Source organism: Salipaludibacillus daqingensis (genome assembly GCF_029891575.1).
GTDB classification, from domain to species: domain Bacteria; phylum Bacillota; class Bacilli; order Bacillales; family Salisediminibacteriaceae; genus Salipaludibacillus; species Salipaludibacillus daqingensis.
Map to the genome: position 1 here is coordinate 115,343 of NZ_JARZHF010000001.1, position 115,343 is coordinate 230,685.

General features: G+C 36.6%; 117 protein-coding genes and 2 pseudogenes (1 of these 119 cut by a window edge). 14 read left to right on the forward strand and 105 right to left on the reverse strand.

The annotated features are described in order from the left end of the window. On the reverse strand, positions 1-727 hold the start of the coding sequence (locus QDN89_RS00585) for a glycoside hydrolase family 65 protein (RefSeq protein WP_280768135.1). The gene continues 1,577 nt to the left of window position 1, outside the view; 727 of the gene's 2,304 nt are visible here — the first part of the coding sequence; it begins with the start codon at positions 725-727; its stop codon lies off the left edge, out of view. Positions 728-791: 64 nt separating this feature from the next. Further along, the gene (gene pgmB / locus QDN89_RS00590; protein WP_280768136.1) at positions 792-1,439 is read right to left on the reverse strand and encodes a beta-phosphoglucomutase; all 648 of its coding nucleotides are present in this window, start codon (positions 1,437-1,439) and stop codon (positions 792-794) included. A gap of 359 nt (positions 1,440-1,798) precedes the next feature. On the opposite strand from pgmB, the gene QDN89_RS00595 reads away from it, so the two are divergent. Then, positions 1,799-1,966 carry an aspartyl-phosphate phosphatase Spo0E family protein gene (locus QDN89_RS00595; protein ID WP_280768137.1) on the forward strand — a complete coding sequence of 56 codons (168 nt, stop codon included), beginning with the start codon at positions 1,799-1,801 and terminating at the stop codon, positions 1,964-1,966. Between the two features lie 6 nt (positions 1,967-1,972). Here the strand turns inward: QDN89_RS00595 and QDN89_RS00600 are convergent, their stop codons facing one another. The 8 genes from QDN89_RS00600 to QDN89_RS00635 form a co-directional block, all read right to left on the reverse strand. Next, on the reverse strand, positions 1,973-3,772 hold the full coding sequence (locus tag QDN89_RS00600) for a S8 family peptidase (protein WP_280768138.1): 1,800 nt from the start codon (positions 3,770-3,772) through the stop codon (positions 1,973-1,975). A 294-nt stretch (positions 3,773-4,066) separates the two neighbouring features. Further along, the gene (locus QDN89_RS00605) at positions 4,067-4,612 is read right to left on the reverse strand and encodes a DUF420 domain-containing protein (protein ID WP_280768139.1); all 546 of its coding nucleotides are present in this window, start codon (positions 4,610-4,612) and stop codon (positions 4,067-4,069) included. A 113-nt stretch (positions 4,613-4,725) separates the two neighbouring features. Continuing rightward, positions 4,726-5,994: an L-lactate MFS transporter gene (locus QDN89_RS00610; protein ID WP_280768140.1), complete on the reverse strand. Its 1,269-nt coding sequence runs from the start codon at positions 5,992-5,994 to the stop codon at positions 4,726-4,728. A gap of 287 nt (positions 5,995-6,281) precedes the next feature. Further along, a complete protein-coding gene (locus QDN89_RS00615; protein ID WP_280768141.1) occupies positions 6,282-6,452 on the reverse strand; it encodes a hypothetical protein in 171 nt (56 codons plus the stop codon). A gap of 58 nt (positions 6,453-6,510) precedes the next feature. Beyond that, positions 6,511-7,734 carry an MFS transporter gene (locus QDN89_RS00620; protein ID WP_280768142.1) on the reverse strand — a complete coding sequence of 408 codons (1,224 nt, stop codon included), beginning with the start codon at positions 7,732-7,734 and terminating at the stop codon, positions 6,511-6,513. A gap of 233 nt (positions 7,735-7,967) precedes the next feature. Further along, the gene (locus QDN89_RS00625; RefSeq protein WP_280768143.1) at positions 7,968-8,408 is read right to left on the reverse strand and encodes a hypothetical protein; all 441 of its coding nucleotides are present in this window, start codon (positions 8,406-8,408) and stop codon (positions 7,968-7,970) included. A gap of 316 nt (positions 8,409-8,724) precedes the next feature. After that, entirely contained in the window at positions 8,725-10,518 is a 1,794-nt protein-coding gene (locus tag QDN89_RS00630; protein WP_280768144.1) for a S9 family peptidase, read from the reverse strand. Positions 10,519-10,532: 14 nt separating this feature from the next. After that, positions 10,533-11,396, reverse strand: coding sequence for a patatin-like phospholipase family protein (locus QDN89_RS00635; protein ID WP_280768145.1), 864 nt, complete (start codon positions 11,394-11,396; stop codon positions 10,533-10,535). A 172-nt stretch (positions 11,397-11,568) separates the two neighbouring features. Here QDN89_RS00635 and QDN89_RS21950 point away from each other — a divergent pair. Then, positions 11,569-11,730: pseudogene (locus tag QDN89_RS21950) on the forward strand (hypothetical protein); the annotation flags it as partial. 3 nt (positions 11,731-11,733) lie between these two features. Next, positions 11,734-13,623: a formate dehydrogenase subunit alpha gene (gene fdhF / locus QDN89_RS21955; RefSeq protein ID WP_342394364.1), complete on the forward strand. Its 1,890-nt coding sequence runs from the start codon at positions 11,734-11,736 to the stop codon at positions 13,621-13,623. Between the two features lie 125 nt (positions 13,624-13,748). Here fdhF and QDN89_RS00650 read toward each other — a convergent pair whose 3' ends face one another. Next, entirely contained in the window at positions 13,749-14,597 is an 849-nt protein-coding gene (locus QDN89_RS00650; protein WP_280768146.1) for a DegV family protein, read from the reverse strand. 188 nt (positions 14,598-14,785) lie between these two features. Here QDN89_RS00650 and QDN89_RS00655 point away from each other — a divergent pair, with 188 nt between their 5' ends. Both QDN89_RS00655 and QDN89_RS00660 read left to right on the forward strand, forming a co-directional pair. Beyond that, on the forward strand, positions 14,786-15,436 hold the full coding sequence (locus QDN89_RS00655; protein WP_280768147.1) for a deoxynucleoside kinase: 651 nt from the start codon (positions 14,786-14,788) through the stop codon (positions 15,434-15,436). Between the two features lie 18 nt (positions 15,437-15,454). Then, positions 15,455-16,126, forward strand: coding sequence for a deoxynucleoside kinase (locus QDN89_RS00660; protein ID WP_280768149.1), 672 nt, complete (start codon positions 15,455-15,457; stop codon positions 16,124-16,126). Positions 16,127-16,181: 55 nt separating this feature from the next. Here the strand turns inward: QDN89_RS00660 and QDN89_RS00665 are convergent, their stop codons facing one another. From QDN89_RS00665 to QDN89_RS00700, 8 genes are all read right to left on the reverse strand, one after another. Continuing rightward, a complete protein-coding gene (locus tag QDN89_RS00665; RefSeq protein ID WP_280768150.1) occupies positions 16,182-16,739 on the reverse strand; it encodes a 4Fe-4S dicluster domain-containing protein in 558 nt (185 codons plus the stop codon). Continuing rightward, positions 16,736-16,996 carry a chaperone NapD gene (locus tag QDN89_RS00670; RefSeq protein WP_280768151.1) on the reverse strand — a complete coding sequence of 87 codons (261 nt, stop codon included), beginning with the start codon at positions 16,994-16,996 and terminating at the stop codon, positions 16,736-16,738. Before QDN89_RS00670 ends, QDN89_RS00665 begins: the two co-directional genes overlap by 4 nt. Before the next feature lie 12 nt (positions 16,997-17,008). Further along, positions 17,009-17,413: a nitrate reductase cytochrome c-type subunit gene (locus QDN89_RS00675; RefSeq protein WP_280768152.1), complete on the reverse strand. Its 405-nt coding sequence runs from the start codon at positions 17,411-17,413 to the stop codon at positions 17,009-17,011. A 12-nt stretch (positions 17,414-17,425) separates the two neighbouring features. Beyond that, positions 17,426-19,987, reverse strand: coding sequence for a nitrate reductase catalytic subunit NapA (gene napA / locus QDN89_RS00680; RefSeq protein WP_280768153.1), 2,562 nt, complete (start codon positions 19,985-19,987; stop codon positions 17,426-17,428). Between the two features lie 167 nt (positions 19,988-20,154). Next, on the reverse strand, positions 20,155-21,072 hold the full coding sequence (locus QDN89_RS00685) for a hypothetical protein (RefSeq protein ID WP_280768154.1): 918 nt from the start codon (positions 21,070-21,072) through the stop codon (positions 20,155-20,157). 403 nt (positions 21,073-21,475) lie between these two features. Continuing rightward, positions 21,476-22,213, reverse strand: a complete 738-nt coding sequence (gene tatC / locus QDN89_RS00690) for a twin-arginine translocase subunit TatC (RefSeq protein WP_280768155.1) — start codon at positions 22,211-22,213, stop codon at positions 21,476-21,478. A gap of 67 nt (positions 22,214-22,280) precedes the next feature. After that, on the reverse strand, positions 22,281-22,475 hold the full coding sequence (locus QDN89_RS00695) for a twin-arginine translocase TatA/TatE family subunit (RefSeq protein WP_280768156.1): 195 nt from the start codon (positions 22,473-22,475) through the stop codon (positions 22,281-22,283). Positions 22,476-22,590: 115 nt separating this feature from the next. Continuing rightward, a complete protein-coding gene (locus QDN89_RS00700; RefSeq protein WP_280768157.1) occupies positions 22,591-22,953 on the reverse strand; it encodes a hypothetical protein in 363 nt (120 codons plus the stop codon). A 199-nt stretch (positions 22,954-23,152) separates the two neighbouring features. Here QDN89_RS00700 and QDN89_RS00705 point away from each other — a divergent pair, with 199 nt between their 5' ends. After that, a complete protein-coding gene (locus QDN89_RS00705; RefSeq protein ID WP_280768158.1) occupies positions 23,153-24,046 on the forward strand; it encodes a diacylglycerol/lipid kinase family protein in 894 nt (297 codons plus the stop codon). Here QDN89_RS00705 and QDN89_RS00710 read toward each other — a convergent pair. Genes QDN89_RS00710 through QDN89_RS00725 form a run of 4 tightly spaced genes read right to left on the reverse strand, consistent with a single transcriptional unit; the run spans position 24,033 to position 28,206 of the window. After that, complete coding sequence (locus QDN89_RS00710) at positions 24,033-24,785, reverse strand: NRDE family protein (protein ID WP_280768159.1); 753 nt, start codon at positions 24,783-24,785, stop codon at positions 24,033-24,035. The genes QDN89_RS00705 and QDN89_RS00710 overlap by 14 nt on opposite strands. 2 nt (positions 24,786-24,787) lie before the next feature. After that, on the reverse strand, positions 24,788-26,131 hold the full coding sequence (locus QDN89_RS00715; RefSeq protein WP_280768160.1) for a purine-cytosine permease family protein: 1,344 nt from the start codon (positions 26,129-26,131) through the stop codon (positions 24,788-24,790). A 9-nt stretch (positions 26,132-26,140) separates the two neighbouring features. Then, positions 26,141-26,659: a hypothetical protein gene (locus QDN89_RS00720; RefSeq protein WP_280768161.1), complete on the reverse strand. Its 519-nt coding sequence runs from the start codon at positions 26,657-26,659 to the stop codon at positions 26,141-26,143. Then, a complete protein-coding gene (locus QDN89_RS00725; RefSeq protein ID WP_280768162.1) occupies positions 26,659-28,206 on the reverse strand; it encodes a GGDEF domain-containing protein in 1,548 nt (515 codons plus the stop codon). Before QDN89_RS00725 ends, QDN89_RS00720 begins: the two co-directional genes overlap by 1 nt. A gap of 428 nt (positions 28,207-28,634) precedes the next feature. Here QDN89_RS00725 and QDN89_RS00730 point away from each other — a divergent pair, with 428 nt between their 5' ends. Both QDN89_RS00730 and QDN89_RS00735 read left to right on the forward strand, forming a co-directional pair. Then, positions 28,635-29,669, forward strand: a complete 1,035-nt coding sequence (locus QDN89_RS00730; protein WP_280768163.1) for a toxic anion resistance protein — start codon at positions 28,635-28,637, stop codon at positions 29,667-29,669. Positions 29,670-29,696: 27 nt separating this feature from the next. Further along, complete coding sequence (locus QDN89_RS00735) at positions 29,697-30,632, forward strand: hypothetical protein (protein ID WP_280768164.1); 936 nt, start codon at positions 29,697-29,699, stop codon at positions 30,630-30,632. A 95-nt stretch (positions 30,633-30,727) separates the two neighbouring features. Here QDN89_RS00735 and QDN89_RS00740 read toward each other — a convergent pair whose 3' ends face one another. Together QDN89_RS00740 and sigI are read right to left on the reverse strand one after the other, a co-directional pair. Continuing rightward, entirely contained in the window at positions 30,728-31,930 is a 1,203-nt protein-coding gene (locus tag QDN89_RS00740) for an anti-sigma factor domain-containing protein (protein ID WP_280768165.1), read from the reverse strand. Next, positions 31,930-32,613 (reverse strand): RNA polymerase sigma-I factor, encoded by a 684-nt coding sequence (gene sigI / locus QDN89_RS00745; protein ID WP_280768794.1) that lies wholly within the window; start codon positions 32,611-32,613, stop codon positions 31,930-31,932. Before sigI ends, QDN89_RS00740 begins: the two co-directional genes overlap by 1 nt. A gap of 621 nt (positions 32,614-33,234) precedes the next feature. Here sigI and QDN89_RS00750 point away from each other — a divergent pair. Then, the gene (locus QDN89_RS00750) at positions 33,235-34,194 is read left to right on the forward strand and encodes a DUF2777 family protein (protein ID WP_280768166.1); all 960 of its coding nucleotides are present in this window, start codon (positions 33,235-33,237) and stop codon (positions 34,192-34,194) included. A gap of 61 nt (positions 34,195-34,255) precedes the next feature. Here QDN89_RS00750 and QDN89_RS00755 read toward each other — a convergent pair whose 3' ends face one another. The 4 genes from QDN89_RS00755 to QDN89_RS00770 all read right to left on the reverse strand — a co-directional run bounded on the left by QDN89_RS00755 (position 34,256) and on the right by QDN89_RS00770 (position 37,927). Then, positions 34,256-35,863 carry a PH domain-containing protein gene (locus tag QDN89_RS00755; protein WP_280768167.1) on the reverse strand — a complete coding sequence of 536 codons (1,608 nt, stop codon included), beginning with the start codon at positions 35,861-35,863 and terminating at the stop codon, positions 34,256-34,258. After that, entirely contained in the window at positions 35,856-36,335 is a 480-nt protein-coding gene (locus QDN89_RS00760; RefSeq protein WP_280768168.1) for a PH domain-containing protein, read from the reverse strand. Before QDN89_RS00760 ends, QDN89_RS00755 begins: the two co-directional genes overlap by 8 nt. Before the next feature lie 29 nt (positions 36,336-36,364). Continuing rightward, entirely contained in the window at positions 36,365-36,574 is a 210-nt protein-coding gene (locus QDN89_RS00765) for a hypothetical protein (RefSeq protein ID WP_280768169.1), read from the reverse strand. A 228-nt stretch (positions 36,575-36,802) separates the two neighbouring features. Beyond that, positions 36,803-37,927: a conserved virulence factor C family protein gene (locus QDN89_RS00770; RefSeq protein WP_280768170.1), complete on the reverse strand. Its 1,125-nt coding sequence runs from the start codon at positions 37,925-37,927 to the stop codon at positions 36,803-36,805. A 143-nt stretch (positions 37,928-38,070) separates the two neighbouring features. Here QDN89_RS00770 and QDN89_RS00775 point away from each other — a divergent pair, with 143 nt between their 5' ends. Continuing rightward, the gene (locus QDN89_RS00775; protein WP_280768171.1) at positions 38,071-38,802 is read left to right on the forward strand and encodes a metallophosphoesterase family protein; all 732 of its coding nucleotides are present in this window, start codon (positions 38,071-38,073) and stop codon (positions 38,800-38,802) included. Between the two features lie 152 nt (positions 38,803-38,954). On the opposite strand, the gene QDN89_RS00780 is transcribed toward QDN89_RS00775, so the two are convergent. The 6 genes from QDN89_RS00780 to QDN89_RS00805 form a co-directional block, all read right to left on the reverse strand. After that, on the reverse strand, positions 38,955-39,371 hold the full coding sequence (locus QDN89_RS00780; protein WP_280768172.1) for a TlpA family protein disulfide reductase: 417 nt from the start codon (positions 39,369-39,371) through the stop codon (positions 38,955-38,957). A gap of 6 nt (positions 39,372-39,377) precedes the next feature. Beyond that, positions 39,378-39,707: a thioredoxin family protein gene (locus QDN89_RS00785; protein ID WP_280768173.1), complete on the reverse strand. Its 330-nt coding sequence runs from the start codon at positions 39,705-39,707 to the stop codon at positions 39,378-39,380. 279 nt (positions 39,708-39,986) lie between these two features. Continuing rightward, on the reverse strand, positions 39,987-41,843 hold the full coding sequence (locus tag QDN89_RS00790) for an SLC13 family permease (protein ID WP_280768174.1): 1,857 nt from the start codon (positions 41,841-41,843) through the stop codon (positions 39,987-39,989). A 169-nt stretch (positions 41,844-42,012) separates the two neighbouring features. Further along, positions 42,013-42,633: a cyclase family protein gene (locus QDN89_RS00795; protein ID WP_280768175.1), complete on the reverse strand. Its 621-nt coding sequence runs from the start codon at positions 42,631-42,633 to the stop codon at positions 42,013-42,015. Between the two features lie 69 nt (positions 42,634-42,702). Beyond that, positions 42,703-42,897, reverse strand: coding sequence for a hypothetical protein (locus tag QDN89_RS00800; RefSeq protein ID WP_280768176.1), 195 nt, complete (start codon positions 42,895-42,897; stop codon positions 42,703-42,705). A gap of 51 nt (positions 42,898-42,948) precedes the next feature. Then, complete coding sequence (locus QDN89_RS00805) at positions 42,949-43,521, reverse strand: cysteine hydrolase family protein (protein ID WP_280768177.1); 573 nt, start codon at positions 43,519-43,521, stop codon at positions 42,949-42,951. Positions 43,522-43,657: 136 nt separating this feature from the next. Here QDN89_RS00805 and cbpA point away from each other — a divergent pair, with 136 nt between their 5' ends. Then, positions 43,658-44,287 (forward strand): cyclic di-AMP binding protein CbpA, encoded by a 630-nt coding sequence (gene cbpA / locus QDN89_RS00810; protein WP_280768178.1) that lies wholly within the window; start codon positions 43,658-43,660, stop codon positions 44,285-44,287. Positions 44,288-44,315: 28 nt separating this feature from the next. On the opposite strand, the gene QDN89_RS00815 is transcribed toward cbpA, so the two are convergent. From QDN89_RS00815 to QDN89_RS00830, 4 genes are all read right to left on the reverse strand, one after another. Then, positions 44,316-44,774, reverse strand: a complete 459-nt coding sequence (locus QDN89_RS00815; protein WP_425335367.1) for a TcaA NTF2-like domain-containing protein — start codon at positions 44,772-44,774, stop codon at positions 44,316-44,318. Positions 44,775-44,912: 138 nt separating this feature from the next. After that, entirely contained in the window at positions 44,913-45,275 is a 363-nt protein-coding gene (locus tag QDN89_RS00820; RefSeq protein WP_280768180.1) for a YppE family protein, read from the reverse strand. 43 nt (positions 45,276-45,318) lie between these two features. Further along, positions 45,319-45,849, reverse strand: a complete 531-nt coding sequence (locus tag QDN89_RS00825) for a MerR family transcriptional regulator (protein ID WP_280768181.1) — start codon at positions 45,847-45,849, stop codon at positions 45,319-45,321. 354 nt (positions 45,850-46,203) lie between these two features. Continuing rightward, entirely contained in the window at positions 46,204-47,196 is a 993-nt protein-coding gene (locus QDN89_RS00830; RefSeq protein WP_280768182.1) for a DUF2515 family protein, read from the reverse strand. A gap of 289 nt (positions 47,197-47,485) precedes the next feature. Between QDN89_RS00830 and recU the strand changes: the two genes are divergently transcribed. Together recU and QDN89_RS00840 are read left to right on the forward strand one after the other, a co-directional pair. Beyond that, complete coding sequence (gene recU / locus QDN89_RS00835) at positions 47,486-48,097, forward strand: Holliday junction resolvase RecU (RefSeq protein WP_280768183.1); 612 nt, start codon at positions 47,486-47,488, stop codon at positions 48,095-48,097. A 35-nt stretch (positions 48,098-48,132) separates the two neighbouring features. Further along, a complete protein-coding gene (locus QDN89_RS00840) occupies positions 48,133-50,778 on the forward strand; it encodes a PBP1A family penicillin-binding protein (RefSeq protein ID WP_280768184.1) in 2,646 nt (881 codons plus the stop codon). Between the two features lie 125 nt (positions 50,779-50,903). Here QDN89_RS00840 and QDN89_RS21980 read toward each other — a convergent pair. The 19 genes and pseudogenes from QDN89_RS21980 to QDN89_RS00930 all read right to left on the reverse strand — a co-directional run. After that, positions 50,904-51,131, reverse strand: a pseudogene (locus tag QDN89_RS21980) (YpoC family protein); the annotation flags it as partial. Between the two features lie 197 nt (positions 51,132-51,328). Next, positions 51,329-51,991, reverse strand: coding sequence for an endonuclease III (nth, locus tag QDN89_RS00845; RefSeq protein ID WP_280768185.1), 663 nt, complete (start codon positions 51,989-51,991; stop codon positions 51,329-51,331). Further along, positions 51,991-52,710 carry a DnaD domain-containing protein gene (locus QDN89_RS00850; RefSeq protein WP_280768186.1) on the reverse strand — a complete coding sequence of 240 codons (720 nt, stop codon included), beginning with the start codon at positions 52,708-52,710 and terminating at the stop codon, positions 51,991-51,993. Before QDN89_RS00850 ends, nth begins: the two co-directional genes overlap by 1 nt. 217 nt (positions 52,711-52,927) lie before the next feature. Next, positions 52,928-54,217 carry an asparagine--tRNA ligase gene (asnS, locus tag QDN89_RS00855; protein WP_280768187.1) on the reverse strand — a complete coding sequence of 430 codons (1,290 nt, stop codon included), beginning with the start codon at positions 54,215-54,217 and terminating at the stop codon, positions 52,928-52,930. A gap of 325 nt (positions 54,218-54,542) precedes the next feature. Further along, positions 54,543-55,724, reverse strand: a complete 1,182-nt coding sequence (locus QDN89_RS00860; protein WP_280768188.1) for a pyridoxal phosphate-dependent aminotransferase — start codon at positions 55,722-55,724, stop codon at positions 54,543-54,545. A gap of 147 nt (positions 55,725-55,871) precedes the next feature. Continuing rightward, the gene (locus QDN89_RS00865) at positions 55,872-56,375 is read right to left on the reverse strand and encodes a cell wall elongation regulator TseB-like domain-containing protein (protein WP_280768189.1); all 504 of its coding nucleotides are present in this window, start codon (positions 56,373-56,375) and stop codon (positions 55,872-55,874) included. Positions 56,376-56,385: 10 nt separating this feature from the next. Next, positions 56,386-56,559: a YpmA family protein gene (locus QDN89_RS00870; RefSeq protein WP_280768190.1), complete on the reverse strand. Its 174-nt coding sequence runs from the start codon at positions 56,557-56,559 to the stop codon at positions 56,386-56,388. An 83-nt stretch (positions 56,560-56,642) separates the two neighbouring features. After that, positions 56,643-57,947, reverse strand: coding sequence for an amidohydrolase (locus tag QDN89_RS00875; RefSeq protein WP_280768191.1), 1,305 nt, complete (start codon positions 57,945-57,947; stop codon positions 56,643-56,645). Positions 57,948-57,954: 7 nt separating this feature from the next. Further along, entirely contained in the window at positions 57,955-60,783 is a 2,829-nt protein-coding gene (dinG, locus tag QDN89_RS00880) for an ATP-dependent DNA helicase DinG (RefSeq protein WP_280768192.1), read from the reverse strand. Positions 60,784-61,088: 305 nt separating this feature from the next. Further along, positions 61,089-61,472 (reverse strand): aspartate 1-decarboxylase, encoded by a 384-nt coding sequence (panD, locus tag QDN89_RS00885; RefSeq protein ID WP_280768193.1) that lies wholly within the window; start codon positions 61,470-61,472, stop codon positions 61,089-61,091. 15 nt (positions 61,473-61,487) lie between these two features. Continuing rightward, positions 61,488-62,339, reverse strand: a complete 852-nt coding sequence (panC, locus tag QDN89_RS00890) for a pantoate--beta-alanine ligase (RefSeq protein ID WP_280768194.1) — start codon at positions 62,337-62,339, stop codon at positions 61,488-61,490. Next, positions 62,332-63,177: a 3-methyl-2-oxobutanoate hydroxymethyltransferase gene (panB, locus tag QDN89_RS00895; RefSeq protein ID WP_280768195.1), complete on the reverse strand. Its 846-nt coding sequence runs from the start codon at positions 63,175-63,177 to the stop codon at positions 62,332-62,334. The genes panC and panB overlap by 8 nt, the downstream gene beginning before the upstream one ends. A gap of 347 nt (positions 63,178-63,524) precedes the next feature. Further along, the gene (locus tag QDN89_RS00900) at positions 63,525-64,487 is read right to left on the reverse strand and encodes a biotin--[acetyl-CoA-carboxylase] ligase (RefSeq protein ID WP_280768196.1); all 963 of its coding nucleotides are present in this window, start codon (positions 64,485-64,487) and stop codon (positions 63,525-63,527) included. Further along, positions 64,477-65,625 carry a CCA tRNA nucleotidyltransferase gene (locus tag QDN89_RS00905; RefSeq protein WP_280768197.1) on the reverse strand — a complete coding sequence of 383 codons (1,149 nt, stop codon included), beginning with the start codon at positions 65,623-65,625 and terminating at the stop codon, positions 64,477-64,479. Before QDN89_RS00905 ends, QDN89_RS00900 begins: the two co-directional genes overlap by 11 nt. 9 nt (positions 65,626-65,634) lie before the next feature. After that, entirely contained in the window at positions 65,635-66,762 is a 1,128-nt protein-coding gene (bshA, locus tag QDN89_RS00910; RefSeq protein ID WP_280768198.1) for an N-acetyl-alpha-D-glucosaminyl L-malate synthase BshA, read from the reverse strand. Beyond that, positions 66,759-67,478 carry a bacillithiol biosynthesis deacetylase BshB1 gene (gene bshB1, locus QDN89_RS00915; RefSeq protein ID WP_280768199.1) on the reverse strand — a complete coding sequence of 240 codons (720 nt, stop codon included), beginning with the start codon at positions 67,476-67,478 and terminating at the stop codon, positions 66,759-66,761. Before bshB1 ends, bshA begins: the two co-directional genes overlap by 4 nt. Beyond that, the gene (gene mgsA / locus QDN89_RS00920; protein ID WP_280768200.1) at positions 67,475-67,897 is read right to left on the reverse strand and encodes a methylglyoxal synthase; all 423 of its coding nucleotides are present in this window, start codon (positions 67,895-67,897) and stop codon (positions 67,475-67,477) included. Before mgsA ends, bshB1 begins: the two co-directional genes overlap by 4 nt. A 30-nt stretch (positions 67,898-67,927) precedes the next feature. After that, entirely contained in the window at positions 67,928-68,722 is a 795-nt protein-coding gene (dapB, locus tag QDN89_RS00925) for a 4-hydroxy-tetrahydrodipicolinate reductase (protein WP_280768201.1), read from the reverse strand. After that, a complete protein-coding gene (locus QDN89_RS00930; RefSeq protein WP_425335357.1) occupies positions 68,719-69,075 on the reverse strand; it encodes a nucleotide pyrophosphohydrolase in 357 nt (118 codons plus the stop codon). The genes dapB and QDN89_RS00930 overlap by 4 nt, the downstream gene beginning before the upstream one ends. A 144-nt stretch (positions 69,076-69,219) precedes the next feature. Here QDN89_RS00930 and QDN89_RS00935 point away from each other — a divergent pair, with 144 nt between their 5' ends. Further along, a complete protein-coding gene (locus QDN89_RS00935) occupies positions 69,220-70,092 on the forward strand; it encodes a YitT family protein (protein ID WP_280768203.1) in 873 nt (290 codons plus the stop codon). Positions 70,093-70,206: 114 nt separating this feature from the next. On the opposite strand, the gene QDN89_RS00940 is transcribed toward QDN89_RS00935, so the two are convergent. The 47 genes from QDN89_RS00940 to QDN89_RS01170 form a co-directional block, all read right to left on the reverse strand. Next, positions 70,207-70,896 (reverse strand): zinc metallopeptidase, encoded by a 690-nt coding sequence (locus QDN89_RS00940; protein ID WP_280768204.1) that lies wholly within the window; start codon positions 70,894-70,896, stop codon positions 70,207-70,209. 87 nt (positions 70,897-70,983) lie between these two features. Then, entirely contained in the window at positions 70,984-71,796 is an 813-nt protein-coding gene (locus QDN89_RS00945; RefSeq protein WP_280768205.1) for a sporulation protein YpjB, read from the reverse strand. An 83-nt stretch (positions 71,797-71,879) separates the two neighbouring features. Beyond that, complete coding sequence (gene lhaT, locus QDN89_RS00950) at positions 71,880-72,479, reverse strand: lipoprotein heptaprenylglyceryl N-acetyltransferase LhaT (protein WP_280768206.1); 600 nt, start codon at positions 72,477-72,479, stop codon at positions 71,880-71,882. Between the two features lie 124 nt (positions 72,480-72,603). After that, positions 72,604-73,392, reverse strand: coding sequence for a menaquinol-cytochrome c reductase cytochrome b/c subunit (locus QDN89_RS00955; protein ID WP_280768208.1), 789 nt, complete (start codon positions 73,390-73,392; stop codon positions 72,604-72,606). Between the two features lie 31 nt (positions 73,393-73,423). Continuing rightward, on the reverse strand, positions 73,424-74,095 hold the full coding sequence (gene qcrB, locus QDN89_RS00960; protein ID WP_280768209.1) for a menaquinol-cytochrome c reductase cytochrome b subunit: 672 nt from the start codon (positions 74,093-74,095) through the stop codon (positions 73,424-73,426). Between the two features lie 17 nt (positions 74,096-74,112). Next, the gene (locus tag QDN89_RS00965) at positions 74,113-74,616 is read right to left on the reverse strand and encodes a QcrA and Rieske domain-containing protein (RefSeq protein WP_280768210.1); all 504 of its coding nucleotides are present in this window, start codon (positions 74,614-74,616) and stop codon (positions 74,113-74,115) included. Between the two features lie 133 nt (positions 74,617-74,749). Further along, positions 74,750-75,229, reverse strand: a complete 480-nt coding sequence (locus QDN89_RS00970; RefSeq protein ID WP_280768211.1) for a YpiF family protein — start codon at positions 75,227-75,229, stop codon at positions 74,750-74,752. A 94-nt stretch (positions 75,230-75,323) separates the two neighbouring features. After that, positions 75,324-75,875: a ReoY family proteolytic degradation factor gene (locus tag QDN89_RS00975; protein ID WP_280768212.1), complete on the reverse strand. Its 552-nt coding sequence runs from the start codon at positions 75,873-75,875 to the stop codon at positions 75,324-75,326. A gap of 310 nt (positions 75,876-76,185) precedes the next feature. Beyond that, complete coding sequence (locus tag QDN89_RS00980) at positions 76,186-77,454, reverse strand: tetratricopeptide repeat protein (RefSeq protein ID WP_280768213.1); 1,269 nt, start codon at positions 77,452-77,454, stop codon at positions 76,186-76,188. 93 nt (positions 77,455-77,547) lie between these two features. Continuing rightward, positions 77,548-78,438: a hypothetical protein gene (locus QDN89_RS00985; RefSeq protein WP_280768214.1), complete on the reverse strand. Its 891-nt coding sequence runs from the start codon at positions 78,436-78,438 to the stop codon at positions 77,548-77,550. A 228-nt stretch (positions 78,439-78,666) separates the two neighbouring features. Next, positions 78,667-79,956 (reverse strand): 3-phosphoshikimate 1-carboxyvinyltransferase, encoded by a 1,290-nt coding sequence (gene aroA / locus QDN89_RS00990; RefSeq protein ID WP_280768215.1) that lies wholly within the window; start codon positions 79,954-79,956, stop codon positions 78,667-78,669. 25 nt (positions 79,957-79,981) lie between these two features. Continuing rightward, complete coding sequence (locus QDN89_RS00995) at positions 79,982-81,085, reverse strand: prephenate dehydrogenase (protein WP_280768216.1); 1,104 nt, start codon at positions 81,083-81,085, stop codon at positions 79,982-79,984. Positions 81,086-81,095: 10 nt separating this feature from the next. Further along, positions 81,096-82,178 carry a histidinol-phosphate transaminase gene (hisC, locus tag QDN89_RS01000; protein ID WP_280768217.1) on the reverse strand — a complete coding sequence of 361 codons (1,083 nt, stop codon included), beginning with the start codon at positions 82,176-82,178 and terminating at the stop codon, positions 81,096-81,098. A 44-nt stretch (positions 82,179-82,222) separates the two neighbouring features. Continuing rightward, positions 82,223-83,020 (reverse strand): tryptophan synthase subunit alpha, encoded by a 798-nt coding sequence (gene trpA, locus QDN89_RS01005; protein ID WP_280768218.1) that lies wholly within the window; start codon positions 83,018-83,020, stop codon positions 82,223-82,225. Further along, complete coding sequence (locus QDN89_RS01010; RefSeq protein WP_342394361.1) at positions 83,017-84,846, reverse strand: bifunctional phosphoribosylanthranilate isomerase/tryptophan synthase subunit beta; 1,830 nt, start codon at positions 84,844-84,846, stop codon at positions 83,017-83,019. The genes trpA and QDN89_RS01010 overlap by 4 nt, the downstream gene beginning before the upstream one ends. Continuing rightward, positions 84,843-85,619 carry an indole-3-glycerol phosphate synthase TrpC gene (gene trpC / locus QDN89_RS01015; RefSeq protein ID WP_280768219.1) on the reverse strand — a complete coding sequence of 259 codons (777 nt, stop codon included), beginning with the start codon at positions 85,617-85,619 and terminating at the stop codon, positions 84,843-84,845. The genes QDN89_RS01010 and trpC overlap by 4 nt, the downstream gene beginning before the upstream one ends. After that, complete coding sequence (gene trpD, locus QDN89_RS01020; protein ID WP_280768220.1) at positions 85,616-86,632, reverse strand: anthranilate phosphoribosyltransferase; 1,017 nt, start codon at positions 86,630-86,632, stop codon at positions 85,616-85,618. The genes trpC and trpD overlap by 4 nt, the downstream gene beginning before the upstream one ends. Then, the gene (gene trpE, locus QDN89_RS01025; protein WP_280768221.1) at positions 86,629-88,137 is read right to left on the reverse strand and encodes an anthranilate synthase component I; all 1,509 of its coding nucleotides are present in this window, start codon (positions 88,135-88,137) and stop codon (positions 86,629-86,631) included. The genes trpD and trpE overlap by 4 nt, the downstream gene beginning before the upstream one ends. A 392-nt stretch (positions 88,138-88,529) precedes the next feature. Next, on the reverse strand, positions 88,530-88,913 hold the full coding sequence (gene aroH / locus QDN89_RS01030; RefSeq protein WP_280768222.1) for a chorismate mutase: 384 nt from the start codon (positions 88,911-88,913) through the stop codon (positions 88,530-88,532). Beyond that, positions 88,910-90,001, reverse strand: a complete 1,092-nt coding sequence (gene aroB / locus QDN89_RS01035) for a 3-dehydroquinate synthase (protein ID WP_280768223.1) — start codon at positions 89,999-90,001, stop codon at positions 88,910-88,912. The genes aroH and aroB overlap by 4 nt, the downstream gene beginning before the upstream one ends. After that, positions 90,002-91,174: a chorismate synthase gene (gene aroC / locus QDN89_RS01040; RefSeq protein ID WP_280768224.1), complete on the reverse strand. Its 1,173-nt coding sequence runs from the start codon at positions 91,172-91,174 to the stop codon at positions 90,002-90,004. Positions 91,175-91,421: 247 nt separating this feature from the next. After that, the gene (locus tag QDN89_RS01045) at positions 91,422-92,192 is read right to left on the reverse strand and encodes a CheR family methyltransferase (protein ID WP_280768796.1); all 771 of its coding nucleotides are present in this window, start codon (positions 92,190-92,192) and stop codon (positions 91,422-91,424) included. A 254-nt stretch (positions 92,193-92,446) separates the two neighbouring features. Beyond that, positions 92,447-92,890 (reverse strand): nucleoside-diphosphate kinase, encoded by a 444-nt coding sequence (ndk, locus tag QDN89_RS01050; RefSeq protein WP_280768225.1) that lies wholly within the window; start codon positions 92,888-92,890, stop codon positions 92,447-92,449. Between the two features lie 191 nt (positions 92,891-93,081). Further along, on the reverse strand, positions 93,082-94,053 hold the full coding sequence (gene hepT, locus QDN89_RS01055; RefSeq protein ID WP_280768226.1) for a heptaprenyl diphosphate synthase component II: 972 nt from the start codon (positions 94,051-94,053) through the stop codon (positions 93,082-93,084). 14 nt (positions 94,054-94,067) lie between these two features. After that, a complete protein-coding gene (locus QDN89_RS01060) occupies positions 94,068-94,925 on the reverse strand; it encodes a menaquinone biosynthesis protein (protein WP_280768227.1) in 858 nt (285 codons plus the stop codon). A gap of 2 nt (positions 94,926-94,927) precedes the next feature. Further along, positions 94,928-95,533, reverse strand: a complete 606-nt coding sequence (locus QDN89_RS01065; RefSeq protein ID WP_280768228.1) for a UbiX family flavin prenyltransferase — start codon at positions 95,531-95,533, stop codon at positions 94,928-94,930. Beyond that, positions 95,530-96,390 (reverse strand): UbiA-like polyprenyltransferase, encoded by an 861-nt coding sequence (locus QDN89_RS01070; RefSeq protein WP_280768229.1) that lies wholly within the window; start codon positions 96,388-96,390, stop codon positions 95,530-95,532. The genes QDN89_RS01065 and QDN89_RS01070 overlap by 4 nt, the downstream gene beginning before the upstream one ends. 191 nt (positions 96,391-96,581) lie before the next feature. After that, the gene (locus tag QDN89_RS01075; RefSeq protein ID WP_280768230.1) at positions 96,582-97,283 is read right to left on the reverse strand and encodes a demethylmenaquinone methyltransferase; all 702 of its coding nucleotides are present in this window, start codon (positions 97,281-97,283) and stop codon (positions 96,582-96,584) included. A 3-nt stretch (positions 97,284-97,286) separates the two neighbouring features. Continuing rightward, positions 97,287-98,102 carry a heptaprenyl diphosphate synthase component 1 gene (locus QDN89_RS01080; protein WP_280768231.1) on the reverse strand — a complete coding sequence of 272 codons (816 nt, stop codon included), beginning with the start codon at positions 98,100-98,102 and terminating at the stop codon, positions 97,287-97,289. Positions 98,103-98,384: 282 nt separating this feature from the next. After that, positions 98,385-98,603 carry a trp RNA-binding attenuation protein MtrB gene (gene mtrB / locus QDN89_RS01085; protein ID WP_280768232.1) on the reverse strand — a complete coding sequence of 73 codons (219 nt, stop codon included), beginning with the start codon at positions 98,601-98,603 and terminating at the stop codon, positions 98,385-98,387. 216 nt (positions 98,604-98,819) lie between these two features. Beyond that, positions 98,820-99,386: a GTP cyclohydrolase I FolE gene (gene folE, locus QDN89_RS01090; protein ID WP_280768233.1), complete on the reverse strand. Its 567-nt coding sequence runs from the start codon at positions 99,384-99,386 to the stop codon at positions 98,820-98,822. Positions 99,387-99,566: 180 nt separating this feature from the next. Next, a complete protein-coding gene (locus QDN89_RS01095) occupies positions 99,567-99,839 on the reverse strand; it encodes an HU family DNA-binding protein (RefSeq protein WP_280768234.1) in 273 nt (90 codons plus the stop codon). A 364-nt stretch (positions 99,840-100,203) separates the two neighbouring features. Then, the gene (gene spoIVA / locus QDN89_RS01100) at positions 100,204-101,682 is read right to left on the reverse strand and encodes a stage IV sporulation protein A (RefSeq protein WP_280768235.1); all 1,479 of its coding nucleotides are present in this window, start codon (positions 101,680-101,682) and stop codon (positions 100,204-100,206) included. A 759-nt stretch (positions 101,683-102,441) separates the two neighbouring features. After that, positions 102,442-103,158: a hypothetical protein gene (locus tag QDN89_RS01105; protein ID WP_280768236.1), complete on the reverse strand. Its 717-nt coding sequence runs from the start codon at positions 103,156-103,158 to the stop codon at positions 102,442-102,444. A gap of 35 nt (positions 103,159-103,193) precedes the next feature. Next, the gene (locus QDN89_RS01110) at positions 103,194-103,397 is read right to left on the reverse strand and encodes a DUF2768 domain-containing protein (RefSeq protein ID WP_280768237.1); all 204 of its coding nucleotides are present in this window, start codon (positions 103,395-103,397) and stop codon (positions 103,194-103,196) included. Between the two features lie 400 nt (positions 103,398-103,797). Continuing rightward, positions 103,798-104,058 (reverse strand): stage VI sporulation protein F, encoded by a 261-nt coding sequence (locus QDN89_RS01115; RefSeq protein WP_280768238.1) that lies wholly within the window; start codon positions 104,056-104,058, stop codon positions 103,798-103,800. Positions 104,059-104,132: 74 nt separating this feature from the next. Further along, positions 104,133-105,182, reverse strand: coding sequence for an NAD(P)H-dependent glycerol-3-phosphate dehydrogenase (locus QDN89_RS01120; protein ID WP_280768239.1), 1,050 nt, complete (start codon positions 105,180-105,182; stop codon positions 104,133-104,135). A gap of 11 nt (positions 105,183-105,193) precedes the next feature. Continuing rightward, positions 105,194-105,811: a glycerol-3-phosphate 1-O-acyltransferase PlsY gene (plsY, locus tag QDN89_RS01125; RefSeq protein ID WP_280768240.1), complete on the reverse strand. Its 618-nt coding sequence runs from the start codon at positions 105,809-105,811 to the stop codon at positions 105,194-105,196. A gap of 27 nt (positions 105,812-105,838) precedes the next feature. Next, positions 105,839-107,155: a ribosome biogenesis GTPase Der gene (der, locus tag QDN89_RS01130; RefSeq protein ID WP_280768241.1), complete on the reverse strand. Its 1,317-nt coding sequence runs from the start codon at positions 107,153-107,155 to the stop codon at positions 105,839-105,841. Positions 107,156-107,435: 280 nt separating this feature from the next. Further along, entirely contained in the window at positions 107,436-108,068 is a 633-nt protein-coding gene (locus QDN89_RS01135; protein ID WP_280768242.1) for a YphA family membrane protein, read from the reverse strand. Positions 108,069-108,291: 223 nt separating this feature from the next. Then, positions 108,292-109,347, reverse strand: coding sequence for a type 2 isopentenyl-diphosphate Delta-isomerase (gene fni, locus QDN89_RS01140; protein WP_280768243.1), 1,056 nt, complete (start codon positions 109,345-109,347; stop codon positions 108,292-108,294). A 39-nt stretch (positions 109,348-109,386) separates the two neighbouring features. Then, a complete protein-coding gene (rpsA, locus tag QDN89_RS01145; protein ID WP_280768244.1) occupies positions 109,387-110,544 on the reverse strand; it encodes a 30S ribosomal protein S1 in 1,158 nt (385 codons plus the stop codon). A gap of 105 nt (positions 110,545-110,649) precedes the next feature. After that, entirely contained in the window at positions 110,650-111,237 is a 588-nt protein-coding gene (locus QDN89_RS01150; RefSeq protein WP_280768245.1) for a lysophospholipid acyltransferase family protein, read from the reverse strand. Next, positions 111,230-111,913, reverse strand: coding sequence for a (d)CMP kinase (gene cmk, locus QDN89_RS01155; RefSeq protein ID WP_280768246.1), 684 nt, complete (start codon positions 111,911-111,913; stop codon positions 111,230-111,232). Before cmk ends, QDN89_RS01150 begins: the two co-directional genes overlap by 8 nt. A 121-nt stretch (positions 111,914-112,034) precedes the next feature. Continuing rightward, positions 112,035-112,691, reverse strand: a complete 657-nt coding sequence (locus QDN89_RS01160; protein WP_280768248.1) for a flagellar brake protein — start codon at positions 112,689-112,691, stop codon at positions 112,035-112,037. A 189-nt stretch (positions 112,692-112,880) separates the two neighbouring features. Beyond that, a complete protein-coding gene (ypeB, locus tag QDN89_RS01165; protein WP_280768249.1) occupies positions 112,881-114,224 on the reverse strand; it encodes a germination protein YpeB in 1,344 nt (447 codons plus the stop codon). 19 nt (positions 114,225-114,243) lie between these two features. Continuing rightward, positions 114,244-115,278, reverse strand: a complete 1,035-nt coding sequence (locus tag QDN89_RS01170; RefSeq protein ID WP_425335358.1) for a cell wall hydrolase — start codon at positions 115,276-115,278, stop codon at positions 114,244-114,246. Between the last annotated feature and the right edge of the window lie 65 nt (positions 115,279-115,343).

Sequence of the window (115,343 nt, forward strand, 5' to 3'; positions counted from 1 at the left end):
TAACCCCTGCATATTTCACTTCTTCTTTTCCAACACCTTCTAAGTCGAGTTTTTTCTCATTTTTATAAAAGTGAGTTTCCATCGTTGAACAATATTGAAAGTTTAATTTTTTTGTTTTTACGATAACAGAGGCACGATCTCTACTTAATGTTGTATGAACAGGGTCCCAAAATTTTTCATCATAGTTAGCATCTTCGTTTTTGATATCTCCATCTAGATAAGAGGTCACTTCTAATGTGCCATCAAAATTTAATGGTGTGATCGCATATTTAATTGCTCCGATCTCTTTATCCACAATACTAATAAAACGTGTCGCTTCTACTCGGATTTGTTTACCATCTCTCAGTTCTGCTTTAAATGAGCGTTGTAAATATCCTTCTCTCATATTAAGTTCTCTAACAAAATCACTAACCACTGCTTGATACAAATCGAGGTCTTCACCATCAATAACAATGTGTAATCCAATCCAATTTGTTGAGTTTAATACTTTCGCAAAGTATTCAGGATACCCGTTTTTCCACCAACCTACTCTCGTTTTATCAGGGTAATATACCCCTGCCATGTAACTCCCTTGAAGAGACGAACCAGAGTAAGTTTCTTCAAAATTTGCTCTTTGACCCATATGACCATTACCAATACTGAAAATACTTTCTGAAATTTCATGATTCTCAGGATTAAATCCTTCTTCAATAATGGACCACTCATGTTCTTTCAAGTACTGTTTCATTGTTATAGCCTCCATTCTTAATAATTCTATAAGTGCAATCGGTTGCATTAATGTTGAAAAAAAATCAAATTTCTAAACGTCCAAGTGTCATTTCTTCCATCGATTTAATGTAATCGTCAGCACCTTTTAAAACTCTGGAATCACCAACTCCAACAACATACATTCCTGCTGCTTTTCCAGCTTCAATCCCTGACTGTGCATCTTCAAAAACAACACAACTTTTAGCATTTACAGATAATTCTTTTGCTCCTAATAAAAATACTTCCGGATCTGGTTTAGCATTTGTAATAGAATTCCCATCTATAATCGCGTCAAATTTCTCAAACAAACCTATTTTTTTCAGTATTGTTGGAGCATTTTTACTAGCGGATCCTAATGCAAATGGAATATTATTGTTCTTTAGTTCATTTAAAAAGTGTTCCACGCCAGGTAAAATTTCAGTTTCATTCATGGTAGAAATTGAATCTACATATCGTTCATTTTTTTTAGCGGCTAGTTCTTTTTTTTCTGTTTCGCTTTTTTCTATTTGACCAATTTCGAGTAGGATATTTAATGAGTCCATCCTACTAACGCCTTTTAGACGCTCATTATCTTCTTCAGTAAAGGAAAACCCTAGTTCATTCGCTAGTTGTTTCCATGCTTGAAAATGATGTTTAGCAGTATCTACAATGACTCCATCTAAATCAAATAAGATGGCTTTTGGTGTTGCCATATATTCATCCTCCTTCACTTATGTTCCAATACTATTTTAGCCTAGCGTGCAAAAAAAGGAAAGCGTTTTTATGAAATAAATCACATTTCATAAAATTGTCGAATTTAACCAGTTATTACTCCTTGAAATCCCAACTTCACTACAAATACGAGACTTTCGTTGCACAAACCTTATTTCTAACTATCATTTCCAAAAAAAAAATGAAATAGTCACCATCCTTTATTCATAAAAATTAATTAATAGGTGTCGAATTTTAGCGTATGATAAGAACTTTTGACATTTTAAAGGGAAAGACTATCTATTCGTCGAATTTTGAATAATAATTAATCGAAATAGTCTTTTTTGAAGGGGCTGATTAAATGACTTATGCAACATGCATTGAATTGAAACGAAAAGAATTAGAAGAAGTAGTATATAAATATGGGTTATCTTCAGACCTTGCCTTAAAGAAATCAGAAGAACTTGACGAGTTAATTATTGAGTATCAAGATTCCCAATATCAAGTCCTCAACATGAATAAAAAGTAAACACACTTAATTCTCGCCCAATGCTTTTTTCGCATTAGCCATTCCAAAACCATAATAAATGTCATATCCTTTTGGTCCGAGATCTTCTGCGGTTAAACGTATGATTTCATATACATCTTCATTAGAAAGTTGAGGATCTTCCGAACGGATTAACGATGCTATTCCTGCCACATGAGGGGAAGACATCGATGTGCCGCTCATCATGACATACTCATCCCCTAAGAATGTACTTGGAATGTGTTCTCCAGGTGCTGTTACATCTGTGTGAGCTCCATAATTAGAATAAAAACTTCTCTCTTGATTTTCATTATTCGATCCTACTGCTAATACTTCTTTATATCCGGCAGGGTACATTGGCGTATCTACATTATCATTTCCTGTTGCTGCAATTAATACAACATCACGATTGTATGCGTATTTCACCGCTTCATGCATTACTTCTGAATTGTGCTCATCCCCTAAACTTAAATTAATAACTTTTGCACCATTATCTGTTGCCCAACGAATTCCTTTAGCTATTGAAAATGAATCACCCATCGCTTCATCATCTAATACTTTTACTGCAAGAATCGGATTGTCCCACGTAACCCCTGCGATTCCAGACTCATTGTTCGTTACAGCACCAAATATTCCAGCCACATGAGTGCCATGTCCATTATCATCATAATATGCTTCATTATCCTCAAAAGCATTGTATCCCTTCATAATTCTATCTTTCAAATCTCTATGTTCTGGATCGACTCCACTATCTATTATTGCTACCGGAACCTTTTGTTTTCCTCTCGTTTGATCCCATGCTTCTTCTAAGTGTAATTGCTTTAAATTCCATTGATAAAGATCATAAAATTCATCATTAGGTAAATTGGCTTGAGAGGAAAATTTTTCTTTTTTTCGAGTAGTCGTTTGCTTTTTAAATGTGAAGTTTGGTTCCATATATTTTATTGCTGGATCACCTTCCCATTCGACGATCATCTCATCAACGTCTCTCGTTAAATCCCGAACAACAACGGTCTGTTCCGTTTCGTCAATTACGAACACACCATGTTTTTTTGCCCATTTCTTTGCGTTTATACCTTCTTCTAAAACAACGATTACTTCCCCTTTTTTCGTTTCTTCTCTTTCTTTCATTTCAGGTTCAGAAGAAACATAAATAGACCAATCTAATTCTTGTACTTGTTTTGTTACAGTTTGATCGTCTATAGATGCTTCTTCTTCCGAAAAAGCCACATCCATATCAGAATCTCCAATGAAAAAGTTCCCATTATTATCAGAAATCGCAGCTAGTTCTTTCATGTAATTTTCAATAAAACTTAAATCAACTTCTGATAAAAATACGTTATCGCTATTTACTAATCCTATTAACATTTTTTTTGAACCATGAGAAGTATAAGGTTCAGAGTATTGCCAAGAGTCCGTTTCTTTTAACGTGTTTTTTTGTAGCTTATCTAATGCATCTTCAGGCATAGAGCCTTTTTCAAAAATCATGTTTTTAGATGGCATCTCATAAGCTGCAAAGCCATCAATATGATCATGATTTACTAACTCTTCTTTAAGTTTTTGAAGGTCATTTTCTTCTTTTGACAAAGATGTATCCCAGTCGCGCAAATCATGTTTAACTTGTTCCATAAATAATTCTATTGTCATTACAAAATCTTCTGCTAGCTGTTCACTAAATGCCATTTGACTTTCATAACTTTCTTGGTCTGGATAAGCCATTTTTTGTAAGTGTTCAGAACGAAACCATAATGCTATTACAACTATAAGTACTATACTACTTAATAATGCTAAACGATAAACGGATCTCATATCTCAACTCCCTTTCTCTATCAACATCCTGTTTATATGGTGTACAAATATATAACAAGATATGAGATATATTACTAAGGAAATTTAAAAGTTAATCGATTATTTACAAAATTAAAAGTCAAATTAAAATGTTCCTTAAATTATTCATAAAGGAACTAAAGATAAGAATGGAATTTAATAGCACTTTCACCCCTTTTTTGAATCAGATGACTCGCGTTTTCACTTATGATTTGATTATCATGTAAAAGAAAACCTTCAAAATCCTCTCAATATAGAGGGTTTTGAAGGTTTTCTCTAAAACGTATAGTATGGAGAAATCATGACGTAAACCAACACGCCTGTAGCACTCACATACAGCCATAATGGCATCGTCCATCGAACCCATTTACGGTGTGTACTTCTCATATCTTTAAAACCAGTAAAAAAACTCATTAAGGCCAATGGAACAATCGCTGCTGCCAAAATAATATGAGTAATCAAAATAAAATAATAAAAACCTACAATAACCCCTGTTCCACCATATGGGGTCGACTCAGCCATGAAATGAAACGTTACATAAGAAATAAGAAAAAAGCTAGTTGTCGTAAATGCTGCGTAAATAAATCGTTGGTGTAACGTAATATTACGCTTTAATATTGCAACCAATGCTAAAAGTAAAAACAAGAACGTAAAAGAATTTAATATCGCATTCATCAGAGGAAGTCGACTAATCCACGTAGGTAGATCACCGACATAACCAGGAATAAAAGATAGTAATACGATTAATAAATTTACGATAATTGTTATTGTTATGACAGTTTTTATATGATTTTCTACTATGACATTCCAAAGTGATTTCATTTTTTCGTTACCCCATTTACTTTCTTAATTCGTGACTTTAATATTATACAATGAATGACACAAACTTAAAAGAAAGAAAGCACTTCGCATTTAAGCGAAGTGCTTTTCGATGGTTATGCTAGCTGGGTTTTTTTAACATGGTTTAGTTGTTTTTCTTCTTTCACTTGCTTAATATTTTTAGTCATGTAAATCGATGTTGCAAATGCAACTACTAATAGAACGGCAAATATATAAAATGTTAAATTATAGCTTTCTGTCGTTGTTCTTACATAGGAAACAACCATTGGACCAACAACACCAGCCATTGACCAAGATGTTAGCAAGAGTCCGTGAATCGCTCCCAACTCTTTCGTACCAAACAAGTCACCAATGAAGGCCGGTAACGCGGCAAAACCTCCACCGTAAATTGATATTACTGCGAAAATCAACAATTGGAATATAATAACATTTGTAATATTTGGTAATATTAAAAACGCTATCAACTGAATGCCGAAGAAAATGGTATACACTTTTGCACGCCCAATATAGTCCGACGCTGACGCCCAAATAATTCTTCCTCCACCATTAAAGAGCCCCATAATCCCTACCATACTCGCTGCAGCGATTGCTGTCATACCAACTTTCTCCTGTGCCATTGGAGAGGCAACTGAAATCAACATGATCCCAACAGAAATATTGATGAACATCATAACCCATAACATCCAAAATCGTTTCGTTTTGATTGCTTCTTTAGCTGTTAATTGAGCAAGATCTTCTTTCACTGGTTGCTTCTGTTTTTGTTCTTTTTCCAACATTGCTTGAGGTTTCCAGTCTTTCGGTGGTCTTTCAATATATAATGCACCTGAAACCATCAAGATTAAGTATGTTGCTCCTAATATGAAAAATGTGGAAGAAATACCAACTAGTTCGATCAATTTAGCAGCTACTGGACTGGCTATCAATGCACCTGCCCCAAAGCCAAATACGGCCATTCCGGTTGCAAGACCCCGACGATCTGGAAACCATTTCACTAAAGTTGACACAGGAGAGATATAACCAAATCCTAACCCCATACCACCAATAGCTCCATAAAATAACAAAAATAAAATCAAAGATTCCATTGCAACTGCTGCACCAGCGCCTATTAAACCCGTTGAGAAAAAGGCCGCTGCTACCAATGCAGATTTTCTTGGTCCTTTCTTCTCTACGAACGGACCGAAAAATGCTGCAGACATTCCTAAGAAAAAAATCGCTATCGTAAAGGCCAATGCTACTTGAGTTTTTTCCCAACCTAACTGAGTTGCCAATGGATTTTGAAAAACGCTATATGCATAAGCCGATCCAATAGATAAATGAATCGCCACCGCAGATAAGGCTATTAACCAACGATTTTTAAGTTTCATAATTATTAACCACCTTCCAATAACATTTATGTCACCTTTGACTTTAAAGGATGATGGAAAGTAATTAAAGGACTTTGTTAAACTTTTCACAAATTAACCGTTTCTTTCTAACAAATTTGTGACAGATCTATTTTTAGACGCAAATGGCTATCATTCTATCTTTCTAAGAGCTTCAACTTTCTTCGTTGGAGATTTACTGCGTTTTGGCTCCTAGGTTGAAAAATCCGAGATGTTTTCTAAAAAGAACGATCTTTTGCAAGAAATGAAAAGCAAAAGATCGTTCTTTTTTACAATTTGGATGGCTTAACTTCGTTTACTTTTTCATTTCTTGAACTTTGTTCTAATTTATCTAACAGCAGGTTAACGTCTTTTTTATTTTCCTTTAGGCCAAAGATGCGACGTTTCTCCTTCCTTAGTATTCGGATTAGTAATTTTTTCTCTTTAGCAGTTAACACCATAGATTCATAACCCCTTTACATAAACTTCAGAAAAATACAGTTTTATATTTTATGCCCATTATGAGAAGTTTGCTAAACGCCTTTTTTCTAATGATTTTCTTTTATTTGCTTTCAACACAACATAAAACATCCAAGCTGCAATAAAAAATAAAAATGATGATACATAAAATACAGAAGTAATCCCCCACATACCAGCTACTACACCACCGGTTACGGGACCTAATACGTTCCCTAAAAACCTAAAACTTTGATTATAACCTAATACTTCCCCTTGCATGGATAAAGGCACAGCTAAACGAATATATGCAGTCACACAAGGAATAATCCCTCCAACAGCGACACCGAACATAAAACGTAATCCTATTAGTTGAAAAATATTTGTTACGAAAGCTTGTGGAATAAAAAATACGCCTGCCATGATTAAGCAGATTAATAGTATTTTTTCGTGACCTATTCGATCCCCTTGAATCCCCCAAAACCTCGTAGCAACTAAATTGCCTAGTCCAGTAACAGAAAAAGCTAACCCTGCTAGAAATGCAATATTTTCAGCAGCTATTAGTTGGCCAACATAAAGTGCCAACTGAGGTTGAATACTGAAATTTGCCGTTTGCACAACTAATGATATTATCATTACCATCACAAGCACACGATCAGCAGAGATGTGTTGAATAACTTCTTTCATTGTTTGCTTCGGCCTTATTTTCTCATCTTCTTTATTAATTTTCACTTCTTTGATACCAAATAGAACAAGTGTCGTTGCGATACTAATGACAGCACCTGTAATAAAAAAAGTATAGGTGAATCCTACAGAATCCGCTAATAAACCACCGATTAACGGTCCAAACAGTCCACCTGAAACGGTTCCCATTTGTAAAGTGCCGAGGACTTTCCCTGCAATTTCTTTTTTGGTTTGTGCGGATATTAGTGCCATGGAAGTAGGTATAAACCCGGTAACAACACCCATAAACATTCTCAGAAAAAATAATCCAGTTACTGATTCTACGTAACTCATTAGAAAAATGGAAATAGCAATTCCATAACCTGTGATTAATAATATCTTTTTACGACCGAATTTATCACCAAATCGCCCCCATAAAGGAGAGACAAAAAAGGCAATAAGAAACGTAATTCCAAATATGAAACCCGACCAACGTTGAACATACGAATCGGAGAAGGAGCCAAACGTTTCAATATAGATGGATAAAAAAGGCAGCACCATTGTCGCACTTGCTGCCACAAAAAAGTTTGCTATCCACATGATCAGCAAATTACGATTGCCCATTAGTTACCACAGTCACTTTCTTCCAATTATTTCGTTTCCCTAAATATAATTATACCGTAAATGAAGAAAATTTGAAAAGAGAGAGCATCCGCCCTCCCTTTTATTGAATTCAGCAATATTCATAAAAAATTGCAAGACACTTCCACGACTTCGCTTTCCTCTCGAGCATTTCATAGATTTTTACAACATCAACAACAAGTTTCAACAGAATCTCATTTTTACATAAAGTATTTTTAACTCAGCCATTTTTTTAGGATCACCGTAAAACCATATAAAATAAGCAAGATACCTACGATTAAAAATACAAGTTGCACAAAAACTTCATCTGTCATCCACCCTAACTGATGAAATACACCTTCAACCTGAAAGTAACCTGTAAAGCCAAAACTCGCCATGATTAACCCAGAAATAAAAAACAAAATAGGGAACGTAAGTGAATCATTTAAAGTCATCCCACCAGATACGTTAACCGTGTGATTTTTAGCTGAACTTTTCGAAATAGTATTTATCTGTTTACGCCTTTCTCTATCTTTTACATCTCTACTTAATAAAACGATAATAAGTACCGCAATCGTTAAAGAGATAACGAGATAAATGATAGACCTTGATATTAAACTAATAAAAGCAAAAAATAGTAGTACAATTAATATCCGATAACTTTTTCCTCGGTTCATTGCAAATCTCCTTATCATTACATTAAGGTCTCTCTATGTATGTTTGAAATATTCTTTCATCATTGTATCAGTTAAATCTATGTTGGAACAGATTATATTGATTGAATGCTACAAAGGTAGTTTTGTATATTCTTTCGCTTCGCTCGGGTGTTTGATGATGTTTCTGTTTGTGCACATAGCAAGTTAAACAAATTCCGCTTACCTTAATGTCACTATCTATCGCGAAAATCAGCTTAACTGATACAACACTTTCTTCCCCTCTCCTCATCAGTACCAAAATCCTCTTTAGACGAAGTCCAAAGAGGATAACCAACTATCATTTGTGTTTTTCTAAGAAATCTAAAATTTCTTCGTACACTTTAATCTCGTTTTTCTTTTTTGAAAAACCATGTCCTTCGTCGTTTAGAACAACATACTTCACGTCAGTCCCTTGTTTTTTCAACGCATCAACGATCTGGTCTGATTCTTCTTTCACTACTCTAGGGTCGTTTGCTCCTTGGACAACTAACATCGGTTTTGTCATCGTACTTAAATAAGTGATTGGTGAATCTTTCGTGAGGCGCTCCTTGTCTCGTTCAGGATCGCCAACCCAACGTTCCATAATTGGCTTCCAATGCTCTGGAACAGAGTTGATAAAAGTGAACAAATTCGAAACTCCAAAAATATCAACAACAGCTTTGAAATATTCAGGATGCCGACCTGCTAATAATAGCGTCATATAGCCACCGTAACTTCCTCCTAAAACGAATAGCTTATCACGGTCACATTTGCCGGAATGAAATAACCATTCAATTCCTTCCACACAATCAAGACGAGGTCCTTCTCCCCAATCTTGTTCGACCAACTTCACAAATGTGGCTCCATAACCAGTACTCCCACGGAAATTTGGTGCAAATATCGAGTAACCACGGTTTAAAATCGCTTGAAACATAGCACGAAATGATTTTCTTTCTGATGCTTGAGGTCCTCCATGAGGCCAAAAAACGACATAACCTTCATCGTTTTCAGGTTTTGCTTGAAACCATAACGCTTCAATCTCTTTTCCATCAAAACTTTTATAGGAAACTACTTCTGGATCAACCATGTCATTTTGAGTGACTCCGAGTACTCTATTTTCCGTTAACTGTTCCCATGTATCCTTTTGTTTTTGACGATAGATATTAAACGGTTGTGTCCCGCTTCTACCTAGAACGTAAACATTTCCGCTCTTTGAAATCGTTAGCTGATCTATTGTATCTGTTGGTAACGGAACTAGCTCTGGATCTGAGGAGAAAGAAGACCATTTATATAGTCGATCTTCGACACCTCTCTCCGTGACAGCAAATAACGTTTCGCTATCTTTGTGCCACTCGATTTCCGAAATGCTTTCGCCTTCGATCTTTAATGTATTCAACACTTTTTCATTCTTATAATCATAAACGACGGCATACGAATACTCTTCTCCTTGATTGGTCACATAAACAAGTTGCTCACCTGAAATAAAGGTTGCTCCTTCAAACGAGTGTACCTCATTTGGTGCAGAGCTTAATGGCGTAAGCTCACCAGTTTTCAAGTTTTTTACATAACCTACTTTAAATGTATTCGCATACATTTTTATAACGACCATGAACTGTTCGTCATCGGATACTGCGGTTACAAAATTCGGTCCACCTTCTCCTTCATGCAAAAGTGTGTGTGTTTGATTTTGTAAGTCATAAACGAATGTATTTAAACATTGGGGATTACCTTCACTCGTCCCATAAAACATTCGTTCGCCGTCTTCCGTTAAATCCACGAAAAAATATTTATCTTTCGCATCTTCTCCAATAAGCTTCTTCGGTTTACCACCTTCATAAGGTAACCCATAAATATGCACATTTTCATCGCCTTCATGATCAAATCCAGTTAATACAAAGCGATTTTTAGGATCTATTTTCAAAAAACTACTCGCTTGCTCAGAATGGGCAAATAAATAAGGATAGGGCTTATCAGGGTTCATCGCCCAAATGTTCATCGTTCCATTTAGATTTGATGTAAACAGTAATTTTGATTCGTCCTCGTTTAATGCAAAATTTGTGATGTTATACGTCTGAAAAAATTGTTCGACTGTTGGTTTCTCGAAAGATATCATTATCATTCCTCCATTTATTTCATTAGAAAACTAACCAATTCTTCATACTTTTCAGAAGCCTGCTTATATCCGTGTTCATAAAGAGCTTCCAGTCGATCTTTTTTACGTTCAAGTCTCGTCACATCTTGCAAATGATCAGGTCTAAAAACAAAGGCTTTTCCTTGTCTTTCAAGCTCAGCAACTTGTTCAAGCGCTTGATTGTAGACAATAGAGCGTTTTTTTACAATTTCGAGTAATCCTGGATAGTCTCGATACTTTCTATTGAAATACCACATCCCTCGTTTTGCCGGTTTTTTCAAATACCCTTCACATTGAGTGAGAACAATAATGTGCTTTTCATTTCCGAAGTCGAGCGAGTGGTTAATAGGAATAGGATCACTAAGTCCACCGTCTAATAACACTCTTTCATCATGTTCGACAACAGGTGCTACTAAAGGTAACGAGGAAGAAGCACGTAATATTTTATTCAATTGATCTCCTAGTTCTTGTTTTTCGTAATAGATGGTTTCACCAGTATGACAATCGGTTGTACCGACGTAAAAGTGTTGATTAGAATTAAAAAAGACGTTGTAATCAAATGGTATTTCACTGTTCGGGATTTGATTAAAAATCAAATCCATATTAAATAACTCTCCAGAACGGATGAGACGCTTCACTGATATGTATTCAGGATGATCAGCATACCCAATTGTAACAGCCTTGTTTCGTCCATATTGTCTCGAAATATAAGACGCTGCGTTACAAGCACCAGCAGAGACACCTACTACATAAGGGAAAGTGATGTTTTTCTCCAAGAAAAATTCTAAAACTCCTCCTGTATAAACTCCCCTCATGCCTCCTCCTTCAAGAACTAAACCTATTTTTTCCAAAACTCTCATCCTCCTTGCCTCATCTATATCTATTGTACCGAATGGCTATTCATTCCTCAAATACTTCTACCAATATTTTTAAAAAATGTTCATCGAATCTACACTTTAAAGAAAGTAAGCGCTAACAAATCTTTGGTAAAATAGAAGATGGGAACGGAATCAATTCAAGGGGGAGAAAACAATGTCTGAAAGGAAACAAGTCGAAACAACATGTGCTTATTGTGGAACAGGATGTGGCTTAATCGTGGAGGTCGAAGATGATCAAATTGTCCGCGTTAGGGGAAATAAGTCCGCTCCGGTTAATCAAGGTCAAACATGTATCAAAGGGGCGTTTGGGTATCATTATATTCATTCAAAAGATCGATTAACATCGCCATTAATCAAAGAAAACGGGCAATTCAGGGAATCTACCTGGGAAGAAGCCCTTCGTTATATTTCTGAAAAACTATCTACTATTAAAATGCAATTCGGTGGAGACGCTTTTTCTATGTTTGCTTGTGCTAGAGCAACAAACGAAGTCAATTATGTCACACAGAAATTTACTAGAGCTGTCATGGGGAGTAACAATATTGACGGCTGTAACCGAACCTGACACGCTCCGTCTGTCGCCGGTCTGGCGACTGTATTTGGTAACGGTTCACCAACAAGCTCAATCATGGACATTGATCGAGCAGATGTGCTTCTTTTAATAGGATCCAATACTACCGATGCACATCCGATAATTGCTAATCGTATGAAAAAAGCAGCTAAAAAGGGCCTTAAGATCATTGTGATTGATCCTCGTAAAATTAGCATGACAAAATCGGCTGTCAAACACTTGCCTTTAAATGTTGGATCAGATATTGCATTGATGAATGGTATGATGAACGTTATTATAGAAAACGATTGGTATAACGAAGAGTTTGTAAAAAATACTTCGTTGAACTTTGATGAGTTAAAAGATCATCTCTCTCATTATCCATTAGATACAGTGGAACAAATAACTGGAATCCCTCAAGAGGATATTGTTGAAGCGGCTAGACTATATGCTTCTGCAGATAGAGGGATGATCGCTTACACACTTGGAATAACTGAACATCATTGTGGTGTAAATAATGTTTTCGATATCGCAAACATGGCTCTTCTCACTGGACATATTGGTCGTGAAGGAACTGGAATCATGCCGCTCCGTGGTCAAAACAATGTTCAAGGCGCCGGAGATATGGGTTGTTTACCTAATCAGCTTCCTGGTGGAGTTCCATTGACGAATGACGAGCAGCGACTATCATTGGAAAAAACTTGGGGAGTACCGATTAACCCTCAAATTGGCCACACACAAACTGGAATGCTAGAAAAAATGGAAGAAGGAAAAATGAAAGGGCTATATATCATTGGTGAAAATCCAATTGTTGCAGATGTCCATAAAAATCATACGACAGAATTATTTAAGAAATTAGACTTTCTTGTTGTGCAAGATTTATTCATGACAGAAACAGCTGAACTTGCTGATGTTGTCCTACCTGCAAAAGGCTGGGCAGAAGTGGACGGAACGTATACGAATACCGATCGAAGAGTACAGAGAGTTAGAAAGGCTGTTCCTGCTCCTGGTCAGGCATTAGATGATTGGAAAATCCTCACTGATTTATCAACAATAATGGGTTATCCAATGAGCTATGAATCGTCTGAAGAAATATGGAATGAAGTTCGTGAAGTTGCGCCTAATTTATTTGGCGGCATGTCTTATGAACGCTTAGGGAATGAAATGAGTTTACAATACCCATGTCCCGATGAAAGTCACCCTGGAACTACTCTCATACACCAAGAATTCCATCACAACGGCCAAGGAAAAACAGCACCATTTACTCCTGTTCATTACACAGAACCCGTTGAAATGCCAGATGACGAGTATACATTTACATTAACGACCGGACGTCGTTATGAACCTTACAATACGCATACACAAACGAAATATTACCCTGACACGTTAAAAAGAAAACAACTTGAGGAAACGGTAGATATGCACCCTTTTGATGCAGATCGTTTGAACATCGAGGATGGCGAATATGTAAAAGTCTCCTCTCGAAGAGGTGAAGTTACCGTTAAAACAAAAGTGACAGAAGAAGTACAGCCTAACCTTGTATTTATGAGTTTTCATTTTCCAGAAGTCCCAACAAATGTGTTAACGATCAATGAGTTTGATCCAATTTCTGGAACAGCCGAATACAAAGCTTGTGCTGTAAAGATAGAAAAAATCTGACTATCACTTTATTATCTTATTTACCAAAGAAGGTTCATGACTTTTTAGTCATGAACCTTCTTTTTATTTTTTTGGTTCACAAAGTTTCCTAACCCCATCACATAGTAATAAGGCTACATTACCATTTATTCGTCAAAGTAATACATTAACGCTAGCGCCCCTGGTCCTGTATGCGTGCTCACAATTGGGGTTGTCTCAATTATAGAAATGTCTTCGAAACCTGACACTTCTTTAAGTGCCTTCTTCACTTGGTTCGCTAAATCATACGCTTCGACTTGAGCAATTCCTATCCCTTTCACTACTTTTCCAGAAGCTTCTTCTTCGAACTTGTTTTTCATATATTTAATCATTTGCAAATGTGTTCTCACTTTTGCAGCCGGTGTATAGACACCATCTTCCAACGATGCTATCGGTTTAATTTTCAATAGCGAACCTAAAAAGGCTCTGCCTCTACCAATACGCCCTCCTTTAACAAGGTATTCTAACGTATCAACCATAATATACAAGGAACTGTTTTTTCTTACTTTATCAAGACGATCGCAAATTTCTTTAACAGATTTTCCTTCTCTTGCCAAGTTGACTGCTTCTCTAACTTGAAAACCAAGAGCAACAGATATGAATCCAGAATCAATCACCGTTACATCACTGTCTGACATGTCTGAAGCAGTCTTCGCAGATGCGTATGTACCACTCATCCCATTTGTCATATGAATAGATAGAACAGGACTTCCATCTTTACCAAGTTCATCATAAACTTCCAAGAAAGAACCTGTTGATGGTTGAGAACTTTGCGGGACTTCCTTCGAATTTACTAGTAACTTAACAAACTCTGATGATGTGATATCAACACCGTCTAAATAAGAGTTTCCATCAACTGTAACGGAAAGTGGAACAATCGTGATTCCCAAGTCTTTTATCTCTTCTTTTGATAAATCTAGTGTAGAATCTGTTACAATTTTTACTTGTTTATCCACGTGAGCACCCCTTTATAATAAAACTTACTGCCTTAATTTTACTATAGTTAATTAGACTTGTTAAGTTTTGTCTTGGAAATTACCGATTTAATTCGTTATGATTCGTCATTATCTCTGTTTTTTGTGTTAAAATGTACGTTGCTATCATTCATTCGACAATTTTTATTTGAAAGGGGGGAGGTGATAAATTGAGCAATCAATTTGACGCTCCGTTTATTGCTATTGAGGGACCAATCGGTGTAGGAAAAACCTCTTTAGCAACGAAGCTATCTGAGCACTTCCAATATTATTTATTGAAAGAAATTGTAGATGAAAATCCTTTTCTGACAAAGTTTTACGAAGATATTGACGAGTGGAGCTTCCAAACAGAAATGTTTTTTCTTTGTAATAGATTTAAGCAATTAGAAGATACATATGATCAATACTTAAAAAAAGGCCACCCTGTGGTTAGTGATTATCATATATTTAAAAATCATTTATTTGCTAAACAAACGTTGAAAGATCAACATTTCAACAAGTATGATCGAATTTACAATATTTTAACCGACGATTTACCTACACCAAACATCATTATTTACCTTCATGCAAGTCTACCTACTTTAATGGATAGAATCAAACACCGTGGGAGAAGCATGGAACAATCGATGGATCCGAACTATTTAAAACAGCTCTCTGAAGATTATCATCAATTTATGAAAGATCATCAACGTGTATACTCTCATATACCTATCCTTGCATTTAATGGAGATGAAATGGACTTTGTTCAAAATGAAGGAGATTTCCAACGAATCCTCGATCAAATACAGTATGCATTATCACATAAACGATCGTTATTTTAACTTAATGGAGTGGCTTAAATGAAGAGAATTAATCATCAGTTACACTCACATTCACTTATCACCTTAGCTGGTACTGTGGGTGTTGGTAAATCAACATTAACAAATGTATTATCGGAAACATTAGGGTTTAAATCTGCCTTTGAAAAAGTCGATGGGAACCCGTATTTAGAAGATTATTATCGAGACTTTAAAACTTGGTCTTTTCACTTGCAAATGTATTTTTTAGCTGAAAGATTCAAGCAGCAAAAAAGAATGCACGAAGATGGATTAGGTTATGTTCAAGATAGAAGTATTTATGAAGACGTAGGAATCTTTGCGAAATTGCAATATGATCAAGGAAACATGACAGATCGGGATTATGAAACTTATCGATCGTTATTCGAAGCAATGGTGATGTCCCCCTACTTTCCAAAACCCGATGTATTAATATACATAGATGGATCGTTTGAAAGCATTATGCAACGGATAGATAGTCGTGGTAGAGAGATGGAGATTAATACTCCTGTCGCTTTTTGGGAAGACCTCTATAATCGCTACAAAACATGGATCTCCGAGTTTAATGAGTGTCCTGTTCTTCATTTAGATATCGACCATTATGATTGCCATGACCCTTCTTCAGTGAAAGAAATCGTTAGAGCTTTAGAAGAATTGCAAATGAATAATGATATAAGTTATTTAAAATTAGCATAATAAAAATACCGACAGACGTTCAATTCTGAACGATTCTGTCGGTATTTTGACATCATTAACCATTTGGATAAAACGAAAATGGACTGACACTTTGTATACAAGAATGAAAACAGGCTGCACAGCCATTGCATTGACTTTCGTCAAAATCTAATTTCCCTGTAGATGATATTGTTAATGCATTCTTCGGACACTCTCTTACGCAACCATCGCACATGACACCTTCATACGTTAAACATCTTTCAGAGTGAAACGTGACTTGAGAGATTTGTGGATTCTCTTCTTCCACTAATGCATCTGTTGGACATACTTCGGCACATTTGCCACAAGACGTGCACATATCTATTGAAAGATCTAAATATGGAGTGTAAGCATTGGTCGTTCCACTTGATTCATCCAACACCTTTATTATTTTTTGAGGACATGCAGATCGACAATCCCCACACCTTGTGCAAGTTGTTAGAAAAGACCATTCCCCTTGAGAACCTGGTGGTCTTATGACCGACGGATCTTGTTTCAATGTTGCACCAAGGAATTCCGTCATAAACCGAAAAGACGCACTCATGTTTTCTTTCAAGAACTGCCTACGGTTTACTTTATCCCTAACAATACTCATGTCATTTCCTTGTCCAGTTTTGTTAATTCATCTTCAAAGTTTGTATAAACTAAACATAGGTGACTTACTTCAGGAAACTTAGAGATAACATCTCCTGATCGATAGCTTTCATCCGTCGTCTCTTTTTCTAAGGTGATAATAACTTTTGTCTTTTCTACAATTCTATGAACTTCTACTCCAGACATTTTTCTTAATTTTTTTTCTAGTGAAGGTATATCCGCTTGATTAGCTTCTATAATAAAACTTGATATGACCATTTCTATCTCCTCCTACTCATCAACCTCTCGATTAAACGCTGGGTTTTCATCGTTTTGTTCACCATGGCATTGAATACAATACGTTCGGAAAACACCATTAGAAGGATCTCCGTCAATAAAGTGGTCATTAGGAAGAGGTTTAGCTCCCGTTCCTTCATTTTCATGACACGTCAAGCAACTACCTTCCTGTTGTTCAGCATTCCATCGGTCTATATGATCTTCTGGTTGTTGAGGGGGTGCTGATACAAGAACCATTGTTGCTGCATCTGTCGTTTCTTCAGATAATTGCGGTAACGTATATTCTTCTGTCTCCGAGTTATTATTATCGCCCTCATCATTGCATCCAACTATTACTGCACTTAGACTAATCATCAACAGCAAAATGAAATATAGTTTAAATCGACATAACTTTTTCACAAATTCTCCCCCCTATACCTTCTCCAATTTTGCAGCACATTTTTTATAATCAGGTTGCTTTGAAATCGGACAATAGGCATCAAGTGTTGCATTATTAATCATTGTTTCTTCAGCAAAAAAGGGAACAAATAAATATCCTTTCGGTGGTTTCCCTCTACCTTTCAAGGTCGCCTTTACTTCCGTCTCTCCACGAACCGATTTCACTTTCACCATATCCCCTTCTGAAATACCTAATGATTCTGCATCATCTGGATGAATTTCACAAAAAGCTTCTGGTACAGCACGGTGGAGCTCAGGAACTCTTCTTGTCATGCTCCCACTATGCCAATGTTCCAATACACGCCCTGTACACAGCCAAAAAGGGTAATCATTATTAGGAATTTCCGCTGCATCTTCAAATGGTCGGAAAATGATGGAAGGTTTTTTATCATCAGATTTATAAAAAGATAAATTATCATATTTTCCTTTTTCACCAAATTCATCAATACCTATTTGATCAAAGCCGTCTGCTTGTTCCCCATCTGCATAACGCCATTTCGTTTCCATCCATTCTCCATTCACTTCACGAACAGGCCAACGCATGCCGTGCTGCTTTAGATATTCATCATAAGGAGCTAATTGCTTTGCACTTGTTTTTAATTCTTTTCCTAACTTTTTAACTTCTTCATTTTCATGTAAATGAGGGCTAGAGAACTTTCTGTATTCTTCCCATACGTTTCGACATACTTCTGTTTGATCTTGTTTTAAATCGTTCTTTTCATCATCCCATATGTCCGTTCCACCTTTACCGAATAATAAGTCAAAGGCATCATGATCACCAATTTTCTTCCCGTCTAAGACTCTTTTCGCTACTTGAACAAGTGCCCATAGATCCCATTTAGCTTCTCCTGGTGGCTCTTGGCATTTTTCAAAAATTGCATTCCTTCTTTCCGCATTTCCAAACATCCCTTCACGTTCTACCCACATCGCCGCAGGCAATACAACATTGGCCATTTCTGTAGAGCGAGTTGGATACACTTCACTTACGACGATAAAACCGTCAATGACACCTTTACCATTATCATCGACTCCTCGGAATCGATTCGTTTTTGGCATCGTTTGACCCCAGTTATTTGACATGCTCCACAAGAATTTCACATTGCCATTTCCTAATTCTCTAAACATTTTCACCGTATGATATCCAGGTTTGCTAATTGGATCTAAATAACCTTCTGGTAGATTCCAAATCATTTCTGAAAAACGTCTATGGTCAGGGTTTGATACGACAAGGTCTGCCGGAAGTCGGTGTGAAAATACACCTACTTCTCTTGCTGTTCCACATGCGCTCGGTTGACCTGTTAATGAAAAAGGACCACTACCTGGCTTGCTTATTTTCCCTGTTAACAAGTGAATATTATAAATTAAGTTGTTCATCCACGTGCCTCTTGTATGTTGATTTACACCCATCGTCCATGTTGACACTATTTTTTTATCAGGATCTGCAAATTCCTTTGCTAAAGCTTCCAATTGATCTTTAGGAACTCCAGAGATTTCTTCCACATATTCCAGCGTATAAGGATCAACCATTTCTTTGAACTCGTCAAAACTAATATTCCATACATCATTTGCCGTTGAGCCTTTCTCTGTCTCGTCATAATCATCATTCATGGCGTGACCTAACTGTTCTGTTCCTGCTCGGAACTGGCAATGATCTGAAATAAAATTTTCGTCATACGCTTTATTTTCAATAATATATCGAATAATACCATTAGCAATCGCTAAATCTGTCTGAGGACGGAAGATCAACGTCTCTTCAGCTGCTTCTGACGTCCGTGAATATCTCGTTGTAATATCGTAATGTTTAACGTGGTTCGCTGATTGTTTTCTAAACATTAATCGCGAATATAAAACAGGGTGCATTTCTGCCATGTTCGCTCCCCACGTGACAAATACATCAGCTTCATCTAGATCGTCGTAACAACCCATTGGTTCATCCGATTGAAACGTCGACATGAATCCGGTTACCGCACTAGCCATACATAATCTCGCATTCGGATCAATATTATTATTTAACAATCCTGCTTTCCATAATTTCGATGAAACATATCCTTCGTGAATGGTTTGCTGCCCAGATCCCCAGAAAGCGATCGATTGAGGGTCTTTTTCATGTGCATTTTTAAGGTTATCAGCAATCAAATCAAGTGCTTCTTCCCAACTCGCTTCTCTAAAACCATCCATTGTACCCTTTTTCATATTATCTTCACGGATTAGTGGCGTTGTCAGTCGGTCGTGTCCGAACATCACTTTTCCTAAGTAATATCCTTTAATGCAATTTAACCCTCGGTTGGAACGGTTATCTGGATCACCTTTGATGGAAATTACTTTCTCATCTTTGACACCTACAAGAACTCCACAACCTGTTCCACAATAACGACACACGGCTGTTTTCCATTCATCTGGTTCAACGGAAACCTTCCCCTCGGCTGCTGCAGTCATTTTTTCCGTTTCTTTGACGATAGGCTGAGAACAACCAGCTGCTGCTAGTGCTGCAGAAACTGCGGAGGCCTTGAGTAAACTTCTTCTCGTAACTTTCATTTCATTCCCTCCTACTTTCATTTCCAATTCATCCTTAATCTTAGTCTATAATCATTGCATTCTACTAAAAGTGATGAAAATCACGCTTACAATAAGCAAATTGTGTTAATTATGAACTTTTTGTGAATTTTACAATAAAAAAACACACCCTCTTAGTAGAGAGTGTGTTAAGTCAGTTTATTATACGACCACATCGAATGAAAGTACCGTTCTTCTTCGTAATTTTTGTCTGCAGGTAAATAAAACAGCTGCACGAGAATAATTGCTTGAATATACATAATCATCGTCATTTGTATGAGAATTGGAAACCTAAAACCTAAAGGCCATTGGAAATATAAAATAAACGGTTGCAGAGCAACAACTATAAAAAGGGGAAATCCGAACCAAAATAACAAGGACGATTTAGAACCTTTCCAAAGAGCGAATAATGGGATGAACGCAAGAATCATCATGGCTGAATGAGTAACCATTGCTGTTCGCTTGATCGCTTCAAAATTACCGTAATAAGCTAAAAAATGTGTAGATTCTTTATCATAATAAGGTTCCACAAATGGAAAAATCATACTGTTCATTAAATAATACGTAACAAACATAAAAGCTCCAGCAGATAAAATTCTAGCAGTCCAATCAAACAGACTACGTCTTTTAAAATAGTCATTCATTTGTTTGAAATATGGTTGTGGGTCACCATGTATAATTGGAAAACCTTTTACCATTAATATTGCCGTTGTTAATGAGATTCCACCAGATACGATAAAGACAGACTCAACTTGCACTCCTGTTTGCATAATATAATGAATAAGTCCTTGAATTCCGCCAGTTAAAAAGAAAAAATAAAAAAACAAACTTATAAACTTAGCACGTAATGTTAACGAAAATTGCTCAAAAAGTAAACTAACAAAAAATATCGTAATCACGTAGCTTAAAAATAAGAAAAACAACGCTGGAATGGTAAAGGTATGGTGAAGTGGAGGATAGAACAATCCTGATATATAGTCGGATAATAGATATACAAGCATACACCCAACTGCAATCATGACACTTACAACAATTCTTTGAGTATAATTATATGGAGATTTAGTCAATCGTTATCACACCCTTCTATTTTCCAACTCTAAACTTAAGTGGTTACCTTAAAAAAATATGGAAGACCTCTACTCGCTTTCCTGCGGACGGCTCGTCGTTCTTCCGCGAGAGTCTCGTTGAGTTTTGATTTTCATCCGTCATGTTGCGGAGATATTCGCACCGGTGTCTTTCCACTTAAAGAGTGAAATTTATTTTTACTACCTTTATTGTCTTACAAAAAGCTCAAAAGTGGAGAGGATTAAATGACAATTTGTTGAAAACGCTATGGCTATTTCGTTCACATTTAACTTACTAGATTGGCCAAAAGAATAAAGAAGGGAATTAAAGCGACTCTAGAAGTAACGTTTTCATAGTAAGAAAAAACGTCTTCCCCGAGAACGGAAAAGACGTTAATGAAAAAAATTATTCACTTTCTTCCTCAACTTGCTGCTGTTTCTTTTTCTTTCTTCTAAAAACGATTCTCGACAGGTTTATACTGATTTCATATAAAAGAAGTAACGGTATAATCACTAAAATATCCGATATAAAATCTGGCGGTGAAATAAGTACACTAACAACAATTAGTGCAAAATAGGCATATTTTCGATTTTTTCTCATTCCATCAGGAGTAATGATTCCAATACTCGTTAAAAACATAACGACCAATGGCATTTCAAATAAAATACTAAATGGAATCGTCATTCTAAGCACAAATTGAAAATATTTATCTGCCGTAAACATCGTTTGAAATGTTCCACTACCGAGATCGAGAAGAAATCCAAGGACAATCGGTAATACAACAAAGTAACCGAAGGCGAGACCACCTGCAAACAAAACAAATGATGCTGGTATGTAAATAATCGTTGCCTTCTGCTCCCGTTTCGTTAATGCAGGTTTAACAAATAACCATATTTGAAATATTAAAACCGGCACAGTTAAAGCAAGTGCAATCACTGCAGCCAAAGTGAAATATATCATAATGATATCCAACGGCCCTAATACGGCTAAAGTCATATCTAGATCTTTTGTAAACCATTCATAAATGTCTCTGACAAAAATAAAAACACCAATAAATAACACAATAAAAACGCCGAGGACAATCATGATTCTTCTTCTTAATTCATCGAGATGATCTAGTATATTCATGCTTTGATCTGACATGATCGGCTCCCCCTTGAAACGTGAAAAAGATGCGAGATAGAAGCACCCCACACCTCTTCATCTATTATCATTGATGGTCATTCTTCTTTTTATTATCTTCTTCTTCATCATCATCTTTTGTTAATTCTTTCGTCGAATTCTTAAATTCCTTTAACGTTTGACCCATAGCGCGGCCAATTTCCGGAAGTTTTTTAGGACCAAAAATAATTAACGCAATGACTAAAATTAATATAAGCCCAGGAATACCAATATTGGAAATCATACTAACCCCCCTCAGCTGACTAAATATCAGCACAATCTTTCCTTACATTTCTATTATAAGGGTATCAACATGATTTTACTATACATCTATAAAATTCTCATAGAAAATTCATAATTCACTGATCATCAGAATACTGACTCAAAAGATCATCAATCGGAACTCCATCGCCATAACCCACAGCATCACCATATTTCACTTTGTGAGGTTTAGTTGAGGACGTTTCTTCAGGAATATCAAAGTCTTTTTCTACATCATCGGTCACATCTAGCACAACATCACTTTCCTTGTCTATGTTATCCTCTGGCAATTCTTCTTCTTCAATAACCACTTGGTCCATTTCATTATTTTCCGTAAGCTCTTTAGGGTCAACATCTTGAGACAACTCGTTATTATTTCCTTCAAAAACAATCGTAATAAAAGTTGTCCATACCGTAACCATAAGAATTGCAGCGAAACTTAGCGTAATCCACTTCATCATATTCGATCCACCCTTTATAAACTTTTTTTCCTAAATACTTCCTAAAATCATCCCTGATCCTATACTTTGTCCTACGTAAAAGCATCCATAAAGTATAAAATTTACCCTACATTATATTAAATGCTATAATTATGAACAACTAGTTTCATAGCAAAGTGTATAAAACGTCCGCTCTCATTTTGATACAAGGAGTCATCACATGTATATTATCATCGTAAATTCACATTCCGGTCGATTAACATTTCGAGAAGTGTCGAAACAGCTTTCCATGAATTCCGATATATCTTTTGTACCATATTTTACAGGTGATTATCAAGAGGAAGAACTTTGGACTCATGCCATAAGGTTTATAAAAGAGAATATACCTACGATTCAAGGAATTATTATTGTCGGGGGCGACGGTACGTTTCATCAAGCTATCAATCATTTACATAATTTTGAGATCCCCTTAGGTCTTATTCCGACTGGATCAGCAAATGATTTCGCCAAAGCGTTAAAGATCCCTTCTAATGAAAAAAAAGCCCTGTCTAGAATTAGAGCTGGAAATCCCAAAACCTATGATTTATTTAAAGTAAATGATGAATGGGTTCATTCTTTAGCCGGTATGGGGGTAGATGCTGAAACTGCGATTAAATCTATTTCGTCTCCATTAAAAAAATGGCTCAATCGCGCATTTCTTGGAAGGTTAACCTATTTGTTAACCTTTTTCACTGTGATAAAAGATTACAAACCATTTCAAATGAAATTAACATTTCAAGATGGAGAATCCCTTACTTATGAACGTGTTTGGCTTCTAGCTATCGGTAATACCGCTTATTATGGGGGTGGGATTCCCATTTGTCCGAAAGCTGATCCACAAGATGGAAAATTAGAAATAACTATTGTCCACTCTCTTTCTTTAATTACTCTATTATTTGTTTTACCAACGGTGTTTTTTCGCTTACATACGATGCTTCCTTATGTTGAAACGATGCAAGCAAAAGCATTATCTGTTAAAACAAGTCAGCCCGTTTTAGTTCAAGCTGACGGGGAGAAAGCGGGCTATACCCCTCAGACAATAACGATAAAACCGAAATCGATTAAAATTTTTTAAGTGGGAATTCGTAAGTCACTTGTTTTTCATCTTCACCAAACGTTTTTTCAATGAATGTTGCCTTTCCATGTCGATCAACTAAGATTACTGTACTACATTTCGTTCCATACTTATCTGTACGTATATGAATTGGGGATAACATTCTTTCTAGTTCCAAACCAACACCAGTATTCGGTAGCTCCGAATCAGCGAACGGCTCCGATTGAGAAAGTTGCTCAAACAAATAGTTAATCATATGTTGTTCCGAAAATGTCTCTAGCTTTTCCATTCCTTTTGCCAATTTTTTAGCTTTCGGCCATGGTGTATTCAGGGTTGCATTACTCAAAACATGTATTCCGCTTTTCAACGTTTCGTCTGCAAAAGATTGGTTTGTCGTATAAGCTAGTTCGCGAATGTTGCCATACAACAAATTAAACCCATCAAAAGATTCTTTTTCTTTCATCATTTCATTAAATTTATTACGATTATTAAAAAAAGTAGAGATGATCTCACCTCTAGAAACAGAAGATGGTTTAGCTAACTCTCCAGTTCTCACATTTGTGAGTGCTGCAATCTCTCCTGAAGCTGATAACCCTAGCCAAGTTCCACCTTTTTCTAAGTCTTTTCCTGCTACTAAAAAAGGATTCGCCTTCCAAAAGTGAGCTTCTTTTGTCTTCCTTTGATAAAACTCATCTCGATTAGCACAAAAGATAAACGGAAATTGCTCATTTACTCCGATTGCTACTCCGATTAAACACATCGTTAAACCTCCTTCTTTCCTAAAATGTGATGCCCTAAAAGATAAACGAGAAAGGACAGAATAAATACAAGAAATCCAGGGGAGTAACTAGATGGAATCAAGAAATAAACTGCCATTCCTAATAATGTCGTAATAAAACCAAGACGATTCAATCGTTTTCCCCCACGAGCTAAAAGATCTAACGACTCCGTGGAAATGGATAATTTTTTTATAACTAAAAAGTCAGCAACAATCACAGCAGATAGTGGGATAATGAATGCTCCTAAAAATGATATAAAATTTTCCGCCTCATCAACTACACCTGGATAGCCACTGAGCAAAATTCCCCCTACCCCAAAGATGACCGCACTTCTCACACGTCCTAAACGTGGAACGCTATTTAATAAACTATACCCTCCAGTATAAGCATTATTCATATTGATTGTTAGCATACTAAACAAAGCTGCTATCATAATAATTCCGAATAGAACAGGGGAGTTTGTCCACTGACTACTAATTAAAAATGGATTCCAATGATTTGCAACTGCAGCCGTATAAGCTCCTAATATTGCCGTAAAGAAAAAACCAATCCCATTTCCTAAATAAATTCCAAAGAAAGCGTGTTTAGAAGAACGGCTATACCTTGATAAATCAGCAGAAGAACTCACTCCAGAAACATACTGAACAAATGCTAAACTGCCATAAAAAAACATCGCTGATATACTACCGTTATTTTGAGTTGATATTACCTGAAAAAAAGACGTACCTTCAGGATTGGACGTGAAAAACACGTAAAAAATGCAGACAGCAGCAAATAGTAAAAAAGGTGTCATATAAGTTGTTACTTTTTTCATTGCGTGAAAACCAACAATAGCTAAATACACCATGCATATCGCTAACATCATTGACAAAAAGATAAATGGAATATGGATATCTAAAGCTCTTCTTATCATTTCTTGCAAAATCAAAGTCCCACCAATTGTTTGCACACTAAACCAATATAACGAAGTCATCGTTCTTACCGGAGATGATAACCACATGGAACCTCTATCTCCAATGATTGTTCTTATAGCATATTGGGATGGCAAACCATACTTTGCACCTGGTAGCGATAAAAGTGACACAAATAAAAAAGCAATCCAAGCTCCTAGAACGGTAGAAATAACTGCGAAAGTAAAAGAAAGTCCACCTTCTAACACAGCTAATGCAGGAATCAACATGTTTCCTGCATTAATGGATACGGCTACCTGAATTCGAATGTAATCCCAAGCTGAACTAGTTTTCATATGGGAGGGAACTGGCTCTAAACCAAGTCGTTCAATTTTTGTGATTTGTTTTTGTGTATGAGCCTTCATTTCCTCCAACATACCTCACTCCTAAACTCCTTCAATCGGTTCATCTACAATTAATATTCTATCATCTCTTCTAATTTGCCGATATGCTTCCTCAATAAAGGCTTTTCGTGTCCGTTTGTGCATCAGAACGTAAGATCTCATCTCTTCATATTCTTTTTCATTAATTTTTTGTTCATGTCTCCAACGTTCTAATAATGGAATCCTAAAATGTTTCCAATCCATAAAAGCTATGTTTAAGACTTGATCAGATTCATTCACTGTAATCATTAACCCTTCATGAACAGGAAAAATAAAAGATCGAAACACAGGTTTGGCATGAAAATGATTGATTTTAGCATTAAATATATCGGGATTTCGGTTAGGAAGCGAGACAAAATAAGTCAATTCTTCAAATGAGAAGTGAACATCATTGATCATTGTGTGCAATTTAGTAAACTTTTTTTCTGACCTACGTTTTATAAGAAATTGAAAAAAAGATCGACTAAAAAGAACCACGGAAGTGAGTGTTAAAAAACTAGATAAAATAACTAAAATTAACATCAGCGACACACCTCACTTTTTTTTTCATAAAAACAGACCGTTCTGTCTCTACCTAGATTCTTCGCTTCATAAACTGCCTCATCGGCAAGGTGAATTAATTGCTCACATTTTGTAGTTGTCTCTGGATATGAAGCGACACCGATGCTAGCCGTAATCCTTCCAAATGGTTGTGCTTCCATCCCTTTAAAGGAATAGCTACGAATCGTTTCACGAATCTTCTCAGCTACTTGAACCCCTTTGTCTATACCTGCTTTTGGTAATAGTATAACAAACTCTTCTCCACCAAACCGGCAAACGATGTCTTCATCGTTGACTGCATCAGACAGGATTTGTCCCATTTGAATTAGTACTTCATTCCCTAGTAAATGCCCATGGGTGTCATTAAACACTTTGAAATGATCAATATCCATTACTAATGCCGTTAGATCCGTTTTATTTGATTCAGCAGACTCTTGTAAATGTGGAAACATCCTGTCCAAAAATCGCTTGTTTTTTAACTTAGTTAATGCATCTTCTATGGCCATACTCTCTGTTTTTTCATAGAGCATGGCATTTTCAATCGCCATTGCTCCCTGAGTAGCTAGTGGCATGATATTGTCTAAATCCTCATATTCGATTGGTTTTTGATCAACTATGTTATCAATCATCATTAACCCGATGACTTTCCCCCTTGTGAGCAAGGGAATAATCGCAAATTGTTTCATTGAAAATCTATCTTTTATTGATTGGAGCAAGTCATCAGAATCAAGAACGTTATCTTCCACGATGATTGGTTCTTTTTCCGTTAACACAAAGTGGAAAAGTTGATGAGTTTCATTAATATGTATTTGATAAGATCGTATCATTTGATTTAATTCATGATCATTCATTTCTGCTTCTCGCTGCAATTTTATAAAATCTCGTAACGTTAGCTTTTGGCTCACAACATTTTCCCATATTACATGCCCTTCTTCCACACTCAAAGGTCCAATTGCTAAACGCCCTGAAAAACTATTAGAACTTTCATCACTTTGAATGAAAATAAAAGCACGATTGAATCCTAATCCATATCCTGCTGTTACAGCAGTTAAAAAAATATGCATTAATTTGTCTAATTTCAATGTACTTTGCAATGCTAATGATACTTCCCTTAAAACATGTAAATTTTTCGATTGCTTGTAAAAGAAATTTTGCCAACGATTTAATCGATAGTTTTGTAAATTAAAATAATGAAATATTCCTGCAGTTGAAAAAGAAAAAAGTAAATATCCACTCGTAATAAAGAGCAAATCATTTGGGTATAATTCGACCATATTATAGATAGCTATTAATATCAAAGCACCACTAAATGAACCGATCCACTTATAAGAAGCAGCTAACACAAATAAAACAATAAGCCCTAACCAAACAGCGTGTTCAAAACCTATTACTGCGGCATTTACAACTGAGAATAAAGTACCAGAAATGACGAAAATACTTTTATTTATATGATGAGTATATCTAAATCTTAAAAAGTTGATAAACAAGAAAAAGATAGTATTTAACAAAATAACGATGACTGGCATCATGTTTGATTCACCTCCGCATGGATTATAAGACCAATTAACTGGATACTATTTTTCATTACATCGAAAGCGCAAGCGCTTGCATCTAATTGAGAAAACGTTTCCAATATCCTGTTACCATATTACCATAATACAAGATCCTTGAAAGAAAATATTTCATTAATCAACTTCAATTGTTTACATTCCATAATACCTGTATAATTGAGGTAAATAAGCCCTCCCCTGCATGATATGCATGAAGAAAAGAATGATAAATTTGATTCATGTATTTTTTCATGCTCGATGATTCCTGAAACTTTCAGCAATGTTGTTCGTATTGGAGAGTAGTTAACTTTTTTATTGACATGACTTTCAATCGTTTTTCAAAAATTGCACCTAAACGGTGAATGAATAGAAATAATGGTAATGACTAAAAAACGGAGGTAATAAATATGAATCAAAATGATAACAATCCTAATACTTCTCCTGTAAAAGATAAACAAGCGTCGCAGTATGTCGAAGAGATAAGATCACAAGAAAATTTAAATGATATTCTTAATTCCATCGGCAAATTAGGAACAAGGGAACAAGAAAAAGCTGGGGAATCTTTAGAGGCATTAAAAAGACCTGTCAGTGATATGATGAATAACCCCAACAATGAATTGCCTGATCAACTCTCTAAATTAAAAGATGTCGTATCTGATCTTGAACCTAATTATTTACAAGAAGGAAAATTTAAACAGTTTCTATCTAAAATCATTCGTAAAAGTCCCGCCGAAAAATACGCTCAAAAGTATCAATCCATCGAATCAGAAGTTGAAACGATCATTGGCTCTCTTCTTCATGGAAAAGATCGATTGCAAGAGGATACTGTTATGCTCCATCAATTAAAAGATGTTGCTAGAGAGCGAATTACAGGGCTAAATGAACAAATCGGTGTGGGAAAACAATTAAATGAAATGCTTGAACAAGAAATACAAAAAGATGAATGGAAAGACGACCCTTCCGTTGTCCAAAAAGGCCAACAAAAAGTGTTATCTAGAGTTAAAAATATGCAACAAGCCGTCCTTGTTCTTCAGCAGTCACTAGCTTCTGTTGATATTATTGTTGAAAATAATGATAAATTAGAAGAAGCCATTTTCAATGCTATTACAATGACTAAAAATATCATTACTGTAACAGCTTCTATTCAGTTATCATTAAGCAATCAAAAACGAGTCATTGACGCAGTTCAAAGTGTGAACAAAACAACCGAGTCAATGCTATTAAATAACGCCCAAATGCTAAAATCCAATACAGAAGAAACGCTAAAAACATTAGAAGAACCTGCTGTTGCAATGGAAACATTTAAAAAGGCTTACGAAGATGTCTATTCCGCTATTGAGATGACAGAACAGTCAAACACACGAATTATTGAATCCAGCAAAAAATTCATTACTGAAATGGAACAATTAAACGAACAAATGGAACACAAACTATTGAAATAGACCTGATAAGAATGAGGGGTGAATCCTTTGAATTGGCGTGAGAGACTATGGGAACAAAATTGGATCATTCCGTTATTACCTAATTATATGAAACCGTTAGACGAACCAAGCTTGTTAAATGAACACACCAAGGAATTCGTTTATGAAGCAGAGGAATTTATTTCAGATCTCTCGGCTCTATCAGAGTTACCTCGATTAGATAAAACGTTTAAAAGAAGTATTCAAGGGTTCTCTTATAAAATTAAAATTAAACAAAAAAAAATTCATGTGGAAATGATTGATACAAACAAATCTTCTTCAAATATCAAAAAAAGAGTATATATTACCACGTTTCGAAAGAATATAAAAATGGAAAATGGATTCGGTAAAGTGATAGATTCGACAATTTATTATCAGCTTCACGGAAAAACGGTTGTTAGAAACATTCGTAAACATCCTTTTTTCATCTCGATTTTTCATCATTTGCATCGGCTTGATTTATCCCTTTCTGGTGAAACACTTCCCGATAATCCAGTTAAGGTCACATCTAAAAATGAAGAAGTTCAACAACTAGAGCCAACCGCTGATAATCAAGACCAAGTAAAAGCACTTTTAAGCTCTGCTGAACATACGTACAAACAATTCAGAGCAATTGATCATAAGGTTGATCAATCATTACGAGATTTATTAACAGAAATTGAACGTTGCACCGAAGAGTATCAATTATTAGATTTAGAAGAAAAGCATCATATGAAACGTATGATTCAACATGATTTACCAAATTTGCTAAACACGTATGATACCTTATCAGAAGAACAAAAACGCTCTTCTTTCCATGAGATGGTTACTTCAATTAAAAATATGAGCAGTTTTTTGCAAAAGCAAGCAAATGATTTACAGTCAACTCGCATGGACAGAATGAATTATTTATTGAAACTTAATGAATTGCGTTACGAACAAAATGACGACACAAAAAAGATGTAAGCAATTTATCTGCTTACATCTTTTTATATTTAACTTTGAGGACGACAATGCCAAAAAGTATTTCCGGTCCCTATCATTTATCTATCTTTTAATATTTATCTACCATTTGGCTTCGAGTTGGATTTTCCGCTACTAGCATGGTCTGGCTTCCCAGTGGCGTTTCCATTGTTTCCGCTGCTTCCGCCGTTTCCGTTGGATTTATTGCTGTTTCCATTATTAGTCGACGAATTTTTGTTACCTTTATTTTCACTCTTGTTATTCTTTTCTTTATTACTATTGTCTTTTTTGTCTTTTTTGCCTGAATTGTTATCTTTTTTGTCTTTTTTACCTTCTCCATTATTCTCTTTATCTTTATTATTATTGGCATTCCCTTTCCCAGGGTGTTCTTCTTTATGAGGATGAGATTGTTTCCCTGCCGGATTCAATGATTCCTCCTCGTTTTCCTCCGTCTGATCGTCATCCAACGAATTATTTAATTCTGCCGCTTTAGGTTCTATATAGGAATGATCAGATCCGCTGGTATCATCATCGTTTTCATCTTCTTCTGATGAATCGTTTAATACACTATCTACCTCAGGAATCTCACTAAAATCTTGGCCTATTGCTTGTTCAATATCAGTCATTGCTGTATCAGAAAGATCTTTCAGGTCGAAGCTCTTTCCTTCATTATTAGAAAATAAAAATAATTTCGCAGGTGAAACGGAAAGTTCTTTCGCATCTTCCATCATTTCATCATCCACTAATACATAGTGGATATCAAAGTTATATTCATCAGAAACAGACATGGACCAAGACTCAAATTCCACCTCATCTTGAAAAGATAAAGCTGAACTTAAATATATGGAGCGTGTATCTTTCATCATTCCTTGATCAAGGCTTTCTTTTAATAGTTCGCTTGCAGCATTAAAGAGATTCATGCCTTCCAATGGCTTTTCTATTTTCTTTAATAATCTCTTTCCCTTTTCGTTATATCCAACTGTTGAAACAATTTCATAATGATCATTCACCGCTAATTCAACACTAGGATTCATATCCAAAGAAACGACACCATATACCGTTGATGTCTGAAAAAATGACGATATAGGAAATATAAGTAAAATTGCAAGTACAGAAGCAAGTGGCACACTGTACATTTTTCTTTCAAAAAAAGTCGAAAATTGATAAAGAGGTAAAGCTGAATACGATACTTCTTCCCCTATATCAACAGCCTTTTTTGTCTTTGCTCGGATAAATTGCCCATCTTTCGTCAAGACGATCATATGTCTGTTCGTGACCTCCATGACGACCCCTTTTTTCACTATAACCACTCCCTCAAATAGTCCTTTAAATATTGATAGTCCTCTAACAAAACAATGACCAGCGCAATAATATATTTGCGGTTTCTTTCTATAGTTTTTCTACTCATCGTAATATATTCCATAAGCTGTTTTACAGGTAGCCGCTTTTTTTGCATGAGTATCTTCAACAAATCTTCATGTTCAATGATTGTTTTGGCGATTTTAACCATATTTACTCTTGCATCTGTATGTTTTGGACACTGAGCAGCAATTTCGCTTAACTGAATTTCAAACAAAGATAATCTCTCTTGAAAATGATGAATTTCTTCTTTTCGATATTCTCTTTCCATTCCTTGATAATAATCTTGGAAAGAAGCAGATACTTCGGCAATATTTTCCATATTTTCTCTATCTTCTTCTTTATAATCAAGAGACAAAGATGTTTTCTTCCGCTGCTCCATTCGAATATAGTCAATAACTCTTCTTCTAATCACTAGACTAGCAAAGGAAAGAAAAGAACTTCCTTTATCTGGAGAATATTTATGAATTGCTTCACTAAAAGCGATCATTGCAATACTAAATTCGTCATCAGAAGATGGATTAATATATCTTTTACAAACACCTGATGTCACTTTTTTTATAAATGGAATGTATTGATCAATTAGTTCATTCTCTGCATGCTCATTAAGTCCTTTTTGGATCATTTCAATTGTTTCATTTAATTCATTATTATGATTTGGTTTGGCTAAAAGGCGCTTTAGCACAACAAACACCTCACTATGTGTTCAGTATTATGGTTCGCGGCTCTCATAAATTATATGGGGGCACATCTAAATATCATATACAAAAATATTATATCTGACAGGTGACTATGTTCCTAACTATCGATTACGTTTCGATGTTAGAAGCTTTACAAAGTTATGACGAAATGATATCAGTCTTTTACTTTCTGCATCTAACATGTAACGTCTATCCTATTCAGTCGGCAATGGTTGATAAATTCTTTTGTAATATAATCGTACAAACGAACATCCCTTACTTTTAAAGACCTAGATCATAAGATCTATAAATATAATGTATCTTTGCCTATTCTATCTTTAAAACGTTATTAAAATCATTTTCATTAGTAAAATTAATGTATAAATATTTATGTAATAGAAACAACATCATTGTCATTGATCATCGTTTAAACGTCCATTTCAGTTCATATAATCTCCATGTTCAAGGGTGTTGTTTAACACCAAATAATAGTATAATTAAAGTAAATAAAATGATCTTCTTTATCATTTTAAAATAAGATATTATGATTAAAAGTGGGGTTTCTTATGAATCGAAATGAAGCAAAAAAGTATATTGGGCGGCAGGTCATAATAGATAAATCTGACCATGGGAAGTTCACAGGTGTTTTAGAGCAAATAATTGCTGATCCTAACTCACCATGGAAAGGTAAAATCCGTATTAAAGGCATTTATTCTTACCCTCCCAATCTATTAGATTCAAACCAGTCTCTTCTATACAATGACAATGACATTATTGAAGTACCAGGGAAACAAATTTCTGGATTAACTGAACCGATTAAACAAACATTTAACGAGTCATTAGCGTCAGCACTGAAATCGAAATGGGATGAAATAAGAGCTATAAGTGATGAATTTGATAAATCTCTTTCTTTTATTCAGCAAGAATTAAGGAAATTAGATTGTGAACACGTCATTTTTGAAGATGCTTTTGTTTACTATCAATTAGTGAAAAAGGGGCGAGGCTTGTTTATTTATGATGAAATAAAAAGAGAATCTCTTTCTTTAGAAGGATGCCCTTTTGAGTTCGAAATAAAAGTTAATGGGGAATGGAAGCCATCCTTATATATAAAAGGATTCACTTTTGAAACAAACGAAAATGAAAGGATAGAGTTAAAACACGGATCAACAGTTCGATTAAATAAATCTCAATTCGATCCATATCGAATATTGATGAATGAGCTAGAAGAACCATCTTTACATGCTTTAGACCGTGGTTTACAAAAATTAGGCATAGGACATGAACATTCCGTTTATTGTCATAACTCCCTGCTTATTCAACTGTTAAGTTCATTTAACCACCAATCATTCTCGGGTGTTAATTTTATTTCTTACGCAAATGGCACGAACCAATTTGTTGTGCAACACCACTATGAACGAACCATTTTAGAAGATGAACCTGACATTACTTTTGATAGATTTGAATTTACTTCGGACCAAGGAGAAAGAGTATTAACGACTTATGCGACGCAGTTTTCTAAAGATTAATCAGTACAGCCATCCATCAAAAACGATGTAACTGTCATAATAAATAAAAAAACATCCGTGATCACGATTCCTCGTGATCAGCGGATGTTTTTTTCGTTTGTTCTCGAAGTCGTTGCTCATAGGAATACCATAAATATCCACGTTCTATTTGTTCGCCACTTATATGGCGTAACGAAAACGTCTTTCCAACCATACTTGTAAGAACAGCAACATGAATTGTATACAAGTTGTCTAGTTTCTGAAGAACATTTTGAGAAGACTCTACATCTTGAATTCTTCTCTTCGGTAAAAACACTTCCGTTTTCGCAATTACTCTTGATTTAATGCATAAAAAATCTTCCACTTGTGAAATACCTGCCGAGCGATATTGAATGTAACCAAGTCCACCACCCAGAGCAGGTAATAAAAAGGCGATCCACCCATATGGAATAAAGTATGTGGCCACTCCAGCTATTATTAGGGAAGGTACGATAAGTTTAATCATGTACCTGCGCAAGCTCTCCTTAGGTAATCCTTCATATTCAGGTATAAATGAAAACTCAGGAACAATCTCATCAAGAATCCCTTGAATTTCCTTACGTTTACAAAGAGGAGTTAAAATCGTCGATAAATCCTCTTCTTTCGTCCCACCCCCTGCACTTTCAACGTAAATGGATACGTAATTAAACATTTGTCGAATGGGGGTTTGCACAATTCTAACTGCGGTAATCCTCTTAGCATTTAACGTCAATTGCCGCTGTTCTAATACGCCTCTAGAAATATGAATATCATTTTCTCGCTTCGTTAAAGTAAAATAGCCATATTTAAGTATCGTACCAATTAAGGTGAACAACCATGCGGCAAAAAGAATCGATACGAGCATTCCACCTAACACTAAAATGCTTGAATGAATAAACCAGCCAATTAACTGGTCAAAAAGCCATTCAGGTAAGAACTGAGGAGCTTGTGAGACAATCGCTGCAATAAATGTTGCCGCAATCCCAACGCCACTTGAAGTCAATGCTGCGATGATCAGCCTTTTTGAGCCGAGTGCCCATTCGAAATCAGGAGGGGTATCTTCCTCATCAAATTCAACTTCTTCGATTCCTTCAGCATTTACACTATCATTTGCGGTATCTGCCTTTAATTCATCATTCAAAGGATTCAAGGTTGAATTTGTTTCACCCTGTTCCGCCAAGAAGCCCTCATCCTCGTCTAGTTCCGTAGCATGAACTGTTGGCCTTTCATATTTTGTTAATAAATGTTTTTTAATAGCCAATGCTTCTTGTTTCTTCAATGCAACAATTCTAAACTCAGGTTCGCTTCCACCTCCCGCAGTTTCAATTCGAACTTCCACTAATCCAAACATCCGCTGAATCAATTTGGCGTTAATATCAATACTTTGAATGCGATCTTTTCGAATAAATCGATTCTTACGAAAAATTAACCCTTGTTTTATTTGTAATTCATCTTCCTTCAAAAAGTAATGGAATTTCCACCAGCTTATAAACCCATTACCTACGGAAAACAGTAATATGGCAGCGAAAAACAACAAATAAAAAATCGGACTTGCAGCTTGAGAAGATTGACCAAATATAAACACAGCAATTAACGTAATGATCATTTGTTTTAAGTTTGATAAAAAGCTAATAAATATTGCAGCTGGATGTTGTCGCTTCCACTCATTCATCAGGATCAGCTTCCCTTGCTAACTGAGCAATATGATCTCTCAGTGAATCTGCATTTTCTAATGTAAGACCTGGTATTTCGTGTGTTGTTGCTGCTGTTGATACTGTCACGGTAGCCAAATCATAATGACGTAAAATCGGCCCTTGTTTTGTGTCAACGTGCTGCACCCGTATCATTGGAATAATGACTCTTCTCACAACAAAGACACCATACATTAATTCAATTTCATTTTCATAAATTTTGTAACGCCAGCGGCTCCATTGCAATTTTTGAATAATAAAGATATTGATAAAAGCGAGTAATAATATAATCGCAATGATAACAAATAATGGCCACACTGGCAGAGCAAAGATGAACCTTGCCCCCCAGTATGCAGCTGGAAAAATAACAAGGAGTATCGAAGACAGAGCTGTGACTATTTTCCAAACTTTTAATGTTTTTTCGGCTAATGGTTGATCCGGTTTAGGTCTCATCTTTTTCTCCTTTATCTCTACAGTTGAGATTAAACTTCCTCATCTACATAAATAATTTCAACACCGTTTTCTGTTAAATAATCTAAAACTGCTTTATTTAATTTTTCGTCTCTTAATAAACCGAGTGATGGAGCTAATTCTAACTCGTGAAGATGACCTCTTTCGGCATCTTCAATCAGTTCTAAAATTTCGATCATATTGTTATCTGTTAACACTTGAATCATATTCTCACGATCCATGACTTTACCTCCTTTTATGATGCTATTTGTATGCTATCATAGCTGATAAATATTTTCCATTTATTATAATAAATTATACGGTTTCACCTATTTGTTATCTAGATTACTTATACATAATCAAACTTCGTCTATCCCCAAATATTAAAAACCAAGTTCCCTTTAATAGAAACTTGGTTTTTCACGTTATTTTTGCTTTTTTCATTCATAGACCACAAATAATATTACATACTACTTATCAAATGCTTCCGTCATTTGTTTCCAAACAGAACCTTTAGCTTCTTCTCCACCTTCAATTCTTGCAGAAGCGATTTTTGCTTGCATACTTACTTCAAACTCAGGATCCTCCTCTACTTTTTTCAGTGCCTCCAAAGCTGACTCATCTCCAACTTCATAGAGGAACATCGCCGCTCTCCAACGAACCAATTTACTAGGATCTTCTAAAGACTTAATCATCGCTGGAATCCCAGCAGTGCTTCCAATATCAGACATAGCATCACCAGCTGTACGTCTTACTGTAACTGTTTTGTCTTGCAATGCCGTTTCTAAATATGGAATCACAGCATCGTCTTCAATCATCCCTAAATAAACAGTTGCGAGACGCCTTATCGAAGCTTTTTCATCTCCTAGTGCTTTTTCTAATACAGGTAGATCGTCTCGTTCAGGATTCATTTTTTCCAATGTAGCAAATCGTTTTTTCCAATCAGGTTCATCTAACATTTCTTCCGTTACTTTCAACCATTTCTTCTTTGGTTTTTCAAGAGTCAAACTATCATTATCATTTGTTGCCGCTTCCACTAGTTCCTTTAACCTTGTATCTGTAAATGTTGCTTGCAATTCTTCTGCAACGTCGTTCGCCACTTCATTCAATTCTCCGTAACGAGGTTTTTGTTCTTTCCACTTTCTAAGTAACACAACATTATCATCAGCTTTAGTCGATTTCGCTACCGCATCTATAAACCGTTCTGGCATTCCCACTCGTTCTTCTTTTTCACCATCACTTACTTTTACTTGCATTGGAATTCCTTTAAATTCTTGAATGCTTACTGTCACTTCTCCAAAATGTTCATCTACTTTATCTACCTGCTCTTCATCAACATCTTCACCAAAAACTTTTCGTACTTTTGGTAAAATAACTTGCCAATCTATTTTGGGATTACGTTCAACTGCTAGAAAATCAGCAACATGATAAACCCCTTTTACTCCTTCTACTTCAAAAATTTCTTTTACAAACAGAGGAGCATCTTGTTTGTTTTTCACTGTATAATTATTTGCTTTCCCTGATTCTAGGGATTCATTTAGAGTAAACTTCATTGTATTTGGACTTGGTGTAGGCTCTACTGATATTATCTTCAACATTTTTACCCCTTTCCACTATCTTTATCGTCTTTATTTTATCGTACCATAAAGTATATTCGAACCCAATGAGCATGCTTAGTTCACAACAGCATTTGTATTTGGTAAAGTGGAGGAACAAATTAGAAATGGGGGTTCAATTTATGAAGTTAGCTATTCTATCTGACATCCACGGTAACGAACAAGCCTTTAAGGCTGTATTGGAAGACATCTCTAAGAATAACGTTACACATGTCGCTATTCTCGGTGACATATCTTTTAGAGGAGCAAAGCCTAAGCAATGTCTTGATTTAGTAAGACAGATGAACGCCAAAGTTATTAAAGGAAATGCTGATGAGTGGATTGTACGTGGCGTTAGAAGTGGAGAAGTCCCAGAAAAAGCATTATCAATGATGCAAGCTGAGCAAGCATGGGCAAAAGCAAAACTTTCAGATGATGATTTGCTCTATTTGAATTCTTTACCAGAATCATTGGAAATCCCATTGTCTAACCAAACGCAACTATATGCTTGTCACGCTACACCTAACAGTTTGTTTGATATTATATCCGACCAAGCAACAAACGATGAATTCCAGCCTTTTGTCGAAGTAAATGAACGGGCTAGCTATTATGTGTATGGTCATATCCATCTACCGTTTTCAAGGAGTTTTTCCGGAAAAAAAGTTATCAACACAGGGAGTGTTGGATTACCTTTTGACGGTGACCCTCGTGCTTCCTACCTTGTGTTTGATCGAACGGAAAAGGACGTACACTTACAGTTTAGACGAGTCACATATGACGTGGAACAAGCTTGTAAAGATTTAGATGAAGAAGGTTATCCTGAATCCGCAAAAGATTTAATTAAAGGTATTTATCGAACGGCACAAAAACCATAAATTTGGCTTCCTACTAAAAAATTGATTACAAAAAAGCTGCACGCCATATACTCACATATGACGTGCAGCCTTTCATTTTTATGGCCTTACCTCTATTATCGTTCTAGGTTGACTTTTACAAATCAACAATAAGCTTTCACAAAACCATAATTTTAAATTACTTCACCAATTTCCTTTAACATTTGCTGAAACGATGCTTTGTCATTGAATCTTCCAACTATCTCATGGTCTTTATTAAGTAAAAAAGAAGTAGGCACAGACATGCACTGGTATGCGTCGTAAATTTTTGTCCCTTCATCTTTCACTACCGGAAAAGAAAAATTATTTTCTTTGTAATAAGATTCTCCTAATCCGTCATTTGTTTCTCGTCCTGAAACATGGATCATAATCATTTCAAGATCGTTTGTATTCATCGACTTATATAATTGTTCTTTATTCGCTAAATCCCTTTGACAATCTGGACACCAAGATACCCAAAATGTAAGTAAGAGGGCTTTTCCTTTGTAATCCTCGAGTGATCGAACCTCTTCAGAATGCATATCTTTTAATGAAAAATTTGGTGCAACCATTATTCATCACCTTTCATTTCTGATTGTTTGTTTGTTGTTTATAAATTCATAAACGGTTGAAACAGACTCAAATGCATATAATTTATCTACTACTTTATTATTGGAGAACTCTACTAGGCAAGGCACACTTTGGATTTCCCAAATAGGAGCTTCATCTTTGCATAAATTTAAATCCATTTCATAGACAAAATCATTTTCAATTACTTTTTCAACCATCGAAATAAAAGACCGCCCTAATTCACAAGTCCCGCATAAAGGTGCATAGAAAAAAACCCATGTTTGCTGTTCGGCTTCTATTTTACTCATAAGTTGCTCACGATTAGTGATTCGTTTCATCGTTGTCACCTCTCTAGTTAACATTTATATTTTATCATAGCTTTTAAAACGACAAAAGTAGTATGCATTTTTTAATTATTGTAGTATGCATTTTTTAATTATTTAGGAAAACAGTCGATGAAACGTCACTAAAGATACCCTTACTTGAATCTTTCAAGTAAGGGTATCTTTGATTCATTCCACTGACTATAGTATTCTCTTTTGGATAAATTACAACTTAAAGGTTGGAATGACACTTGTTTGGATTCGCTTTCCATTGATGAGCGTGCAGCCTATATTTTAAAAAGGAAAGAAAAACGGAATAGCGATCATCATGACGATAAACAAGATCATTTGTAATGGAACACCTACTTTAATAAAGTCCATGAAGGTATAACCTCCTGCAGTCATCACTAACGCATTCGGGGGAGACGCCACAGGTGTTGCAAATGCCATGCTAGCTGCAACAGAAACAGCAATCAAAAATGGGTATGGACTAACGCCCATTTGAACCGCTGTTGTAATTGCTATCGGAGCAAATAAAACAGCTGTTGCAGTATTGCTTATAAACTGGCTAAATAACATTGTAAAAAAGTAGAAACCTGCAACAACGGCAAGTGGTCCAAACTCCCCTAAAACATTAATCGATATATCTGAAAGATATTGCACCCCTCCTGTTTTTTCTAATGCCGCTGCCATTGGAAGCATACCTGCAATCAGTAAAACACTTTCCCAGTTGATTCTTGCATAAGCTTCATCCATATTACGTAAACAGCCTGTTAACACCATTGCCATCGCTGCAATCATCACTGCTGTAACTGGTGCAACAATTTCTAACGTCATCATAATTAACATCATAAGCATGATTGCTGCAGCTATTGGTGCTTTCCCGTTTGCTTTTGCTTGAGAAGCTTGCTCAGCTGGTTGACCAACTACGACAACATCTTGGTATTCTTTTGAGATTAATTCAATTTTACTCCAATTTCCCTGTACTAAAAGCGCATCGCCAAACTGCAGTTTCTCTTTACCCCAGTCTTGAAAAAAGTAGCGACCTTTTCTATTCATTCCGACAATATTTAAACCGTATTTATCTCTGAAATCTAGGTCTTCCACCCTTTCATTTATAAACTTAGAGTGAGGTGTAAGAAGTAATTCTGCAACACCAAGCTCAGCATCAACAAGACTACCGTTAATTTCTCCTTCAGATTTTGGTTGAACAGTTAATCCGAAAGATTCTGCGAAGTCTTCCACTTTATCTATTGGTCCTTCTATATTAATGACGTCCCCTTTTTTCAATACAGTATTTGCCCCCGCAGGTTTTCTAATCTGTTTTGGTTGAAAAGTTCGTTTATCACGCCATTTTCTTTCAATAGTTAATATATAGATACCAAACCGGTTTGTTAACCTTAGTTCTTTTAATCTTTCACCAGTAATTTGATCATTATCTAACGGAATAGTAACTTGATAAATTTTATCATTCAATCCATACATTTTCATTAACTCACTAGGTGATGCTTCTGCAAAATCATCATCTCTTACGGCAACTCTTTCAGGAATTAACTTCCTACCAAATAGAGCTAAAAAGATGATACCAACTATGAGAGCAACAAGTCCAATCGGTGTAAAATCAAAAAAACTTAATCTCTCATAACCATAGTCAGCTAACGTTTGGCTAGCGATCAAGTTAGGTGGCGTTCCAATGAGAGTCAACACTCCACCTAAGCTACTTGCAAATGCTATAGGCATTAGAAATCGAGAAGGACTTATTTTCATCTTCATCGATACACTGATAATAACAGGCATGAGTACAGCAACTGTTCCAGTATTACTCATAAATGCGCTTAAAACCGCAACTAAAATCATCAACATAATCAATAATAAAAATGGTCTTCCTTTCCCTAGTTTCACCGTCTTATTTCCTGCTGCTTCAGCTAATCCTGTTCGAAATATTCCAGCACCAACAATAAATAATCCTGCAATCATAATCACAAGACTATTAGAAAAGCCACTAAGTGCCTCTTCCGTAGAAATTATTCCTAATAACAATAATGTGAGCATCGACAACAGTGCGACTACATCCGAACGAAGCTTTCCCCATGCAAAAAAAATCGTCGTTACAATTAACACAATAAAAGTTAACAACAAGTCCAGGTTCATTTACCTCACCTCAGCATGATAATGACTTAAAAATTTATGTGAATGTTTTCACAATAAAACAGAAGAAAAAAGGGTTATCCCCATTTTTCAAATGAAATACCCATATAATGTTATTATATATCATGTAAGGTATAAGGAGTACAAAAACTATTGAATTATTATGAACGTTTCATTTTATTTCTTTCAGCACAGCTCGTAATGGAGAGCCATCTCCATCTTTTAATTTTAATGGAAGAGCGATTAGTTCATAAATGTTTGGGACGACGTCGGATAGATCAACTCCTTCAAGAATATAAATCCCTTCCACTCGAAACGCATGGTGAGCTAACAACTCTTTGCTCGTTAATGGATCTACAGATGGAGCATCCGTTCCAATTAAACCTACACCCATTTGCTTTAATATTCGCGGAACATTTTCAGAAAAAATTGGGAAATTCTCATAACTATGGCCTTCCTTATTTACTGTCGTTTTGAACAAAATTTTTTTTACACCATTAAGATTAAGGTTTTCTACGATTGACTCATCAATCCAATCAACTCCTACTGCATCAACAACTAAACATTCTCCGCAAACGGCATCTATTGGAATTTCATCAATCTTTTGCCCACTTTTATCGTAATGATAAGGCGCGTCTAGATGGGTTCCTGTGTGAGTACTCATCTCAATTTTCCCGACATTTACACTATCCCCATTTGTGATCGACATTGTCGATTTATATGAGAAAGGCGAATCTCCGGGCCAAACATTCATTGATTCCGATAAAGTCTTCGTAATATCTATGTAAGACATCTTCTCATCCTCCTGAGTTTCCTAATGATAATCGAAGCCTCTGCATATGCAGAGGCTTTTATAACTTATTTATTTATTTCTTTCTAACTGTGTCTCCGACCATTCATATAATTGACGTGCTAACTCATCTACATCCACATCTAATGAATACCCGATGTGAAATTCTTTTTTTTCATTGTCATTTAATCGATAATACGTGTTTTTTAACTCTTGACTCATGTGAGCAACTTCTTCTAATTTCTTGCGAATCACTTGTAATTCCATGAATATCCCTCCTGTATAGTAAATACCCAATATACAAGGATTCAATCTTATTTATTTTACTTCTACCCATTTTTCTACTACTTTAGCTCCCAATGTTTGAGAAAAATGTTCTAAAGCCCACTCGTGCCCAGCTGGATTAAAACTTTCCACAGCATCAGCATGAATCGTAATCGAAAATCCTTTATTATAAGCATCGATAGCTGTATGAAGGACGCAAATATCGGTACAGACGCCAACAAGATGAACTTCTTGAATATTTCTTTCCCTTAATTTTATTTCAAGATTAGTACCTGCAAAAGCACTATAACGAGTTTTATCCATCCACTCGTATTTCGTCGTTCCATCGTACGTCAATTCATCAACAAACTGTCCTAATTGACCATAAAGGGCTCTACCTTTTGTGCCAATAATATTGTGGGCTGGGAAAAGTTTAGATTCTGGATGATAGGTATCGTCTTCTTCGTGAGCATCTACTGCGAATACGATCAGATCTTCTGTGTCTAAAAATAGTTTTGTTAATTCTGTAAGCCTCTCATCAATCGATTGTCCACGTTCGCCGCATGTTAATCTTCCGTCATCAGCTACAAAATCATAAGTATAGTCAATTACTATAAGCGCCTTCATAAATAGATCCTCCCCATTATTCTTATTTCTTCTATTGTATCATCTTGATCTTCACTAATTCTTTTGAAAGATTATTTTTTTTCTGAATGTTATCGTATATACTTAAAGTACATTTGGAAATGAAAGGGGATTTTTTATGAAAATAAAATATAATATTATTACGAGAGACAAAGTTCGATATTGTAAAGAGTCATTTACTATCCGTGAAGCTACTGAGGAATTAGAGTCTAGCGGGTACCGATGTGTGCCAGTACTTGATGATACTGGTACATATTTCAAAGGGAACATCTATATTCAAGAAATTTATCGTGCTCTTGTTAAGGAAATCGTCACTTGGGATGATCCAATAATGAAACTGATTGAGGACGAAGAAGTATCTATCCAAGAACAGGCATCATTTTTCCGTATCTTTACAAATATTAAGAAATACCCTTATTTAGCTGTTTTAAATGATGAAAAGAAATTTGCTGGTATTTTAACACATGCGAATGTAATGGAAATTCTTGAAGATTCTTGGGGATTAAAAACGGGCAGTTATACGCTAACTATTTCTACTCACGAATACCAAGGTGCTCTCAATACAATCGTTGCTAGCTTAAAAAAATTCACAAGTATCCAAAGTCTTATGTCTCTTGATAATGAAAGTACATTTTTCCGACGAGTCATTGTAACGTTACCGAAAGAAACCTCTGAGAAGACATTAAAAGAAGTCATCAGTCATCTTGAAGGGGAAGGTTTCCGTGTGTTTGATGTAGAAAAAATTTAATTGAAACAAACAAATGAGCATTCACTTTTCAAAATGAATGCTCATTTATTTCATCTGACCTTTCAATGGCCGTTATTTGATACCCATTGCGTCCCTCAGAGATATAGTACCGCCTTGCTCTTGTTTCTTCATGAATTGTTCCAACTTGATCAACTTCTATCACTTCATTCCAATAAATCCTCCATTCATTAAACTGGTTGACTTCTATATTTATATCAGTCGCTTCTATAAACATTTCCACTTTTCTTTCCCCAGTTAATTGCTGGTGCTGTTTTCGCTCCATATGGAAAACTTGACTGTTCCCAACAAAGAATTTTTCCATTATCGAAAATGACTGAGTTGACAGGCTTTGTTCCCATCCATTCTTATACTCATACATAAATAATGTCAGTTCTTCTTCCACATTTTCATCGTTAAGCTCTTGCCATGTTTCTTCTTCTCCACAAGCTACAAGCAAAGAGATGATAATGAGCCAAAGACTAATCATCTTCTTCAATTTCTTCACACCCTCTCTCTTCTATCAGTATACCGAAAAAACTTCCATTGAGCGAAGCGTAACTATCTTTTTAAACAAAGAAAAACGCAAGCCTTCAAAGCTTACGTTAAACGCATCATCCTCGATAATTTAAAGATCCTGATCAACAAGAGACAATGTATACTCAATCGATTTATACCTCTCCATTAATTTTTTGTTTCTTGTATCTTTTTGGAAACAAGTGACAGAAAGTATTTCGAAATTTTCTACAAGTTGATCTATTTGCTGAGGGTGAATGTAGGAAGGCTTTTTCCACTCCAACCATTTAAGAACTTGTGGTGTCCAATCTTCTAACTTCCCTTTTACTTCATCAGCGAATGGTTTTACTGTATCAAAAAATTCTGCGGAATTCTCACTAGTTGAATAATACTTAAAGTGAGCAAGTGCATCTTCATTTAACTTACGCAGATGATTCGTCTGTAGCTTAAGCTCTTGCAACTGTTCTTGATTCATAACTATAATCACCCCAACGTGATTGTAACAAACTCCTACTTCATTACAAACTAAAAATACCTGCCAATCTTCGTTTTTTTATAGGAACGTGCTTTTTATCAGATGTTAATTGAGATTTCTTATTCTCAGGTAACTCTTTTTCTAATACTTTTAATCGCTGAGATAGCTGATGAATAAGGTCATTTAGTTCATTAATTTCTTTCCTTTGATTTAGTACTTGATACTCAACAACTTCATCTGCTTTTGTTTGTAAATTTCTGTCCAATTGATCTACTTGAATAAGCATTCGATTAATTTTCTCGTCTAGTTTCTGAGAAGATACCATTTTGTTATATTGTTTACGTTCGGGAGAAAAACGATGTCCTGGCAATAAAATTGACCGCATCTTTTTTCCCTTTTTTGTTTCCTCATGAACATGTTTTAGTTTTTCATACGTCTCATCATTTAATTCAAAATGTCCATTTTTGGTAATTTCACAAGGTAATTGAAAATGTTTGATCCACCTTTGAATTGTTGATGGATTCACCCCAAATTCATCAGCAATCTCTTTTGTCCTTCGCATCTTATTTGACATCTTAACCGCTCCTTTCACTTTGTTTGCCTCTTAATTTCTCTAAGCACCTCTTAATTCCCTTTGACGCCGACAAAACTAGTTTCTATTCGGCAAAGAAAGAAGAGATCCTCCAAAATATAAATGAATCATTCCATCTTACATGCACAAAATAAAGATATTAAGGAGGTGACGTCATGTCTAAAAGAGAGAACGAAAAATCACGTCGTGACCCGAAACAAATATCGAAAACTGCTCATAATAAACCCCAAGTGGATAAGAAGAATTTAGGACCTAATCGTCCTGCAGAGTAATAATTAATCAACAAAAGTTAAGCAGGCGGATTTTTATGCGCCTGCTTAGTTATATGTATTCGATTCAAAAGATATCATGGAACGAACGTTTCTTATCATTGCTTAGGTGTTCTTGGACATGAGAAATTAGATTTGACGCTACGTGAATTTGCTTTTGTTTTTGTCCATACCAACTCGTTAAACAATACTTTTCAGGAGATTGTTTTTGCATTTTAAGCAATAAATTTGGTTGAAAAGATTTGTCTAATGACCAATCTTTTCTAGCTTCATCATGATGAAGAACTTCAGGGCATAATAATCTAAATGGAAACCTGTTTACTTTTACATGATGTAACTGAGGAATGTCTATGGAACGGTTTGCTGTAAATGGTTGTTTTTCAAAATAATTTCTTATCGCTTCTCGCTCTGGTGATTCGAATAAAATCCATGCTAGTTTATATCCAAGGATCACCCTTTCCTTCACATTCGTGAAGTTTTTTACTGATGTACCATATAATTCACCTTTTGATGATGGGAAAATGACGATGCTAAAGTGCAACCTTTCCTGCCATTCATAAACTGGGCGATCGAACAATGCATCTTTGAAAAAAGGTGCACAAATGACAGGTTTCTCAATGACGTGTTGTTCATTTATAATCAGAGCTTTCAATAATCTATCTTGATTGTTATCATACCAAAACTGCCACCATTGTTTAATCATCCATGCAGAAACATGAAAATATCGTAATTTATCAAAACAAGGTTCACCAGTTTTTTTAGACCATTCGTAAATTAATAATTGTGGATAAACATCCGAAAAGATAAGCCAGTTGATTCGTTCAAAAGTCATAAATAATCTACGCCGCCATTCATTCGTCAACATGACCACTAATGAGTCCGTCATTAAGTCACTCATGGACCAACCAGCATTACGCGAAACAAAACTTGCTAGATAAGTCCATTTTATTTCGCTATGTGTATGATAAAACCGCTTATACGCATTGGTACGAGTTATATTATCTTTATTGTTTGATATTGTTATGCGATTAATCCGTTTCGTTAATAAATGTGCTTTCATTTATAACATCCTTTCATTCCTACATTAAATACTTACAAACTATTGTCTAAACTACGTTTCCCACAAATGTTTCCAATTACTTACGAATGAGCTAAAAAACCTATTTTTAAAATTCAAAGATATGGTATGATATAGTGATGGTTTCTATGCTCCATTTTTAGCAATCTTTTGTTAATTGTTAATCAATATAAACGGAAACCTAACAAAGTTTTGTACGTTTTATATAGTTAAGGAATAGCTCTCTGCATAAAACGTATAGACTGACCAAATAAGGGAAAGGACGATAATTATGACCATTCGTTATCCCAACGGAAAAAAATTTCTAAATAAGCGAATCCTTTCCCAGAAAAAAAACGTCAATAAAAAAGACGAACGTTTTAGTAATCGAGGTATGAGCCTGGAGGAGGATATAAACGAAACGAACGACTATTACAGAATTCATAAGATAGCAATCATTCATAAAAAACCTACCCCATTGCAAATAGTCAATGTGAATTACCCAAAACGAAGTGCAGCGGTTGTTACTGAGGCATATTTCAAGAAACCATCAACCACTGACTATAATGGCGTATATAAAGGTCGATATATTGATTTCGAAGCAAAAGAAACAAAGAATAAAACGAGCTTTCCGTTGAAAAATTTCCACGATCACCAAATTGACCATATGAGGGAAGTTATTGCTCACGGAGGATTTGTTTTTGCCTTATTAAGATTTAGTTTATTTGATGAAGTGTATCTATTAAAGGCGGAAGATTTAATTCATTATTACGATAATCAAGACACAAAGAGAAAATCGATTTCGAAAAGTGATATAGAAGCCTATGGCTATCATATCGCCATTGGCTATCATCCTCGTATTGATTATTTAAAAGTAATTGATAACATTCTATCAAGCGAGTAATCGCACTTCTAATAGTGTTGAAAGGAAGATGAATCATGTCTGAACAATATTCTAGACAAGAACGTAAGAAAGCAAAGTCAAAAAAATATTCACAATCACCAAAGAAAAAAACGAACCGAAAAGGGTTAATGAAAAAAATATTTATCGCATTAGGAGTGATGCTCCTTGTGATGATGCTCGTAGGTGCTGTCGCTGTTTTCTCTATCATGCGAGGTGCTCCGGATTTAGATCCGGATAAACTTTCATTAGCTCTTAATCCAGAAATTATGGATATGAATGATGAATTGATCACGACACTAAATGCCGCAGAAAATAGACGCATGGCTAACATTGATGAAGTACCTCTAGTTTTAAAAGATGCCGTTCTATCTGTGGAAGATGCTCGGTTTTATGACCATTTCGGAATAGACCTTCGTCGTATCGGTGGAGCAATAAGGGCTAATATCACTGGCGGTTTCGGAAGTGAAGGAGCTAGTACGATCACCCAGCAAGTGGTGAAAAATTTGTATTTTGATTTTGATAAAACAATTACAAGAAAACTTCAAGAACAATATTTAGCAGTCAGGCTCGAACAGCAATATACGAAAGATCAAATTTTAGAAATGTATATGAATGCCATTTATTTTTCTGATTCAAGATATGGAGTTGTCGAAGCTTCCAATTATTATTTCAGTAAAGATTTGGATGAATTAAATATTGAAGATGCAGCATTGTTAGCGGGAATTCCACAACGACCGAATGCTCATAACCCTTTTAATCATCCTGAGGCTGCCGAAGAACGACGTAATACTGTCATTAATCGTATGCTTAATAATGATAAAATTACAGAAGAAGAAGCAAATGAAGCAAAAAGTATTCCTGTTGAAGATCAGCTTCAACGATCGGAGCGACAAAATAATCAGTTCCAATCATATATTGATCAAGTTCTAGATGAAGTGGAAGAAATCGACGGCATTGAAGCAAGTGATATATATACTGGTGGACTAAAAATCTATACGAACTTAGACCAAGACTTACAAACTCATATGGAACAAGTAATGCAATCTAACATTGAATTCCCTGATGAATTATTTCAAGCTGGTGTTACCTTAATGGAAACGAAAACAGGGGAAGTCAGAGCGATAGGTGGCATGAGAAAGCCAGCAGAAGGCGTTAGACAATGGAACTGGGCAACGAACCCCCGTAGACAAGCGGGATCATCTATTAAACCGATTTTAGATTATGGTCCTGCTATTGATGAATTGCAATGGTCCACTTTTCATCAAATCGTTGATGAACCATACACCTATTCAGATGGAGAAACGCAAGTTCGAAACTTTAATCGTGATAGCTACAGAGGTTCAATCTCTATGCGAGAAGCACTAAGAGATTCACTAAATGTTCCAGCTGTAAAGGCGTTACATGAAGTTGGATTAGATAACGCTCAAGACTTTGGCCAAAGACTAGGTATTCCGTTGGAAGATATGCAAGAATCTTATGCATTAGGCGCAAACGAAGTGTCTTCATTTCAAATGACAGGCGCGTATGCTGCTTTTGGTAACGGTGGAGAATACAATGAACCACACACCGTTAGAAAAGTAGAATTTCCTGATGGAGAGATTATCGAATTAGCGCCTGAACCAGAACAAGTCATGAATGACTATACGGCTTTTATGATATCAGATATGCTAAAAGACGTTGTTCAATCTGGAACTGGGACAGCAGCTCAAATTCCTGGTCTACCTGTAGCCGGGAAAACAGGATCAACAAACTTTACTGAAGATGACAGAAATGACTATAACATCCCTGATTCAGCTATTAGAGATGCTTGGTTTGCTGGTTATACAACCGAATTAACAGCAGGTGTCTGGACTGGATATCCAAGTGCTGCTGACGGTCAAATCATTATGAATAATAATGAACATCAAATATCAAGAGAAATATTCAAACAAGTGATGACTTACGCTCATGAAGGTCGAGATACATCTGATTTTTCTCAGCCTGATTCTGTCGTTCGAGTTGGCATAGAAAAAGCTACAGGACAACTACCAAGTGATTTCACACCTGAAAGTGAAATCGTTCATGAGTATTTCGTAAAGGGAACAGAACCAACAGAAGTATCTGAGGAATTTGAAGAAGCAGACCCTGTTCAAGGACTGACAGCTTCTTATAATGAAGAAGAACATGCTATCTTCATTGAGTGGAGTTATCCGGAAGACTTACGAGATGATTTCAGCTTTAAACTAGAAATACGTGACGGACAAAGCGAAGACTATCAATTAATTGACATTACAAAAGACATGCAATATGAGATAGGAGATCCAGATTATGGAGAAACTTACTCGATTCGAGTGACTGCTATCGCAGATGATAATGAAGATTTAGAAAGCGATCCGTCTTCCGTTGAAGTGAGAATTCCGGAAGAAGAGGAAGAAGAAGAGGAGGAAGAGCTCGAAGAAGAGGAAGAGGAAGAAGAACCTGAAGAAGACAACAATAATAATAACAACAATGACAACAATGAAGAGCCACCCGAGAATAATAATGGGAATAATGGAAATAACGGAAACGGTAATAACAACAACAATGGCGATAACAATAACAATGAGAATAACAATGGAAACAGTAATAATAATGGAAACAATGACGATAATAACGATGATGACGAACAGACTAATAACGACGAGCAAAACAATAATAGTTAATTTTAAAACCACTATGGCTCCTAAGCCATAGTGGTTTTATTTTAGGTAATGCGCCCACTTCTTTCTAGATTCGTTTAAAAGTTGCGTTAAAGTTACAAATGAATGATGATGATCAATGGACGATATCATAGACGGGCTATGATATTCACCGGTGAAAATGATAGATTATTTATATAATCAATGATGTCTTTCTCTTTCAGGGAAGTCACCGGCTCTCCTCCTACCCAATGCATCATTTGTACACAATAAGCGGTATACTGAATCATAATCGGACGAGCTTTATCACGATCTCTTTCTTTGTAACAACGTTTTAATAAAGGAAAAGCTTCTTTGTCCCAACGATCCAACAAAACTTTTACAGATTTATTAGGTAAAAGCCAAGGTTTGTCATTTCATCCGGATAAATTCAATGACTGCACTATATCATCATAAAAAAGGACCTCAACTGATTTTTCAGCAAAAAAACGACATCGTTCATTTAACACAAACGATGTATTGTCACCAAAAAAAGGTTTTACAAGAAAAGGTTTAGGGATGTTTCATTCATTAATCATCCTACTTCTATGCCTTGTTTTTTTAATCTCTTTTTGCCTTCCCTACATATATCTACTAAAGGACATTCTCTGCATTTCGGTGATTGTGACTTACAATGATATCTCCCAAAAAATATCATTCGATGGTGAGTCACGGACCACTCATCTTTCGGTACTTTTCTCATCAATGTTTTTTCAACTTCTAATACAGAATCTTTCCACCGGCATATACCTAACCTTTTACTTACGCGCTCTACGTGAGTATCAACAGCAATTGCTGGTTCATTAAATGCAACAGACGCAACAACATTGGCAGTTTTTCGACCAACACCTGCTAGCTTTACTAGTTCCTCTTGCTGTCTAGGAATCTCTCCATCATATTGATCAATTAACGACTGCGATAATTTTTTAATGTTTTTTGCTTTGCTCCGAAATAATCCGATCGATTTTATATCTTGTTCAAGTTCCTCCAACGGAACTTCAACATAGTCTTCTGGCGTTTTATACTTATCAAATAGTTTTGGAGTCACTTTATTAACTAGTACGTCTGTCGCTTGTGCAGAGAGGACAACTGCAATCGTTAATTCAAATGGATTCGAGTGAGTCAGTTCGCATTCTGCTTCTGGAAACATTTCTCCCATTTTATCTAATACTATTTCAATTTGCTTTTTAGCTAACATTAATTTTCCTCTCCTTCAAGCCAATTGTAACCAGGATGACGTTTTTTTGGAACGGAAGCATCTTTCCTTTGATATCGTTGGGAAGGTTGATGATGGCTACGGACTTTTTCTCCATGTATTTTTGCTTGTTCCACTGTTTTAACACCGTTCTTTTTCCAATCAAATAAGATACGATCAATATATCGAAAGTTCATTCGTGATGATACGACGGCTTCTCTCAACGCAGCTTCAATGATATGAGCTTCATGCTGATCATCATCTATCCACATGGAAATCATTTCCATTTCCATCGGTGACAATGGTCTAGCAAATTCTTGTTCAAATCTCTGAAATAATTGACCTTCTTGAACCTTTTTGTCATCTGTTTCTTCCTCTAAGTCTTTTTCATTTAAAAATAAGTGCAATTTTTCAAATAATGGTTCAATAGAAATAGCTTCAAATATTTTTTGCTCCGTTGCTTTCACTTCAATAATTTCAAGAAAACGGTGAGATAATAGCTGTTTTAATTGTTGTGTACACTCCTGTTCAGTCAGCGTCATTCGATGAATTAAATCCTCTGGTGTTGGAAAATCGTGACCTTCTTGGTGGAACTGGCGAATATGAATCAATATCAAAAACTGTATATCCGTTAATCCTAAATCTTTATAATGTTTAAATAGAAGTCCTGGCAATGTCATTGGTTTTTCCATTAACAGTTGAAAACTTAAGTCATTTTTCATCCTTACTCACCTCTCTTTCTTATAACTAGATATGAAGCTATTAAACAAGCTGATTGCTTGAACATAGGTAACAGTTTTTTATAAAGATTTGAATTTACGTTGCGACTTCGCTTTTACCGAGGGAACATTCTTGGATTACTTGCGCCGATCTAACGACACTGATTTAGTATGGAAAAGAAGAAAGACCCCTTCAACAAGAGGCCTCCCTTTCAAAACATCATGGATACAAGCGATTTAATAACCGTGGAAATGGAATTGTTTCTCTAACGTGCTCTGTTCCACAAATCCAACCTACTGTTCGTTCTAATCCTAGTCCGAATCCTGAATGGGGCACGGAACCATATTTTCGAAGGTCTAAGTACCAACGATAAGCGTCTTGAGAAAGGTTATGTTCATCATACCGTTGTTTTAGTAATTCTTCATCATCAATACGCTGACTTCCACCAATAATTTCCCCATATCCTTCTGGAGCAATCAAATCTGCACATAAAACGACATCGTCTCGAGTTGGATGTGGTTTCATATAAAAAGCTTTGATATCTTTAGGATAGTTCGTGATAAATACTGGTTTATCATATTTTTCAGCAATTGCTGTCTCATGTGGAGCACCGAAGTCTTCTCCCCACTCAATTTCATAGCCTTCTTCTTTCAAGAACTCAATAGCTTCATCGTATGAAATTCTTGGAAAAGGAGCTTGAATATTTTCTAATTTCGAAGTATCACGCTCTAGAGCTTTTAACTCAAGTTTACAATTAACGAGTACAGATTGAATGACATAACTAACATAACTCTCTTGCATGACTAGACTTTCTTCATGATCCATAAAAGCCATCTCTGGCTCGATCATCCAAAACTCAATTAAATGTCTTCTCGTTTTAGATTTTTCCGCACGGAACGTCGGTCCAAATGAAAAAACTTTACCTAAGGCCATGGCTGCTGCTTCCATGTAAAGTTGTCCACTTTGAGATAAATAGGCATCTTCATCAAAATATTTCGTATGGAACAAGTTTGTTGTTCCTTCGGCAGAACTACCTGTTAAAATTGGTGGATCCACTTTTACGAATCCATTCTCATTGAAAAATTCGTAAGTTGCACGTATAATTTCATTTCTCACTTTCATGATCGCATGCTGACGCTTAGATCTGAGCCATAAGTGTCGGTGATCCATTAAGAATTCTGTTCCATGTTCTTTCGGTGTGATCGGATAATCGCTCGATGCATGAATCACTTCAATGCCGGTAACGGATAGTTCATACCCTGATGGAGCACGGTCATCTTCTCGAACAACTCCTGTCACATAAAGGGACGTTTCTTGCGTCAATTCTTTGCTTTGTTGAAAAACTTCTTCTCCAACTTCCGCTTTGACTACAACTCCTTGAATAAAGCCTGTCCCATCTCTTAACTGAAGAAATGTAATTTTCCCACTACCTCGTTTATTTGCTAACCATGCACCGATCGTTACGGATTGTTCTACATGTTTTCCTACTTCTGAAATCGTCGTTTTCACGTTATTCCCTCCAACAATCTATATCTTTTCTTTTGTCTACCCTGAAAATAATAAGTAACGGAAGACCTCGACTCCCTTTCCTGGGGTCTATTCACGAGCTTCCGAAGGAGTATCAAGACAAGGCTTCTCCCTTTTACAAAACAACTAGCGTTGACGTTCCTCTTATAACGGATATTTACTAACCTTTTCACTACGAGATACTCACTCCGTCATCAATTATACCTTTCTCAGAAAAAAGAAGTCAATGATATGTATGGGCTGACAATTTGGTTTAATTTACCCTTGAGATAAATTGCCCTTTAATTGTCAGCCTGTCAAGTATTAATTAAGAGTTCTTTTCTACGAAACGACGGATTCGCGTTAATGCTCCTTGAAATTGATCAAGACTTGTTGCATAAGATAAGCGAATATTATCTGGCGAACCAAATCCACTACCCGGAACAACTGCTACTTTTTCTTGCTCAAGTAAAGCTGTTACCCAATCATCCGTTGTATCATATGGGCTATTATCAACTGCTTCTTTCACATTAGGAAAGAAGTAGAAAGCGCCTTGAGGTTTTACACAAGAGAACCCAGGAATGTCATTTAGCTCATTATAAAGTTCATTTAAACGTGATTCAAATGACTGACGCATATTTTCTACCGATCCATCGTCTTCTCTATAAGCTGCGATTGCACCATACTGCGACATAACAGCAGGATTAGAAGTTGTGTGACTTGCAACGTTGGACATTTTTTTAATAGCTTCTTTGTTCCCTGCTGTGTAACCAATTCTCCATCCTGTCATAGAATGAGATTTTGATACCCCGTTGACGATAAACGTTTGTTCTTTCAATTCAGGTGATAGTTGTGCAATCGAAACATGTTCTTTCCCACCATAAACCAACTTCTCATAAATCTCATCTGAAACAATGATGACGTTATTTTTCAGACAAACGTCACCGATTTCTTTTAGCTCATTTTCATTATACATGACACCAGTTGGGTTGCTTGGTGAGTTGATGATGATCGCTTTTGTTTTTGGAGTAATCGCTTGTTCCACTTGTTCTTTTGTTACTTTGAAATCATACTCTTCTTTCCCTTCAACAAAAACAGGCTTGCCACCTGCGACTTTTACTTGCTCAGGATAACTCACCCAATAAGGTGTTGGAATAATCACTTCTTCATCTTCTTGTAAAATGGTTTGAAACAGCAAAGACAACGAATGTTTTGCTCCACTTGTTACGATGATTTCTTCATTGGAATAATCTAACCCTTGATCTTGCTTGAATTTATCAGAAATAGCTTTCTTCAAATCTGGTAATCCTGCTGCCGGTGTATATTTTGTATGACCGTCAAGCATCGACTGATAACTTGCTTCGATAATATACTTAGGTGTGTTAAAATCAGGTTCTCCTGCTCCTAATCCAATTACATCGTGACCTTCTGCCTTTAACTGTTTTGCTTTTGCTGTGATTGCTAATGTTGATGATGGTGTAATGGATGTGACTCGTGAAGAAAATTTCATAATAATCGCTCCTTATATTTATTCAGCTTCTTTAAACTACGTTAATAGAATGAAGTCAGCTGTTTTTAATATTAGTTATAGTGACATTTGATGGTTTAATAGGACGCAGCAATGTAGCATAACTGAGCCTTGATTTTAGAATTCCGTTTATGAAAGAAATTGATAATGGCGAATGTAAGTGCCATCGGCAAACGTAATGTAATAAAAAGAATGACGCTTTTCATCATCAATATAGTTCACCTCATAAACTGGTGTGGAACCAATCATCCCTAATCGAACCGATTTTAACCGATCGATAGTTATGTCACTTTGCGCAATATCAATTGCCTCTTGCTTCGTGAGTCCTTCAGAATGCTGTCTCACTTCAATATTTATTTCATCTGAATCATCATCTGCTTCTTCTGTTTCTTCTACCCATATGTAAATATCCTCTCCATCAGCATCAATAGCGTCGATGACTTGATAGGAACGACGTCCATGGTAATAATCTACTCCTCTAACTTCTGAAAAATCAACTGTTTGTTCAGCTAAAGAAATTGCGGCATCCTGCCTATCTCGAATCGGTTCGGCTGTCATATCATAAAGATAATAAGATATACCTACTAACACCGCAATGAAAATAACTGATATAGAGATGATCCATGCTTTCATCACTCATCCCTCACGTTTCATAAATAGTAAAAATCATTTTTTCTTTTTCTTCCTCGTCTAAAGCTAAACCAAACATCAAGTCTCTTTCCTTTAATGTTTTATTTAGTATAGTTACAACTTTATATAGGTCGTCACACTTGTTCACTTTAACCGTACTTAACGTTCCAATGTTCTTATCAACCAAAGTGATTCCTCCTAAGCAAAAAGAAATTAATTTGCTAAACGGTATGCACATTATTTTACCATATAAAATAAGACATGTTAGATTTAGACGAAATTTTTTAATTTTTCATTTGCAAGAGAAATAATTCTCTCTTCATCAAAGTTTATTAGTTGTCGGTTACGATAAACGGCTTCACCATCGATGAACGTATCTGTCACATCGCTTCCTTTTGTTGCATAGATTAAATGCGATAAAATTCTTGATTCATCCCAAGGCGTAAGGTGGGAAACATTTGGATCAATCATTATAAAATCAGCTTTGTAACCTGCCGTGATTTTACCTATGTCGTGTAATTGAAGAGCTTCAGCACCTTTATGCGTTCCCATAGCTAACGTATCGAAACTATTTGTAGTCGCGGGATCTTCCTTTACTCCTTTATGAATCAATGCTGCCATTCGCATTTCTTCAAACATGTCTAAATTGTTGTTGCTAGCCGTTGAATCTGTCCCTAGAGATACTGTTATTCCTTTGGCCTGCATTTGAGGAATAGGTGCTATTCCAGAACCAAGCTTTAAATTACTTACTGGATTATGGGAAACAGCAACATTCCGATCTTTTAATATACTGATTTCTTGTTCATTTACGTGAACACCATGCGCAATCAAACAAGGTTGGTCGAATAGGCCCAGTTCTCCTAAGTGAATGACAGGACGCTTTCCATATTCTTTTATATGTTGTTCCACTTCGTTTCTCGTTTCAGAGACATGTGTATGAACCATCATTTTTTCCTCTTGAGCCGTTTCTGCTATTCTTCTTAAAAATGACGGAGGACACGTATATGGTGCATGAGGAGATAATGCAATCGAAATTTTACCTTCGTTTGCTCCATGATAATGTTTAAAGAGTTGAACAGACTCTTTTAACTTGGATTCTTGTTCTTCTTCTGAACAAAGACCAATCATCCCTCTACAAAGAGTCGCTCGTAATCCTTTTTTCATAACAACATCCGCAATTCCATCCATATGTAAATGATACATATCTAAAAACGTAGTCGTTCCAGACTTAATCATTTCCATCATTGCCAATTCCGCTGCAACTAAAACCGTTTCTCTATCAAACCTCGATTCATTAGGCCACATCACTTGTTTTAACCACGTCATTAAAGGGATGTCATCTCCAGCACCACGAAGGAGCGAGCTTCCTAAATGACCGTGCGTATTGATTAGCCCTGGCATTAACCATTTTCCATTCCCATTTATTACTTCATCTGCTTTTCTTAGTTCTTCAGCAGTAGGTTTTCCTTTAGAAACTTTTTGAAATAAGTTTCTCTCTACGACAACGTAACCATTGATCCGTTCATTTTCATCGTTCATCGTTACAATCGTTACTGAGTGGATGATTTTTCGCATCAAAAAGTCACTCCTTATTTACGTTTTCTATCAGATTTGGTTGAAACCATTTCTCAATTCTATCTTCCATTTCACTCATAGATTCTTCTATAAGTGGGATATCTGGCAACGATTTTGTGAATGACTTTCCGTAACGAGTATTCACAATCCTCCGATCTAATACGACGACTATTCCTCTGTCTGATGAGCGACGAATCAACCGACCAAACCCTTGTTTAAAACGAAGAACCGCTTGAGGTAAGGCAAGTTTCATAAATGGCGATTCTCCTTCCTGTTTTAACCTATCAGAGCGTGCCTTAAAAACAGGATCATTCGGTGGACTAAAAGGTAACCTAGCCATGACAATCGCACTTAAATCACTGCCTGGAATGTCAACACCTTCCCAAAAGCTACTCGTCCCAAGTAATATGGCCTGATCAAACTGTTGGAAGTTTTTCGTTAACTTCGAGCGACTTTTTGTTTGTACACCTTGAGCAATAAGCATAAAAGAATCATCAAACATCGTTTTAAGTAAACGGTACGTTCGTTTCAACATATCATAAGACGTAAACAATACGAGCATTTTCCCTTTTGTAACATGTGCAATACGAAATATCTGCATCGCTGCCGCTTCAATATACGCTTCTTCTCCAGCTTCTTGAATCAATGGCATATCTTCAGGCACCATAAAAGATACTTGCGTATCCCATGCAAATGGAGAGTCTACTTGCTTCGTTTCCACAGGAAAGTCTTCTAACCCTAGCCGCCGCATCATGTAATTGAACTTACCATTCACCGTTAATGTTGCCGATGTTAATATGACACGATCTTTCTTTGCGAAAAATTTATCAGCCAACTTTTCTGAAATATCAATCGGGCACCCTTGAATGGAAATAGATTGCTTAGGTCCTCGAGTTTCTAACTCTAGCCAATATACGGAATCCTCTTCATGATAAAGTACTAATTTATGAAAATTGACGTACTGCTGTTCCAATTGGCTGTAAATCGTGTACAACCAGTCCAAATCCCCTTGATCTTCACTTGAAGAAAGGTTATCTTGAATGACATCTTCCAGTGATTGCAATATATGATTTAATTTTACAAAAAGTTGCTTTACTACCACATCACATCGCTTGGCAGCTTCCAATACTTTGGACCATAAGTCATCATTTGGATGAATCACTTTTGATAAACGTCCAGTTTCATTTTTTCCTGACATACTTTTAGTAATGTATTGATTAATGAGTAAAAATAAATCGTTCCATTCTTGACGCAATATTTTTGCATGTTCTTCTATTTGTTTACTCTCATTTATTTGTTTTTCATCTAGGCGATTCCTCAGATTTTCTGGAAGCCAAGGTCCTTTTTCTCTACTAGTTAAATCATTTAACAATTGAGTCAACGTTAAATAGTCTAATTTATCCCCAAATTGTCTTGTAGCCGTATCTTCTAAATGATGTGCCTCATCAATAATCAACGTTGAATAGCCTGGTATTAGCTGATGGTCAGCTACCAAATCCGAACAGAGAAGGGAGTGATTTGTCACAATGATATCGGCCTGTCTTGATTTTTTTCTTGCTCGTTGATAAAAGCATCGAGAAAACCAAGGACAACTAGGTGAGGAACATGAAGATCCATCACTTGCAACTTCACTCCAAAACCTTGTATTCCCCGCTGCTAAACTTAGTTCTTCTACATCTCCGGTTGTTGTGGAAGTTAACCATACAAGAATTTGTGCTTTTGATAACGATCGATCATAAGAATCTGCTAAATCATTGTGTAAGAGGTTCTCAAATTTTTGCAAACATAAATAATGACTTCTTCCTTTTAAAAGGGCGCTTCGAATTGGAAAAGAGAGAATGTCCTGTAATACTGGGAGTTCTTTTTTTACAATTTGTTCTTGAAGCTGAATCGTTTCGGTACTAATAACAACCGATTCTCCATGTTTTAACGCATAAAGAGCGGAAGGAATCAAGTAAGCTAACGTTTTTCCTGTTCCAGTACCTGCCTCTACAAGCCCAATGCTATTTTCTTGAAAGATACGGTCGATGAATTCCACCATTTCCACTTGACCACTTCGGCGTTCATATTCAGGAATCAGGGTTTTCATATGATCTTCATTATTTAATGTTTGTTTCAAAAATTTCTCCACAGACGGTATATCTGCTTCCGCTCTTTCTTGTTCGTCAAACGATGTTTCGTGTTTTAAAGCAATCCCGTGAAAGGCATCAAAATCGTCTTCTTTGACTGTCATTTTCTTATTGATCCATATCATTAAGATTGAACCAATATCGCTTTTAAGATCTTTAGAAATTCTTTCTAATTGTTGAAGTGTTAACAATGGTAGTTTCGAAAAGGTTTGGAAGATCTCCATCAATAATAATGCTGTTGCCTCCGCATCACTATCAGCGCGATGAGGCTCCAAATGGTTCATCTGGAAACTTTCGGCTAATTGTGAGAGACGAAAACTATCTTGTGTAGGAAAAGCAATCCTTGAAAGTTCTACGGTATCAATCATCGGACCTTTAAAAGGTGGATAGCCTGCATCTTCTAGTGCCTCATTTATAAAACCCATATCAAATTCTGCGTTGTGAGCTACGAAATATGCCCCATCTAAATCTTGCAATAATTTTGGAGCCACTTCTGCAAAACTTGGGGCATCTTCTACGAATGATTCACTTATATTTGTTAACGATTGGATAAATGAAGGAATCGATCTTTCTGGGTTTATGTATGTGGAATAACGGTGAACAATTTCTTCTTGCTCCACCACTGAATAAGCTAATTGAATAATTCGATCTCCTCGAGAATATGCCACTCCAGTAGTTTCAACATCGAGGACGACAAAGCGGTTCATAACATTACCTTCTTTCACTAGTCTGAATCTTCATTGAAAACAAAATCACCATGCCGATGGTTACTATTCGCTTTCATGAAATATATCATGGAGTAGGAGTACCCCTATTATTGTAGCATGAGATCGCCTGACAATCACCTGCCCTCCATCGATTAGATAAAATGAAAATTTTTAAAAAAGGAGTCTCACTATGTATAACTGAGGAATTCGCTCTTATGAAAAGGCTGTCTATTTTTCTGGCACGTTTGTTATCAATATCCATGTAAGATTGTGAAAAAACGCAAGGCGTCTGCCTTGCGTTCCCATTATCTATAAGTAGCTGCTGGTTCCGTTCCCATCATTTCAATAATATCATTGTCTTCATTTAGAATAGCCACTTTTGGAACGTGCGAGTAACACTCTTCATCTTGGAGCCATTGATAAGCGATAATAATCACTTTGTCACCAGGTTGGACTAATCTTGCTGCCGCTCCATTCAGGCAAATCGTTTTCGATCCTCTTGTACCTGCAATCGTGTACGTCTCTAATCGTGCTCCGTTATTATTGTTTACTACTTGCACTTTTTCATTTTCAAGAATACCGACAGCTTCTAATAAATCTTCATCTATCGTTATACTTCCGACATAATTTAAATTTGCTTCTGTCACCGTAGCACGGTGAAGCTTTCCACTCATCATTTCACGCATCATACGATTTGACCCCTCTCAGTTTTGTTTCCAAGTAATATTATCAATTAATCTCGCACGTTCATAATGAACGGCAACCGCCAAAATTATCTTACCTTCTAGTTTATCTATCGCCGTTAAATCTGGAAAACGCAATACTTGAACGTAGTCAATTCTCCCAGAAAGCTGAACTTTCAATTGTTCAATCGTCCATAATTCTAATTCAGCAGCTGACGTCATTTGTTTATCTTTTGCTAGTTGTTTTGCTTTCTTTATCGTTTCATATATTTTTGGAGCTTCCTTTCTTTCTGATATCGTTAAATTTACATTTCGCGAACTTTTAGCTAATCCATCATTTTCTCGAATAATTTCAACAGGAATGATCTCAATGTTAAAATGAAAGTCATTTACCATCCTTTGAATAACAGAAACTTGTTGAGCATCTTTCATACCAAAAAATGCTTTATCTGGTTGAATAATTTGAAATAATTTCATAACAACAGTTGCTACTCCATCAAAATGCCCTGGTCGACTAGCTCCGCATAAAACGTCAACGCCATGATGAACATTTAATGAAACACTCATCGGTCTAGGGTACATTTCTTCAATACGTGGATAAAAGAATACGTCTACGCCATGTTTTTCTGCTAGAGCTTTATCTCGTTTTTTATCTCGAGGGTAGTCTTGAAAATCTTCTCCTTCTCCAAATTGCAGCGGGTTTACGAACACACTCATGACAATGTAATCTGATTTTTGTTGTGCTCGTTTAATCAAAGATAAATGGCCTTCGTGCAAAAATCCCATCGTTGGTACAAAACCAATGTTGTATCCTTCTTTTTTTTTAGATTGCGTCCATTGATTCATTTCTTGGAGAGTATTTATTTCAATCATCGCTTTTACTTCCTCCATACAAGTGGTTACCCGTTTGATCTGTTGGCTGAAATACATGTGCTTTTTCGGGAAACGATTGATTTTTCACTTCGTTGGTGTATTGTTGAATTGACGTTTCAATCACTTCAGCAATGTTGCTATATTGTTTCACAAACTTTGGTACATGACCTGAGTAGTAACCAATAACGTCATGATAAACAAGCACTTGTCCGTCCGTATATCTCCCTGCTCCAATACCTATCACAGGTATTGTCAGTTGTTTTGATACTTCTGTAGCAAGCCCTTCTGGAACACATTCCAAAACGAGCATCGAGGCTCCAACTTCTTCAACGCGACGGGCGTCTCGCAACAATTGTTCTGCTTCTGAATCTTCTTTTCCTTGTACTTTATATCCCCCAGTCACTCCGACAGTTTGTGGTGTTAGACCTAGATGACATACAACAGGAACTCCACCATGAACTAGTTTTTCTGTCTTATCTAGTACTGCTCCGTTTCCTTCCATTTTTATAGCATGAGCACCACCTTGTTGGATTAATAGCCGGGCATTTGTAAATGCTTCTTGTTCTGAAGCATGATAGCTTAAAAAAGGCATATCAGCTATGATAAACGTATCTTTTGCCCCTCTTTTAACCGCTTTTGTATGGTGAATCATATCTTCCATCGTCACTGGTACCGTTGACTCATAACCAAGAACAACCATTCCTAACGAATCTCCTACTAAAATGGTATCTACGGAAGCTTTTTCTGCTAGTTTAGCGCTAGGTGCATCATAAGCTGTCAGCATAACAATTCGTTCTTGCTTTTTTTTCATCTTTTTAAAATCAGCAGTGGTCTTCATTTTTCAGCTCCTTTTTAATCACAAAATAAAGGGTTGTGGATATGGACCTATGATGAACGACCAAGGAGGCAAATACGTTTCTCCTTAACTCTAAAAAACCTTCTTCCCGTGGGAAGAAGGTTTTTAATCGTCAACATTGAGCGAAAGCATGCCTCAAATAGCACCGCATCAAATTATAACGGCGTAAAATCAACGGCTTTCTCTTATTTGCTGTTCAACCCTCTGTCCCCGTCCAGCATTCTGGATCTAGGCAGATTTCATTTCATTAGCTTTCACGTGAACCGGTACAGTTCAATTACGATACTGTCCAGAGATATTATAACAAATTTTCAATGAAAGGTGTTAATTTAACCGAAATCTATGTCAGCTGAATATATGTGATGAGTCTGTCCTTTCGCATCTTTCAGAAGCAAAACACCCTCATCATTTATTCCTATCGCTTCTCCTGTTATCGAGTCATTCGCTCTTCTAGCGATAATTTTTTTTCCGATTGATAATGAATGTGCTTCCCATAGTGGTTTAATCAACGAGAAACCTTCTGTCAAATATGTCTCATATAACCATGAAAATTCCTTCAATATTTCTGCTATCATCTCCGCCCGATCAAAACCTTCTCCAGTTTCAAGTTTCAACGATGTTGCAATGGAGGACACCTCTTCTGGGAATTCTTGATGATTCACATTTATACCCATCCCGATAATGACTGATTGAATTCGATCAGGATCAGCTTGCATTTCTGTTAATATTCCTGCTATTTTTTTACCATGAATGAGCAAATCATTTGGCCATTTGATTTCAACATTCAAATTCGTTTTATCACGCAACGCTCTCGTTAATGCAACAGCTGCAACTAGAGTTAATTGTGGCGCTTGTCGAAAGTCGATGTTCGGTTTTAATACTAAACTCATCCAAATGCCTGACTGTTTATGAGAGTCCCACACACGCCCAAGTCGACCTCTTCCTTCTGTTTGTTCATCAGCCACAACGACAGTTCCCTCCGAAGCACCTTCGTTAACTAGTTGATGAGCGATTGTTTGCGTCGAAGATACAGAAGAGTGAAAGACCACTTTATCGATTAGGGTATTCCCTTTAAGTCTCGAAACCAAATCGTGTTCACTTAGGAGGGTCCCACTTTTTTTTAACTGATACCCTTTGTTTTGCGTTGCGATAATATCAAATCCTTCTTTTCTTAACGCATCAATATGTTTCCACACTGCCGTTCGCGAACAGTTTAGCTCTTGACTAATTTTTTCACCAGATAAAAAAGTTTTTTCATTTTCTCTTAATAATGTGAGAACTTTACCTTTCATTTTTATACTCCCTTTCTAGCCAATTAAAAATAGAGCTCTTTTCATTTTTGACTAGTCCATAAATAACAGCTTGCTCAACCTTTTGAATGACGTCGCCAACTCGCCACCCAGATAAATCAGGGTACTTTTCAAGAATATCTTTCCCTGATAGATCTAAGTCTTTTTTTTGTTTAATAGGTAATTGCTCATATGTATCTAGCCAAATACCCTCATCGATATCGCTTTCATTTAACAACTTAACAAGTTTTAATGCTATGCTTAACCGATGTTTTCCTAAATCATATAAATCAAGTAGTGTCCAGGAGTCCAACGTGAAATTCGTAACTTTTCTTTGTATCTCCATCACATCTTTTGTTAGTTTATTTGATCTTTTATATTTATTTAAGGCTTGCTTAACATTATTCGATTCCCGATCATATAACGCGAAAGTCCACCACATTATTTCATCTGAGATGGATACATCTAATTCCTGCATTTCGAGAGATTTTTTGACCATTTTTGAAGGGAATAAATATGGAAGATGTTTGATAACTTCTTGAGAAAACAACCACTTCCATTTTTCTCCGTCTAGTCGACATTTGCTTATTTTCTCTAGTTCTGCAGCCACTCTTTCTTTTGCCGGTTCCTTAATATGTTCGGACATTTCATTTATGTATACTTGGGTCGTCGGTTCTATAGTAAACTGCAACTGTAACGCAAAACGTATTGCCCGCAAAAGACGAAGGGGATCTTGAATAAAAGGCTTATTCGTTCCGCCAATCGTACGTATCACCTGATTCTTTAAATCAAGTTGTCCGAAAAATGGGTCGATAACGTCTCCATTTCTATTTTGTGCCATTGCATTGATCGTGAAATCTCGCTGCGACAGATCCTCTTCAATAGAAGCTCCTTTAAACGTGCTTACTTGAACAGGTAGACCATGAACTGGAACGAGGACTGTGCCATGTTGTATACCAACTTCAATGGTCCTTGGAAAAATGGATTGGATCTCGTTTATAGATGCATTTGTCGTAATATCAATGTCATCTACCTTTTTACCAATACAATTATCCCTTACAGCACCGCCAACTATATACGATTCATAACCAGATTCATCTAATTGGTAAAGTACTTTATCGCCGGCTTGTTTCCAGTTCATGACTTCCACCTACTTTTCAAGAGTAGACTCATAAATTGTCTCATATTGCGAAACAATTTTATCTTGATGAAACGTTTGAACAGCCCGATTTTTAGCTGATTCAGCCATTTGTTTTTGTAATAATGGATTTGATAATAAATAAAGTGTACGAGAAGCAATAGTATCAATATCACCTAACTCACAAATATATCCATTTTCACCATCTTCAATAACTTCCGGTATACCGCCAATATTCGTTCCTATTACTGGGACTCCGCAAGCCATCGCTTCTAAAATAACTAAACCGAAGCTTTCTTTTTCAGACAAAAGTAATTTCACATCACTCATCGATAACAACTCAGCAACCCGCTTCTGATTCCCTAAAAAATGGACACTTTCAGTTAAACCAAGCTGTTTTACTAAGTCACAAATGACCGTTAACTCTGGTCCTTCACCAATTAACAATAATACAGCATCTATTTCTTGTTGAACCTTTTTAAAGACTTTAATCACATCTTCTACTCGTTTTACTTTACGAAAATTAGAAACATGTGAGATCACTTTTGTATCTTTTCCTATCCCATATTGTTCTCTTAAATTTTCTACTTCTCTCGGATAATAGACGCGATGATCGATAAAGTTATAAACGGTTTCAATTTTCTTCTCAGTACCTAACAATTCTTTCGTTTGTTTAATTAAATCATCAGAAACTGCCGTAACGGCGTCAGATTTATCAATACCGAAGCGAATCATATCTGAGAGGGAAGGATCATATCCTAACACCGTTATATCCGTTCCATGAAGAGTCGTGACTATCTTCACGTCCCGATCCACCATTTCTTTCGCTAAATAGGCACTGATTGAATGTGGAATCGCATAGTGAACGTGTAATAAGTCGAGTCCTTCACGTTTAATCACATCTGCCATTTTACTAGCTAGTGCTAAATCATAAGGTGGATAACGAAAGACAGAATATTGATTTACTTCTACTTCATGATAAAAAATATTTGCTTTACAGTCATCCAACCGAAATGGGAGACTAGAGGTAATGAAATGAACTTCATGACCTTTTTCAGCTAAGGCTTTCCCTAACTCCGTCGCAACCACCCCAGACCCACCAACGGTTGGATAACAAGTAATTCCTATTTTCAATGTCATTGTTCATCTCCTAGTAAGTCATGGATGAGAATAGGTTTCTCAGAAAAGAAACCTTCGGCAAATCTGACACCAGCTTCTCCTCCTAATAATTGGTCTCGCGCTTTTAAATTATCAATATAGCCGTTATTTAACGGGGTCAATATTTGACCTTCTCGAGATGAAAATTGGCTTTTAAAACATGCTAATGCTTTGTATTTCATCTCAAAAGATAGTGAAATATCAACTAAAAAATCTGGTTTAGACATACCATTAATCTGATAAAAATAAAGGTTATCAGGGCGATAGTACTCATTCGACTCATCTTGCATATATTTTTTGATGCCAGCAGAGAAAAATGCTTCTTTCACTAATTCTCCGCAATGTCCATGATCAGGGTGCCTGTCTTGATGATATGGTGCAAAAACAAGTTTCGGACGATACTTTCGAATGATTTTAACAAGAGCATCTATTGCTTCTTGCCGATGTTCAAGTAACTTACGGTCGGCAAACTTAAATTGGATAGGATCAGGCAATCCTAATGTTTCACAAGCTTTTTGTGCTTCCTTTTGTCGATTATCAACCGTACCATTCGATGAAAGTTCGGCCTCTGTCAGGTGGACGATCAAGATTTTTTTACCTTCTTTTTGATATTTCGCAATCGTTCCTCCCATGCCAATTTCTACATCATCAGGATGTGCCCCTACTGCTAACACATCAAGCTGTCTTTCTTTAGTCATGATTGGTTCTCTCCATGATTTTGACCTTTCACAATATCTCTCCACTTAAATTCTCCTCGTTTTAAACCTGACAAAAGTAATTCAGCTGTTGCCATGTTTGTAGCAAGTGGAATCGTATATACATCACAAAGACGAATTAATGCAGTGATGTCTGGTTCATGAGGTTGAGCTGTCAATGGATCTTTGAAAAAAAGGACTAAATCCATCTTATTTTCAGCAACGAGCGAACCAATTTGTTGATCGCCCCCCAGTGGACCAGACTTAAATCGAAAAATATCGAGAGAAGTTTCCTCCATGATTCTTTGTCCGGTTGTTCCCGTGGAGTATAACTGATGCTCTTTCAAAACGTGCTCATATGCAATTGCAAAACCAACGAGATCGTCTTTTTTTTTGTCATGGGCAATAAAAGCAATATTCATACATCTCTCTCCTCTCTTTCTTAACAATCTCTATTCAATAATTTGATCAAGTCCATATACAAGCACGGACAAATTCATAACCGTCTCACAAGCTAACTTCACGCCAGGCATAAATGACGTACGATTTAATGAGTCATGACGGAGCTTGAGAGTTTGTCCTTCTCCACCAAAAAGCACTTCTTGGTGCGCAACAAGTCCTGGAAGTCTTACACTGTGTATTCGCATCCCTTCATAATCAGCACCTCTAGCGCCTTCTAATTGCTCCGCTTCTTCAGGATGTCCTTGAATTTTTGCTTCTCTCACTTCAGCAATCATCTGGGCTGTTTTAACCGCTGTTCCTGATGGCGCATCTAGCTTACGATCATGGTGCTGCTCAATAATCTCCACGTCTGTCATATATTTAGCTGCCATTTGTGAAAATTTCATAAGTAAGATCGCTCCGATAGCAAAGTTAGGTGCAATAATCGCTCCTATCGCTTTTTCTTCTGCTATCGCCGATAACTCTTCAATGTCATCGTCAGTAAATCCTGTCGTACCTACAACTGGTCGCACACCGTAATCAAATGCGATGCGCATGTGCTTTTTGCCTGCTTCAGGAGCAGTCAGATCAATGAGAACATCGCACTCTACTTGTTGGAAGCATTCAGCCATATCTACATATACAGGCAAGTCTAGTGGTTCCATTCCATCAACATCTTTCATTTTATAGCCGTCGAATTCTTGATCGACAACTGCTCTTAATTGAAACTCAGATTCTTTAGTCACCATTTTCACGGCTTCTTTCCCCATATTTCCTCTTGGTCCTGCGATAACAATGTTAATCATTTTTTATCCTCCGTTTCACTAATTCTTGTCCATCGATCTTTGTCACGAGTTTGAAATTTTTCCATTACTAGATCAAATGCCTCTTCCATATTTATATCCAAAGAGTTCGCTAGGCATATCATGACAAACAACATATCGCCTAATTCTTGTTCAAGCGTTTTTTCTTCTTCACTATCTTTTTTTGGTTTCTCTCCGTAATAATGATTTATTTCGCGAGCAAGTTCACCAGTTTCCTCTGTTAACCTTGCCATCATCGATAAAGGAGAAAAGTAGCCTTCTTTAAACTGTGATATGTATGAATCTACTTCGTTTTGCATTTGCTCCATTGTTTTTTTACTCATTTGGTTTACCATCCCTTTCTTAAAAGGCTCACAATACACTACACGCTTATCGTAGCGAAAACGAACGTTTTTGACAAATGTTTTCTTTCCATTGAACCTTATTACCCTATGAATTATAATATAGCAGTTCGACTGAAAAACAAGGAGGTACGAACGATGGTTACAAAAATTCAATTTAAACATGTATTTTTTATTTTAATTGGCACTGCAATTATGTCTTTTGGGCTTGTTTACTTTAACATGGAAAATAATCTAGCAGACGGTGGATTCACTGGGATTACATTAATTTTATATTTTATTTTTAATATTGATCCAGCTTATTCAAACCTAATTTTAAATGTCCCTCTGTTTTTTATCGGTTGGAAAGTTCTTGGTCGAAATGCATTCATCTATACGTTAATAGGAACAGTTGCTATCTCTGTATTTCTTTGGTTGTTTCAAAGATACAAATTTTTTGCAATGCCTTTAGATGATGACATGACGTTAGCCGCTCTCTTCGCAGGTGTATTTATTGGTGTCGGCTTGGGAATCGTCTTTCGATTCGGTGGAACGACTGGAGGAGTTGACATTATTGCAAAACTTGGTTTTAAGTATTATGGATGGAGCATAGGTAGAACCATGTTTGTATTTGATGCTGTTGTCATCACTTCATCTCTCGTATACTTAAATTACAGAGAAGCAATGTATACGTTATTAGCCGTATTTGTTGCCGCCAAAGTGATTGATTTTATGCAGCAAGGTGCATACTCTGGAAAAGCTGCCATGATCGTTTCAGATAATGCTCCAAAAATCGCGTCTACTATCTTGCAGGAAATGGATAGAGGTGCAACGATTCTAAAAGGACGGGGTACATTTACAGGTGCTGATCGTGAAGTACTATACTGCGTTGTTAGTAGAAATGAAATGGTCCGCCTAAAAAATATCATTGTTAAAGTTGATCCTCACGCCTTTGTCACACTTGCAGATGTCAATGATGTGATGGGTGAAGGTTTCACATTAGACGAGAATAAAAATCCATTAGGAGTTTAATTCGTTTCGCATTTTGTGAAAGTCCTACTAACTCAATAAATAACATGATACAACAAAAGTCACCGGAATGTATTTCCGGTGACTTTTGTAACATAAAGTTTTAATGAAAGATGATCAGTCGTTATTCATCATGACATACATCATGATAAATCGAATAAGTTCTGCTACTGCTACTAGTGCTGCTGCCACATAAGTTAAGGCTGCTGCATCAAGAACTTTTTTTGTTTCTCGTTCTTCATCATTTCGAATAACTCCAACAGAAACAACTTGTTCCATCGCTCTACTTGAAGCGTTAAACTCAACTGGCAGTGTCACTAGTTGGAATAAAACAGCAAAAGACATGAAAATAATCCCTGCTAAAACCATTCCCGACATAGATAAAAGCATACCACCAATGATTAGGAAAATGGACGTATTAGATCCAAAGTTAGCAACGGGTACGAGAGAATGCCTAAAACGTAAAAAGCTGTAACCCTCTGCGTCCTGCATTGCATGTCCCACTTCGTGAGCTGCAACGGCTGCACCAGCAACGGAATTACCGTAATAGTTATGCTCCGATAAGCGAACCACTTTTTTACGAGGATCATAATGGTCTGTTAGTTGGCCTTTGACAGGCTCTACGACGACATCAAATAATCCATTATCATTCAATATTTTACGCGCAACTTCAGCACCGGTCATACCTGAAGAAGATGCGATTTGGGAATATTTACGATACGTACTTTTTACTTTTGAACTAGCCCAAAAAGGGATAATTAGTAGCAATGCGAAATAAATTAAAAAGCCACCGAATGTTTCAAACATAATGTCCTTCCTCCTATCAATCATGTCCTTCTTTTATAGTTAATTTCATTTTAGTCAAAGAACATCAACATGTCAACGATCTTGCTTTCACTGGTTTTGGCGTCTTTTTCTTTTCAATCTTTCTGCTTGCTGCGCTCTATATTTTTTCCACCCGACATAACTTAACGAGCTGAAAATCGCTCCACTAATAGTTATAATGAGCCAATATAACGAAGGATCGGATTCCTTTTCTGTTCCTTCTCCTGCGAAAATCACTAACAATTCTTTTTCGATTCGCTCCATATGTTGATCCCACTCTTGTTGCGAAACATCACCTTCATCCATCATTTTCTTTAAGTATTCTATTTGAGAATCAATTCTTTGAAGTCTCTGTGGCGATAAGGAAACTTTCCATGTCGGTTTCGCTGTTTCATAATAGGAAAGAAAATGATTCACTTTTTTTACGGATAGTTCTGTTGTTCCCTGCTTTGAAGTGAGTAATTCATTTAATGAACTTAACATCGGTTCTTTTAATTTAAGCCACAAAGGATCATCTTCGTTCACATAAATATCCATCAATAAACGAAGTTGATAAGCGTGAAATATTCTTTCTCTATGTGATAATGACGCGCTCTTAACCGCATGAACTGCCTCATCATATGTGGATGTAATCACTTGAAGCTCATTCATCGTTAATTCGTACTTCGTCCGATCAATTTTTAGAAATAACTCTCCAAAATGATCGAGCATTTCCGCTGCCTCGTCATAATGATGTTGTTTCACATATTGTAAAATCGTATCACTCTTTTGATTTAATTCACTCCAATGCTTTTCCTCTTCACCATAAGCATTAGAGGCTCCGGTGAAAACTATAAGTAAAAGCATCATCGTTAATATTGACGTAAACCTTCCTTTCCTCATGCCTGTCCCTCCTCTTTATCATACTTCATCTTATGAAGAGTTGGACAAGAGTAGACCGAGAAAGCAAGAAGAATTAACAAGAATTATTTGAATGCTAATTCTCTTTCGGTGGAAACCTTTTTCAAAACATAGACCGTGAACAAAGAAAAGATGCTCAACCAAAACGTAAAATAGGCGATTTCTTGGATATAAGGTTGAATGGATGAAGCAACACCGGGATGCATGCCGTATATATAATCAATGACATCATTATGTAAAGTCCATATAGCTACAAGAATAAGATGCCATGGCTTTATTCTGTAGTATGGGATATAAAGCAACCCTTGTATCGCCATCCCAAGGTGAGAAGCGATGAGCATATAATTTAATATTCCTATAGGAGACCCTGCTACCGCTGCCGCTAAAATCATCACAACGGCCCAAACACCATATTTCAATAAAGTAACCGCAGCTAGCGCTTCCACGATTGGAAAATTCTTTCCAAATAGAAAAGCAGCTAAAACAATGCAAAAAAACAAACTTGCTGTTGGGCTATCAGGTACGAAAATTAGAAAATGAGGTGGAGTCACAGCAATCTGGCTTTCATACCAAATGAATCCGTATATTGTACCGAAAATGTTGACGATTAAAAGCAGTAATATAAACCAACGTTGACCGATAATTGATAATAGATATGTAAGCATCGGTATCTCCCTTTACTATAGTTTTTAGCCATGTTAACACGCCTTGTTGCTATCTTACTATTATGTAACGATATTTTAAAAAGAGCTGACTGATATATCTCAGTCAGCTCTTATCATGTATTAATTATTCGTCATCACCATCAGGATCTTGCCCATCGTTGGCAATAAAAGCTGCTAATGTTTCAAGTTCTTCGTCAGAACCTTCAAATTGATCAGCTGGCATTCCATCTGCTCCATTAATAATGATGTCTTTCACTTGATCTACATCGTAGTCACTTTCAAATATGTTCGGTCCTGCTGCTCCACCTAACATATCCCCACCGTGACAACCGATACAGGACTCTTGAGATTGATATATTTCATACCCCTCTGCTGTTTCATCTACTTCTACACCTTCAACAATTTGCCCTTGTTGCGCTGCCGCTTCCCAGTCGTGATCGTCGACAGATTCCCAAGTAAGAAAAATAATTGAAGCTATTCCTAGAAGCATAAGACCACTGGCAATTGGACGTTTAAATGGACGTCTTTCTTTTCCACTGTCTAACCATGGAACGAGTAATAGTGCTCCGAACGCAACACCTGGAATTAATACAGCTCCAATAACAGTATACTGACCAGCAGCAAATTCATACTTTAATAATTGGTACAAAAATAAGAAGTACCAGTCTGGCAAAGGTATGTAGCCAGAGTCAGTTGGATCTGCAATCCTTTCCAAAGGTGCCGGATGAGCCACAGTTAATACTAAAAAACCAATTAGAAAAACAGCCCCAACCATCCATTCCCGAAGCAAGAAGTTCGGCCAGAATGCTTCTGTTTTTCCCGGATATTCTGAATAATCCTTAGGTATATTCGGTTTACGTTCAGCAGGGACACGCGAATCCTCTACGAACTTCATCCCTTTTCCGCGGTGCATAGCTTTCCCTCCTTATCACATCTGTTCCATCTTACAATGGACCAGAAATTCCTTGCTTACGAATCATGAAAAAGTGAGCTCCCAACAATCCTAATAAAGCTCCCGGTAAAAAGAACACATGAATCGCAAAGAATCGTGCTAGTGTTTGTGCCCCAATAATTTCTCCACCAGCTAATAATGTTCTAGCAAAACCACCAATAATAGGTGCACTTTCTGCAATTTCAAGTCCTACTACTGTGGCGAAATATGCTTTCATATCCCAAGGTAATAAATACCCAGTGAAACCAAGACCTAAAATGACGAAAAATAGTAAAACTCCAACAACCCAGTTTAATTCACGAGGTTTTTTGTATGAACCAGTGAAGAAAACTCGAAGTGTATGAAGAAACATCATGACGATAACCAAACTGGCACCCCAATGGTGCATCCCCCGAACGATCATCCCGTGCGTTACTTCATTTTGTAAATAATAAACCGATTCGTATGCATGAATAATATCTGGAACATAATACATCGTCAAAAACATTCCAGAAAGAATTTGGATAACAACGACAAAAAATGTCAGTCCTCCAAAACAATAAACAAAAGCAGAAAAGTGATGAGCTGGATTTACGTGTTCAGGTACTTCATGGTCCGCAATATCGCGCCATAAAGGTGTTATATCTAAACGTTCATCCACCCAATCATATACTTTCTGTAGCATTCCTTACGCCCCCCTTTTTAACTACGCTGATTGATTTGACCTAAATAAATCATCCCGTCACGGACTTCCACATCATAAACGTCCAACGGTCGCGTCGGTGGCGTGCCTGCAACGTTTGTCCCATCTCGCTCAAATCGTCCAAAATGACATGGACAAAAAAACTGTTCTGGATAATCTTCATTAGAATCCCAGTTTACTGTACAACCTAGGTGCGTACAGATAGGTGAAAGAGCAATAATCTCATCTCCATCTTTATAAATCCATGCAGATCGAGGCTGCTCTGATGTATACCAAGCATCTTCAATTTCCAATTGAAAATTGACAATCTGAGGCTCATCTGTTAATTCATCTTCACCAAGACCAACAGATACAAATTCTGAATCCCCTGTAGCTTCTAACGCAGGGTCTAACGCCATTCTAACCATTGGGCTAAGCATTCCCGCAGCCATAAAGCCACCTACACCAGTTAATGTATAAGTTAAAAATTGACGTCTTGAAACCCGGTGCTTTTTTTCGCTCACAACCTTCCCTCCTCACATCCAAATCTTCACACAAATTTCACACACTTAAAACATACTAAGACATTATTATGATAGCCCAATAAAACGTGCACTGTCAATAAAATCACACTAATCATTTTAGAAGAATAATGTCTTATTCATCTCGATTATTTGGTTCTGTTTGCCATTTCCCCGTAAATAAGGGCATAATTTGGCTAGTTTGTTGCTCTACTGTTTTTTTTAATTGATCGGAATTCATTGTCTCACTTGAAATTGCAGGAATCCAAATCAACTCATCAGGAAGTTTTTTATCTAATGATTTCCATGCTACATCTGAAGTAACATAAAAAACATATTTAAATCCTTGTTGAAACAAATGAGCATCCCATTCCATTAATCTGCGAAGTTTTTCTTCCGAAGACTCCGTTTTTAAATAAGTAAATGGGGGCATTAAAAATACTCTGCCTGTAAATTGATTTTCAATTCGATCTGTTATGTATTCCGTGAACTCTCCCATTGTAATCGTTTCTTTTTCCGATTTCCCCCATTGCAAAGGTATGAGAGGAATGACGGCTGTATCGACATATTCCTTTGCTTGTTGATAGGTATCGATGTCGGTTACTTTCCACTTCATTGTTAGCCTCCTCATGAACTATATTCAACTATCACACTCTTAAATATACAATTATTTTCTCTAGTATGAACAGGTTTCCCCAAAAGAAAAGCCCTTAGTCTTCAAGGGCTTTTAAAGCAGAATATTTTTTTGCTAAGTCTTGGAACGTTGTTTCATCCCCGTTCACTAAAGCAAGATCAATCTCTTCTTCAAGCATTTTCATACTTTGCATACGTATCGATTCATCTAAAATCATTTCTGCCAATAATCCTTGTAAGTTTTCTTCTGCTTCATTTACTGGTAGGTAAGGGTTCTCCTCTAATACAGCCATATACTGAGGTAACGTTTGTTTTTCTTTGAAGTTCAACTGGATATATATATCCTCGTTCCGATTCAAGCGAATGTCATGAAATGATTTCTCTGCATCCATTGTTACGTGCTGATTTTTGTGAAAAGCAAATGGGACATGCTCCACATCATTAGCCGAAATCATTAAAGCTTTCGGACAATGCTCGGCTTGCTCAACAAAGTGAACTCGTTCCATTAAGATGTCATCACTCATTAAAAAGTTCAACAGCCATGCGCACTCACGGCGTTTTAGCTGATACGACTCTAAAAACCACTTCAAAAAATCACGCTTTTCCATTACTGGAACTGGATTGTTCATCACGACCCCTCCCTTTTTTTAAACCACAACAGGGACAGAACACACTTTCCTTTTTCCTACCTTTTCAAGCTTTTGATAATGAATTCAACCAACAGATGTTCTCACCTTGATTTCCACCAATGTCCCTTTCATCCGTCGGTGAACTAAACTGCATAACCCCAACAAGAAGTACCCCCGTCTAAAATGATTGAAAATGCCTTATATACTTATAACTATTCTCCATGTAATCGAAAAATCCTGCTAGATTTATCTTAATTTTCTTATTCCCTTAATTTTGTTTTATTAATCTCTTAATCTCAATGAATTCGGCTTATTTTTTCAAGTCAATAAGCCTTTCTTCAATATCTAATCGGTCCGGTTGTAGTAAAAGTAATTCTTCTAACAACGCAATCCCTTTTTCTTTGTTTTTGACAGCAAGAAATGTAAATGCGGCTTCTTCAAGAAGCCTTTCATCCCTACTTAAAGATTGTAAAGCCGTATCATATGCTTCTGCTGCTCCTTTCATATCATCTTGTTCAAATAACGCTTTCGCTCGGTAGCGTTCATATACTGGATCAAATTCACCATAATCATCAAGGAATGTCACAAGGTCAAGGATACCTTCAAAATCTTCTTCTTTATCAAAATAAATAAGCAACTCTTTAACTGCAGATAAATTTGATGGGTTCAGCGCAATGACTTTCTCCAAAAAAACTTTTCCTTCGGAGTGTAATCCTTTTGAAAACTGCAGTTTGGCTAATTCTAAGTATAATTCTTCGTTAAACTCATCTTTTTTAATACCTTCTTCCAATGTATCGGTAGCTTCGTCCAGCTTTTTCTGAGCTATAAAGGCTCTGGCTAAATATGGATAGACGCTAGTATAGTCCGGATCCATCTCTAAAAGTCTCGTAAACGTTTTTACAGCCGTATCAATATCGTCAATTTGTAGTGCAGTATAACCAAATCCAAATAGTCCATCCGGTGTTTCTTCTTCTTCTAATCCTTCTCTATAATAATTCATCGCATCTTCAAACTGGCCTGTGATACTATATGCTTCTGCCAATTTCAGTTGTGGTTGAATCGGTAATTCATCTGGGAGGTTTCCTTGATGGATGGCTTTTTTATAATTAGAAATTGCTTGCTGATAATCTCCACGATTTAAATAGAACTCGCCTAAACCAAATTGAAGGACCGCATTACCAGGTTCATTTTTTATCGCTTCGAGTAGCTTTTTCTCAGCCACTTCTTCTAATCCTTGATTTTCATACAAATCTGCTAAAAGAAGTTGTGCCTGGATGTAAGCTGCATCTCCTTTGTCAATTTCACTTAGCATCTCAATAGCCTCGTCTTCTTTCCCTAATTCACTGTAACATTCTGCTGCAAAAGCAAATAACTCTCCGTGATCTGGATAAGTAAACATCAACTCTTCAACAAGGATTACTGATCGATCGACAAGACCTAGTTCAAAATAAAGTTCTGCAATTGTTCGTTTCGTTTCATCATCAGCCGAAACTTCCAATGCTTCTATATTTTTGAGTCCTTCCTCATGCTGTCCTTCTTCAATTAATTTAATAGCACCTGCTAGCTTTTCATTCATCATAGATTTGCTTCCTTTCTTTTCATATGTCTCTCCCCATTTTAACGAACCCACCTCATGAGTCAAATGTTGAGCACAATTGTTTAAGATTGAAAACTAATCGTATTGATAAACGGCGTTAATTGGTAGGAATTGTTCAGGAACAATGGAGGTGAGCTCTCGGCCTTTTTCTCCTTCAATAAGCCAAGTTGTTCCATGTTTCACTATATTTCCTCGAAGGACAATAATATCTGGTAATACAATTGGAGTATCACCTTCTACTTTATCGAGATACATAAAGTAGTCAGCGTCACTACCAGAGTCGAAACTTCCTTTTTGGGGATATAACCCTAACCTCTTTAAAAAAAGCAGTGGTGCCTTTTCTAACGGCTTAGGAATCCGAAAGTAACTATTTACTCTCCAGTGCTTAACAATTCGCTCCCACCCTTGTAAAATCGACTGTTGCTCTTTTTCATGCAAATCAACATGATATTGATCTATCAAAAACATCATCCTAACAGGGAATGCAGCTTCAAGGTATCGTTGCCATGGGGCATGAATGAGTTCTTCTTCTGAATGAACATAAAAAAATGTTAACGGAATAGACAATACTTTTAACTTTCGAATCCAAGACTGCGTCAATCTTTCTAACGGAACTCTTACTGCCAATATATAATCGATAGGACAAGTTTTAAAGTGCTGCCTTGCTTCTTCAATTAGCCGCTCTGTTAAACTCTCATAATCTATATCGACAACATAGATAAACGATGAAAAACCATATAACAGCATTCTCTTTACATAGGACATTCCGTGCCCATTCTGAAAAGCAAACCCAACATCTCTATCTAGCTTCACTTTTCCAGAGTAGACGTTAAATGCACTTGTATCCATTTCATAAATATTTCGTTCTTCTACACTATTCGGACAAAAACGAATTTCTCCGTTGTCGACTAACACTCTTTTTTGATTATTCGTAACATGATCCCATACCTCCATATAATATTTCATAAGCCTCCAACTCCGTTCATGTTATCGCTCTAGCTTTTTCACTACTCTTAGTGAAATAAACCTACTGCTTTATAGACAAGCTATGACATAGTAGAAGAGGATATGCTTTCAATGTTGCGATAAATGGAGATATTTGATAACTTTCTATATCGCCTCCATCTCTTTTCGTAATCTACACACCCTCAAAACACAATAAAACAGCTACACAATTTTGTGTAGCTGTTTTCATTAACCTTCTGTAAGTGTATTTAAATCTTGAAAAAATGTTGGGTAAGAAACAGCAATAGCATCAGTATCCTCGACACGGACAGGAGAACTAGCAATCAGCCCACATAAAGCCATCGCCATCCCTATACGATGATCATGGTAACTCTGGACCGTTCCACCTTGAATGGTCGACTTCCCATGAATAATCATCCCATCCTCTGTCGCTTCCATATCTACTCCTAGTTTAACTAGTTGTTGAACAACTGTATCAATTCGATTCGTTTCTTTTACCTTAAGCTCTTGTGCATCTCTAATAACTGTCGTTCCTTGTGCCTGAGAAGCTAATACAGCAATTGCAGGGATTTCGTCAATGAGGCGAGGAATCAAATCCCCATCAATCGTCATGGCAGAAAGATTCGAATAACGAATCGTTAAATCAGCCGTCGGTTCCCCACCAAGCTTCCTTTCATTGTCGATCGATAAATCTGCCCCCATTCGGTGGAGAACATCAATGATACCTGTTCTCGTCGGATTCATCCCGACATTTTCAAGCGTTATTTCACTTCCTGGTACGATCGCTCCTGCAACGAGAAGGAAAGTAGCAGATGAAATGTCACCTGGAACTTCAATCGATGTCCCTTTCAATTGTTGCCCACCTTTAACAGCAGCTGAGTAATCTGTCACACTTACATCGACACCGAAACTTTCTAGCATTCTCTCCGTATGATCTCTTGATTTAGAAGGTTCTGTCACTTTTGTTTCTTCAGGTGTATATAGCCCAGCAAGTAAAATCGCCGATTTAACTTGTGCACTTGCCACAGGAGAAATGTAGTGAATCCCTTTCAGATTACCTCCACGAAGTTGAAATGGTGTATATTCAGCATTTTTCCGACCATCTACTGAAGCATTCATCATTTTCAAAGGCCCCGTTACTCTTCCCATCGGTCTTTTCGCAATAGAGTCATCTCCGACAACAACAGACGAGAAGTTTTGACCGGCTAACACTCCCGACAAAAGGCGAATCGTCGTACCCGAGTTTCCTACATCTAGTACCTCACTTGGTTCCGTTAAACCATTTAATCCTTTTCCTTTAACGACAATACGATCATCTTCTTCATCAATTTGAATACCTAATTTTCTCATACAGGCAATCGTGCTAAGACAGTCATCGCCTCGAAGGAATCCAGTAATGATTGACTCTCCTTCTGCTAAGGAAGCAAATAAAACGGCGCGATGGCTAATCGATTTATCTCCTGGTATCGTTACAGTTCCTTTTAGCTTTTTTTCAACTGGTTTTACTACTTCGTTCATCGAATTTCCCCCTTCGTTTTAGACATTAAGGTGCCTCATACGTGTCATACATATGTTCTAATAGTATAGCTTTTGCAAGTGTTAAATCTTCTTCGGAGCGAAAACTAAGTCGCAATACTCCCATAATATCTTCTCTTGCTTCAATAATACGGATATTCGTTATGCTTATATTTGCTTCGGCTAAAATAGCAGTGACGTCAGAGATCACCCCTGGATGGTCGGGAACATCGACAAACAAATCGTAAAAAGGCATCAATGCCCCTTTCTTTTTTGAAGGCAATTGATCTCTCACTTGTTTTGCATCGGAAAAAAACGCGTATATTTTCTCTTCGTCTTCCTCGTGAATCATTTGTTCCACGTCATTCATAATATCTTTCCAATCAGATAACATTGGCAACAGCAAGTCCCGATTATGCAATAGAATATCTCTCCACATGGATGGAGATGCCGATGCGATTCTTGTTACATCACGAAATCCACCTGCGGCTAACTGTGATACTAATGGCTCTTTTTCTCCTACCTTTGCCACCTGATGAACGAGAGCAGATGCAATGATATGTGGTAAATGACTAATGAGACCAGAAAAACGGTCATGCGTTTCTGGATCTAGTTCAATAAATTTGGCTTTTGTAGCTTTTAAGATGTTTTGCAATTGAATCATCTTTGATGTTGGAACTTCTTCTGATGGCGTTAATATGTAAAAGGCGTTTTCGAATAATCGTTCCCGCGAAGCTTCTACCCCTGTTTTATGAGAACCTGCCATCGGGTGCCCTCCAATGAAGTAAACTCCTTTTCCGCATAATTGTCGCCCTTTTTCTACGACGGTTTGTTTTGTGCTACCAACATCCGTGATAAGACAACCTTGTTTTAAAGGGAGACTCTGCAATTCCGTTAAAATATGAATCGAGCTCTCCACAGGGGTTGATAAAATGATCACATCAGCAAGAGGAGCTTCTTCTGCAATAGAAGAAGCTTTCTCATCAATAATTTGCAAACTATTTGCAAGCTTTGTTGCTTGTGAATCAATATCATATCCCGTGATTATCGTTTCTGGATATCCTTTTTTTATAGCTAAGGCAAGGGAGCCACCTATGAGCCCCAGCCCAATAATTAATATTCGTCTACTCACAGTGTTCCTCCTAAACGAGCCACTTTGTTAATTCAGCAATGATTTTATCATTCTGTTCTGGCGTCCCAATTGTTATTCGAACAGATGTTGGAAAACCTAGCGCTTCTCCATTTCTCGTAATAAATCCTTTAGCTAACAAGTAATTAAAAATATCCGTTCCTGGTTTTTTCAAGTCCATCAATATAAAGTTTGCTTGTGAAGGGTAGTACTCAAAACCATTTTTTTCACAGAAATCTTCGTACTTTTTCATTTCTTGTTTGTTTTTCTCATAACATGATTGGATAAATTTCTGATCATCTAACGCGGTTAACGCAGCTTTTTGCGCAATCGTATTCGTATTAAATGGCCCTCTTCCTGGATCAATTTCTCTAATTAACTTTGCACTAGCCACTCCATAACCTACTCTTAACGATGCAAGACCATATGCTTTCGAAAAAGTTCGTAATATCATTAAGTTAGGATACTCATCTAACAATGGAAGCGTATTAGGATAGTCTTCTGCTGTCACATATTCAGAATAAGCTTCATCGCTTATGACAAGAACATCCTTAGGTACCTGTTTTAAGAAAGACATAAATGCTTCGTCATTCACATACGTTCCGGTAGGATTATTTGGATTACATACGAAAACCATCTTCGTATGTTCATCGATTTGATTTAGCATTTCATCTAAATCATGCACCCCATTTATTAAAGGAACTGCTTTGATTTCTGTCCCCTCGATAACGGCATTATGGGCATATTGTGAAAACGTTGGATCTGCCGTGACAATATTATCTTTTGCAGTTAAAAATGAGCGACAAAGTATTAAAATGACTTCATCTGACCCATTTCCGAAGATCAATTGCTCCACATTTACTCCGAGGTGATCAGCAGTTTTTATGCGCAGTTCTCTCGCATATCCATCTGGATAAACGGCAATGTTTTGAAATTCTTCGATAATCGCTTTTTCTACTTTTGCTGAACTACCATATGGATTTTCATTTGAAGCTAATTTGATGACTTCATCCAATCCTAATTCTCTTTTCACTTCTTCAATTGGTTTTCCTGGTTTGTAAGGTTCAAGACCTACCATGGATTGTTTGACTTTCAATGACTTCCCCTCCACCTGCAAAACAGTATTTATCCTCTATACTATTACGAAATCAGCTCTTGCACAAACTCTTTTATTTCGAGAAGTGCTAATTTTTTGTTTTTTTCGTCTATTAGTGCTGTTTCCCGGTCAGCTATAAACCTTACGAGAGCGCTCCCTACAATAACACCGTCCGCAATTGATTGGAAGTGACGGACTTGGTCACGAGTAGAAATACCAAAACCTGCTAATACAGGAACATTAGCTGTCATTTTTAATTCTTTGATCGATTCAGACACTTGTTCTGAGAAACTTTGCCGTGTCCCTGTTACTCCTAAAGAGGTAACATAGTATAGAAATCCATCGCCTAATCGACTGATTTTTTCCATCCGGTGACTAGAACTTGGTGCTATTAAAGATATAAGCGATATATTTGCCGCTTGGCAAAGTTCTCTTAGTTCATCACTTTCTTCAAATGGGAGGTCTGGAATCAAAATGCCATCTATATCCGCTTCTTCCATTGCTTCTACCACTTCTTTATAACCGACAGACAATACTGGATTAACATACGTAAATAAAATGACTGGAACAGTTAGTCCTCTTTTGCGAGCTTGTTTCATCCCTTCAAAAGCTCTCCTTAAGCTCCCACCAGCTTTTCTTGCTCGTTCACCGGCTTCTTGAATGACAGGACCATCAGCAAGAGGATCGCTGAAAGGGACTCCCCATTCCACTGCATCTACTCCTGCCTCTTGCAACGTTAACGCCACATCGATCGATGCGTCAAACGAGGGGTCGCTGCTCATAATATAAGGTACAAATCTTTCTTGCTTTTGTTGAAATGCATCTTGTTTTAATCGGTTCATTGGTTTTTATCCTCCAATACTTGCTGAATCGTGTGCACATCTTTATCTCCTCTTCCCGATAAGCACACTAGTATGACGTCATCTTCAGATAATTCAGGAGCTATTTTACGAACATGAGCTAACGCATGAGCCGTTTCAATTGCAGGAAGAATCCCTTCAAGTCTACATAGATCTTCTAATGCTTCCATTGCCTCATCGTCTGTTACAGCATGATAGTTCACACGTTTTATATCTCTTAAATGGGCATGCTCGGGACCTATACCTGGGTAATCTAAACCAGCAGAAATAGAATAAGGCTCCGTAATGTTACCATCTTCATCTTGCAGTAAATAAGATAACGACCCGTGTAAAACACCTTTTCTTCCTTTCGAAAGAGTTGCTGCATGATCAGGAGTATTAACCCCTTTCCCTGCTGCCTCAATGCCAGTTAACCTTACATTTTCTTCAATAAAAGGATAAAACATGCCCATAGCATTGCTTCCTCCACCTACACAAGCAACCACTTCATCAGGTAAACGCCCTATTCTTTCTGTCATTTGTTTTTTACTTTCTTCTCCAATAATACTTTGAAAATCTCTCACCATCATTGGGTATGGATGGGGACCAACCACACTTCCAATCAAATAAAATGTATCATGAACATTCGCCACCCAATGCCGAATCGCTTCATTTGTCGCATCTTTCAACGTTTTTCCACCAGAATGGACTTCGATTACTTCCGCTCCTAGTAAACGCATTCGAAAAACGTTCAGTTCTTGTCGCCGAATATCTTCAGCTCCCATAAATACTTTACATGACATACCAAACCTAGCAGCAACTGTTGCTGAAGCCACACCATGCTGCCCTGCTCCTGTTTCAGCAATGATTTGTGTTTTACCCATTTTCTTTGCTAATAGACCTTGCGCAAGAGCGTTATTAATTTTATGAGCACCTGTATGGTTTAAATCTTCTCTTTTCAGATAAATTTTTGCGCCACCATAAGCTTTTGTTAACCTATCCGCATAAGTTAGTGCTGTTGGTCGACCCGAATACTCTTTCAATTCTTTATTTAGTTCTTTTGCATAACTTTCATCGTTTCGAATAGAGTCATACGCTTCTTCCAACTCTTCTAACGCATACATTAATGTTTCAGGAACGTACTTTCCTCCAAATGGACCAAATCTCCCTAAATAATCAGGAGCTGTATACGTTTGATTAACCGCTTTTGTCATGATGTCCATCTTCCTTTCGTCTTTTTTATTATCCGATTCAGTACCGGACGATATATCAATTCCTATCGGTTTATAAGTCATTAATTTTTTAATATTTTCAACATTCACCCCACCAGCAATCAAACATGGAACTCCTTGAAACTTTGCTTCTTCTGAATAGCTAGGAATAGCATTCCAATCAAATTGGACGCCTGTCCCACCCCAACCTTCAGGAGTCTTTGTATCGATGACAAAACCGTCTGCTACTCCTCTGAATCTTGTCATCTCTTTTATTCCGTGTTCATTATGGTGAATCGTTTTAAATATTATTTTTCCTGTAGCTTCTTTTATCGTTAGGAGCTCATTAACCGTTTCGTTCCCATGAAGCTGGATAACATCAAGATCTGCCTGAGTTGCTTTTTCGATAATGCTTTTCGTCGATTCATTGACAAAGACGCCAATAATTTTTTGATGCTGCTTTTTCGGGAATTCCTGTTGCCACTTGGCAACATCATCTGGTTTTACTTGACGTTTACTTTCGGCAAATATAAAACCAATCATGTCAACATGTGATGAAACCCCTTTTTGATAATCTTCTGGTGATCTCATTCCACAAAACTTTAATATCGGTTTCATGTGACGTCCCCCACGTAAAATAGAGAGTCTAAAAAAGCCTTTTTATTTTCGCTTTTCATAAAAGCTTCACCGATGAGAAGTCCATCCGCTTTCGTTTCTTTAAGAAAATCGACATCTTTTTTTGAATGAATGCCGCTTTCAGAGATTAGTTGAACTCCCTTTGGGATAAGTGGATACAACCGTTTCGTTGTTGTAAGATCTGTCTCAAATGTATTTAAATCTCGGTTATTGACGCCAATCATTGAAGGGGACACATGCTGAAGAACTTTTTCTAATTCCTTTTCATTATGCACTTCTACTAATACATCCAGTCCTAATTCGGCCGCCTGTGCGTGCAGTTCAGCAAGCTGATTTCCTTCAAGAATCGCTGCGATTAATAAAATAGCATCCGCACCTATTCTCTCAGAATACGTTACTTGTTTTTCATCAATAATAAAATCTTTTCGAAGGATAGGTATATTTACTTCCTGTTTAATGTTCGTCAAATAACGAGGGTCCCCATGAAAAAACTCTTTATCTGTTAATACAGATATTCCGGCAACTTGTAATTTTTCATAAGATTCCGCAATTTCTAATGGGTGAAAATCAGCTGATATGATCCCTTTTGAAGGACTTGCTTTTTTCACTTCTGCTATCAGCCCTAATGGATGATGAGCTGACTGGATTGATTGACAAAGAGATCTTTTCGGTTTATTAACAAGACGTTCTGTTGGAATTTCAATTGACGCTAATTCTTCGATTTTTTTTGCAACTATTTTATCTAATATAGTCATGAAGCTGTAGACGCCCCTTTCTCATTACGAAGTGCTTCTAAATGATTCGTTACAGAAACACCTAAAGCTTTTCTACACTCGTGCACTCCTTCTGCAATCGATGATGCTCTACCTTGCACATATAACCCTGCTCCAGCATTAAGTAAAATCAAATCTCTCGCCGCTTCTGGTGCTTCTTCTTGAAAAACGGATTGAATAAGTGAAGCACTTTCTCGAGCATTTTCGACTATTGCACCTTCAAGCGAATGTCGAGAAATACCTGCATCTTCAGGTGAGAACGAATATTCATGCAGCTCACCATCGCGAATTTCTATAATTGATGTTTTTCCTTGAACAGTAATTTCATCTAAACCATCTTCTCCAGTTACAAATAACGCACGTTCTATATTTAATCTTAGAGAAGCTTCTGCCATTTTTTTAGCCGCTTGGTGATCATACACACCAATGATTCGCCTAGAAGCCCCTGCTGGGTTCGTTAAAGGACCTAATAAATTAAACACGGTTTTCATCGCTAATTGTTTTCGAACTGGAGCTACGTGTTTCATTGCAGCATGATAAACTGGCGCAAATAAAAAGGAAAGATGATGTTTTTCGAGCATACTTGCAGCTTCCTTTTCATTCTGTTGAAAGGGAATACCTAACTCTTCTAACACATCGGCACTGCCTGTTTTAGATGATACACTGCGATTTCCGTGTTTAGCTACTTTCACGCTCATAGAACTTAATAAAATCGCAACAGCTGTAGAAATATTAAACGTGCTCGATCCGTCGCCGCCTGTTCCACACGTATCCATCACTGGAAAAGGCAATGTGACGCGAACACTTTTTTGTTGCATTCCTTTTGCGAAACCTACGATTTCATCAACAGATTCCCCTCTGTACTGAAGGATAGATAAGATCGCTGCCATCTCTTCATGAGACCGTTCTCCTTGCATCATTTCTATTACAAGGTTTTCTGCTTCTTTCTCTGTTAAGGTTTGTTTTGCCATGAGTTTGTCTAGTGCTCTGCTCATCTCTTTGTGACCTCCTCTTGTTGATATCTCTTCTCAGCTAACTTAATGGCATATATTAATGCTTTCGCTTTATTTCTCGTCTCTTCATATTCGTTTTCCGGAACGGAGTCTTGAACAACACCTGCTCCTGCTTGCACGTATGCAACGCCTTTTTTCAGGACAATTGTTCGAATCGCAATACATGAGTCAATCGCTTCGTTAAACCCACAGTAGGCTATCGCCCCTGCATAGACCCCTCTTCTCATTTTCTCTAATTGTTGTATAATCTCCACTGCACGAACTTTTGGTGCTCCAGATACTGTTCCAGCTGGATGTGTCGAAAATAGGGCTTCAAATGGGTGAGCTTGTTTTTTTAGATTACCGGTAACTTTTGTTGTTAAGTGCATCACGTGTGAAAAATAAGAAACATCCATCATGTCTTTTACCTTAACAGAACCATATTCACTCACTCTTCCAATATCATTTCTAGCTAAATCCACTAGCATTAAGTGTTCCGCTCTTTCTTTTTCATCTGCTAGCAAATCATCTGCTAGCGCTTGATCTTCTGCTGCATCTCGTCCTCTTTTTCTCGTACCTGCGATTGGATGGATTTCCAACTCCTTATTAACATCTACTTTTACGAGACGTTCAGGAGAGCTACCGATAATTTCTTGGTCATGACAGCGAATATAATACAAATATGGAGAAGGATTAATTTTCCTTAACACACGATACAATGAAAGACCATCTGATTGTACTGGCAATTCAAACCTTTGCGATAAGACTGCTTGAAATATATCACCTGCTGCAATGTACTCTTTGATTTCTTTTACATGTGCCATATAATCATCTTTTGTATAATTCGACTGCACATTTTTAAATATATCTTCCTCTAAAGAATCGCTTAGCGGTGTCATCGTCGCTGGTGTCATAACATCTTCTTCGATCATTCGAAGTATCTCAGTAATTCTTTGTTTTCCTGTTTCAAAAGCAACTGGCGGAACGGATTGAGAAGTATCTTGCAAATGAACGACTGTTAATTCTTCTTTTTCGTGTTGATATGCTAAAATTGTCTCGCAAAACATAAAGAAAACGTCCCGTTCATCGCCACTCGAAGAAGGCAATCTCGGTTCGTAATAATGGTATGCTTCAAATCCTAAATATCCGACAGCACCACCTGGAAATGGAAGGTCAGGCATTTCTGGCGAAACATTTAGATATTTCAACGCTCGTTGCCACGCGGCTTGAAATTCATTATCTTTAAAAATCACTTCACCATGATTATTTTTAAAAACAAATTCACCAGATTGATCCTCAATATAATATTTAGGATTTAATCCTATGAATGAATAGTTAGACCATGGGGATAAAGGATCTTTACTTTCTAGTAAAAACGATGCTTGCTCATTAAATAAATGGAATAGTTGTATAGGGGTTTTCGTATCTGCAAACACTCTTGCAGACATAGGAACTGTGTCATATGTTTTCGCTTCAGTTTTAAATTGATCTATTGTCATTGCTAACATGTCAATCACCTCTCTATAGATGAAGAGGGCTGAAGGATGAGGAAGAAGGGGGACGAATGGAACACCAAATTAGAGGAGTTTCCATTACCTTTTGAAAATACGAATCGTAAATCGTATTTCACCAACAAACCTTTAAATTGAATTAGACTTTACTGAACTAAAAAACGTCTGCCCATAGGGGGCAGACGTATCCAATTTAAGATACTCTCTTCTCTGCTCTCCTCAACTCTGCTCTTCTCAAATTTACTATTAGGAACAAATTGTTCTCAGATCATCTTTTTTAATATGAACGAAACAATTAATCATTAACAACTATATAGTGACTATTTTTACGATTAAACACGGTAATTCTCTCAGCTATACTCTCATCTTCACTAAACTTATCATTTATCCTAACGCGTTTCTTGTTCATTTGTCAAGGATAAGTCTGGTCTAAGATGTACTGCTTCTTTTAAGTATACATGATGAATCTCATCGGGTTTCTTTGACGTATTAACAGTAACCATTAAGCGAATGCACCTTGGTAAGCTTCCTGGCACTTTAATTTCTTGGGCACACATGACGGGGACATACTGAAATCCCTTTATTTCCCTTAATGCTCTTGCTGGAAATGTCGCATTTAAATCATTCGTCATCGTAATGATAATATGCGAGATATCATCTGGATGGATATGATTTTCACGCTGGATTTCTTCCATCACTTCAATAGTGGCTTGAAGAATCGCATCCTTATCATTTTTTGTTACCGTTGTCGCCCCTCTAACTCCTCTAATCATAAAAGCTCCCCCTCTCGTTCTAGCAAAGATAGGATTCTTTCATCTTCCACCGCAACTAACTTCGGCTTACCTATGTCTTCTAAAAGAACAAACCTTATCATTTTATCTGCAGCTTTTTTATCTAATTTCATACGTTTTATTAAATTCTCAAAAGAACAAGTCGTCGGAATCTGTAAGTCATATCCTAATTCGGTCAAGTAATTAATAATATGATCATAATCTAATTGCTTTTCATAATAATTTTCACTTAATTTCAGAGCAAAAATCATGCCTATCACAACAGCTTCCCCATGGGTAATTTCCCCATATCCAAGTTCAGCTTCAATCCCATGGGCTAACGTATGCCCAAAATTTAGAAAAGCTCGCACACCTTGTTCTCTCTCATCTTCTTGTACAATCGTCGCTTTTACTTGAATGGATCGTGCTAACATCGTATTTATTGTTTCACTTGAACACGACGAAAAAGAGGAGACATTTTCTTGTAGCCAATCTAAAAAGGTTACATCTGCAATAAATCCATGTTTAATGACTTCTGCAAATCCTGAACGCCATTCTTTTTCTGGCATTGATGTGAGCATTTCCGAATCATAGATGACCGCTGAAGGTGGATGGAAGGCCCCAATTAAATTTTTTCCTAGAGGGTGGTTAACACCAGTTTTTCCCCCGACGCTAGAATCATGTGCTAATAAAGTTGATGGTAGTTGAATAAATCGAACCCCTCGCATATATGTAGCAGCTACAAACCCTGCTAAATCTCCGGTTACACCGCCTCCTAAAGCAATGATAACCGCTTGTCGATCAAGCCCTCTTTCAAGTGCGTCTGTCAGCAGTTGCTCATACTGGAATAACGATTTTGATGCTTCGCCACTAGGTATTATTGAAACAAAAGGTTTATCCTCACAAGGAAATGAGGACATAACGTCATCCAAGTACAAATCAGCCACAGTCTTATCAGCTATGACCATGTAAGAGCTTGCTGGTTTATCCAACGATTCCGTTATGACTTGATATGTTTCGTGGCGCACGCCGTTTTCAATATAAACAGGATACTCGTGTGATTCGCTCTTGATCTTTAAACGAGGTTTCATTTAAAACTTCCTCACTTCATCAATATATGATTCATAGTGTTTTTTTATATCATCCATTGTATCTGAACCAAATTTGTCTAGAAATGCATCAGCTATTTCCCAAGCAACAGCTGCCTCACATACGACAGCCGCCGCTGGAACAGCGCAACTATCCGATCGTTCAATACTCGCTGTGAAAGGTTCTTTTGACTCAATATCAACACTTTGTAGAGGTTTATAGAGCGTCGGAATAGGTTTCATTGCCCCGTGAACAACAACTGGCATTCCGTTCGTCATTCCACCTTCGAAACCACCTAAGCGATTGGATTTTCTGTAAAAACCTTTTTCCTCATCATGGGCAATTTCATCATGTACCTTGCTTCCATTCATTCTTGCTGCTTCAAAACCAAGACCGATTTCTACTCCCTTAAAGGCATTAATACTCAACACGGATTGAGCAATCTTTCCATCGAGTTTTCGATCATAGTGAACAAAACTTCCTAGACCTACAGGAACGTTTTCTGCGATCACTTCTACAATTCCTCCGATAGAATCTCCGTTTTTCTTAGCTTCATCGATCGCTTCCTTCATTTTTTCCGATGCATGTTCATCTGCACACCGAACTTCAGAAGCTTCTGTTACTTCTTGAAGAGACTTCAGAGAATCATAGGGCTTTTGTTCACTAACAACATCACCTATCTCTAACACATGCCCACAGAGGTGAATGTCGAATTGTTTTAATAATACTTGAGCAACAGCTCCAACCGCCACACGAACTGTTGTCTCTCTTGCAGATGATCGTTCTAATACGTTCCGCATATCGCGATGTCGATATTTAATCGCGCCATTTAAATCCGCATGTCCCGGACGCGGACGAGTTAGTTTTCTCTTCACTTCTTGTTCTTCATCTTCTGATAAAGGTTCTGCTCCCATTATTTTTGTCCAATGAGTCCAATCTTTGTTTTCTACATGCAGTGTAATAGGCGCACCTGTTGTTCTGCCATGACGAACACCACTTGTAATTGTGACTTGATCTTTTTCGATTTGCATCCTACGGCCGCGTCCGTATCCTTTTTGCCTACGTGCCAAATGTTCATTTATATCTTCTACGGTTAAAGGAAGTTGACTAGGAACCCCTTCAATGATCGCTGTTAATTCGGGACCGTGAGACTCCCCTGCTGTCAAAAATCGCATGTTATATCTACCTCAACTTTCTTTATCGCTTTTATGTGTTAAAAAGTTATTATTACTATTGTTGATGATTTGAACAAATTTTTCAAGTGTAAAGTCTGAATTTTTCTTATTCTATCATATTTTTTTGATTATACACTGATATTTCTGATAATGAAAACACCTGACCTGCATCCAATGCTCAACGATCCTTTATCAATATAAATAAAAACGTGAACAGTCAACAATTCGACCATTCACGTTTGATAAATTATATTTTTCTATAAAAAAAAGTATCTTCTGTTTCTAATCCGTATTTATGAGGATTAAATATTTGCTCCGTGCTTCCTACGAATAAAACGCCACCGGGTTTTAATGCATGGCTAAACTTCTCATATAACTCACTTTTCGCTTCTTCTGTAAAATAAATCATCACGTTACGACACACGATTAAATCATATCCACCTTCAAATCTTTCAGCTAATAAATTATGCCGTTTAAATGTAATCATTTTCTTTAATTCATCTTTCACACGGTAACCAACTTGCTCATTGATAAAATAATTATTTAGCATCGATTGATTAACTTCTTTCAATGATCGCTCTGGATAAAACCCTTTTTTGGCTCGATCAATAATCGACTGATCTAAATCAGTTGCTAATAAATCAATTTGAGTCGATCTCAAATATTTTAGTAGGAGCATCATCAACGAATAAGGTTCTTCTCCGGTTGAACAAGCAGCACTCCATGTCTTGATTTTCGTTTGCTTCTTCAATAACCTCGGAAGTATTTTGTATTCTAGCACATCCCACCTTTGAGGATTTCGAAAAAACTCTGATACATTAATTGTCATTCTTTGTAAAAACTCTTCAAAAAGTTGTTGATCTTTTGATAAAACATTGTAATATCCACTAAAAGTTGTAAAACCTCTTTTTTCTCTTAAAGAAGTCAGCCGCCGCTTCATTTGAGCTTCTTTATATAAAGAAAGGTCAATTCCGGTTTTTCCTTTTATTTGATTAATAAATTGTTGATAATCATCCATCGTCAAAATTTCTCATCTCCCACGCAGGTAATTCTGTCTAACTATATTATTATCATACTTTTGTTCACTCGACTAGAATTTTCTTACATTTTGTTTGTTCCGATCTTTATGATCGCTTGCTAAAAGAACAATTATTTACGGAGTTAAACTTTCTTAAAGTATAAAAAAAGCTACCGGTTATCCGGTAGCTTTTAGCATAAAATTCAATGATTTCATTTAGTGAAGACACGACTTAAAAATATCTTTCTTCTAGATTAAATCCATTTAGAGTTTGTTTTCTCATAGGAAACTAACTCGTCTTCATCAAAAAATAATCCGATTTCTCTTTTAGAGCTTTCAACAGAATCAGAGCCATGAATGATATTCATAGATACCCGCACTCCAAAATCTCCGCGGATCGTACCTGGGTCTGCTTCTTGAGGATTAGTTTTGCCAACCATTTTTCTAGACTCGTCAATCACTCCTTCACCTTCCCAAACCATTGCAAAGACTGGGCCTGAAGTGATGAAATTTACTAAATCTCCGAAAAATGGACGTTCTTTATGTTCACCGTAATGTGTTTCAGCCAAATCTTTTGTTATTTGCATAACCTTCGCTCCCGTTAATGTAAACCCTTTCATTTCAAAGCGTGAAATAACTTCCCCAATTAAATTACGTTGAACTCCGTCTGGTTTTACCATTAAAAATGTTCTCTCCATGTTCCATACCCCCAACTATTTAGATGAATAACAAACCTGTTTGATTATAGCAAATTTTATAACATTTAACAAACCTACCATATTTTTTGGATTCATCATGGTTTTTCTGATAAATCATATCAATGGTTTTATTGCGGTTGTAGTTATAATTAGCCCTTGCTTCATAAAAGCGAGGGCGTTGTTCGTTCGTATTAAAACCTTCGTTCCCCAATATAATCTGCAATCTGAATCAATGCTTTCTTAGGCTGAATATCTGGCAACGGCTCAAGAGCTAACAGCGCTTTTTTCAAATATCGATCAGCGATTTCTTTGGAATAATCAATCGCTCCTGTATTTTTTATTTGTGTGATAATTTCCGACATGTCTAACTGATTAGTATTTCCGTTTTCTAAGTAGGTAATAATCGTTTGTTTCAATGTTGGATTTTTGCTCATCGCATAGAGTACAGGTAATGTGACATTTCCTTGAGCCAGGTCGCTACCGGCAGGTTTACCTAACTCTTTTTCTGTTCCTACGAAATCCAATATATCATCCGTTATTTGAAAAGCCATCCCAACATAGTATCCATATCGCTCTAATTGCTTTTGTTCTTTTAGTGATGCTCCTGATACTAATGCGCCAAGTTGACAACTTACCGCGATTAACAAGGCTGTTTTTCGTTTAATTCTTCTTAGATAGATCCTTAAATTTTGATACCAATTGTACTGATCTCGAATTTGTTCTACTTCCCCAATGCACATCTCAACCATTGCATCCGATAGAACTCGATGTAGTTCTCGTTCTTCACTATATGTAGCTAGCTCTACTGCTTTTGCGAAAATATAATCCCCGGTATACATCGCCACCCGGTTGTCCCATTTAGATTTAATCGTCTTTTTACCACGTCGAAGTTCTGCATCATCAATTACATCATCATGCACAAGAGACCCCATATGTATTAATTCCAAAGGAACAGCCACATGTTTTATTTTTTTGAAATCGTACTCACCAAACTGAGCAGATAACAACACAAAGACAGGGCGAATTCGCTTTCCGCCCGCCTTTAATAAGTGTGAGGAAGCTTCTTGTAAAATCGGGTGATTTGCATCGATATTATTTTCAATTTCTTTTTCTATTTTTAGTATATCTGATCGTAAATGCCAGTAAATATCAGTTAATTTCATACTACTCCACCTTGTTAAACAGAGTGAACGTGACTGGATGGTTTCCAAATAGATATTTCCTTCACTGGTTTCTCCAATAGTTTCAAGTCGTGAGCCAAATCAAAATAATGGTATAACCCATCTAAATGTCGATCTGAAAGTTCATAATTTAAACCTGAAAAATATCCATTCCAAAAACTAGTCGTTCCTCCCAATTGATATTGTATAGATTTAATCATTTCAAAGAAGTTGTTATCAATACAACGAGCTTTACTTTTTAAAAACTGATGGTGCACCTCAGTTAACAGTGAGGCTTGTTTTTTAAACGTTTCTTTTCGCGTAGCAAACACAGCATACGTCATTGGAAGGTCGGTGAATTTCTCCCAAACTTCCCCTAAGTCATATATATAAACAGAGGCATCTTTCGATAAACTAGCCATGATTGCATCATCACCAATAAGTAAACAAGCATCATATTGTTTCATCATGTTATCATAATTTGGATAAGTTGTTTCAAAAGACACATTTAATTCATAAAATCGATGTAAAATAATCTTCAATAAATTCACCGAAGTTGCGGAACTAGAAGTTAAGCCAATATTTGAGCCTTCTAACTTTTCAATTGGACGTTTAGAAAATAAAAAGATCGAGCCCACTTTTCCTGTTGATGATACAGACAAGTCAGGGAATATTCGATATTCATTACTGTGTTCACCATAGGAAAATGAAGAGATACCTCCAACATCAACAAGTCCATTAGCCATATCTTCATTAAGTTTTGCCGGGATAGCTGGAACAAATTCACATCCGTACTCTTTTAATTTGTTTCGGTCAATATAATAAAACATTGGTAAAATATTCGTATAAGAAATTTCCCCAATAACGAGTGTCATGATTAGCTTCCTCCCCAGCGGGTAAACAAGTCATGGTTTACACCAACTTGATCCAGAACCTTACCAACTACAAAGTTTATAAGGTCATCCATTGATTCAGGATTATGATAGAAACCTGGCATTGCTGGAACAATTATTCCGCCAAGATCACTTACCCTTTTCATATTTTCTAAATGAATGGAACTTAAAGGAGTTTCTCGGGGGACAATCACAAGTTTTCTTCGTTCTTTTAAAACGACGTCCGCCGCTCTCTCTAATAAGTTACTAGAAATACCGTGTGAAATCTTTGCTAACGTCCCCATAGAACATGGGATAATAATCATTCCATCACTTTGAGCAGATCCACTAGCAATTGGCGCAGAAAAGTCTTGCTGGGAATGGTAATGAAAATTGTCGTATCCACCAAATAAATCTTCTAAACACTTTTCTTTATCTGACGTATCCATCTGAAGTTCGTAGAAGAGAACTTGCCAAGCAGCACCTGTAAGTAGAAAATGTACCGTATGCCCCCCCCTTAATAGCGCCTGTACAAAACGAACCCCATATATCGCTCCGCTGGCTCCAGTAATCGCAACTGTGACAACTTTTTTTTCAGCCTCATTTTTCATAGAAGTAAATCTCCAATCGTAAAAGCAAGCATGACCATACTAATAATTCCATTCATCGTAAAAAAAGCTACATTTACTTTTGATAAATCATTTGGAGAGACAAGTGAATGCTCATAAACCATAATTGCCCCTACGATCATGATACCAAACAAGAATATCCATCCTAAAGGTGTAATAAAAAATAATAAAATCATAGCTGTGAAACTAATAATATGAAATACTTTTGCAAAACGCAACGCTTTAACTATTCCGAAATAACTTGGGATTGAATACAATTTCACGTCTTTATCATAATCTGCATCCTGGGTGGCATAAATAACATCAAATCCTGCCGTCCAAAGAGCAACCGCAACAAATAAAACAAAAGCTTCCCAAGTTAATGTTCCTGTTGCACCAACCCATCCCCCAAGAGGTGCTATCCCTATTGTCATACCGAGAAAGACATGACATAACCATGTAAATCTCTTTGTATAGGAATAAAACACTAAGAAAAAAACAGCGATAGGTAATAAATATACGGCAAGCATATTTAACTGATATGCTGAAAAGATTAACACCGTAAATGATCCTATAATGAATGCTACTGTTTCTACTTTCGATAACAGTCCAGCTGGAATAGCTCGTTCTTCCGTTCTAGGGTTAGCTGCATCGATTTTTGCATCGATTAACCGATTTAGGGACATTGCTGCACTTCTTGCACCAACCATAGCTAATGTAATCCATATCCATTGAGATAATGTTGGCCAAACGTCGTGAATCAACAGACTCCCCAGAACTGCTCCTAAAAACGCAAATGGTAGAGCAAATACAGTATGCTCAAATTTTATCATCTCTAATATAATTCTTAATTTTTTCATCCTAAATCCCCACTTTAAAACGACCTTCGTTTTCTATATAATTTATAATTTCATTCAATTATCAGTTTCTTAGCGAACATAAATTCACTTGAAATGACAGTGAATATTACTCAATAGCACATATGAAACTCTAGTGATCTATAACTTACAAGTGGACCTTTGTATTTTACTTACCTATTAAATTATTTTATTTATTTTGTTGCAAAATGGGACGCAGCTACACCACCAGAATAAGATTTAACATCCACTTGTTGAAATCCAGCTTCTAAAAATAAATTTTTCAGTTCCTTTTTTCCAGGAAAAGATTGACTAGATTCTTGTAGCCAAGAATATTCGTCATAACTTTTTGCAAAAAATCTTCCGAAAAGAGGCATAATATGTTTAAAATAGAGCCAATAAACTTGTTTAAAACCAATCATCGTAGGCTGAGATGTTTCTAAACAGACTACCATTCCATCAGGTTTGACGACCCTTCTCATTTCTTTTAAAACTTGTAAATAATCAGGTACATTTCTTAATCCAAAACCGATCGTCACGTAATCAAATTGGTTATCGTCGAAAGGCAACTCCATCGCATTACCATGAATTAGATCCACCTGAGAAAGTTGTTTTTCTTTGATTTTTTCATGACCAACGGAAAGCATATTTTCACTAAAATCAAGTCCGATTACATCGCCATCTTTTCCAACGGCCTCTCCTAAATGAATCGTCCAATCAGCTGTACCGCAACAAACATCTAAAGCAGATGCACCTTTAGGTACTGCCATTTTTTTCATTGTATCTTTTCTCCAAGACAAATGCCTTTGAAAACTAATAATTGCATTCATTTTGTCATATTGTCCTGAAATTGATTGAAATACATCGTGTACGCGTTCTTCTTTTGAGCGAGCCATGTTTTATCCTTCCTCTACAACACATTGTTCTTTGTGGTGATATTCTAACATTAGTTTTTTTACTCTTACTTTTATGAATTCTGATACGCTTAATGTATCAAGTGTAAGCTGTTGTAAATTCATATATGACTCTTCTATATATTGATTAAATACATCTAAGTGTTCATGGTCAGTTAATTTATTAGATTTACCGTTGTTTCTCCGGTTAAAATAACTCAAAATTTTTCCTTCGTAACCGTATTCAAGAAATTCTAATCGCTCTTTCAAAAGTGATTTAAGTAAAAAGAATTCCTCCATCACTTCTGACCATTCGGATAAACCTACTTTGTGAGAGATGTTACGGAGTAAAGAAGCATGGATCGTTTTCAAGTCTGTAAGCGTCGGTTGAATCCTTTTTCTTTGTTGCTTGTAAATATTCATTTTGGATTCATTAATTTCTTGAATAGACCTAGCCATAACTCTTATGAGCGAAACGTCCTCCAGTTTTGATAATACATAATAATAAAGACTACTATAATAATCTCCTGCTAAAACGGTCAGCTGGCGCTTGATTTTTGAATTATCTGAGCCTATCTCATGTGTATTTACTCTTTCATGTGTATCTAGAGCTGCTTGTACTAATAAAGCAGTTAAAATACAATCATGAGTATAGTCCTTCGAGAATTCCTTTTCCTTCAACATGAAAAAAAGAACGGTCGCTTGGTCTTTATCAATTACTGGATCTTCTAAAAACTTATTTAAATAAGGATGTTTCACACTTCGATAGAAGCTTTCAAACACCTCGCTCAGTTCTCGGTTGTCTTCATAAAATGTTGTCATTCAAAAGTCCCCCAGCAGTGAAAATTCTCAAAGTCATATTGCAAAGTTTTGTTCCACTTCACACATGTCTAGTATATCACAATTGCTTCAGACCGATAAGCAATCCACAAAATAATCGTCATTTTTTAAGTCTTCTTATTTTATTAATGACATTTCACTCTTCCATTTAAAAACGTTACCATTTTTCAGATTTTTCATTTATTATAATAGATGTTTAACTCATTCTTTCCTTTTAAATATTACATATATCCTAAAAAAAAAGTAAAGCAAGAATTTCCTGCTTTACTGATTGTTACTCATTTCGCCATGAGCTGTTTGGAGTGTTGCTTTTCCTCTAATTTTAATCGCAGATGTATGTTCAGTAAACTGAGCAATCATCATTTCGTTTTTATCTAGTTTTTCCGAATGATGAAATCTTGTATCAGTTCCCCGTGTTAAACCGATAACATTTACACCGTCTTCATCCGCTTTAATAACAATATAGTCATTCGTTTCAGCCAATTAGATCTTCTCCCTCCCAAATACTCTATATGATAATTAGGCAATTTAAACTGTTAGAAGAACTATTCCAATCGGTATTAGCCACGATAAACGTTGTTTTTCTCATTGTGTAGTAATCTAATTCACCACACCTCTTGCTGTTTATCGTGTGCCAAAAATTGATATTTATTCTCTTCTTTTACTTTAAAGATGACCAACCGAAAAGATAGGAACCTGCTATTCTTTAATAAATGCTAACACTTCTGCTCTGGCAGCATCATTACGTTCAAACGCACCTCTGACTGCTGACGTGATTGTTTTAGAGCCTGGTTTGCGAACCCCTCTCATCGTCATACACATATGTTCCGCTTCTACTACAACAATCACTCCTCTAGGGTTTAATGTTTCTACCATAGAATCAGCAATAGTCGATGTAATTCTTTCTTGTAACTGAGGTCTCCTAGTAACAGCTTCAACAGCTCTCGCTAATTTACTTAACCCTGTCACTTTCCCCCCACTAGGTAGGTAACCAATATGCGCTTTTCCAAAAAACGGCACCAAATGATGTTCACACATGGAGTAAAAAGGAATGTCCTTCACTAAAACCAACTCTTCGTGATCTTCTCCGAAAACTGTTTTAAAGTGTTCTTTAGGGTCTTGTTTTAACCCTTGAAAAACTTCTTCATACATTCGTGCCACTCTGCTAGGTGTATCTAAAAGACCTTCTCGGTTTGGGTCTTCCCCTATTGCTTCAAGAATCATCGTTACTGCTTGTTGTATTTTTTCATGGTCTACTTGGTTCATGATTTATTACCTCCATTTCTTGTACTATTTGAACTATTGTCTTTAAAATTTTAGCACATGCAATTTCAAAATAACAAGAAATGGGTACTTTTATATTAAAATATAAAATTGCATTAGAAAAGGCGTCCCAAAAGCTTAGCTTATGGGACGCCTTATTTCAACATATAGCCCTATATGTAATTACTTAACTGCGTCTTTAAGGGCTTTACCAGGTTTGAAAGCTGGCACATTGCTTGCTGGAATTTCGATTTCTTCACCTGTTTGTGGGTTACGACCTTTACGAGCCGCACGCTCACGTACTTCAAAGTTACCAAAGCCAATTAATTGGACTTTTTCACTATTTTGAAGTGAACCAGTGATGACATCAAAAACTGCATCAACAGCACTCGTTGCATCCTTCTTAGAAAGTTCGGATTTTTCAGCAACTGCATTGATAAGTTCTGTCTTGTTCATACCATTCACCTCCTCCTTTACTTATACTGTGTTATTACTGTTCTTTCACAATCATAAGCTTTTTATACTTGTTCCCCTCAATTCAAGGGATAACAAGGCTTATGTTAAACCAAAAAGCTTAATAATTCAACATTTTTTGCATATTTGTTGGATTTTTTATGCCTTTTTTCCTTTACATGGTAAGATAACATACATTTTTTACATATATTAGGATAAATTGTATGCTCCCCCAAACACCTTGCCTAAGCTATTTTCTTTCATTTTCTTTATATATTTTATTGTTTTAGGGAACAATGGTCAACATTTTTTATTTATAACGAAGAAAAAATAAAAAGCCAAAATAAAAAGCCCTCCGAATGGAGAGCTATAGAATTATCGCTATTAAACCACCTGAACCTTCGTTAATGATTCTCTCAAGTGTTTCTTTTAGTTTGTATCGCGCATTTTCTGGCATAAGTGACAACTTAGCTGATATTCCTTCTCGAACAATAGAGTTTAATGATCGTCCAAAAATATCAGAGTTCCAAATCGACAATGGATTTTCTTCAAAATCTTGCATTAAATAACGAACTAGTTCTTCACTTTGTTTTTCCGTTCCAATAATCGGTGCAAATTCTGATTCCACATCGACTTTGATCATATGAATGGATGGGGCAACAGCTTTTAACCGAACACCAAATCGCGATCCTTGACGAATGATTTCTGGCTCATCTAAGCTCATATCAGTAATAGTTGGAGCAGCTATGCCATAACCCGTCTGCTTAACCATTTTTAGCGCTTCTGAGACTTGATCATATTCTGACTTGGCGTATGCTAGGTCCTGCATAAGCTCTAGAAGATGGTCTTTCCCTCTTATCTCTACACCTACCACTTCCATTAGAATTTGATCATACAGGTCTTCAGGAGCTTTTAAATCTACTTCAGCTACTCCTTGACCCATCTCTATCCCAGCAAGGGACGCATGATCGATAAATTCATATTCCGTGAAATGTCCAACCATTCTGTCTACATCTCTCAAACGCTTAATATCTTTAACTGTTTCTCTCACCGCATGTTCATAATTCGCTCTTAACCAATGTTCTTCTTTTAAAACCATAACCCAACTTGGCAAATTTACATTCACTTCATGAACTGGAAATTCAAATAATACTTCTCTCATGACCGTGTGAATATCTTGTTCTGTCATTCCTTCAATGTTCATCGCTAATACAGGCACATCATGCTTTGCTTCTAAATTTTCTCTAAGACTTTCCGTTTCAGGGTGAGTAGGGTGTACGGAATTGACAACGACTATAAATGGCTTTCCTACTTCTTTTAATTCTTCAATAACCCTCTCCTCAGACTCTAAATAATCTCTCCGAGGAATTTCACCGATAGATCCATCTGTCGTGACTGCTACCCCAAGCGTTGAATGCTCTTGAATGACTTTACGCGTTCCTATTTCTGCTGCTTCTTGGAAAGGAATTGCATCTTCATACCAAGGTGTGTGAATCATTCTTGGACCGTGTTCATCTTCATAACCAGTTGCGCCTGGTACAGCGTAACCAACACAATCAACGACACGAACATTAACGTCTAATCCTTCATCAACATGAATAGAAACCGCTTGATTTGGCACAAATTTCGGTTCTGTTGTCATGATTTGTCTTCCTGCTGCACTTTGAGGAAGTTCATCTTGTGCCCTAGCTCGATCTTGCTCAGTTTCAATATTCGGAATCACAACTAATTCCATAAACTTTTTTATAAATGTTGATTTCCCTGTTCTGACTGAGCCTACAACACCGAGATAAATGTCACCACCCGTTCGCTCTGCAATATCTTTGAAGATATCTACTTTTTCCACAAAATCGCCTCCTGCTCAGTTTCTAAGTAAACTCATTCATGCGGGCATGATTGAATTCAAGTCTTTGTCTCTATTACTCTATGATGTTGTCCACTATTTATGACAAGGATGTTCAGAGTTTTCTTAACATCAATTTCGTCTACTTGGATACATATTCAGTAGATTTACCATTAGAACAGAAAATCTGTACTTTTAAATGAAATAGATCATAATTATTCCATCTACATTTTTTATTTGGTATTAGGCCTGCAAGGTAATGCAATGGCTTTCTTTAAGTAAATTTTCCTCACACCGTTTAAAATTAATGAATGAACTAATTACTCATAAAGGTTTATCATCGTCTACTTAAAATACCAAATAAAAAATCAGGCCACCAAACACCCATTATTAGGAAGCTCAACAAAGGGTGACCAAGGGGAAGGTTCCTTCGGTTGATAGGAGAGACAGATTCCCAATCATTTATGTTTTGAATGCCAACGAGGAAAATCCATCAATTCATAAAAGAGAGTCCCTCATTGTATGTTAGGCAACTGGAAGGCACTATCTATCTCGCTTACTTCCTTTCTTCACCGACGCTCTCTCGTTTCGGGCACTATACGCTTCCTTTACTTTCCGAATACGCGGCGGGTAGCTGCTGAAAAGTTTGGCACACCTCCTCCTACGATCATCATTACCAAAACTTATCCACAACTCAAAAATCTATTGTTTCCTAAACAATAAAAAAACCATCACCTCTTCGCAGAGTTGATGGTTTTTGCACTATTCATTCATGAATATTACTTCTCCATTTTCTATTGTTTGAGGAATCGAATAAACAGGAACAAACGGACTCTCTTCCACCAATAACCAGAGGAGATCTTCTTTCTCTTGCTCATTGTCCCATTCATATTCCTCTGCATAATGTTGTATATCTAACGAATAATCAATAACGATACTTCCATCTGTTTGAAACAAAAGGGGCAATTTATGATTGGGATGAAACGGACTATCCACTAGTGGCTCTTCATCATAGCCTAATGCATCAAAATCTAATTTTAACAGTTCACTTCCTACCACTTCTTTAATTGGCGCATAATCGTTCTGACTCCGATATTGAAATATCTTTCTCTCAAGATCTTGAATAATCCTAACAGTATTTAGATCTATTAATTTCACTTCCGGTGTATCTTCAGGAGTGACCAAAACATATTGGTACTGTCCTCCACTTTCAAATGAATTACCTGGTGGCTGTTGAAGATAAGCCGGAATTAGTTGAGAAAAATTGATCGGATATTTACGGAATATCGGTGTGTCTGCATCTCTAGTCTTTATTGGTAAAACCCCTGTATTTTCTTGATATTGCACAACAGCAGCCTGTACCGACTGTAACTGATCTTCATAAGGTGCCTGATTTTGTCTTCTTTCTTCGTCTGGATACAAACATCCAGTTAAAAGTGTGATAACGACTACCAGAAAGCCTAGACGGAAATAAGTCATAATATATCCTCACCTCTACTTTATCTTAAACCTATTTATTCTGGAACTGGCCCCGTAAAGACAACTAGAACCATAATCAATCCCGATATCATGATGACTAAAAAACAGATCGTCAGTAATATATATCTTAAAATACCTGTAAGTTTTTCTTTTGTAAAAATGGTTAAAATGACAGAAAAGAACATTAAGCCCATTCCAATAAAAGACACCCACATTTTTAATAGTGGATCTTCAAACATTATTATCCCCCTACCTCCTTAAAATTGCTGCATGCTTTATAGTGTTGATACCTTAGAAATAGATTTATCCTGGATTATTATAGCATAGGCAATGGCAGGATGCATAAAAAGAAGACCGCTACAATACATATTAATTTTCCTAATAAATAATATGTATTCCTAGATATGTATTCTTCGTTAGGAGCTCCAGACGAGGTTATTGCTAATGAAAAGAGATGCACTGCCTTTGCTTGACATTTTGAGTTCTTAAAGCACAAAAAAGCTGAAGAAAAGGGGCCCTTTCTTCAGCTTTAACGACTAAATAATGCCTAAAATAACTTGATGACAGCCATGCTCTTGTCTTTACTATATATATGACAACATTGAATAATTTGATCACTACGAACGTCTAATTCTTGCATTATTTTTGAAACATTTTCGCAAGTGTACCAAAATCCATCGGAACTTGATTTGACGTAATCGCTTTTACCAATTGATCTTCTTTTTCTTTTGATACAGGTTTATTAGCCATTTTTGCAACTTGATGAATTAGTTTTCGAACATTTTGTTCATTTTTTAAATCTGTTTGATTAAGCGATTGAGCCAGTTCTAATAAATCTTCTTGTTTTACATTCGTTTTTTTCTCAATTTGATCATAAAATGGGTTTTTATTTTCGTTCACACTTCATTCCTCCTCATACATTGATGTTTTATATCGTATGCATCATAGAGGTATTCGTGTGACTAGTTCTTCATTTAAGGTTCAAATTGGTTAAGTGGATCACTGTCACCAAACTTTAAATCTTCCACTTCGTGTTTTTTTACTCGTCCCATTAATTCAGAAACAGCCTCTTTAGGAGATTTATCATGAAAAAGAACTTGGTATAATTCTTCTGTAATCGGCATTTCAATGTTTGTTTTCTCAATTAATTGATAAGCTGCTTTCGCAGTTCGAATTCCTTCAACAACCATTCCCATTTCTTGTTGAACTTCTTCAACTGATTTTCCTTTGCCAAGCATGTTGCCAGCCCGCCAATTTCTACTATGTACACTCGTGCATGTGACAATCAAATCTCCGAGACCAGTCAAACCAGCGAATGTAAGAGGGTTTGCACCTAATTTCATACCTAAACGAGCAATCTCAGCTAATCCTCTCGTCATCAACGCAGCTTTCGCATTATCGCCAAAACCTAACCCATTAGTCATCCCTGCACCAATTGCGATAATGTTTTTCAACGCTCCACCAATTTCAACACCGATAAGATCTGGATTCGTGTATACACGGAAGTGTTGATTCATAAATAGGTCTTGAACTTCTTCCGCACTTTCTATAACCATAGAAGAACTAGTTACGGTTGTAGGCTGACGCCTAGATACTTCTTCCGCATGAGACGGACCAGAAAGAGCCACGACAGAACGCCTTTTTTCTTCAGGAATTTCTTCTTCAATAATCTCTGAAATTCGTAAATGTGTTTCTGGTTCAATTCCTTTACTAGCATGAACGAACAATAAAGGACCAGTAATGTGCTCCTTAGCCTCTGACAATACTTCTCTCATTGCTTTTGTAGGAACGACAACAAGGACTACATCAACTTGATGAAGTGCGTCACCTATATTTGTATATGCATGAATATTATCAGGTAATGTAACATCTGGTAAATAGCGTATATTCCGATTATTACGATTAATACTCTCTACCTGTTCAGCAGATCTTCCCCACAATTGAACGTCGTGTCCATTATCCGCTAAAACAAGCGATAAAGCGGTACCCCAACTTCCAGAACCTAATACTGCAATTTTCGCCATCATTATGCCTCCTATTGTTTCACTGATGCTTTTTGACCTAGCTTACTTTCTTCACCTTTTAATAACCTCTCAATATTTGACCGATGTCTCCAAAAAGAGAGTCCAGTAATACCTACTAGAAAATAAACGAAATAAAATGGATAATCAAAATAATCAAATGATAATGCCGCAATAATCGTTGTTCCTAACATGAAAAGAAGTGAGCCTAATGATACAAATCGAGTAATTACAATAGATAAAATAGCAATAACACCAGCAATCAAAGCTGGAAAAAATACGAGAGCAGCTAATACACCAATCGTAGTCGCTACTCCTTTTCCGCCTCTAAATCCATAATAAATCGGCCAATTATGACCGATAATTGATGCAAAACCACTAGCAGCAGCAATCATAGGATCACCACCAGATAACCAAAAACCAATCCAAACTGCAACAATACCCTTTGCACAATCTAATAATAACACTGCAATAGCTGGCGCTAACCCCATCACTCTTAAGGTATTGGTTGCACCAGCATTTCCACTGCCGTGATCTCTTATATCCAATTGTTTAAACTTCTTCCCAATCACATAGCTAAAACTAATAGCACCGATAAGGTAGGATAAAATAATCGCAATGGCAGACGTCATAAGATTCCCCCCCTACACTTTTTCTACTTAATTACTTTTTTTACGTGCGATAATATGAATTGGTGTTCCCACAAAATTGAATGCTTCCCTAATTTTATTTTCTAAATATCTTTTATAAGAAAAGTGAAGCAATTCTGGGTCGTTAACAAAAATGATAAACGTTGGCGGAGCAACGGATACTTGAGTTGAATAGTTAATCCTTAGTCTTCGTCCACCGTGATCGGTAGGGGTTGGATTCATCGTTACTGCATCGACAATCACATCATTCAAGACATGGGTTTGCACACGAAGAGTATGAGATTCACTCACTGTGTTAACTGCTGGTAATAAATGCTGCAACCGCTTTTTTGTTTTAGCAGATAAGAATACAATTGGTGCATAGTCCATGAATAAAAATTCATCACGGATTTTTTGTTCAAATGTTTTCATTGTCCTCTCATCTTTCTCTACAGCGTCCCATTTGTTAACGACAATCAAAATCGCCCTACCAGCTTCATGAGCATATCCGGCTATTTTTTTATCTTGTTCAATAATACCTTCCTCTGCATCAATGACAACAAGAACAACGTTGGAGCGTTCAATCGCTTTTAGAGCTCTTAATACGCTATATTTTTCTGTGGACTCATACACTTTCCCTCGTTTTCTCATCCCTGCCGTATCGATGACAACATACTCTTGATTATCCTTTGTAAACGGCGTATCAATTGCATCTCTCGTTGTCCCAGGGATATTACTGACGATAACGCGCTCTTCACCTAGAATCGCATTCACAAGGGATGATTTCCCTACATTTGGGCGACCAATAAGACTCATGCGGATCGTATCATCATCATACCCGTCTCCTTCATCTTTCGGGAAACTCGCTGCAGCATGATCCAATAAATCCCCTAGACCTAATCCGTGAGAACCTGAGATTGGATATACTTCCCCTATACCTAAACTATAAAATTCATAAAGCTTTTCATGCAAAGATGGATCGTCCATTTTATTAACAGCAACAACAACTGGTTTTTTTGACCGAAGAAGAATTTGTGCTACTTCTTCGTCTGATGCTGTTAAACCTTCTCTACCATTTACGACAAAACAAATAACATCTGCTTCCTCAATCGCTATTTCAGCCTGCAAACGAACTTGTTCAAATAGGGGCTCTTCACTAATTTCAATTCCACCTGTATCAATAACAAAAAATTCATGTTGCAACCACTCACCTGAACTGTAAATTCGATCTCTTGTCACTCCAGGTTTATCTTCTACAATCGCAATTCTTTCTCCTACTATTCGATTAAAAATTGTTGATTTCCCTACATTCGGACGACCAACAATGGCTAGTACTGGTTTTGGCAAAATAATTTCCTCGCTTTCATTTGTAACTCCATACTTCCTACATTATACGTGGAAGTAGACAGGAATGAAACCTGTATTCGTATAACGATGGCTTATGAAGGTTCATAACTTGTTCATTATAGCAGATTGTTTCTTCTTCTCCCATAACTGATTTAAAAACGTGGTTATTTCTATTAAAATTATTTAACTATTTTACATACATACAACATTGCTCTTCTAGTCGAGTTATTATCAGATTCTAACAAATCACTCGAACTTTACGATAAAAAGAGAAAAATGACTATACATTTATTTTTGTCTTTTTTCTAGATATATATTGGTTATTTAAGATGATATTTTCTGTTATCTTCACTTTAACTTTTTCTAATACTGACCAAGAAGCAATAACAAATAGTGACAAGGAAACAATGTCTAGTAATAGCATGCTATCTACCTTGTGAAATGTGTAGGCCGTCCCTAATTCAACAGTCATCATTAAACTCGTAAGAACTATTCCTTGGAAAGTTCCCAATAGCAAAGAATACATTCGAGTATACACATTTCGAAGACTAATAAATAACATAGGAAGAACAACAATCACAATCATCCACAAAGGGGACATAAGAAGCCATACTGGCTCCAAATATATGACACGATGAATCATCCAAATCCAATTTGCAATAAAAAAACTAATAAAAAAGCCTAAGAATAATTGATTTTTTTCCAATTTCATCATAATAATTATACAAAAAATTAAACAAGGTACTAACGCTAAATTCCAGTCTATATACGCGAATGTTACGCTCCATGATGAAAGGATAATTGAGGTTAGAGAAAATGATAATAAAGTCATTTTTACTTTTGAAGGTTCAAAGAAGAACATAAGAACAATAATCATCATCCAAGTTAACCAATAAAATAATATACCATCCATATAGATATTCCTTTCTGCTTTTAAATGAAGTTTCACCGAAAGGAAGACCCTTCATACATTTCTAAAAAACATTGACATTCTAAAGTAAGTTTTTATAGTTTTATCATTTAGTTGATTATTAATAAAAACATCAAAAAAGGCTCCGTCTATATAAACGAAGCCTTTAACAAAATGATCGTTGTAGAATTTTTAAATCATTCGTTCAATATACTGCTCAAACAAGTTATCTCATTCTATTTGCATAAGATGATGTATCAATATTTCGTTCTTGTAACCACTCTCTTGTTTCACCCTTGATTATCAACGGTGCTTGTTTTAAGGATTTGACATTTGTTGTTCCAAGAGCAGTCATAATCATTTTAAGATCCATAAGCATATCATCTATATGTTGAATCGTTATTTCTACACCATCTTCTTGCACCCACTTCAATATTTGCCCTGCCATTCCAGCAGCATCTGCTCCTAAAGCAATCGCTTTCGCTATGTCATAAGCATTTTGAATACCACCGGTTGCTAACACACACAACTTATCAGATACAGACCTCGCTTCTGCAATGGAAGCAGCAGTAGGAATACCCCAATTATCAAAAAACGCCATCTGTCGTTCGCGTCTCTCATTTTCGATCAAAGAGAAATTGGTACCACCAAATCCTCCAACATCTACAAAATTAACGCCAATTTGTTGGAGTTGTCTTACCGATTCACGGCTAATTCCAAACCCAACTTCTTTTACAATAACTGGAACACTTACCGCACTTACAATTCTTTCAATTCTTTTTAGTGCTCCTGTAAACTCTCTATCCCCTTCTGGCATCACAAGCTCTTGAATGACATTCATATGAATTTGTAATGCGTTCGCTTCTAACAAATCTACGGAAAAACGAGCTTGTTCTGGCGTCGCTTCACTGCCGACGTTCGCAAAAATTAATCCTCTTGGGTGATATTGTCTAACAACTTTATAAGATTGTTGTTCTTTTTTGTCTTTAATGGCACTCATTTGTGATCCTACCGCCATAGGTATATGAAAAATATTGGCTATTTGAGCTAACTGACGGTTTATTCCTTCAGTCGCTTTTCCTCCGCCTCCGGTCATAGCATTGATAAAAATCGGCGAACTAATTTGAAGTTCGCCGATTTTTGACTTCAATGAAATATCTTGAACGTTCGTGTTAGGAAAGCTTTGGTGAACAAATTGAAGGTCATCTAAACCCGATGATCGTGACTGCCCTGTTTTTAATGCATATTGAATGTGATCTAGCTTTCTTTTTGAACGACTCAATTTTTCACCTTCAATCTCTCGAACTGTATATTCATCAGGTTAGTTTTTGTATTTTTTTAATTGATCTCCAATGACATCTCCTAGAGAAAAGCCTGCATGATCATCTTCTCTTTGGTATTCTTTTTTTGCTTCATTGTCTTCTTTTTCCTGTTTCTCTTCTTCCAATGCGCGAATACTGAGGGAAATTCTCTTTTCAGAAATATTTACGTCGAGAACCTTCGCGCTGACAGTTTCTCCTTCTTTCAAAACTTCTCCCGGGGTTCCAATATGTCGATTGGCAATTTGTGAAATATGAACGAGACCTTCCACTCCTGGTGCAACTTCAATAAAAGCACCGAATGAAACGAGCCTTTTAACCGTACCTTCAATGATTTCTCCTTGCTTCACCTTACCTTCAATCAATTCCCAAGGGCCAGGCAACGTATCTTTAATGGAAAGAGAAATCCTTTCATTATCAGGGTCTACCCCAAGAACTTTCACCTGAACTTTATCACCTTCATTAACAATTTCAGATGGAGTTTCCACATGGTGGTGTGCCATTTGAGAAATATGGACAAGTCCGTCTACGCCACCAATATCAACAAATGCTCCAAAATCTGTCAACCGTTGTACTGTTCCTTCAATTACTTGCCCTTCTGAAACACTAGACAACGTTTGTTTCTTTTTCTCCGTAACTTCATCATCTAAAACTGCTCGCTGTGATAAAATTAATTTATTTCGTTCACGATCCATTTCAATGACTTTTAAACGGACAGTTTTGCCACGATAGTCAGAGAAATCTTCTACATAATGTCTTTCTACAAGCGATGCTGGAATAAAACCTCTTACACCTACATCAACAACTAAGCCACCCTTGACAACATCTGCTACTTCAGCTTCAAATGTTTCTTTTGCCTCTAATCTTTCCGCCATAATGGCCCAGGCTTTTTCGGCTACAACGGCACGCTTTGATAATACTAACTCTTCTTCGGATAGTTTAATAACTTTGAACTCATGTTCTTCTCCTTCTTTTAGAACATCTTCCACTTTTTCCACATGAAGGCTAGATAACTCACTGATCGGCAAAACACCATCCATTTTATAGCCTACATTAACAAATGCTTGTTTTTCTTCAACTTTTGAGATTGTGCCCTTTGTCAAATCACCTACAGACAAAGAATTAAATTCGGCCATCTCGTTATTCATTTCTTCTACCATTGTCAAAAACCTCCCTATCCCGGATACCACTCCCGGGGACATAAATGCTAATTATTTATGATCACCTTTCACAAATGTGAAAGAGTTTTCCTCAAAGATTTACATTTATTTGCGATGTTCATCAAGTAACTTTTGGATCCCACGCATAATTTCCTCAGTTGCTTCTTCAGGAGATCCTTTATTCTCTCGAATCGAATTCATATTAACAGGTGGCCCGTATACAACTTTTAATGGTGAAAACAACTTATAACTTCCGATAACAGCACATGGCACGACATTAGCTTCAGATCTAAGAGCAAAAAACCCTACACCTGCTAATCCCTCACCTAGTTCTCCTGTTTTACTTCTCGTTCCTTCTGGGAAAACTCCCACAATTTCTGATTGTTTCAACAACTTCAACCCAGATCTCAATGCTTGACGATCACTCATGCCTCTCCGAATAGGAAATGCACCAACTCTTGGGAGGATACTTTTTAAAATGGGTGCGTTAAATAACTCGGCTTTTGCCATGAATTTTGTTTGACGTTTCAAAAATGCTCCAACTAGCGGGGGATCTAAGTTATGTATGTGATTACTACAAAGGAGTACCCCTCCATCAGCTGGAATATTATCTCTTCCTACCAGCGTTACTCGGTAAAAAAGTCGAAAATAAGTTCGACAAATGAATTGTCCAATCGAATATACCTTACTCAACTGACCCATCCCTTTCAACAACTAGCTCATAAATATGATCAACAACCTCTTGGATTGACATAGAAGTAGAATCTATTTCTAACGCATCCTCCGCTTTTTTTAGAGGGGCGATATCTCTCTCAGAATCTAATTTGTCTCTTTTCGCTATTTCATCTCGTAATTGATTAAAATTAGATGGAAGACCTTTTTCTAATTGTTCTTCATGTCGCCGTTTGGCTCTTTCATCCACTGTTGCGGTAAGAAATACTTTTAATTCAGCATAAGGTAAAACGGCTGTACCAATATCTCTTCCATCCATGACTGTTCCACCTTGCTCGGCTAACTTCTGTTGTTTTAAAACCATTTTTTGTCTTATTAGAGAATGTTTTGCCACATAAGATACATTGTTCGTCACATCAGATCCACGAATTTTTTCTGTAACATCTTCTTCATCTAAGATAATACGAAGGTTTCCTGATCGATTGATTAACTGGATGTCCGTTTTATCAAGTAATGCATTTAAGTCTTGTTGATTGTTAACATCCATGTCTTCTTTAACGGCTTTCCAAGTTAATGCCCGGTACATTGCTCCTGTATCTATATATATAAATTTCAATTTATCTGCTAGTAATTTTGCTACTGTACTTTTCCCTGCTCCAGCAGGCCCATCTATTGCAACATTCATCTGTGTCTTCATTCTTAACCCTTTCTATCATACGTCATTTCTCAATTGTGAATATACACCATATATTATCACAATTACACATGAGTGGTCTATTTTTTCAGAATCATTTGTCTTCATTCTAATGAAAATATCGTTATACTTTTTCCTTTTTCTTCAAAGCTAGTTGTCTCTCGAAACAATAGCGAACAATTTTTTGCCGGTCTAATTCACCTGTGTCAACAAATTCGAACGAACCTTTTATCCTACCTCTTTCCTTGAAAATTCTTATTGCCCTAGCACGAACTTCTAAATAATTCATTTCTCCTGATTGATAAGGTAATGCTAGCCATGTTGTGATTATATCTTCTGAACTAATGGAATGATCTTCTGGTAATACCAAAGCCATTCCACCTCCACTAACATCAGCAGTTACGGTAGTAAATGGAGTAAATTTATTTATAGATGAATATACCGCCACATCAATATTGGTGTCTACTCTAACATATTGACGACGTTGAATTCTTATATATTCTTCTTTTCCAGGGTCTTTCAAAACGAGCATCGGAAATTTCTTCTCGTATTTTCCAACAACTTCTGTTTGAAACAAGTAAATCGCTTGATCCTTTCCCATAAACCAAACCCGAACTTCCGTGCCTTCAAGAAAAAAGCTAGGTTTTTTTGTTTTTTGATCAACAGGATAATCAATGAAAACTTGTCCATTGTCGTGATCTAATATTTTACTTTTAAATCTTTTTTTTTCTTCATCTGGATTGTTCAATTCCAAATGTATTATATTTCCAATTTTAATCAAAGAATTCCCCCCCTGCCGGTAGATGTTGGTTGTGTGTATGTATGGTTCGATAAAAGATTGAAAAAATCCTCTTTTTAATACAAATTCTATTATGAAAAGAACGAAGAGCCTCGTCAAGACTCTTCGTTCCATTTGAGATTAATTAGCTCCTCTATTATTTACCAGCTAATATAATATGTCTTTTTACTTTTATTGATAAACAGGCTCTGGGTTAGCTAGCTTTTCGACTATCTCTTCCCGACCATTTTCTGCATTTATAAATACTCTAAATGTGTCATTCCCTTTTGTCCCGTAAAACTCATGACAGAGAACTTCTTCCCCTTGTTGGTTTTCAATTATCGCAACATGGTGTTCTCGTATTTGGAGATTTGGATTCAACTCTTCTTCCGCTTCTTCCCTTGACATTGTAAGTTCTGTGTCGCGATCACCCTCTGGATGAGCAAGATGAGCAAAACCTTCAAATCCGATAATATCTCCTTCATCTAAAGCAACCTCTAATACGATTTCGTCAGAGTAAATACGAACATCGTCTTCCATTTCAACAAACTGAAACACACCGACATTATCATATTGTTTACTTTCTACAAGTTGCATATTGGTATAATCATTTTTTTTGAGAAATTGTTTCGCCTTTTCAGAGGCTGCATTTAAACTTAAGGATTCTTCCTCTACGTCTCGTTCATTTAGCATCCAAACTGGATGACCACCTTTTTTTGTAATATCCATCGTAATAGTTGTACCGTGTTCAATATCAGGGATCATTAAACTATATGCTTCGTATGCGAGACCCTCACCCGTTTCTGTCATTTCAATCCCTTCTAATGAATCAAGATCTAAGAAGTCTTCTGCAATTTTCATTGCTTTGTCTTCATCAACTTCATCCCCGTTAAGATTTTCATTAATCTCTTCATCGTTTGCTGAAACGCCACTAGAATCTGCCCCAAAATGAACTTCTTTGAAACCTTCTACTTTCTCATCCATGTTTTTAAAGCCGTTAATAATAGGACTGTCCATTGGCTCCTCTTGTGCTTGCAATTCCTTATCAACATCTAACCAACGCAATTGATCGTTTAAGACATGTGATTGAACTTGCCTAAGTTCCCGTTGTATTTCTTCTGCTTGCCCATATAGCATTTCGAGATCTTCATAATTTTCATCTGTTAATGGTTCTTGATCTAAATCTTTTATTGCATGTTCATATGAGAAATCCCCGATCTTCTGCAAAAAATCTTCCGTCTTACTAAAAGGCATCAACACTAATGGAAGCTGTCCCAGATCGTTTTGTGCTTCTGACGTTATTCTCCAAACTTCTGCTAAGGAAGGAGAGAGTCTATCCTTTGAGTTCATTGCTAACGTCGATCCAATCTCATCATGTAATAAATCAATTTGAAAACTTAAATCATGAAACGCACGTTGATAATTGTTCTCCGATTGCATCATCACGGCATTCTTTTCCTGATTCTCATTAAAGCCCCAAAATGCTGTTCCAATTACTCCAGCTACTAATAACCCGATCATTATATTCCTTATCAATTAAGTCACCTCCATTCAGTTATTTACAGAAAATATGCTTTCCGATTTGTTTTATTTGTGGTCTAGACCAAATCCAATCTGATGTAGCTGTTACTGGATTGAAATAATACAGCGCATGCCCTGTTGGATCTTGCCCATTAATAGCATCGATCACTGCTTTTCTGGATGTTTCGTCTGGGTCCATCCAAATTTGTCCATCTGCTACAGCTGTGAAAGCTCTCGGTTCAAAAATAACGTCTGATGCGGTATTAGGAAACGTGGAGCTTTCTACTCGATTTAAGATAACTGCTGCAACAGCAACTTGTCCGACGTAAGGTTCTCCTCTTGCTTCACCATAAACAGCTTGTGCCATAATACGGATATCGTTATCTGAATATCCTTCAGGTACATTTATTGCTTTTTCAATATTGATATCATCATCTTGCGGAACTGGTTCCTCTTCTGCAGGTGCTGGGACATCTACCTCAGGAGAAGGGGATGGCTCTTCAGGTGCAGGTGCCTCATCCGGTGTTTCTGGTGGTTTTTCTGCTGGTGTTTCTTCAGCTGCTGGATCTTCAGGAGGTGCTTCAGGCTGAGGTTGTTTTGGTGCTGGTGCCTCCTTTCTTGCTTCTGGCGATGGTTTTTCTGCTGGTGGAATCGGTTTTTCTTTGCTACCAACAGGTCCTTTTTGAATATTTTTGTCTACCCCACCATAATAAGTAAATTTCCGTCCCTCATTCAGCATACGGTGAACAAATTCTTTGTCATACTCAGTTGCTTTTTCAAGCATTGTTTTCATATCAGTTCCGACAAATCCATCCACTTCAAGTCCGAATTCTTCTTGAAATTCTTTTACAGACCAGTAGGTTTGCCAACCGAATACACCATCGATTGTTCCATCATAAAACCCGTTGTACTGTAATCTTGCTTGAAGTTCAACGACATCATCTCCTGTCGCTCCTTTTTGGATAATCTGATCTGAAAATGCGCCAACGCTCGTTGGATTCATAGCGCTTATAAAGCAAAGTAAAATCACTACGGTCCAAAGACGCCTATAGCTCTTACGTTTCATCATCATGGAAATCCTCCTCTATTCATGCTATATCTTAAGAACGATGGAATAAGTGTAGTTTTTATCGA

Excerpts from the sequence above, each read along its gene's own strand:
- pgmB (WP_280768136.1), bottom strand. The coding sequence starts at position 1,439 with ATGGCAACACCAAAAGCCATCTTATTTGATTTAGATGGAGTCATTGTA.
- QDN89_RS00595 (WP_280768137.1), top strand. The coding sequence starts at position 1,799 with ATGACTTATGCAACATGCATTGAATTGAAACGAAAAGAATTAGAAGAA.
- QDN89_RS00600 (WP_280768138.1), bottom strand. The coding sequence starts at position 3,772 with ATGAGATCCGTTTATCGTTTAGCATTATTAAGTAGTATAGTACTTATA.
- QDN89_RS00605 (WP_280768139.1), bottom strand. The coding sequence starts at position 4,612 with ATGAAATCACTTTGGAATGTCATAGTAGAAAATCATATAAAAACTGTC.
- QDN89_RS00610 (WP_280768140.1), bottom strand. The coding sequence starts at position 5,994 with ATGAAACTTAAAAATCGTTGGTTAATAGCCTTATCTGCGGTGGCGATT.
- QDN89_RS00615 (WP_280768141.1), bottom strand. The coding sequence starts at position 6,452 with ATGGTGTTAACTGCTAAAGAGAAAAAATTACTAATCCGAATACTAAGG.
- QDN89_RS00620 (WP_280768142.1), bottom strand. The coding sequence starts at position 7,734 with ATGGGCAATCGTAATTTGCTGATCATGTGGATAGCAAACTTTTTTGTG.
- QDN89_RS00625 (WP_280768143.1), bottom strand. The coding sequence starts at position 8,408 with ATGAACCGAGGAAAAAGTTATCGGATATTAATTGTACTACTATTTTTT.
- QDN89_RS00630 (WP_280768144.1), bottom strand. The coding sequence starts at position 10,518 with ATGATATCTTTCGAGAAACCAACAGTCGAACAATTTTTTCAGACGTAT.
- QDN89_RS00635 (WP_280768145.1), bottom strand. The coding sequence starts at position 11,396 with ATGAGAGTTTTGGAAAAAATAGGTTTAGTTCTTGAAGGAGGAGGCATG.
- QDN89_RS00660 (WP_280768149.1), top strand. The coding sequence starts at position 15,455 with ATGAAGAGAATTAATCATCAGTTACACTCACATTCACTTATCACCTTA.
- QDN89_RS00665 (WP_280768150.1), bottom strand. The coding sequence starts at position 16,739 with ATGAGTATTGTTAGGGATAAAGTAAACCGTAGGCAGTTCTTGAAAGAA.
- QDN89_RS00670 (WP_280768151.1), bottom strand. The coding sequence starts at position 16,996 with ATGGTCATATCAAGTTTTATTATAGAAGCTAATCAAGCGGATATACCT.
- napA (WP_280768153.1), bottom strand. The coding sequence starts at position 19,987 with ATGAAAGTTACGAGAAGAAGTTTACTCAAGGCCTCCGCAGTTTCTGCA.
- tatC (WP_280768155.1), bottom strand. The coding sequence starts at position 22,213 with ATGTCAGATCAAAGCATGAATATACTAGATCATCTCGATGAATTAAGA.
- QDN89_RS00695 (WP_280768156.1), bottom strand. The coding sequence starts at position 22,475 with ATGATTTCCAATATTGGTATTCCTGGGCTTATATTAATTTTAGTCATT.
- QDN89_RS00700 (WP_280768157.1), bottom strand. The coding sequence starts at position 22,953 with ATGATGAAGTGGATTACGCTAAGTTTCGCTGCAATTCTTATGGTTACG.
- QDN89_RS00705 (WP_280768158.1), top strand. The coding sequence starts at position 23,153 with ATGTATATTATCATCGTAAATTCACATTCCGGTCGATTAACATTTCGA.
- QDN89_RS00710 (WP_280768159.1), bottom strand. The coding sequence starts at position 24,785 with ATGTGTTTAATCGGAGTAGCAATCGGAGTAAATGAGCAATTTCCGTTT.
- QDN89_RS00715 (WP_280768160.1), bottom strand. The coding sequence starts at position 26,131 with ATGTTGGAGGAAATGAAGGCTCATACACAAAAACAAATCACAAAAATT.
- QDN89_RS00720 (WP_280768161.1), bottom strand. The coding sequence starts at position 26,659 with ATGTTAATTTTAGTTATTTTATCTAGTTTTTTAACACTCACTTCCGTG.
- QDN89_RS00725 (WP_280768162.1), bottom strand. The coding sequence starts at position 28,206 with ATGATGCCAGTCATCGTTATTTTGTTAAATACTATCTTTTTCTTGTTT.
- QDN89_RS00730 (WP_280768163.1), top strand. The coding sequence starts at position 28,635 with ATGAATCAAAATGATAACAATCCTAATACTTCTCCTGTAAAAGATAAA.
- sigI (WP_280768794.1), bottom strand. The coding sequence starts at position 32,613 with ATGATCCAAAAAGGACTTAATGAGCATGCAGAGAATGAACTAATTGAT.
- QDN89_RS00750 (WP_280768166.1), top strand. The coding sequence starts at position 33,235 with ATGAATCGAAATGAAGCAAAAAAGTATATTGGGCGGCAGGTCATAATA.
- QDN89_RS00755 (WP_280768167.1), bottom strand. The coding sequence starts at position 35,863 with ATGAATGAGTGGAAGCGACAACATCCAGCTGCAATATTTATTAGCTTT.
- QDN89_RS00760 (WP_280768168.1), bottom strand. The coding sequence starts at position 36,335 with ATGAGACCTAAACCGGATCAACCATTAGCCGAAAAAACATTAAAAGTT.
- QDN89_RS00765 (WP_280768169.1), bottom strand. The coding sequence starts at position 36,574 with ATGGATCGTGAGAATATGATTCAAGTGTTAACAGATAACAATATGATC.
- QDN89_RS00775 (WP_280768171.1), top strand. The coding sequence starts at position 38,071 with ATGAAGTTAGCTATTCTATCTGACATCCACGGTAACGAACAAGCCTTT.
- QDN89_RS00780 (WP_280768172.1), bottom strand. The coding sequence starts at position 39,371 with ATGGTTGCACCAAATTTTTCATTAAAAGATATGCATTCTGAAGAGGTT.
- QDN89_RS00785 (WP_280768173.1), bottom strand. The coding sequence starts at position 39,707 with ATGAAACGAATCACTAATCGTGAGCAACTTATGAGTAAAATAGAAGCC.
- QDN89_RS00790 (WP_280768174.1), bottom strand. The coding sequence starts at position 41,843 with ATGAACCTGGACTTGTTGTTAACTTTTATTGTGTTAATTGTAACGACG.
- QDN89_RS00795 (WP_280768175.1), bottom strand. The coding sequence starts at position 42,633 with ATGTCTTACATAGATATTACGAAGACTTTATCGGAATCAATGAATGTT.
- QDN89_RS00800 (WP_280768176.1), bottom strand. The coding sequence starts at position 42,897 with ATGGAATTACAAGTGATTCGCAAGAAATTAGAAGAAGTTGCTCACATG.
- QDN89_RS00805 (WP_280768177.1), bottom strand. The coding sequence starts at position 43,521 with ATGAAGGCGCTTATAGTAATTGACTATACTTATGATTTTGTAGCTGAT.
- cbpA (WP_280768178.1), top strand. The coding sequence starts at position 43,658 with ATGAAAATAAAATATAATATTATTACGAGAGACAAAGTTCGATATTGT.
- QDN89_RS00815 (WP_425335367.1), bottom strand. The coding sequence starts at position 44,774 with ATGATTAGTCTTTGGCTCATTATCATCTCTTTGCTTGTAGCTTGTGGA.
- QDN89_RS00820 (WP_280768180.1), bottom strand. The coding sequence starts at position 45,275 with ATGAATCAAGAACAGTTGCAAGAGCTTAAGCTACAGACGAATCATCTG.
- QDN89_RS00825 (WP_280768181.1), bottom strand. The coding sequence starts at position 45,849 with ATGTCAAATAAGATGCGAAGGACAAAAGAGATTGCTGATGAATTTGGG.
- QDN89_RS00830 (WP_280768182.1), bottom strand. The coding sequence starts at position 47,196 with ATGAAAGCACATTTATTAACGAAACGGATTAATCGCATAACAATATCA.
- recU (WP_280768183.1), top strand. The coding sequence starts at position 47,486 with ATGACCATTCGTTATCCCAACGGAAAAAAATTTCTAAATAAGCGAATC.
- QDN89_RS00840 (WP_280768184.1), top strand. The coding sequence starts at position 48,133 with ATGTCTGAACAATATTCTAGACAAGAACGTAAGAAAGCAAAGTCAAAA.
- nth (WP_280768185.1), bottom strand. The coding sequence starts at position 51,991 with ATGTTAGCTAAAAAGCAAATTGAAATAGTATTAGATAAAATGGGAGAA.
- QDN89_RS00850 (WP_280768186.1), bottom strand. The coding sequence starts at position 52,710 with ATGAAAAATGACTTAAGTTTTCAACTGTTAATGGAAAAACCAATGACA.
- QDN89_RS00860 (WP_280768188.1), bottom strand. The coding sequence starts at position 55,724 with ATGAAATTTTCTTCACGAGTCACATCCATTACACCATCATCAACATTA.
- QDN89_RS00865 (WP_280768189.1), bottom strand. The coding sequence starts at position 56,375 with ATGAAAGCATGGATCATCTCTATATCAGTTATTTTCATTGCGGTGTTA.
- QDN89_RS00875 (WP_280768191.1), bottom strand. The coding sequence starts at position 57,947 with ATGCGAAAAATCATCCACTCAGTAACGATTGTAACGATGAACGATGAA.
- dinG (WP_280768192.1), bottom strand. The coding sequence starts at position 60,783 with ATGAACCGCTTTGTCGTCCTCGATGTTGAAACTACTGGAGTGGCATAT.
- panD (WP_280768193.1), bottom strand. The coding sequence starts at position 61,472 with ATGATGCGTGAAATGATGAGTGGAAAGCTTCACCGTGCTACGGTGACA.
- panC (WP_280768194.1), bottom strand. The coding sequence starts at position 62,339 with ATGATTGAAATAAATACTCTCCAAGAAATGAATCAATGGACGCAATCT.
- panB (WP_280768195.1), bottom strand. The coding sequence starts at position 63,177 with ATGAAGACCACTGCTGATTTTAAAAAGATGAAAAAAAAGCAAGAACGA.
- QDN89_RS00900 (WP_280768196.1), bottom strand. The coding sequence starts at position 64,487 with ATGAAAGGTAAAGTTCTCACATTATTAAGAGAAAATGAAAAAACTTTT.
- QDN89_RS00905 (WP_280768197.1), bottom strand. The coding sequence starts at position 65,625 with ATGAACTGGAAACAAGCCGGCGATAAAGTACTTTACCAATTAGATGAA.
- bshA (WP_280768198.1), bottom strand. The coding sequence starts at position 66,762 with ATGACATTGAAAATAGGAATTACTTGTTATCCAACCGTTGGTGGGTCT.
- bshB1 (WP_280768199.1), bottom strand. The coding sequence starts at position 67,478 with ATGACTAAAGAAAGACAGCTTGATGTGTTAGCAGTAGGGGCACATCCT.
- mgsA (WP_280768200.1), bottom strand. The coding sequence starts at position 67,897 with ATGAATATTGCTTTTATTGCCCATGACAAAAAAAAAGACGATCTCGTT.
- dapB (WP_280768201.1), bottom strand. The coding sequence starts at position 68,722 with ATGATTAACATTGTTATCGCAGGACCAAGAGGAAATATGGGGAAAGAA.
- QDN89_RS00930 (WP_425335357.1), bottom strand. The coding sequence starts at position 69,075 with ATGGTAAACCAAATGAGTAAAAAAACAATGGAGCAAATGCAAAACGAA.
- QDN89_RS00935 (WP_280768203.1), top strand. The coding sequence starts at position 69,220 with ATGGTTACAAAAATTCAATTTAAACATGTATTTTTTATTTTAATTGGC.
- QDN89_RS00940 (WP_280768204.1), bottom strand. The coding sequence starts at position 70,896 with ATGTTTGAAACATTCGGTGGCTTTTTAATTTATTTCGCATTGCTACTA.
- QDN89_RS00945 (WP_280768205.1), bottom strand. The coding sequence starts at position 71,796 with ATGAGGAAAGGAAGGTTTACGTCAATATTAACGATGATGCTTTTACTT.
- lhaT (WP_280768206.1), bottom strand. The coding sequence starts at position 72,479 with ATGCTTACATATCTATTATCAATTATCGGTCAACGTTGGTTTATATTA.
- QDN89_RS00955 (WP_280768208.1), bottom strand. The coding sequence starts at position 73,392 with ATGCACCGCGGAAAAGGGATGAAGTTCGTAGAGGATTCGCGTGTCCCT.
- qcrB (WP_280768209.1), bottom strand. The coding sequence starts at position 74,095 with ATGCTACAGAAAGTATATGATTGGGTGGATGAACGTTTAGATATAACA.
- QDN89_RS00970 (WP_280768211.1), bottom strand. The coding sequence starts at position 75,229 with ATGAAGTGGAAAGTAACCGACATCGATACCTATCAACAAGCAAAGGAA.
- QDN89_RS00975 (WP_280768212.1), bottom strand. The coding sequence starts at position 75,875 with ATGAACAATCCAGTTCCAGTAATGGAAAAGCGTGATTTTTTGAAGTGG.
- QDN89_RS00980 (WP_280768213.1), bottom strand. The coding sequence starts at position 77,454 with ATGATGAATGAAAAGCTAGCAGGTGCTATTAAATTAATTGAAGAAGGA.
- QDN89_RS00985 (WP_280768214.1), bottom strand. The coding sequence starts at position 78,438 with ATGAAATATTATATGGAGGTATGGGATCATGTTACGAATAATCAAAAA.
- aroA (WP_280768215.1), bottom strand. The coding sequence starts at position 79,956 with ATGAACGAAGTAGTAAAACCAGTTGAAAAAAAGCTAAAAGGAACTGTA.
- trpA (WP_280768218.1), bottom strand. The coding sequence starts at position 83,020 with ATGAACCGATTAAAACAAGATGCATTTCAACAAAAGCAAGAAAGATTT.
- QDN89_RS01010 (WP_342394361.1), bottom strand. The coding sequence starts at position 84,846 with ATGAAACCGATATTAAAGTTTTGTGGAATGAGATCACCAGAAGATTAT.
- trpC (WP_280768219.1), bottom strand. The coding sequence starts at position 85,619 with ATGACTATATTAGATAAAATAGTTGCAAAAAAAATCGAAGAATTAGCG.
- trpD (WP_280768220.1), bottom strand. The coding sequence starts at position 86,632 with ATGAGCAGAGCACTAGACAAACTCATGGCAAAACAAACCTTAACAGAG.
- trpE (WP_280768221.1), bottom strand. The coding sequence starts at position 88,137 with ATGTTAGCAATGACAATAGATCAATTTAAAACTGAAGCGAAAACATAT.
- aroH (WP_280768222.1), bottom strand. The coding sequence starts at position 88,913 with ATGATTAGAGGAGTTAGAGGGGCGACAACGGTAACAAAAAATGATAAG.
- aroB (WP_280768223.1), bottom strand. The coding sequence starts at position 90,001 with ATGAAACCTCGTTTAAAGATCAAGAGCGAATCACACGAGTATCCTGTT.
- aroC (WP_280768224.1), bottom strand. The coding sequence starts at position 91,174 with ATGCGATTTTTGACAGCAGGGGAGTCTCACGGTCCCGAATTAACAGCG.
- QDN89_RS01045 (WP_280768796.1), bottom strand. The coding sequence starts at position 92,192 with ATGGATGATTATCAACAATTTATTAATCAAATAAAAGGAAAAACCGGA.
- ndk (WP_280768225.1), bottom strand. The coding sequence starts at position 92,890 with ATGGAGAGAACATTTTTAATGGTAAAACCAGACGGAGTTCAACGTAAT.
- hepT (WP_280768226.1), bottom strand. The coding sequence starts at position 94,053 with ATGAAATTAACTGATATTTACTGGCATTTACGATCAGATATACTAAAA.
- QDN89_RS01060 (WP_280768227.1), bottom strand. The coding sequence starts at position 94,925 with ATGACACTCGTTATTGGGGAAATTTCTTATACGAATATTTTACCAATG.
- QDN89_RS01065 (WP_280768228.1), bottom strand. The coding sequence starts at position 95,533 with ATGAAAAATGAGGCTGAAAAAAAAGTTGTCACAGTTGCGATTACTGGA.
- QDN89_RS01070 (WP_280768229.1), bottom strand. The coding sequence starts at position 96,390 with ATGAAAAAATTAAGAATTATATTAGAGATGATAAAATTTGAGCATACT.
- QDN89_RS01075 (WP_280768230.1), bottom strand. The coding sequence starts at position 97,283 with ATGGCTCGCTCAAAAGAAGAACGCGTACACGATGTATTTCAATCAATT.
- QDN89_RS01080 (WP_280768231.1), bottom strand. The coding sequence starts at position 98,102 with ATGACAACATTTTATGAAGACAACCGAGAACTGAGCGAGGTGTTTGAA.
- folE (WP_280768233.1), bottom strand. The coding sequence starts at position 99,386 with ATGAACCAAGTAGACCATGAAAAAATACAACAAGCAGTAACGATGATT.
- QDN89_RS01095 (WP_280768234.1), bottom strand. The coding sequence starts at position 99,839 with ATGAACAAGACAGAACTTATCAATGCAGTTGCTGAAAAATCCGAACTT.
- QDN89_RS01105 (WP_280768236.1), bottom strand. The coding sequence starts at position 103,158 with ATGACTTATTTCCGTCTAGGCTTTCTGGTAGTCGTTATCACACTTTTA.
- QDN89_RS01110 (WP_280768237.1), bottom strand. The coding sequence starts at position 103,397 with ATGTTTGAAGATCCACTATTAAAAATGTGGGTGTCTTTTATTGGAATG.
- QDN89_RS01120 (WP_280768239.1), bottom strand. The coding sequence starts at position 105,182 with ATGGCGAAAATTGCAGTATTAGGTTCTGGAAGTTGGGGTACCGCTTTA.
- plsY (WP_280768240.1), bottom strand. The coding sequence starts at position 105,811 with ATGACGTCTGCCATTGCGATTATTTTATCCTACCTTATCGGTGCTATT.
- QDN89_RS01135 (WP_280768242.1), bottom strand. The coding sequence starts at position 108,068 with ATGGATGGTATATTATTTTATTGGTTAACTTGGATGATGATTATTGTT.
- rpsA (WP_280768244.1), bottom strand. The coding sequence starts at position 110,544 with ATGGTAGAAGAAATGAATAACGAGATGGCCGAATTTAATTCTTTGTCT.
- cmk (WP_280768246.1), bottom strand. The coding sequence starts at position 111,913 with ATGAAGACACAGATGAATGTTGCAATAGATGGGCCTGCTGGAGCAGGG.
- QDN89_RS01170 (WP_425335358.1), bottom strand. The coding sequence starts at position 115,278 with ATGATGAAACGTAAGAGCTATAGGCGTCTTTGGACCGTAGTGATTTTA.